Below are 114,989 nucleotides of genomic sequence, written 5' to 3' on the forward strand. Positions count from 1 at the left end.
GGAGGCGGTCGAGTATCTCGACCGCCTCCTTCGTTGTGCCTCGAACTATCCGGGTAGATCGCCCGCGGTGATCCACCCCGCGACGATCGGCGCGATCGTCGCCGAATCCTCCACCCACCGGAAATGGTCGCGATGGGCGACGTCGGAATTCTCGTCGATATGCCACCGCGAGACCCGAGCGGCGGGCATACGCGACACCAGGAAGTCGACATTCGATTTCGGACCGAGCACATCCTCGGACAGCGAGATCGGCAGCACCGGCAGCGTCATGCGCGACAGCAGCCTGTTGTAGCGGCGTTTGGTTCCTTTGGGACGGTAGTAGCTTGTCAGCGAATGCACCGACCAGTCGATCATGACCCCGCCCGGCATGGGCGCGGGGATCAGCACCCCGCCGGGCCAGTGCCCCTTCCACCGCGCGACCAGCCCGATCCACTGGATCTGGCTCAGCGCCTCGTACCAGCGGCGGGGTCCGAACGCCCACCAGAACACGGTGCCGGTGCCGATGGTGACGACGCCGGCGACCCGCTCGGGCTCGGCCGCCGCGAACAGCAGCGCCAACTGACCACCGAGGCTGTGCCCGAACAGGTGCAACGGTGCGAGGGGGAATCGTGTGCGCACCGCCGACACCAGGGCCGGCATATCGATTTCCAGCATTTCGCGATAGCCGAAATCGGTGTGCTCGCCGAGTGCGGGCACGGCCTCACCGTGTGCCCGCAGATCGCACGTCGCCACCGAAAGACCCTGCGCATTGAGCGCCTTGGCGAGGGCGAGATAGTTCCTTGCCTTCATCGCCATGGCGGGAATGATGAGCACCACCGGTGCGTCCGGCTTCGCCGCGGGCAGGAACCGGACGGTGAAGGTCACGCCGTCGGAGGTCGGCACCGCGACCGACTCCAGCGCGGCGAATTCGGATTTCGCCGTGCGGGCCCCCGAGGTCACCGGTCCGCCTCCGCGCCCGTCACGTCGCAGATGTAGTCGAAGGTGAATTTCGCGACGACGACATCGTTGTCATCGAGCAGCAGGGCCTTGCCCGCCAACTCGAACCGCCCGCCGGCGACCGCGCCGAGCACGTCGGCCACATCACGCTGGTCGACGGTGGCGACGGCGCGGATACGGCCCACCGCGGGTTTACGGTAGGAGGCCGTCCCGCCCCGCAAGACCAGCCGTTCGATGGTGAACAGCCGGGCGGCGGCCGCGCCGACGAAGGCCGCCGCGCCCGCGATATCGGCCGCGGTGAACAGCGCGCCCGCGTGCACCGTCCCCATGTGGTTGCGCACCGAGTCGTCGGCCGGGATCTCCACGACCGCGCGGTCCGCGCTGATCTCGGTGACGAGGGTGCCGACTCGCTGGGCGAAGGGCACCATCTCCTGCGATACCGCGTGCAGATAGTCGTAATCGATCGCGGCGTAGTCGAGTTCGGGGTAGGCCGCCGCGAATCCGGCGATTTCACGTGTGGTCATCGTCAATACCTTTTCTCGGTGGAGTGGTCGGCCTCAGCGCGTCGGCCGCAGGGCGCGGCGGGCGATCGACCACCGCAGAACTTCGGACGGTCCCTCGTAGATCCGGAAAGCGCGCGCCTCGACCAGGAAGCGGGCGACCAGATGGTCCTCGCAGACGCCGAGACCGCCGTGCAACTGGACGGCCCGGTCGAGCACGCGCCATACAGCCTCGGACACAAAGGTTTTCGCGATCGAGGTCTCGTGTTTGGCCAGCGAGGACGCCGGGCCCTGTTCATCGATGGTGGCGGCGGCCTGGCGGATCAGTCCGCGCGCCGCCGCGATATCGATTTCGTTGTCGGCGATCAGGCCCTGGGCGAGACCGTGTTCGGCAATGGGCGAGCCGAAGCCGGTCCGCCTGCCGATGTGGTCGATGGCGAGGTGATGTCCACGGACGGCGAGTCCGAGCCAATTCATGCAGAACACCAGGCGCGACGGGGCCAGCCGCACCTGAGCCAGGGCCAGACCCTGGCCGACCGCGCCGAGTACCGCCGAATCGGGAACTTCGCAGTCCACGAAGCGGACCTCGCAGTGACCGCCGGGTGCGCTGGAGTGGTCGAGCGTCGGCATACGCCTGCCGACCCGCAATCCGGGATTGTCCGCGTCGACAAGGAACATCGTCGGGCCGTCATTGGTCCGCGCGACGCAGATGGTGAAGGCGGCGCCCTGCGCGCCGGTGGTGAAATGCTTGGCCCCGTTGATGACCCAGCCGCTGTCGGTCTCCTCGGCGAAGGTTCTCAGCATGCTCGGATCCGAACCGGCGCCGGGCGCGGGTTCGGTCATGGCGATGGCCGAGCGCACCTCGCCCGACGCCAGCGGCGCGAGATAGCGCTGCTGCTGTTCGGGGTTCGCGACATGGGCCAGCAGGTGGATATTGCCGTCGTCGGGCGCCCACGCGTTCACCGCGAGCGGACCGATCAGGCTGGCCCCCGCCGCCTCGAGCACCTGGGCCTGGGCCCTGGTATCGAGACCGAGACCGCCGTATCGCGGATCGGACAGCGGGCCGAACACGCCCGCCTCCTTCGCCTTCTTCTGCAATTCCAGTCGCAGTGCGTCATCCATTACCCGGCCGTCGGCGACTACCTCTCGCTCGACCGGAAAGACGTGGTTACGGACGAATTCGGTGGTCTTCTCGACCAAGTGCGCCACTGAGGTCATGCGGCCAGTGTCGGTCGGCTCCGCGTCGGGCGCGCCGGACGATAGTCAACGTCGATTGCGCGAATCGACTGCGTGAACCAGGTGGCTGCCGCTTCCGGCGCTCGGCGACAGTGGCCGTATGACCGACTTGCCGGTACGGATCACCGCCCGTCGCGACGAGGCCACCGCGGTGTTCGCCCTCGAACTCGCCGCCGTCGACGGCGCCGAATTGCCGCCCTGGTCGCCGGGAGCCCATATCGATGTCGCGGTGGGGGCGGCGGGAGTGCGTCAGTACTCTCTGTGCGGGGACCCCGCCGACCGGCGGCGGTGGCGCATCGCGATCCTGCACGAACCGTCCGGGCGCGGCGGTTCGGATCTGCTCCATCGCACCGCGACCCCCGGTGTCGAATTGCGGGTGTCGTCGCCGCGCAATAATTTCGCGCTGGAACCGGACGAACGCTATCTGTTCATCGCGGGCGGAATCGGTATCACCCCGATTCTGCCGATGGCGGCGGCGGCCGAGACCGCGGGCGCGCACTGGGAGCTCTACTACGGGGCGAGGACGCGCGAGCACATGGCCTTCGCCGAGGACATCGCGCGAGACTTCCCGACAGCGAACCTGCTGCCACAGGACGTCCACGGACTCTTGCCGCTCGGCGCGATACTGGACGAGCGCGGCGATGCCACCGTGTACTGCTGCGGCCCCGAACCGCTGCTCAGCGCCGTGGAAACCGAAGCCGCGCGACGGGGCATCGCCGTGCGCACCGAGCGATTCGTGCCGCGCGCGGTCGACACCGCGTCCGATCGCCCATTCGACATCCGGCTCGCGCGCGACGGACGCACCCTGCGTGTCGGGACGCGCCAGAGCATCGTCGATGTCCTCGAAGCCGCGGGCGTCTCCGTCGTCACCTCCTGTCGCGAAGGCACCTGCGGTAGTTGCGAGACACCGGTGCTGGCGGGGGAGATCGAACACCGGGATTCGATATTGACCGCCGACGAGCGGTCGCGCGGAGAGACGATGATGTTGTGCGTGTCGCGCGCCGGGTCCGATCTGCTCGTGCTCGATCTCTGACCCGTACCCGATCCCGCCGGGGCCGTCGTGTCCGCCCCGGGACCGACCGACTACCGCAGGGAGAACGTCATGGTCGATATCGAGGCCGCCGACCGGATCGCCACACTCGATGACGATTTCTTCGCCGATCCGCACGCCCACTATCGGGTATGGCGCGAACAGGGGCCGGTGCACCGGGTCCGATTCCCCGACGGCGCGTCGCGCTGGGTGATCGTCGGTTACGCCGAAGCGCGAGCGGCCCTGGCGGATCCGCGTCTGCGCAAGAACGCGCTGCGGATCGAGGAGTTGCTGAGCGCGAAGCGGCGCACACCGCCGATGAGTCCGCAATGGCTCGCGCTGAACACCCATATGCTCAATACCGATCCGCCGGACCACCATCGGTTGCGCAAATTGGTGAACAAGGCCTTCACCGCGCGCAAGGTGGCCGAATTGCGCCCGCGCGTCGAACAGATCACCGCCGGTCTGCTCGATGAGATGTCCGCGCACGACGAGGTCGACCTCATGGCGGCGTTCGCGGTACCGCTGCCGGTGCGGGTGATCTGCGAACTGCTCGGCATCCCGTTCGCCGATCGCGACGACTTCCACGACTGGACCAAGGCGCTGGTGGGTGTTCTCGGCCGCGACGAGGAACGTGCCCGTGCCTCGGTCGCGATGGTCTCGTATCTGCGCGAACTGGTGCGTGCCAAACAGGACGACCCCGCCGAGGATCTGCTCTCGGCCCTCGTCCACGCCCGCGAGGACGACGACCGGCTCACCGAGGCCGAATTGGTATCCATGGCCTTCCTGCTGCTGGTCGCAGGCCACGAGACCACGGTCAATCTGATCGGCAACGGCGTGCATGCGTTGCTGCGCGACCGATCCCAGCTCGACGCACTGCGCGCCGATCCGTCGGCGGTACCCGCCGCGGTCGAGGAATTCCTGCGCTATGACGGCCCGGTGGATATGGCGACGGTGCGATACACCGAGGAATCGGTGCGCGTCGGGGATACCGATATCCCGGCGGGTGAACTCGTGTACGTCGCACTCGCCGCCGCGAACCGCGATGCCGATCGATTCCGCGATCCCGACGTGCTCGATATCGACGGTGACGCCGGCGGCCATCTCGCTTTCGGGCACGGCATCCATTTCTGCGTCGGTGCGCCGCTGGCGAGGATGGAAGCATCGATCGCGTTCACCGCGCTGCTGCGACGGTTTCCGGATCTCGCGCTCGCGTCGGGCGCGTTCCCGGCGCGCTGGCAGGTGAGCACATTGATCCGCGGCCTGCACGAACTCCCCGTGCGATTGCGCCGATGAACTGTCGATCCATCGTTGTCATCGCGTATTTCGATCCCGCGATCAGGAATACGATCGTTCGCCGGTGAGTTCCATCGCCGCTGTTACGGTCGGAAGATCAAGCCGAACAAATCGATGAAGGCGAAGTCGAGTGATGGCCGAAGATGCCGTGCTACCCGAGAATTCGATACCGCGACGGAAAACGATCAGCAGCCCGTATATTCACCGACTCCAGCGTCGGCATTTCCTCCTGTTCGACGTCGCGCCGATCCTCGGCACCGTCGTCGCATTCGGATTCCTGCTCGTTCGCCCATTCGGTGTCATGGAATTCGCGCTGCTGTTCTCGATGTGGCTGATCACCGGTCTCGGTGTGACCGTCGGATACCACCGCCTGTTCACCCATCGCACGTTCAAGACCGAACCGTGGGTCGCGTCGGTACTCGCCGTGCTCGGCTCGATGGCCGCCCAGGGCGGTGTCGTGTCCTGGGTCGCGCTGCACCGGCGTCATCACGAGAACAGTGACCGCGAAGGCGATCCGCATTCACCGAATCTGTCCGGCGCGGGCGTCCTCGGCGCGCTGCGCGGCCTGGCGCATTCGCATTTCCTCTGGATGCGCCGCCACGAGTACCCGAATGTCGTGCACTACGCGCCCGACCTCATCAAGGATCGCGCCCTCATGCGGATCGCCCGGCTGTACTACTACTGGGTGGGGCTCGGGCTGCTGATTCCCGCGGTGATCGGCTGGCTCGTCTCGCTGAGCTGGACCGGTGCGGTGAGCGGTCTGCTGTGGGGCGGTTTCGTGCGGATCTTCGTTCTCGAACATATCGTGTGGGCGATCAATTCCTTCCTGCACATGTTCGGCACCCGCCCGTACGAGTCGCGGGAGAACAGTCACAACGGCGGCGTCTTCGCGCTGGCGACGCTGGGCGAATCGTGGCACAACAATCACCACGCGTTCCCGGAATCCCCATCGTTCGGTTTGCAGTGGTACCGGCTCGACCCCGGCTTCTGGCTGATCACGGTGCTCGAGTCCTGCGGCCTGGCCTGGGAGCTGAAGCGGCCGTCCCAGGCGCGCATGGCCGCCAAACGTATTTCCGGTACATCCGATTCAGTCCGTCACGCAGCGTAAAGGAACAGTCATCGTGGATACGAGCCGAGAAGCGATCGTCCGGTGGTGCCAGGAATACCTCGGGAACCTCCTCGAGATTCCCGCCGCCGCGGTGGATCCGGCGGTGGACTTCGACAGGCTCGGCATCGACTCCGCCCTCGCCGTCTCACTGCTGATCGAGGTCGAAGAGCGCTACGGAGTCGATCTGGCGCCCGAGGACCTGTTCGAGAACCCCAACCTCGACGCGGTCGCCGCCTATCTGCACGCGCGCACCACGCCGACCGTGGCCTGATCATGGCGGCGATCGACGCCGATCGGACCGAGACGGCCGCTGCCGCGATCAGGCACCACTACGACGCGGGCAACGATTTCTACCGACTCTGGCTCGACCCGTCCCTGACCTATTCGTGTGCGCTGCGTGAAAATGCCGACGACACACTGGAAATGGCCCAGGAACGCAAACTGCGTCACCACTTGGACGCGATCGACGCCGAGAATGCCACGGCGGTACTCGATATCGGCTGCGGATGGGGCGCGATACTGGAGCGCCTCGCGGTGCGGCACGGGGTCGCGCGGTCGGTCGGACTGACCCTCAGCGAACGCCAGGCCGAGTATGTGCGCTCGCGCGCCTATCCGGGTGTGGAAGTGCGCGTGCGGGATTGGCTCGATTACGAGCCCGATACCCGCTTCGACGGCATCGTCTCGATCGGCGCCTTCGAACATTTCGCCAGGCCGGACGATTCGCCGACCGAGAAGATCGGCGTCTACCGTGAGTTCTTCACCCGCTGCCGAGAGTGGACGCGACCGGGAGGCGTGCTGTCGCTGCAGACCATCGCCTACGCGAACATGGAACGCGACCGCGCCAGTCTGTTCATGCAGCGTGAGATCTTCCCCGACGCCGACCTGCCGACCCTGGCCGAGATCACCGCGGCGGCCGAAGGCGTTTTCGAGGTGCGCTCGATCACCAACGGCCGCCTCGACTACGCGTGGACCTGCGCCGAGTGGGCGCGCAGGCTGCGCGCCCACCGTGGCGAGGCCACCGAAATTGTCGGTGCGGAAACGGTCGCCAGGTACGAGCGCTACCTGAAACTGTCGGCACTCGGGTTCCGCATGGGCAAGATCGGCCTGCTGCGCCTCGTGCTCGCGCCCTACGGCACCGGATTCTTCGGCACCGGTGACGGGCGTACGCGATGACCGTTCCCGCCAACGATCGGGTCCGGCCGCGCGTGCGGTTCAATCCGTTCGGCGCGGAGTTCCGCCGCGATCCCTACCCGCTGTACCAGCGGCTGCGCGAAAGCGAGCCGGTGCACAGAACGCTGGGCATGTGGGTGCTCACCCGGCACGCGGATATCCGCGCCGTACTCCAGGACCGCTCGTTCAGCGCCGGGCTCATCCCGCGACTTGTCGCCGAACAGGCCGAGCGGCTCGGCCGCCGCGATACCGCGCGTATCGCGCGTCTTGGGCGAAAATCATTGGTGTTCACCGACAATCCCGATCACGCGAGGTTGCGCGGACTGGTGAACCGGGTGTTCACCGCGCAGGCCGTGGCCGAATTGCGTCCACTGATCTCCGGGGTCGTGGCGGATGTGTGGCACGCCGCGACACCTGCGGACGAATTCGACGTGATCGCGGATTTCGCCGCGCCGATCCCGGTGCGTGTGTTGTCCGAATGGATGGCATTACCGGCCGACCTGCGCGGACAGGTCGGCTTGTGGACCCACGACATCCGGTTCCTGCTCGAGCCGGGGATGATGAAGGCGGCGGATTTCGACCGCGTGCACGAGGTGGTCGAGCGGTTCGCCGAGGCGCTGGGGGACGTGCTCGCCGAACGCCGTTCCCGCCCCGGCCCCGATCTGATCAGCCGTTTGCTCGCGGCCCGCACCTCGGGTGGTGACGCGCTGAGCGAGGAGGAGTTGATCTTCGTCTGCATCATGTGCTTCGTCGCGGGCAACGAGACCACGACATCATTGATCGGCAATGGCGTGCTGGCCCTGCTGCGACACCCGGACCAGGCCGCGCTGCTGCGCCGCGATCCCACCCGGGCCGGGGCCGCGGTGCGGGAGACGTTGCGCTACGACCCTCCGCTGCAGCTGACCAAACGGCTGGCCACCCGCGACATCGAGATCGGCGGCACACCGATAGCGGCGGGCGATCAACTGCTGCTCTGCCTCGGCGCGGCCAACCGTGACCCGTCGGTCTTCGACCGGCCGGACGCATTCGATCCGACCCGATCCGGTGCGGATCACCTCGCCTTCGGACACGGGATGCACGGATGCCTTGGTGGGATATTGGCCCGAGCGCAGGCGGAGATCGCGTTCGAGCACCTGTTCCGGCACGCGCCGGACCTCGCATTGCGTGGCGACGAATTCCACTGGCAGGAACACAGTTTCATCGTCCGCGGGTTGTCGCGTCTGCCGGTCGGTGTGGTGGGCGCGCGGGTGGCGGACACCCGGGCGCCCGGCGACAACGTGGCGGTGTCGCGATGAGGACCGATATGCGATTGCTTCCCGACATCCTCGAAGGTCGCGCCGCCGAGGAACCGGATCGCGCGGCTTACGTGTTCCTCGACGAAAGAGGCGAGGAGACAGCCACTCTGACCTATCGGCGACTACACGATCGGGCGCTCGCCGTGGCCGCCGCACTCGCCGAGCGGTGTGCGCCCGGCGACCGCGCGCTGCTGGTGTTCCCGCAATGCCTCGATTTCATCGTCGCGTATTTCGGCTGTCTGTACGCGGGTGTGATCGCGGTGCCGATCGATCCGCCGCGCCGCGGTACCGTGCGGGCCGCGACGCGTGCCATTGTGGCCGATTGCCGACCCGCCGCCGTGCTGACCCTGACGGCGTTCGCCGACCCGCTGCGGGCGGCGCTCACCGGCCTGTGCGCGGCGGACCACTGGCTCGCCGTCGACGATCTTCCCGCCGCGAACACCGGCATCCGCCGGGCCGCCGAACCGGATTCGATCGCATTCCTGCAGTACACGTCCGGATCGACATCGATCCCCAAAGGTGTCGTCGTCACGCACCGGAACCTGGTCGCGAACGAGGAGATGATCCGGCGGGCGTTCGGCCACGACCGGGATTCGACGGTGGTCGGCTGGGCCCCGTTCTTCCATGATCAGGGTCTGATCGGCAATGTGCTCCAGCCCCTCTATGTGGGCGCTACCAGTGTCCTCATGTCGCCGTCCACCTTCATTCGCAGGCCGCTGCTGTGGCTGACGGCGATATCCCGATACCGCGCGCATACCAGCGGCGGCCCGAATTTCGCCTTCGACGCCTGTGTCGCACGCGCCGCGAGCGCCGATCCGGGCGAATGGGACCTGGGCAGCTGGCGAGTGGCGTTCAACGGAGCCGAGCCGATCCGCTCCGAGACGCTGTCGGCGTTCGCGAAAACGTTCGCGCCGTACGGATTCGATGCCACGGCGCTCTACCCGTGCTATGGCCTGGCCGAAGCCACCCTACTGGTCGCGGCGAGCGCCAAGGGCCGCGGGCCGCGCACGGTGGACGCCGATGCCGAAGCACTCGCCGAGCTGCGCTACGTCGGTGCTACGCCGCAGCGATCCCGCACCCTCGTCGGCTCCGGAACTGTGCTCGCGGATGAAGACGTGCGCATCGTGGACCCCGACACCGGCCAGCCGTGCCCACCGGATCGGGTGGGGGAGATCTGGGTATCGGGAGACCATGTCGCACAGGGCTATTGGTGTCGGCCGGAGGCGACCGAACAGAGTTTCCACGCGCGCCTGGCGGGCGATCCGGCACGGACCTACCTGCGCACCGGCGACCTCGGTCTGCTCATCGACGGTGAACTGTACGTGGTGGGCCGCTCGAAGGACATGATCATCATCCGTGGCCGTAACTATTACCCGCACGATATCGAACACACCGTGCAGACCGCGCACACCACCTTGCGAATCGGCGGCTGTGCCGCTTTCGGGGTGCAGGGACGCAGTGGTACGAAATTGGTCGTGGTGCAGGAGATCCGGCGTGACGCGTCGGGCGAGGACGCCGACATCTCCGGCTCGATCCGGGCCGCGGTCCTGCGCGAGCACGATCTCGCCATCGGCGAATTGATCCTCACCGTCGCCGGTCAGGTGCAGAAGACCAGCAGCGGCAAGATCATGCGCAGCGCCGCTCGACACCGGTACGCGGAAGGCGAATTCGCGCGCTGGACGTCGGAAGTACACGAAGAATCGCCAGAACCGCGACCGAGGAGTTGATGAGTGTGCAGACGTGGGAAGCGTCGAATCCGGATTTCGAAGCGGCAGTGACGGGAGCGGTGCTCAGCATGCCCGCCGCCCGGCACCTGGGTTTCGAATTCGGTCGGATAGCGCCGGGCGAAGCCGAGATCATCCAGCCGCATCGCGCCGAACTCACCCAGCACGACGGATATTTCCAGGGTGGCGTCCTCGGCTCGCTGGCCGATTTCGCCGCCGGATCGGCGGCGGGAACACTGCTGCAACCCGGCTGGGTGAATATGACCATCGACTACACCGTGAAAATCCTCGCCCCCGCGAAAGGACCGACGGTCGCGGCGCGCGGCAGAGTGATCAAGCCCGGCGCGCTCATCACGATCGCGGCCGCGGAGGTGTTCTCGATCGAGGAGGACGGCGAATCCCTGTGCGCCACCGCGTTGGTGACCATGCGCAACGTCAAACTGTTCAACACCTGACCGAGGGCGGCATCGTGCCCATCGTCACCGTCGACGGCATACCGATCGCCTACTCCGATACAGGGGTTCCGGCAGGTCGGCCCGACGCGACCACCATCGTCTTCGGGCACGGACTGCTGTTCGGCGGCTGGATGTTCCGAGCCCAGATGACCGTCCTGCGCGGGCAGTACCGGTGTATCGCCCTCGACTGGCGAGGACAGGGCGACACTGCGCCGACCGCAGGGGGATACGACATGGACACCCTCACCCGCGACGCGATCGGAGTGATCCGTACGCTGGGGATCGCTCCGGTGCACTGGGTGGGGCTGTCCATGGGCGGGTTCGTCGGGCAGCGCATCGCCGCACGCCACGGTGAGCTGCTGCGCTCGCTGTCGCTGCTCGACACCAGTTGCGCCGCCGAGGATCCGGGCAAGATCGGTGAGTACAAGCGGCTGGCGCTGGCCTTCCGCCTGCTCGGCCCGGGACCGATACGCGGGAGCATCGCCTCGCATCTGTTCGGCCGCGCTTTCCTCGCGGACCCCGCCAACAAGCCGGTCATCGACGAGTGGGCGGCGCGCCTACGTCATGGCGATCGCGCGGCCGTGCGCAGGGCGGTCCTCGGCGTGGCCGAGCGCGCACCGATCGAACGCGAGATCATGGGCATCACCGTGCCGACCCAGGTCGTCGTCGGGGCGGACGACGTGGCGACGCCGCCCGCGCGGTCCGAACGTATCGCCGAACTGATCCCATCGGCCCGGCTGCATATTCTCCCGAACTGCGGTCACACCAGCAGTCTGGAACAGCCCGCGCGAATCACCGTGCTACTCCAGAATTTTCTGGAGTTCGTCGACAATTCGTGAAGCGTCCGGTACTGCTGTCCGGCCTACCAGGCCGATACCGCGCGGCACCTGGGCCCTGTCTTCTCTTATCGAGTAATTGATATCGCGACTCACAGGTTTACCGGGCCGTCCCGGTGCGCGATGGTGTGCGTGACGTACACGCAGCTGGAGGGCGCATGTGTTCTGCCATTCTCGACATCTCCACGGCCACGGTCGATCCGGACGAATACATCAGGGAACTGATGGCATGGCATTTCTCCCCGGAGACCGGTAGTCCGTATTGGCTGCGCCGGGCGCGCACCCTGGACTTCGACCCGGTATCCGATATCCGTACCTTCGACGATCTGACGCGATTCCCCAACGTGATCAACGAGTTCCGCGATGTCGCGGTCGGCGATCTGATTCCCCGCGGATTGCGGGGAGCCGACGCCGTGATCGCCGGAATATTCGAAAGCGGCGGGACGACCGGCGCGCCGAAGCGATTCGTGATGTTCGAACGGTGGATGGAATTCGCCCTCGGATGGGATGAATTCCACTACGCCGCACTCGGTGCCGTGAATACCCTGGCCATCGCGCCGAGCGGACCGCATATGTTCGGAGAGTTCGCCACCCGCCGCGCGCGCAGACACGACGGCGTCAAATTCACCATCGACCTCGACCCACGCTGGATCAAGCATTTGATCGCCCGTGGCGCCACCGAAGAGGCGGATCGCTACGCCGAACACCTCGTCGACCAGGCAGCCGATATCCTGCGTTCCCAGTCGGTCGGAATTCTCATCACCACCCCGCCACTGCTCGAACGGATTGCCAGGCGCGCCGAACTGGTCGACGCGATCCGCGAGCAGGTGAAGTTCATCTGCTGGAGCGGGGCGCATATGGATGCCGATTCCCGCGACATCTTCCGGCGCGAGATCTTCCCTGGCATTCCGCTCAAGGGTCTGTACGGCAGTACGACGATCCTCGGCATGTCGCGCGAGCGCCCGGAGGAGCGTCAGGACGAATTGGCGGTCTTCGACGCACCGAGTCCCTACATCGCCTTCCGCGTCGTCGATCCCGACACCGGAGACGATGTCGCCGTCGGCGAACGCGGGCAGGTGGTGATGAACCACCTCACCAAATACGCGCTGCTGCCCAACAATCTGGAGCGGGATATGGCGACCAAGGTCGAACCCCTGTCCGGCGCGCTCGGCTGCGCCGTCGCCGATGTCGGTCCGGTGCGGACCTTCGACGACCATTCCGTGATCGAGGGCGTGTACTGATGCTCATCCACATCGACGCGCTCGGCCCCTCCGGCCCCTACCGCGCCCGTGAACGCAAACCGCTGATCTCGCTCGCCGGGGCGCGGATCGGCGAAATCAGCCAGGTGCCCCCGCTGTACGTGCGGCGCACTCTCGCCGCGATGCGCGCGGCCCCGGTACTGCCCGCCGCCGATCGACTGTCGGCGCTCGATAAGGCCGCCGAAGCATTCCTGCACGGCACCGTCGCCGGCCTCGACCCGGACGGGTTCGCGGGGTTGGTCTCGACCGCCTCCGGTGTGCCACTCGCGGTGGTCCGGCAATCGGTGGAATGGGTGGCCGATGTACTGCGGTCGCAGCGGTTCACCCGCGAACTGGCGATGCCACGGGGAGCCGTGGACGAATGGCACGCACCGCAGACCCTCGACGGTGCGGCCGTCTGGACGCGCAAGGGCGACATATTCGCCGTGCACGCCGCGGGTAACACGCCCGCGGTGCACGGCCTGTGGCCCGAAGCGCTCGCCCTGGGATACAAAGTGGCGGTTCGTCCTTCGACGCGCGAGCCGTTCACGGCGTTCCGCTTGGTCAGCGCGCTGCGCGAGGCCGGATTCCCACCCGATGTCGTCACCCTGTTGCCGACCGATTACAGCGCGGCGGATGTGATCATCGCCGAATCCGATTTCGCGATCGTGTACGGCGGACAGGATGTCGTGGACAAATACGCGACCAATTCGCGAGTGCTGACGCAGGGGCCGGGTCGCTCGAAGATTCTGCTCACCGGTGAGGTGGACTGGCGAACGAAAATCGATCTGCTCGCGGCATCGGTGAGCCATCTCGGCGGCACCGCGTGCACCTGCGCCACCGCGATACTCGTCGAAGGCGATCCCGAACCCGTCGCGGAGGCGCTGGCGGAGCGGCTCCGGGCGATCCCGAGCCTGCCCGCGGACCATCCCGACGCGATTCTCACCGTCGGGCCGACCGAATCCGCGCGGGAAGTCGATCGATATCTGCACGCCGTCGCCGGTGACGCGCGCGCGATCCTCGGTGGTGACACCATCGTCGACGAATTGCCCGGCGGCGGAGCGGTATTGCGCCCGTCGGTCCATCTCGTCACCAGCAGCGCCGCGCCGCAGCTCGATATCGAGCTCGGATTCCCGTGCGTGTGGGTGGGTCCGTGGCGCGCCGAGGACGGTGTCGCGCCCCTGCGGAATTCGCTGGTGCTCACCGCGATGACGACACGTGCGGAGTTGATCGACGCGTTGCTGGACGAGCCGTCCATCACCAACCTGTATCTCGGCGACAATCCCACCACCTGGCTGCGCCCCGGTGTCCCGCACGACGGCTATCTCGGTGAACACCTCATGCGCACGAAGGGGATGATCCGTTCCGCGACGTCGGTGGCCACGGCGCGGTGATCGACACCGCTGGACAAGGCGGGATTCGGTCAGCCTCGAGGCGTCGGTAGTGTCGTCACCGCCTCCGGTGGTCGTGGCCACCGCCATCTGAATCACCGGGAACGACGCAATGCCTGAAGTACGGGAGTGATAATGGCCGGCACGCTGTCCGACGACGAACTGATCGACCGCTACGTCCACGGTGTGCTCGTGCACCTGCCCCGGTCCCGTCGCGACGCGGCGGCCGTCGAGTTGCGGGCCCGGGTCGCGGACGAGTCGTCCGGGCGCTCGACGCGCGAGGCGCTCACCGAGTTCGGCCCGCCGGAGGATCAGGCGCGCCGCTTCCGGGGAGCGCCGCGCCAGCTCATCGGCCCACGTCTGTACGACACCTATCTGCGGGTGCTGTGGCCCGCGATCCGCGCGGTGGCGCTCGTCGTGGGAGGGGTGAGCCTGCTGGCCGCCCTCGTCGACGACGACACGCCGCCGACGATCGGCGGAATGCTCGAGGAGGGCCTCACTTCGGCCTTCACCGGCGCGGTCTACACGGCCGTCTGGGTGACCGTGGTCTTCGCCGTCATAGAGCGCACAGCGCCGGGTGCGGTCTTGCGTGAATGGCGACCCGACGACCTGCCGCCGGTGCCGCGCGGGCACGAGATCCCACTCGGCGACGCGATCGCCGATCTGGTGTTCGCCGTCGCCGTGCTGGTCGGATCGCTGTGCTTCTTCCCGGCGCTGGCGCCGTCGTTCCTCGCCGAGACCGCCGAAGGTCTCGATCCCGGCGTTGTCGACCGGCTATTGCCCCTGGTGGTCGCCGTCGCCGTGCTGTGGGTGATCGTCGCCATCGCGCAACTGGTCGTGCGCGCCTGGACACTGCCGGTCACCGCGCTGTCGATCGCCGCGGATCTGTTCGCCGTCGTCACGGCCGCCGCGGTCTTGGTGCACCGCCCCTACTTCTCGGCGGAGTTCATCGCCGACCTGCAGGGCGGCAACGACGGCGATCTCGGCAGGGCGCTCGACATCGGGATCGGCGTCAGCGCCATCGCGGTGATACTCGTCTGCGCCGTCGGAATCGTCACCGCCGCGCGCAAATACCTCGCCCACCGCCGGGAATGAGGGGGTAGTCCGCGTCTACGCGCTCGAGCGGTCGATCCACGTGGCGGGAATTCCCTGCGTCACGGCGGGTCCGTCGGCCCGGCGCGGCGTGCGATCACGTCTTCCCTTGGCTCGTGGCGAGCGCGCAGCGCCGTCGCGGTCGCGGTCGCCGCGCAGACGGCCAGCCCTGCCAAGGTGCCCATGAACAGCGCTGAATCGAGGGTCGGCGTGTAAGCGTCGGCGAGGTTGATCATGGCGTGGGTCACGATCGCGGTGCCAACGGCGCCGCCGCTACCGTCGTAGACGGCGACCATGAACACCCGCGCTGCCACGGTGGTGACGAACCAGCCCGCCATCCACTCGAGTGAATGCCCCGCCTGGGCCAGGGGGATCAGATGCCACACCCCCAGAACACCCCGAGGACGGCGCCCGCGCCCACCACGCCGAATCGCTCGATCAGCGGATCGGCGGCATAGGCGGTCCAGCCCAGCTCCTCGCAGACGGCGGCGACCATGAACACCGCGAGCAGCGCCGGCGCCGCGATCAGCGGCAGCGGCAGGGCTGACGGCGCGCCGGTGCACATGATCGTGACAGCGAAGGCGGGCAGGCTCAGCACCGGGAACAGCCCTGCCGCCAACGCGTACCAGCGCCACCGGGCGGGTGGGCGATCCACCGCCCGCCGCAGCAGGGCGGTGACCGCCACCCGGCCGCCGTCGCGCCACGACAGGCCCGCGGCGACCAGCCCCGGCAGCACCAGCATCACCGCACTGGCAGGCAACCGCATCGCCCCGATGCCGATTCCGTCCCGCAGGGCGCCGAGAGCGAAGAGGGGAACAGACAGCCCCGCAACAAGACCGAGAAACCGTAGAGGTCGCGCACGCGTTCGCACTCTCGACACCTTAATCCGTGATCCGCCGACCTGGTTTCGAGCCGGTCTGTTTGGCGCGCGGTGGCCGTGGGGACCGGACCGGACCGGACGATTCAGCGCCGGTCGAGCAACTTCCTGGCGAGGCCGTCGAGGACGAAGCCGAGCGCGCCGATGACCACGATCACGGCCATCACCTGGTCGTAGGCCAGCTGATCGCGGGCGTTGAGAATCTGGTAGCCCAATCCCGAACGTACACCGAGCATTTCGGCGGGAACCAGGACCACCCAGGCGATGCCGAGGGCGATCCGCAGGCCCGCCTGCACGGGGCCGCGGACGGCGGGCAGCACCACGGTGGTGAGGCGCTCTCGCCACGTGGCGCCGAACGAACGAGCGACCAACAGCAGGCCGGGGTCGATGGCGCGCACTCCCGCGCCGGTGTTGAGCACGATGGGCCAGACCGCCGCGGCGGCGACGAGGAACACCACCGGCTGGTTGCCGATGCCGAAGACGGCCACCGCGATCGGCGCCCAGGAGAGCGGGGAGATCATGCGCAGGAACTGCACGACCGGGGCGAGGGCGTGGTCGGTGGCGGCGTGCAGGCCGAGCAGCAGGCCGAGGGGCACGCCGATGGTGACGGCGATGAGCAGGCCGAGCAGCAGCCGCCACAGGCTCACCCTGATATCCGACAGCAGCACGCCGCGGTCGTGGAGGGCGTGCAGCGCGTCCGGCACGTGCTGCGGGGCGAACTCGCGCAGCAGCGAGTCCTCGCCTGCGAGCACGCTGGTGATCAGCCACCAGATCGCGAGCGCGGCGGCGATGGCGAGGACGCGGGACAGCAGGGTGCGGCCGGTTCGCCGCGGCGCCGAGGGCGCGATGTCGGGGAGGGCGGTGGTGGTCACGACGGGTCGATCTCCTCGGTGCGGGTCAGCGAATCCGGCAGTCCGACGGCGGCGGCGCCGCCCGCCCGGTTCAGCGCGGCGCGGACGAAGCGGTCGTCGACGAGTTCGTCGTGCACCCGCTGCGGGTCGAGCCGGGACAGGAACCGGGTGTCGCCGTCCACGACGGTGTCGGGCATGGCCGCGACGAGTGCCGCGGTGAAGCTCGGAAAGGGGAAGGGCTGGAAGCCGATGCGCTGCGGGTTCCACTCCGGGTGCCGCACCGGCGGCGGCTTCGGATAGGTGAGCGCGGTGGTGATGGCGGGCAGTGGCTGCGGAAGGTAGCCGCCCGCCAGCATTTTCGCGGTCGCGGGACGGTCGGTGTCGATCCGGCGCTGCGCGGCGACCACGCCGTCGGTGAGGGCTTGGGCGACCTCGGGGCGGCGGTCGAGCAGATCCTGATGCACCACGAGCGCGCAGCAGGCATGGTCACGCCAGATGTCGCCGAGGTAGCGGTGGATCCGGCCGACCCCGCGCACCCCGGCGGCGGCGTTGAACGGGTCGGCGACGGTGAAACCGGCGATGGAGCGGTTCGCCAGTGCGGGCACCATGTCCGATGGGCTCATGGCGATCAGCTCGACGGTGCGGTCCGACCGCGAGGCGCCACGCCGGATCACCGGGCGCAGGCCGTGTGCGCGCAGGTACTGTTGGACGAGGATGTTGTGGATCGACCACCAGAACGGTATGGCGACCTGGGTGCCCGCCAGTTGCTCCGGCTCGGTGATGTGCGGGGCGACGGTGAGCGCGGACCCGTTGGTGTGGTTCCAGCCGAGCACCCTGATGTCGGCGCCGAGGCCGTATTTGAGTTGCACCGCCATCGGCATGAGCAGGTGCACCACGTCGACCTGCCGGGTGAGGAACGCTTCTGCCAGCGACGCCCAGCTGCGGAAGAGCACCGGTTTCGCGCTGTCCACGATGCCCGGCGCGACGGTGCCCGCACCGTGGGCGACGAGCAGCGGCGAGGCGTCGGTGATGGGCAGGTAGCCGATACGCAGCGCACCGCCGGTATCGGCGCGGTCGGCGCCGGCGGCGCGAGCCAGGTCGGCCAGCCCGGCCACACCGCCCGCGGCGACAAGCCCTGCGCACCCGCACAGCAGCGCGCGGCGCGAGAGCGCGCTCACGCGGGCACCACCGTCTCGCGGTAGCCGGCGACGATGCGCTCACGCACCGACACCGGGTCCTCGCCGGTGAGCCTGACATCCTCGCGCACCGCGGCGCCGGGGCCGATGAGCACGATCCGGTCGGCCAGCCGCAGCGCCTCGTCCACGTCGTGGGTGACGAGCACTGTGGTGCAGAACAATTCGGCCACCAGTTCGCGCAGCCAGTCCTGCAGGTCGGCCCGCACGGCCGGGTCAAGCGCGCTGAACGGTTCGTCGAGCAGCAGTAGCCGGGGCCGCACCGCGGCGGCGCGGATCACCGAGACGCGTTGCGCCTGACCGCCGGAGAGCTGATCGGGGTAGCGGCCCGCGAGCTCGCCGAGACCGAACCGCGCGAGCAGGCCGATGGCGTGCTCCCGGTCGAATCCGGCACGGTGCCGAGCGAACCGGCCGCCGAACAGAATGTTGTCGCGCACCGTGAGCCACGGCATCAGCAGCGGCTGCTGGAACACGGTGCCGGTGGTGGGCGGGGTGTCCGCGCCCGCCCAGTCGATTCCGCCGCCGTCGAGACGGTCGAGCCCGGCCAGCACCCGCAGTAGCGTGGACTTGCCGCTGCCGCTGGCGCCGAGTACGGCCAGTGTTTCGCCCGCGGCGACCGCGAGGTCGATACCGTCGAGTACCGGTTCGCGCCGGCCCGGATAGCTCTTGCGGCCACCCGTCACCTGTACTGCGAGAGTTCCCATCGCAATTGCCCTTCGGAAGGAGACTGGATCGGCAGGAAGGCGGCTTCCCGGAACCGCCGGTTGGTTGCGCTCGCCGTGGCGTATCCGGCGCCGCCACGCAGGGCGAATTCGAGCCGGGTGGCCTCGACGGCGAGCCGCGCCGCGTCCAGACGCACGGTGAGCAGTTCGGCCCCACTCGCGGCGCCGGGATCGGCGGCATGGGCGTACAGGCGGGTGCGCACGTCGTCGCGCTGCGCGGCCAGATTGTCGTAGTCGGCGCGGAACTGCGCGCCGAGCCCGTCCAACCGGGTGGCCGCCTCGGCCAGCGCGGTGCGCGCGATACCCGTGCCGAACGCCGACTGCAGCAGCAGGAATCTCGCCCGGATGGCGCCGCAGAAGACGGCCAGGTCGTCGGTGATCCGCTGCTCGGCGCCGACTCGGACGTCGGTGAAGCGCAGCGAGGTGGACGCGGTGGCGCCGAGCGCGAGCAGATCCGGGCCGGGTGCCACCGTCACTCCCGCGGCGTCGGCGCGGGTACATGCGACGTTTCCGCGATCCGCCTCGTCGCGGAACGGGAACACGATCAGCGCGTCGGGAAACACGTTGGAGGCCCACGCGATCGGGCCGGAGACCAGGTGCCCGCCGGGCGCCGCGACACCGGCCAGCGGCAGGGGACCGAGCCCGGCGAGATGTTTGAGCGCGGGGGCCATGGCGGTGACGCCGACGGTGCGCCCGGTCACCAGGCCGTCCAGGTGTGCCGTTCGCAGGGGTTCCGGTGCGCGATAGAGGTATTCGAGGGTCATGCGCTGCGCCCACAGCGAAAAGCCGACCGCGAGGCTCTCCGCGGCCACGTCCTCGATGACGCCCACGATCTCACCGATCCCCTTGTCACCCAAGCCGATTCCGAGCAGGCCGAGCCTGCCCAGTTCCGCGAGGTCGGTGCGGATGTCGGTCTCGCCGCGGTCGAGGGCGCCGGCGCGCTCGCGCACGAACGCGGCGCCCTCGGTGCGCGCGTCGGTCACGGCGGTCATGTCCTGGGGTCCGTCAGTGCGTGCAGGCGGTCGATCGGGGTGCTCACGGCCTCGCGGGCGCGACGCACCGCGGCCTCGTCGGGGGCGTCGTAGAAGCACAGGCATTTGTCCATGTCCTCGCGCACATAGGTGCGCAGGAAATCGACGTCGGGCACGTTCGCGTACTTCGGTGAGTTCGCCTTCTTGCGGGCCAGGTAGGTCTCCATGTCGATCTCGGCGGGGATATCCCACTCCACGAGGTAGCCTGCGGCGGGCCGGGCCGCCTTCAGCTGTGCGAGGTCGGCGCCGACGAGGCGTACGTCGTGCGGGCCGTCGACCTCCCCGAGCGCGCCGTCGGATTCCAGGCGGGGCCCGCGACAGCTTTCGAACTCCGCGATCGCGAAGACGCGCCCGGCGTCACCGGTGATCTGGGCTTCGATCAGTTCGCCGCCGGCTTCCTCGAAGCGGCGGGCGAGTTCGTCGACGGCCTTGCCCGGATCGATCGCGGGCACGAGTTCGTACAGGTACAGGGACATGCGGGAATGCCTTTCGCGGAATGGATTTCGTGGTGAAACAGATGCGGGTCGCCAGAAGAGGGACCGGGGCGCGGGTTCGCCGGTGGCTGGCGGATTCAGCGCTGGTGACGACAGACGGCACCGGCGACGCGCACGAAATCCACGTGCAGGCGGCGGCTGAGGGTGCGGCGGGTCACGGACACACCATACGCACAGACAGAACGATCTGTCTATTCGGTGGACCGGTTATGGTGGTGTGGTGACCACGTCGACGGAATCCGCAGCGGCGACGGCGGAGCACCGGAGCAGACCGAGCCCCGCGCAGCGCCTGCTGGACACCGCCGCCACCCTGTTCGCTCAGCACGGCATCCGCGCTGTCGGAATCGACCGGGTGCTGGCGGAGGCCGGGGTGGCGCGCGCCAGCATGTACTCCAGCTACGGCTCCAAGGATTCGCTGGTACTCGCCTACCTCGAGGATCTCGACCGGCGCGATCGCGCCCGCTGGAGCGAGGCCGTCGCGGCCGTGCCCGACCCGGCCGACCGCATCCTCACCTTCTTCGACCTGGCGCTGGCCTCCGCGCCGGGCAAGGGCTTTCGCGGCTGCCAATACGCCAACGCGGCAACGGAGTTCCCCGATCAGGAGCTGGCCCCGGTGATCGCGCATCGCGAATGGCTGCGCCGGATCCTCACCGAGTTACTCGCCGAATGCGGCATTGCCGGACCGGAGGCGCTGGCCCGGCGTATCCAGCTGGTCTACGACGGTGCGCTGGCCGGGTCCAAACTGGAGCATTCGACCGAACCGCTGCGCCTCGGGCGCGTCATTACCGCAGAACTGCTCGGCCGCGGGTAGCGCGACCCCGGTGACAACCCGTCACCGGGGTTCGACGATCAGTGCCGATCGGCGGACTGCGGTTGCCAGGTCCCCGGGGTGTATCCCGTTGCCATGAACACCGTGCGCCGTCCCACTTCGACGGCGTTGTCCGCGAAGCGCTCGTAGTAGCGGCCGATCAGGGCGAGGTCGACGGCGGCCGCGGCGCCCTCGGTCCAGTCCTCGGCCAGGACCGCGGTCAACAGGTCGTGCTGCAGTCGATCCATGACGTCGTCCTGGTCGTCGAGCGCCGCCGCGTCGTGCGGGTCACGGGTGCCGAGCACCTCGACGGCGCTCGTGGCGATGGCGACGGCCGCCGCGCCCATGCGGGCCACGATCGGGCGCACCGGCTCGGGGACGGCGTGCACGGGATGCCGGCGGCGGGCGATATCCGCGATGTGTTCGGTGAGTGCGCCCATGCGGGTGAGGTTTCCGGTGAGTTGGATGGCGGTGACCACTTGGCGTAGTTCGCCGGCGACAGGGGCCTGCAACGCCAAGAGCGAGACCGCGGTGGATTCGCAGTCCTCGCGCAGGATCTCGAGATCGCCACAGAGATCGAGCACCTCCTCGGCCAACTCCACATCGGCGTGCAGTAGTGCGTCGGTCGCGGTGGCGATGGCGGCGCCGTCGCGACGACACATCACCTGTAACTGACCGGCGAGGTGGTCGAGGTTGTGATGGAACTGCGTCCGCATACCCCCCATCTTGCCCCGGCCTCCGAAAGTACGCAGTCGCGCCGGGCCGGGCCCCGTGGTCGACGGCGGGAACCGGGTCCTGCCACAGCCGCGAAGTCTTGTCCGCTTTCCGGAACGAGTCACGCGTCTGACGGGAGCCGTGCCGCCGCGCGGCCCGACCTCGAGGTGTGTGTTCGTGACAGGTCAGTCGTGCGGGTAGAGCGTGCGTGCCCACACGGTGGCGAGGATGTCGACGGCGGCGTCGACTACCTCTGGTTCGGCGTCGACGACCTCGTCCAGCAGGTAGTGCACATTCATCGTCACCAGCGCGCGGGCCGTCGGGGCGGCGGGCAGCCCGGTGTCGGCGCGGGCGATGGTCTCGGCGGCGACCTGCTCGAGTGGGTCGATGAACTCTCGCCACAGCCCTGCGGCCTCGGCGTCTCGTTGCGAGGCCGCCGCCAGTGTTCGCAGCACCGCCCCGTGACGCTGATACATCCGAGCGGCCGCGGCCAGCGCCGCGCGCCCGGCTTCTCTGGGTTCCGATGCCGCGCGCCAGCATTGGATCGAGGCATCGGTCTCGGCGCGCAGCGGCCCCAACAGTTCGCGTAGTAGCGCTGTCCGGTCGGGGAAATACACGTAGAACGACTTCCGCGACAACGTGGTCCGCGCCATGATCGCGCTGACGGTCACGGCTTCGGAGGGGTGTTCCCGCAGCAATGCGCTTGCCGCGTCCAAGATTTCGGCGCGAGCTTCGGCCGTGGTGCGCCTGCGTCGCTTCACTTCCGCTATTGCCATGGTGGCAGTATATGCCTAGGCTTAATGCCATGGTGGCAACAAGGGAGTCGATGTGAACACGGAATTGCCGACACGGCGATCGAAACCGACAGCGGCGCAGTGGTACTGCCTCGTCGTCGGCCTGTTCCTGCTGGTCCGGGCAGTGACCACCTTGGTCGGCGATGCGGAGTTCACGCTGCCGGGATCAGGGTGGCGCGCCACGCTGCAACTGGTGGTCGCGGTCGTGCTCCTGGCCGGGCTGCGCGCGGCGCCGGTGCCCGTGGTCATCGGTGTCGGCGTCCTGTACGCGGCCGAGACGGTCCTGGGATTCCTCGGCGGTGGCGCGATACTCGGTGTCATTCCGGTCGATATGCGCGACCGGATCGTGCATCCGAGTTTGGCGCTCATCGCCGCGCTGACAGTCTCGCTCACTCTCCGCGTCGCTCAGCGACGCGGTTCCCATGCATAGTTCATCCGTGGCCGCACCGGAATCGACCGCCGTCGAGAAGACCTTCGCGGCACGGGGTTTCGCTGCCCCGAAGTAGTTCACGGTCGTCCCGTCCGAAGGTGCGCGATGCGATTGGTGAGCAGGATTCCCGCTTCGCCGACGTGATCGGCTCCGTCTACCATTCGCCGGTATGACCCCCATGACGTCGCTGACGGACTACCGCGTGATCACCGTCGGCGAAGCGGAGCAGCGATTCCAGCTTTCCGCCGACATCCAGTTCCCGTACCGGGATTTCGCCGCCGAACAGGAGATCCGCCTCTACGAGGGCGGGTTGAACGTCGAGGGGAATATGGAGCCGGAATCCGATGACGACTGGGTTCCGTACAACGTCATCGTGGACGGCGACCTGACTGTCACCGGTGATATCGACTGGTGGGATTCGGCCAGTGGCAATTTCGTGCTCGTCACCGGAAACGTGCGGGCCCGCAACATCATCCTGTTCGGCTGCCCGGAGATGGCAGTCCGAGGTGATCTCACCGCGTCGGGGGGCATCCAGGGCAGCTATGGCGACGACGGCGGCGTCCTGGCCGTGAAGGGCCGCGTCCGGGCCGAATTCGTCATCAGCACCCTGTACTTCTGCGCGTATTTCGACCGCCAGCCCGAGGCCGTGCTCATCGCCGACCCCTACCGCGTGAACCAGCCGGTGGATTTCGACGCCGACGAACTGGACGATCTCGTACTACCGGCGGTACTCGGCAGTGACGCCACCGCCGACGAACGCCGGATCAGCGCGGCGTTGCGCGCGGGGCAGCCGGTATTGCGCGCGGGAATCCGGCCGAGCCATCTGGCGGCGGTGGACGAGTTGCGCGAGTTGCTGGGGCGCGCGGAGGAAGTGACCGAACTCGACCTGTCCGGCCGGAAGCTGCGGGAGTTGCCCGCGGAACTGCTCGAGTTCCCCCGACTGCGGGTGTTGTCGCTGGCGGGCAACGACAGCATCGGCCATGCCGCCACCACCGACGAACGCATCGGCGGCCTGGCCGCATTGTCGGCCCTGGAGGAGCTGAACCTGGCAGGGACGGGGTTGACCGGCCTGCCGGACAGCATCGGCGACCTGCGTACGCTGCGAGTCCTCGACATCTCCGGCAACGCCTTCGAATCCCTGCCGGAGCGGCTCGGCGAGCTGCCTCGGCTGGAGGTGCTGCGTGCCGCGCGGCTGTCCTGCCAGGTCCCGGACGGATTGGGCCGACTGGGCGGACTGCGCGAACTGGATCTGTCCTCCCTGCAGCCGGGGGAGTACAACGACATGGTCGATTTCCCGATGGCCGTCACCACGCTGTCCGCTCTGCGGTCCCTCGACCTCTCGCATATCTGGCTGACAACGGTGCCCGACGAACTGCTGGCCCTGACCGCCCTCGAGGAACTGAACCTCGGCGGCTCGCTATCGGCCACGCTGCCCGGCCTGCCGGATCTGGCGCGGCTGCCGCGCCTGCGGGTGCTGCGGCTCAACGGCAACACGCCCTGGTCGTTCCAGCCCGAGCCGCCGTGCGAGCTGCTCGCGGGCGTCTGGGAAATCACCACCCTCGAGCATCTGGAGATCGACCGATGGAGTGAGAAGACCGTGGGCGATCGGGTGACGCGCCGTGGACTCACCGAATTGCCCGGTGACGCATTCGCCCGCATGCCCGGTCTGCGGCGGCTGGATCTGTCGTTCAACGACCTGACGAGCCTGCCCGAGTCGTTCTTCCTGCTGCGGCACCTCGAAGCGGTGGATCTGCAGTACACCGAACTCGACAAGCAGACCCTGGACCGCCTGCACACGGTCTTCCCGCGCCTCGGCACGGACCCGCACGACTGAGATCCCGCCTGACGCCCTCCCGTAATAACCACGGGCGCAACGGAGCCGGACACCATTCGCGTCAACGGATACGCGCGTGCGATGCCGGTCCGGTCGTGCGTGCCCGGGTCGAGACGCACGTGTACTCAGGCGCATCCTTCAAGGGTCGCGCGTGCCAGTTCGGCGACAACGTCGTCGACCTCGCGGCGCAGACGCATCGCGCGTATCTGCCGCTGCGCGCCGTTGCCGCGCTCGTGGAGTGCGGCGACGGCGTCGGTGACGAAGGCGTGATCACCGGAGTCGCGGAGAGCGGGTTCGATGTGGTGGATGAGTTCGGTGAGCAGGACGCGGTGTGGGGCGACGCGGCGCGCTATCGGATCCAGTCCGTCGCCGTCGAGGCCCAAGTGCGCGGCGTTCCAGTAGGCCGCGTAGAGGACTTCGGCGGGTACGGCAGGTGCGGATTCGCCTCGTGCGTTCGCCCGCAGGCCCATGGTGACGGCGCCTCTGATCATGGCCGCCAGCAGCGCGGCTTCGTCCGGGGTAGCTGCCACGTCGCTGACCCGTATTTCGATGGTGGGGAAGGTTTCCGATGGGCGGATATCCCAGTAGAGCATCTTGTTGTCGAGGATGCTGCCGCTGGCGCGCAGCATCTCCACCAGCGCGTCGTATTCGGTGAGCGAACTGAAATAGGGTGGCGGTCCGGCGCTGGGCCAGCGTCGCCACAGAATGCTGCGCCAGCTCGCGTATCCGGTTTCGCTGCCGCGGTAGATCGCGGAGTTGGCCGTCATCGCCAGGTAGACCGGCAGCCAGGGCCGGACGTGGTTACTGACGCGCAACGCTGTTTCGCGGTCGGGAATCGCGACGTGGACGTGACAGCCGCACAGTCCCTGTTCGTGGGCGATCCTGCCGTAGGTGTGCGCGATGCGCTGGTAGCGGGGCGTATCGGTCACCGGGAATCGGTCGGGCACGGTCGGGGGCACAGCGACAGCGAGTAGCCGGGCGTCATTGTGCGCCGCGCATGCGGCGACGGTCCTGCGCAGGGTGCGCAATTCCGCGAGAAGGGCGGCGATATCGGAGTGCACACCGGTGCTCGTCTCCACTTGGCAACGGGTCAGTTCCAGCTGCAGGTCGATCCCCGCGCTTTTCGCCGCGTCGGCTACCTGCGTGTTCTTGGCAGTCGGGGCCCCGGTTCCGGGATCGGTGAGCAGGAATTCTTCTTCGACCCCGACCGTCGGTATCGCGTCCACGGCCGATTACCCCGACCGATCCGGTGCGAGCGTGCGAGATTTCCTGTGTTCCACGACCACGCGAGACCTCCTCGGCGCCAGCGTTTCAGTTCGATGGTGCGGATGTGATCGATCCGTACCCGATCGTGGCGCAGATAAACCGAGGACATTGGCGCATTGCTGATTAATAGCGGTGCGGTGCGGGTATCTCGTTGACGAGTGGGTTTACTGCCGTTATCGCCCACTCGCAGGGTGGAGACGGCACCGCCCGTACCTGCCAGGGCTGGGTGCCGCGTCGACACCCGAACAGACCGTCCTGCCGGATGGATCGAACAGATTGTCCGGCAGGGCGGCCACACTGTGCGGTGGAAGGTGACAGGACCTCGCGGAGGTAGTCCGCGGGCACAGAGGCTACCGCGCAGTACGGCTCAGGGGACCGACGGTGGGCCGATGAGGAGCTTTTCCAGAGCGGAGGTCTGGTCGGAGTATCTCCATACGCCGATGATCGCGACGAATTCGTGGTCTCCTGCGCGCTGGTGGAGCGAACTCCAATGATTGGCGAGGAACCAACCCGCTCCCGCGGCGCCGCGCGGGCCGAGTCCCGCGCAGAGGAACCGGTATCCGCCGGGGTGGAGGTGCGGGCTCGGCCGCGCTCGGGCGATGATGCCGATGTGGTGCTCGCCGCGGGAATCGTAGCGGGTTCCATCGCTCAGCTCGAGGCATTCGACACCGGGGCCTTCCGTCGAGAGGGTCGTCCGGACCGTGAACAGCGGGCGTTCGACGCCGCGCAGAAATAGCTGTGCGCAGCGCAGTCCGAAATCGAGGTGGGGTCGGTCGCTGCGCGTGGCCGCTTCGCGGTCGCTGCGGAAGTCGGTACGGATATCGGTGTGCCGCTGGAGCAGGGCGGCTACGTACAGCAGTCCGCGCATATCGTTCTCCGGGACGACCGCCGGGTTGTCGCGCTGCACGGGATAGACCAATGTCGCTCCGTAGGTGATCATTTCGGCGCCGAGGAACGCCTCGAGTTCGCCGTCGACGGGTGTGGACAGCTCGGGGGATCGCGTGTTGCCGGGTGGGGAATCGACCATCTGGAATAATCTCTCCACCGTCCAGCCCGGGAACATCTGCTGCAGCACCCGGCGGTGATAGTCACGGGGCAGTCCGACCATCCTGCCCGACAACCACTGGTAGTACTGTGCTTTCGCCGGACCGTATCCCGGCGGGACCGGCGGGTCGAGTTGTGCGGCACACCTGTCGTACGCGGCGAGAAAATCTGGATGACTCTTGAGATGCCGCTCTGCCAGAAGCATTTTCAACACGGTTGGCACCGGAACCCCCTCACCCCTGCGAATCTGCGTCGTGCGTACGGACGCCGCACCGTTCGCTCGCCTCGGGCGGCCGGGCGACCCGGGCGGGCCGCAGCGTCGACAGCCCGGGTATCCCGACCTCAGCTGTAGGTGTACGTGACGCTGGGGCCGCCGGTGGAGGGGCCAGAGGCCGGTGAAAGGGACGTGATAGTAGGCAAGGCGCTGCTTCCTCGGTTGTGATGACGATGATGGATTCCCCGAACCGAGGTCACCCGATCGCCGAGCAGCCCCGTACTTCCATTAACGCTCCGGACCGGTACCTGAGCAACGAATCTTCGATCCGTTTTTGTCCGTTTTCGCATTGTTGCCGAAGAGTTGTCGGCACAGCTCGATCGTTGCCGGTGAGTCTGCCGGACCTTGCCGCAGTGGCGATTTCGTCGCTAACCGCCGCCCGGCGCGGGTTAGCCTACGCCCGAGAGGCGGTGGTCAGTGCCCACGAGAGAGCAATGCCACGGCGCCGGAACAGATTTCATCGATCACCCGCGCCGCAGGCTCGACGGCGGCGATCATGCCGACGCCCTGTCCGGCGTCGATCGGCGCTGTCCGCAGATCGGCGGCGTCGACCGCGACCATCACGGAATCCCGCGCGCGTTCATCCGCGCGCAGGCCATCCTCGCGGCCTGCCCAGCGGGTCGTGAACTCGTTGCGCAGTACCCGCGCGGGAAACCGCGCGGGCCACGGCAATCCCATCGCGATGTCGAAGGCCGTCGTGAGGACCGTGTCGGTGCCGTCGGCGTCGATCAACGCGCGCCGTCCCGCGTCGTGCAGCAAGGATTCGGAGCACGCGGCGAGGCGAGTGCCGAGCCACACACCACTCGCGCCCGCCGCGAGCACCGCCGCGAGACTCGCGGGGGATCCGATGCCACCCGCGGCCAGCACCGGTATCGAGACGGCCCCCAGTACCGCGTCCAACAGCGGCAGCGCCGTCATCTCCGCAGCCCCGTGGCCGCCGCCTTCCGAGCCTCGCGCCACCACGACGTCGATTCCGGCATCCTGGGCCCGTCGCGCCTCGCGCGCGTTGTAGACCTGTGCGGCCGTGCGTATTCCGGCGTTTCCGACGCGGTCCACCCATCCGAAATCGTCGCCGAAGCCGACCGAGATCAGAGTGGGATTCGCCGCGATGGCGACATCGAGCAGTTCCGGCTCGGCGGCGACGACCCAGCCGACGAGCCCGATGCCGAATTTCCCGGCGAGCGATGTCGTGAACTCGAGTTCTCGGCGCAGCGCCGCGACCGAACCCGCACTGCCCATGCCGATCATCCCCAGCCCGCCCGCCGCGGTGACCGCGGCGGCCAGGCGGCCACCCGCGACCCCGCCCATCGGCGCGTTCACCACCGGGACGCGCAGGTCCCATGCCCGCGAAAAAGCGGTGGCAGGTAGCCGCGCGGCAGACAACCGAGTGGTCGGATCCTCCGAAAACGACTGTTCCCGCGTCGACGCCATGCGTCAATGGCATCACACCGCCCGAGGCCGGAGCGCGGTCACCCCTCGGGTCGCTCCGGTCGGCACAACGCGCGCTCCGCCGTGGTGGTCAGTCGTTCGGTCGCCTCATCGACGGTGAGCCCGCGCCCGGTGACGAGCAGATCGAGACTTTCGAAACTGGTCAGTGTCCACAACACGTCCACGGCCCACTCGACCGGAACATCGTCACGCAGCAGGCCCGCCGTGGCCAGCCGGTTCGCCAGGTGGGTCACGCCACCGCGCCGGTCGTCCTCCATCGCTCGGACCGCCTCGGCGGCCGAGGAGGGATCGATGCGGTCCATCGCGTGCAGTACCCGGTAGATCTCGAGATCCCGGGATTTCATCCGGCTTGCCGCGGCGATCGCTTCCCGCAGATGAACGCGCGGGTCATCGGATGCGACGGCGGCGGTGAGCTCGCGCAGTCCGGTCCGTTCGTAGAGATCCATCACAAACGCATCGAAAAGACCTGCGCGGGAACCGAAGTCCACATAGATCGTCGATCGTGACACTCCCGCGCTCCGAGCGACCTTGTCGAGACTCGGCGGTTCGGTCGGGGCGGCACGCAGTTGGTCGCCGACGGCGTCGAGGATGCGCCGCCGGGTCTGCTCCGCGCCCTCGGCCCGCACGACCTGTTCATATCTGCGCTTACCCATGCCGCCATCTTTCCACATTTCATTTGACAACATGTACGGCGGATATTGTCGTGGCCGCGACGCCCGCAAGCGCGGCGCTCACCGCGGCGCGCTACCTTCAAACCCGTCGGTCCTGCCTGTCCGCCATCGAAATCATCGCGAGGAAGTCGCACCAGTGAACGATCGAATCAACAATCTCGCCGTCGATACCGCCGCCTGGGTGCCCCGCGACGGCGAGGCGCCCAATGCGGAGCGACTCCTGCGCGGCAACGGCCTGACGCTGGTGCGCATCAGTTTCCGGCACGGACAAGTACTAGACGACCACCGCGCGCCAGGGCCGATACTCATCCAATGTCTCAGCGGCGCTATCGATCTGGAGGTGACTACCGAGGCCGGGCGGCAGTCGCATCGTCTCGACGCCGGATCGGTGATACACGTGGACGCCAACAATCCGCACCGCCTCCGCGCGATCGATGACGCCGTGGTGCACGTGGTACTCCATCGGAACGTGGCGGCGCCTACCGCCTGATGCCGATATCGCGGGGGTCGCGGAAATAAATGGTTGGGCACGACGACGTTGGGGCTGATAGCGTTTCGGGAGACCGTGACATCGTGCGAGGAGGTGAGACCCATGAACGCTGTATCCCTGTGGGTGCTCTCCTCTTCTTCACGGCTGGGCGATTGACGTAGGTGTCGCCGGGAGCGCCTCGACAAGGCAATCCCGAAAGGCAATAGACCTATGCATTTCACCGCGGAGACATCGTCGAACGGTGTCCTCGAACGAGACTTCATCGTGGGAGAGGTCCCCGGTGTGCTCTTCTCGCCCCTAGCGGGCCCCGATCACGCGCCCCTGGTGCTGATGGCGCACGGCGGCGGTCAGCACAAGAGAGCACCCGGGATCCTGGGCCGCGCGCACCGTTTCGTGACCGGTTGCGGTTTCACCGTCGCCGCCATCGACGCGCCCGGGCACGGCGACCGGCCTCGAACGGCGACCGACGAACGCCACGTCGCCCTCCTGCGGCAGGCTCAGTCGGCGGGCGAGCCGATCTACCCGATCGTCGTCGACATGCACACCACCCTGGCGGCGCGTGCTGTGCCGGAATGGCAGGCGACCCTGGACGCACTCCAGGAATTGCCGCAGATCGGGCCCGAAGCGCCGATCGGGTTCTGGGGCATCATGCAGGGCACCGGGATCGGAGTGCCGTTGACGGCGGTCGAACCCAGGATCGCCGCGGCGGTATTCGGTTGTCTCGGACACGAATCCCTGAGTGAGGCGGCGGCGCGGATCACCGTCCCGATCGAATTCCTGCTCCAGTGGGACGACGAGCACATCGACCGCCGGTCCGGTCTCGCGCTGTTCGACGCCTTCGCCTCGAAGGAGAAGACGTTGCACGCCAACGTGGGTGCGCACGGCGATGTGCCCAGATTCGAGGTCGACAGCGCGGCCCGATTCTTCACCAGGCATCTCGGCACGTCACCGGCCTGATGTGACAGGTATCGGCGTCCGGTCCGCGCCGTTCGCCGATACCGCTGTCACATCCGGTCTTTGCGAATATCAGGCGCTGGCGCTCTTGTCGGTGCTGCCGATGCCGACGATCGGCAGCCGAAGTGCGGCGGGGGCGGTCGCGGGCACCACAGGATGCGCGGGCGTCACCGGTGAAATCCGCTGGTAGCCGGCCTCTTGCGAAGGACGGTTGTCCTGCTCGCCCTTGTTCGGCCAGTACGCGGCGGCCCGCTCGGCCTGCGCGGTGATGGTGAGTGACGGGTTCACGCCGAGATTCGCCGACACGGCCGCGCCGTCCACCACGCTCAGGGTCGGATAGCCGTAGACCCGGTGGTAGCCGTCGATCACACCGTGTTCGGCATCCGCGCCGATCGCCGCACCGCCGAGGAAGTGGGCGGTGAGCGGGATATTGAAGATCTCACCCCAGCTGCCGCCGGCGATGCCGCCGATCTGGTCGGCGACGCGGCGCGTCACCTCGTTGCCGACCGGAATCCACGTGGGGTTGGGTTCGCCGTGGCCCTGTTTGCTGGTGAGTTTGCGGCCGAACAGTCCACGCTTGGTGTAGGTGGTGATCGAGTTGTCCAGATGCTGCATCACCAGCGAGATGATGGTGCGTTCACTCCAGTTCTTGGTGCTCAGGAAGCTGATCAGGTGCAACGGGTGGCGCAGCACCAGCAATACGAAACGCAGCCAGCGCGGGATGCGGCCACCACCGTCCACCATGAGTGTCTGCAACAGGCCCATGGCATTGGAACCCTTGCCGTAGCGGACCGGCTCGATATGGGTGTCGGGGGTCGGGTGGATGGAGGAGGTGATGGCGACACCCTTGGTGAAATCGACGCCGGGCGTCACCGTCTTGGTCGCCGCGCCGACGATGGATTCGGAGTTGGTGCGGGTGAGCACGCCGAGCCGATCCGACAGCGCGGGCAGCGCGCCCTTGTCGCGCATCTCGAACAGCAGTTTCTGGGTGCCGCGGGTGCCCGCGGCCAGCACGACGTTGGCGGCGGTGTAGGTCTTGGGCTGCTTGCGAACCCACGCGCCCGTGCGGACGGTCGACACATCCCATGTGCCGTCCGGCAGCGGACGCAGGTCGGTGACGGTCGTCATCGGAATGACCTGTGCCCCCGCCTGTTCGGCGAGGTAGAGGTAATTCTTGACCAGGGTGTTCTTCGCACCGTATTTGCAGCCGACCATGCAGTCGCCGCATTCCACGCAGCCGGTGCGCTCCGGGCCGACACCGCCGAAGTACGGATCGGCGACGGTTTCGCCCGGTTCGCCGAAGAACACGCCCACCGGCGTCTGCACGAAGGTGTCGCCGACGCCCATATCGTCGGCGACCTTCTTGAACACCTCGTCGGCCGGGGTCATATGCGGGTTGCGGACCACCCCGAGCATTTTCTGCGCCTGCTCGTAGTACGGGGTGAGCTCGGCCCGCCAGTCGGTGATGTCACGCCACTGCGCGTCCTGGAAGAACGGCTCCGGCGGCACGTACAGCGTATTGGCGTAGTTCAGCGATCCACCGCCGACACCGGCGCCGCCGAGGATCAGCACGTCGCGCAGCAGGTGGATGCGCTGGATGCCGTAGCAGCCGAGGGCGGGAGCCCATAGGAATTTGCGCAGATCCCAGCTGGTCTTGGGCAACTCGTCGTCGGCGAAGCGCTGCCCCGCTTCGAGCACGCCGACCCGGTAACCCTTCTCCACCAGTCGCAACGCGGTGACGCTGCCACCGAACCCCGAACCGACGATCAACACGTCGAAATCCGTCGCACGCTGGTCCATATGGCACTCCTCGATAGTGTCGCCAGTGACAGCGGTAACACTACTCCCCAGTAGGTTAGGTGTTCACCCCTGGGTTTTCCGCCCCGGGGAACGGTTCCGGAACGCGTTCAGGCAGGAAACGTTCCCGGATCGCGGTGAAGTCCGGTGCCAGCCGTAGCCGGTGGTGCCGGCCGCCACCACGACGCCCCGGGGCCGGGCGGACGCCACGGTGCGCGATCCCGCCCGGCCGGGGTGTGGCTCGGGTCAGCGCGACCAGGAGTACACCGGGTAGACGGCGTATTCGCAGCCCAGGGTGGTGACCGAGACCTTGCGGGTGTCGGTGGTGTTGGGCGGTGTGGTGAGGAACTCGGTGTAGGTGGGGCACGCGGCGCTCTGGTGGGCGATGAGGGTCGTCTCGACCACTGCCTGCGCGCCGTGGTTACGGTCGAGCACGACGGTCGGCGGGGTGTCCTGGCCTTGGGGCAGGCCGCCGGACAGCGCGCCCCGCGGCTTGCGGGCGGCATCGACCTGCGGACCGCCGGTGACCGCTGTGACGCCGGGGTAGCCGGTCAGGCTGCATGCCCCGCTCGCGCCCACCACCCAGTAGTTCAGTTTGAATCCCAGCGTCGCCCCCGACGGGTTGGTGATCGGCTCGGCGTCGAAGTTCAGTTGCCCGTCCGCGCACGCGGGCACCTGTGCTGTCGGCTGCCCCTGCACCTGCTGCGTGTCGGTCTGCGCGGCCTGTGCACCCGGCGCCGCGGGCTCGCTGGTGCACCCGGTCAGCACCAGTGCCGCCGCCCCGAGCACCGAGAACATCCCGGCGGTGGTAGCGATTCGTTTCGTCGTCATGGACAACACCTCACGGTCGAGTCGGAACCGGAAGCGGTGCGCTCCCGATCGACGTATCCATCCCCCCGTAGGGACGATCCCGTCGCACACCGAATCGCCTGCCGCACCCAAGGCCGTTAACACCCTCGCGGACAACCTGTTCCGCGACCGGCGCTCGTGCCGTGGGCGGGTCACCAGCCGATGATCGACTCGCCGCCCCGTTCTGTGGAGAACGGGCTGTTCAACGACGACGGTGAGTTCCTACTCGTCGTCGACTACCGGGAACCAGGGGACGGCGACCTCGATGATGAGCGGGACGAGATCGATCGGCATGCCTGGATCCGGGTTCGGCTCCTCGATCACTGGGACCTGGTGACAAGCGAGGTGGCCAAGACCTGTCCGGCACATTGCCGGTAACACCGCGGATGCCCTGCGGCCGAAATCGGGTGACAGGGCCGACCGGCGCAGTGAGGATTGAGCGAGCGTTCGGTGGATACGAGAGGAAATCGTGCGATGGTCCGGCGTTTCTGGATCGAATTCGACCTGTCGGAGTACGACCCGTACAACCGGCCCGCAATGCTCGTCCCAGGCGTCGGCGTGACGGGATTCGACGAGCGCGATTGCCTGACGATGGTCGCGGATCTGCATGGCGGGGCATTGCCGCCGGTGCTCCGGATCACCCCCGATATCTCGCTGGCGGACTGGCGCGGACCGATCGGTGTGCCGGTGTGGCGAGGGGTGTGGTACCCGCCCAGCAATCTGCGTACGGGGCCGAACTGGCGCCCGCGCGGTGTCGTGCCGAGGGCCGAACCCGCCGAGCCTGTCACAGTTTCGCGCCCCAGGCAGCGGGCCAGTGAAGTCCTGCGTACACGGGCTGTGTGGGTCGACGACATCCCACACATCGACAATCTGCGGTGGGAGATGGTGCATCTGCACCACCCCACATGGAGCGACCCGGCATGGTTGTGGCGACGTCAAGTCCAACTACAGCGCGACAACATCGTCAAGTCCTCGGCCTTCGGCGACATGTTCCGCGAAGCTCTCGACTACATGATCGCGCGACACCCGACGCCGACCGAATGGTTCGACCTGACCCGGGCCTGTTTCCTCGATCAGCAGGAACTGGACGAATATCTGCGGGCCTATCGCGAGTACCTGTTCGGGAATCGTTCGGAGCCGATCCCGCCTCCCAGCGACCAGCGGCGTCGTCCCGGCGCGGGAACCGCATCGCCCGATAGTTGAGCGAAACCAGCGGAAACCGGAACATCCTGTCGGCCTTGCGTCCCGCGGCCAAGGGCGTCGCCCGGACGCGGTCGCGATCTCGGCCGACGGCGCGCACCCGTCGGCCGCAGCGCGAACCGAAATCGAACGGACAGCCGAATCGCGGGATCTCGATCACCTGTATCCCGCACCCGTTCAAGAATCCGCAGCGCCTCGGCTGCCGTTGCCGGACCGTTCTTCGAGCACTCCCGCGAGGGCCGAGGCGATGAGGGCAACCGCCCGATCGTCGTCGTGGGCCAGTTGCCGCACGACGCCGAGCGCGATAGTCCCCGGCATCTCCACGAGCGCCTGGGTCAGCCGTATTCGCACCGCGGTGTCCGCGGGGTGCGTCGCGAGTTCGTCTGTCAACGCGCCCACGATCCGGTCGGCATACTCGGGAGCGAGTGCCAATGCCCCCAGCACCTCGGCCGCCTCGACATCATTAGCGCCCTCGACCACCATGTCGACAAGTGTCGGCACGGCGGCGACGGCGCCCCGCGCACCCGATGCGAGAGCGGCGGACTTGCGCACACCCGCATCCGGGTCCCCGAGTGCGTCCGCGAGTACCGCGGTCGCCTCGTCGCCGGACATCTCGGCTATCGCGAGGATCGCGCGCCGTCGGATATCGACGTTCTCGGAACGCATCCCCGCTGCCACGCTCGCCACACCGTCGGCGCCGGACCGCGCCAGAGCCCACCGCAACGCGCCCGCGACATTCGGATCGGATTCGGTGAGCACCGCCTCGGCCAGTAGTTCGGTATGACCGGCCATGTCCTCGGCCGGGGCGAGGACGGTTTGCTGTCGGCGTGCCGCACTGGGCGAGTTGAGCCCGCGCAGGAGTTCGATGATCCGCAGGACGCCCTGCCAACCGGAGGGGGCCGTCGCGTCGACCGCGCGGAGTCGTTCGAGTAATTCCTGCTCGCGCGTCAACCGCTCCTCGGTCTGGCGGATGAGATCACCGACCAGCGCCGACGGTGTGAAGGCCGGATCCTCCAGTGCGCGGACGATCTGTCGCAGCGACAGTCCGAGAGACCGCAGACTCTCCACGTGAAAGATCCGGCGGATGTCCTCGGCGGAGTACTCCCGATACCCGCCAACGGTGCGGCCCGTTGGCCGCGCCAGGCCGAGAGAGTCGTAATGCCTGAGCATCCGGGTGCTCACCCCCGATCGGCGAGCCACCTCCCCGATCAGCATGCCGCCTTCTCGACTTCCTCGGCACGATCGGGGCCGAGCGCGACGAGACGCTTGGCTTGTTCGACGGCCGGGTCGAAACCGGCATCCGGATCACTCAGGAGCCGCTCGGTGGCCAGGGCGTGCGCACGCACCGCCGGGTCGTCACTGCTCAGACCACTGCGCAATGCCGGTTCGATCACGTCTCCGAGTGCGACCAGCGCGCGACTGAGACTCAGCCGCATCTCGCGGTCGCCGCGACCCAGTTGCGCGGCCAGTTCCGCGGCCAGACCTGCCCTGTGTCCAGCGGGCACAAGGACGACCGCCGCGCGCCAAGCGCTGCGCGCGACCTCGTCATCGGCGTCGTGCAGCAGTGACCGCGTGATGGCGGGCCACACACTCCCGTCCCCGATCTTGGACAGCGTGTGCAATGCCTGGCTGCGGGCCTGTGCGCGGTCGGATCCGAACTCCGCGCACAGTTTCGGCACCGTGATGTCCGGCGGCAGCCGGGTCAACGCCCAGGTGAGCATGTCGCGCACGAAGAAATCCGGTTCGACCGCGCACCGTGCGATGAGCGCGTCGACAAGCGCGGGCGCGGGGTGCGTGCCCGCCGTGAGAGCGGCTTGCAGTCGGGTCGAGGGGTTGGCGGCGGCCAGCGCGTCGAGCAGGCGCCTTTCCTGCGTATTCCGGTGTGTCGAGTCCATGTGGATTACCTCCTGCACCCAGTGAAGACCTTGTCACAGTGCGAAGGTCAATGTCCGTCGCCGAGACGATCCGGTCCAGGGGGGAGCGTGTGCGCATCGCCGTCGCGCCCGCCCACTGCACCTCACCGATGACGACAAGCGCACGTCCGTCCAATTCCTCACCGAGCTGACCACACAACTGGCGAACTGACAGTCAGCGGGCTCTCGCGGGCCGGAACGTCGCCACTCCGGAATCCCCACCTTTGGTCATGAGTTCCCCTCGAGCGCACGATCTTTCGGACCGTCGCGGTCGCCGAATCCGGTTCTGGTTCGGACCTGTTCGCTCGTGTCTTCGGGGACGTGTTCGATGATGTGTTCGCGCGAGGCGACTCCGAGTTTTTGCAGGATCGTCGATATTTGAGCGTCGATCGTTCTGACTGATCTTCCCCGGCGGCCGGCGATGGCAGTGTTGGTCCACCCGGCCGCGGCCGATATCGCTACTTGGCGTTCGGTGGCCGACAGTTTGTGCCACTGCGACTCGGTGGTCTTCGTCGGAGGCGGTCCGAGTGTCAATGATCCGAGGGCGAGGCGCTGGAGATCGTCGGATTCGGAACGGAGGCGAGCGCCTTGGGTTCGTGCGGCCGCGAAGGCGTCGGGACCGAGTATGTCGCGGGCGACGGAGACCGCTCGCTCGGATTCGTCGGCGAAGGGTCCCATCTTCTCGATATGGATGCCGAGCATGGCTCGTTGGGTCTCGAGCCCTCCGGCGAGTCGAGCGATTTCGGTGGCCAGCGTCACGAGGGTCGCGTTGCGGGGGTTTCGGGGCGCTTTCGAATCCTCGATGATTCGTGCCAGCGACCATGCTCGCAGTTGTACTGCCCACAACGAGGTGAATCGATCCTGGGCGGCCAGTTGGTAGGTCAGCGCTCGGCGTTGATAGTCCAACGCCTCGATCGGTCTACCGGCCTTGGTCAAGGCGGTCGACCAGTTCAGACGGGCCCAGGATGTCAACCAGACCGCTCCCGAGGCGGTGGCCCTGTCGAGGTTTCGGCGTGAGAGTTCGATCGCCTGCTCCGGAGTGCCGAGGAGACCGGCTGCCATGGCTTCGAACATGCGACTCATCGCCTCGCCGCCGGTATTGCCGAGGCGTTCGTACTTCTCACGGGCCCGCACCAGAACGACGATGGCAGTCGGATCGCTTTCGGCCAGCAGCAATTCTGTTCCCCACGCCAACTCGACCGAGGCGGGAAGACCGATATCGGTCAGGGCTGTTCGTCTCCAGTCCGCACTGCGGCCGAGATCGGAAAGGCAGGCCGCGACGCAGTTGTCGAGCATGACGTTGGCCGCATCGGCCTCGCCCTGGTGGAGGATGATCCATACGAGCAGGGCCATCGCCTCGATACGGAGTTCCACGGGTTGGGGAGCCGAAGTCTGGTCGGCCTGAAGCGCGCGCTCGGTCCATTGCCGCACTTCCCGGAACGAGCTTCGGAAGAACGGCAATCGTAGGTTGAGCAATCCGATGCATATCTCGAGACCGACCGCGGCCTCCCCCGGTGTCGCGGTACTCGTTTCGATCGCGGTCACGATGTTGTCCCACGCCGCACGTGCCCAAGCCAGAATCTCGTGTTCGCGGGGCCCCAACCAGGTGGCCGCCATATGGGCGACCGTGTCGCGGTAGTAGCGGCGGTGGCGCGCGGCGAGCCGCGCGGATTCGTCCAGCGTGCCGATAGAGCGTTCGCGAAGTCGCCGCTCAGCGAAGATACGCAGACTTTCCAACATCGAATAACGCACCGTTGTCGGTGTCATGTGCACCGACAGCAGCGACCGATCGACCAGACGCTCGAGTAGTTCGCCGATCTCGTGGCGAGCGAGGTATCCGCCGGAACCACGCGCGCTGGTTTCGCTGTCTCCGCAGATCGTTTCGATGGCATCGAGGTCTGCTCCGGCGTCGTCGCCATCGACGTCGTCGGGGTTGGTCGCGTACCCTGCGGCGAAGACGGACAGCCGGTCGAACAGCAGGCGTTCTTCGTCACCGCGCAGGTCGTAGGACCACGCGATGACATCGGTGACCGTGCGATGCCGTGGCTCGGTGCCGCCGTGGCCTCCGTGCGTCCAGCGCAGCCGTGTGTCGTCGGCGTGGCCGGTGAGTCCCTGCAGGATCAGCGACAGCGGCTGATGACGAAGCCGTGCTGCGGCGAGTTGGATGTACAGGGGATGATTGTTCACGTGGCGGCAGATCGCCGCGGCCGTGCTGATCTGGTCCGGCTCGGTGATGGTGTGGCCGGTGAGTTCGGCACGGTGCTGGAAGAGTTCGAGTGCGTTTCGGTGCGGCAGCGGGGCGACCGCCACCAGATGTTCGTCGATCCAGCCGAGAGGTTCGCGGCTGGTGGCCACGATCGTCAACTCCGGCACCGCGTCGAGCAGGTCCGCGATCAGACCGCAGACGCCGGCGAGAACGTGCTCGCAGTTGTCGAGTACCAGCACCGTGCGGGGGACATCCCCCGAGGGTTCCGGGTGGGTGAGGGCGTCGAGGAGAGCATCGCCCGCTGACCGTCCGGAGTAGTCCACCTCGATCACCGCATTGGCGATCTCCGCTTCGACAGCCGCCGAATCCGCGCCTGCGGCAAGCCGAGCCAAGCGCACCCAATACACCCGACGTTCATCAGCCCCTGCTCTGCCGGGGCGGCCGACGACTTCAGCGGCCAAGCGAGTCTTGCCGATGCCGCCCGCGCCGGTCAGGGTGATCAGCCGGGCCGAGTTCAGCACGAGCGCGCTGATTTTCGCTATCTCACGATCGCGGCCAACGAAACTTCGAGCGTGGGCTGGTGGTCGCCCGACCCGCCCCCGGCGACTGGCATGCACTACCGAAGCATAGTTCGCACAGCGGATTACATCGCAAGCGTGCTGCATCGATATCGCCGCACCATACGTTCTCGGGCGATGACACTGTGCGGGTGTCGACTTCGACCAACCCGGCATTGCGAGAACTCGGACCCGCCGGGTTTCGGCGACAGGAGAATTCGATCAGCGACATACCGTAGGGGCCTACCTACGTAGGTGGCGACACCCTACCTGTTTCCTGTTTCGCGCTCACCGATGTCGGGATGGCGAGGCAAGGGTGATACTTCGTGCGCGGGAGAACAAATCGGATACGGTCGGCACCGTGCCCCGCACCGCCCCGGGCGGCGCGGCGATCCCGGCTCCTACCGGGCCGCTCCGGCGAACGGCCAGGACGAGCGATCACATGAAAGGCGTTGTCGCATGCCAAGGTCGGAAACTGCGATTGCCGGCCTCCTACGAGCATCGCGCGGTCCCGTGATCGGTCTCACCGCAGCCGGCGCAGTCGTGGTCCCATTGGTGATGTCGACCGGAAACGGGTGGCTCGCCCTCGCGCTGGTGCCCGGCACCTGGTTGGTGGGAGGCGCTCGGCCTGTGGGTTTGGTTGTGCTGTTCAGCGAGCGGCGTTGGATTATCGCGCTGACCGGATGGGTGTTCATCCTGTCGGGGACTCTGGTGACCGTCGCGGCGATCAGCGAGCTTCTACGCGGATCGTCCTGGCGGTGGCCCCTCGTGGTGGTCGGCGCGCTCGTCGCCGGAGTGGTCGTGTGGCTTGCGGTGGCTGTCGAGGTCGGAATCACGTGGATGACAAAGCATCTCAACGCATACGAATCGATCGTCGATCGCGTCGACCGCGGCCCCTTCGACTCGAATACCCCCATGGGTGAGATATCCGCAGCGCTCACGACAGCCAACCAAGCCTGTCGCGCAATCGAGCGACCGCGGCCCCCATTCATGACCGCTTACGGGCAGGCCATGGCCAAGACTGCCGTATTTCTTCGTCTGGTGGCGTCTGAACGGGCCAGGTCCGGGGATCACGAGCGGGCACTGAGCCTGTCCGAAGCGGCTTCGGTCGCGGGTCGCAACGCTAGCGAAGGAATATTCGGCGAGTCGTTTCTGGATGAATACTGCCGGTGCCTGTCGTTCCAGGCACTGTGCTTGACCGAGGCCGACAGGCTCGATGAAGCGGTGACCATCGGTGCGAAGGAAATCGATTCGGCGCGCGAACTCGATGCCGACAGACTCGGACCGCGCAATACCGCATCGCTCGTATTCGCACTGAAACATCAGGCGCAACGACTGGAGCGGCTGGGGAGGAAGACCGAGGCAGAGCAACTCGCAGCGGAAGCGCGGGTACTCGACACCGACCTGTGAGCGTCAGGTGATCGCGCGGCGGTTGCTCCGTTACCGCCGCAATCGGTCTCGCAACCAGGACCAACCGCCGGTGGACCACAGTGCGATCGCGATCAGGACAGGCTGGAAGAACAACCGGAGAAACCGCTTGCCGTCGGTGTCGAGACCGAACGCGTCGACATGCTCTCGCCACTGGCCGATATTTCCGGGAAAGACCGCGATGAAGAACGCGGCGGTGACGACACCGACGATCGGCCGCCATCGGCGGATCGCGAAGAGCAGGGCCAGGCCCAGCACGATCTCGACGACGCCCGAACCGAGCACCACCAGATCCTCGTCGGGCGGAACCCACGCGGGGACCTGAGCTCGAAATTCTTGACGGGAGAAGCTGAGATGGCTGATGCCGGCGAAGGTGAGACCGGCTCCCAGCCACAGGCGTGTGAGTACGCGAAGCACCCCCGCGAGGCGGGAAGGGGATGTTGGGTCCGATGTCTCCGGGGCGCTCATGCCGTGATCGTCGCAGAAGCATTGTGCACGATCAAGTTGTCGGCTTTGTAACAGAAGGGCGCCGCTGAGCGGCTCGCGGCGGCGCGGCCGTTCAGGCGAGAATGCAACGCCCTAGTTGGTCGACGAGCATGGCCACGAATTGTTCCCGAGTGAACGGCGTGTTCCGCGAGACGTACCGAAAAGACAGCTGGGCTGCGGTTTCGACCATGAGCCAGGAAGCGCTGGTGGTGTCGAGGTCGGGCCGCAATTGCGCACGGTTGGCCTCGAGCCAGGCCGAGCAGATGTCCTTGAGCCGTTGCAGTTGTTCCTCTAATGCGTCGAGAACGCCCACGCTGGGCACTTGCTCGACGATCACGCGCAGCAAGGGCAAGTGCGTGATCTCGATATCGATCATCGCGGTAACGCTGATGTGGAGTACTTCCAGCGGCGGCAAGTCGAGGCTGGGCTCGAGCATCTCGACCATCCGAACGCCCATCTGCTCGCAGAACCGATTCAACACGGCGACAACAATCGCGTTCTTGTCCGGAAAGTATTGGTACAGAGAGCCTTTGCTGATCCCCGCGCGTTCGGCCACTCGGTTCGTCGACGTCGCGGCGTAACCGGACTCGGTGAGTACGGCCTCGCCGGCGTCGATGATCCGCTGGACCATTTCACGCGAGCGTGTCTGGCTGGGGGTCTTCCTGGTAGGCGCCACTCGATCGGTCACGAGCACATCCTCTCAGATCAGACCTTGTATGCGACCGATAGGTCGCATATGGTGGGGAGCGAGCTTTCGGCGAGGAGGTCGTCAATGAGCACTGCGTCGACGCATGCTGGCGATGGGCAGATACCCGCGAAGGGAACGCATCCCTTCGACTACTACTACCGTCCGGGCATGGAGTTGCGGCCGCTGCCGCCGCGGGTTGGGCTCGCGCCAGCGTGGATTCCGCTGCGGCGGTTGTTGTTTTCGTCGTTCATGACGGTCGAGGACAAGCCGGCGTCGACGCCGATCACCAGCCTGGCCGCCGACCATCTCTGGCAAGGCGACGAGTTGATGGACGACGTGGCGCTGATGTTCAAGCGCGTCGGACCCCGGCATGGGCGGGCGATGCTCCTTCGAGCACTCGATGACGGTATCGAATCGCTGGAGAATCCGCCGGCAGAACTCATGGCGTTGTTCGCGCACTTGGACAACCCACCGCCCTGGTACGACCCGGATATCTTCGAGCGAGGGCGGGTTCTGTACGCGACGACAACCGTTTTCGGCACCGTGGGCACGTTCCTCTTCGATGCGGTACTGAACGCGCTGTACGAGGAAGTTTCGAACGCGGTCGGGGAGACGGGGAGGTCCCTTCGCGAACCCGTGCTCCGGAATGCGGAGGCTTTTCATTGGCTGTCCAGCCTGGCGCATCCCGGATCCATGGACCGAAATTCCCAACCGTTCAAGGACACCGTCCGGGTGCGGTTGATGCACGCGCAAGTTCGCTACGGACTCCGCCGGACCTGGGGCGACGAGGTCTTCGCCGAAAATGGCAACCCGATCACCGCCTCGACCACGGCCAGCGCGATCGGGGTGCTCGGGCTCAGCATGTTGCTGATAGATCATGGTCTCGGCCGCCGACGCAGTCGAGAAGACCGCGACGCTGTCACGATGTTCTGGTCCTACATCGTGTACATTCTCGGCGTTCCCGACGAACTCGTTCCGAAGAACTCCCACGAGGCGATGGAACTGGCCGATTTCATGATGGCGACGGCTGGACGTCCGACGAAGTGGTCTCCTGGATTGGCGAGCGGACTTCAGGAATTGCTGGAGGCATTGCTGGAAGGCATTGACAACCGAGTGCTCCGCGCCTGCGCGGGCAGGATCGGTGTTCCACTCGTGTATGGATACATGACCTATATTGTGGGCGAAGACCTTGCGCGCGAGTTCACGCGAGGATCGCCGGCCGAGCGCTGCAACCTCGAACGGTGGTCTCGGGTCATGCATGTCGTGGCCGCGACTGTGGCTCGTGCTACTGCGGTGAAGGATCGACTGCCCGGCGCCGACAGCAGGACCCGCCGGGCCGCCAGAGATGGCAGTGCACTGCAGAACATCATTCTGAGGTTGATGAATGACGCTGTATCCAGGAAGAATGGAAACCAGACGTATACGTTTGCGGCGCATGACAAAACCAATCGGTCTGGCTCGGTTGATCGACTGCCGCGACCGAGGTAGCACAGCCGCGTGGGTTCGAGCCGAGCCGCGCCGGCTTACGAATCGTGCGCTCCTCCAACACGTCCCGTGCCGGACGCGCAACCGATACCTTCGGCGGAATCCCGCCTCGACCACACCTGAACCGCCAAGACCGGCAACAAGATACACGATCCTCGAGGATCGCTGGACGCATTTGCGGAACGCTTGGCAAACATAGATTACTTAGTTAATGTCTAGAACTTGGATAGCGTTGTCACCTCGAAATCTGACACGCGGCGCTGCCGAATTCACTTACGGGAGTCGAATATGCGAAGGTCCTCTGGTGTGATCGCCGCGGTAGTGGTCGGAGTGACGGCGCTTGTTGTACCGAATGCGGGGGCCGGCCCCCTCTCGCCGCTCCCACGCACTCCGGGCAATTGCTCACCGCTCGGGGCGAACATCGGGTACGTCGCGAACTTCGGCGACGACAACGTCCTGAAGATCGATCTGAACACCAACACGGTCATTCAGACGATCGGCGGGTTCAGCAACCCGTGGGGGGTCGAACTCAATGCCGACGGGTCCCTGCTGTACGTCAACTCCGTCGTGTCGCCGGGTGATCCGAACAGGAACGACATAGCGGTGATGGACACCTGCACAAACGCCATCCTCGAGAAGATTCCGACGGTCGGCCCGGGCTACTTGCAGGTCTCCTCCGACCACAAGTGGATCTACGCCCCGAATCTCCTCGCCGACGGCCTCCAGTTGATAGATGCGGCCACGGGGGCCGTGGTCCGCAACTATCCGACCCCGCCCTTGACCCAAGCCGGAGTGAGCTTCGACCAGAAGACATTGTGGGCCGCGGCGATGCCCAACCTGGTCTACACCCTCGACATGGCCACCGGGCTCCCCGACGGTCCATCGATCGATCCCGAGGGCATCCTGCCGCTCCAGTTCACGATGTCACAGGACGGCTCGAAGCTTGCGGTGGCGGATTTCGCCGACAGGGTCGCGATCATCGACACGCGGCCGGGTAGCTCGACCTATCGGCAGGTCACGGCCACCTACAACACCGGATCTGGTTCGCAGCCGGGGATTTCGGCGTTCAGTCCCGACGGCCGTTACCTGTGGGTCGGCGGCTACAGCGGGCAGGTCTCGGTGATCGATCTACAGAACCGAGAATTCACGTGCTGGAATCTGCGAGCGAATGCGTTCGGCACCACTGTCTCCGAAGACGGCAAGAAGGTGTACCTCACCTCCACGCCGAACGGCACCGTCGTCCCCGGTACTGGCTTCGGGGCTCTAGCCCTGGAGGCTTTCAAGGTGTTTCACCCCGGTGGCGTCGTCCACATCTACGACGCGGAGACCATTTACCGCACAATGACGTTCGGGACGACGCCCAATTGTTCCGCGACCACGCAGAGTAACGCTCCGGAATTCGGCACCATCGCAGCGGGCAACGTTCCCATCGCTGTCGCCACACTGAACAGTGCGGGTCATATTCCCTGACGACGTGTCGCTGCCGCCCTGATCGACCGGCACCGCTGACGTCCTCCCCGACGACCGCTCACGCCTGGGTTTTCCACCAGGCGACGGTGGCGGCGACCGCCTCGTTCAATGGGGTCGCGTCCAACCCGAGTCGCCGCTGGCTGAAGCTCGAATCCAGCTCGATCGGCCCGGCGAGGTGGTAGCTCATCTCGGCCATTTCCCGCATCATGCCGTTCACCAGGCTGATCGCGCGCATCATCCACGGCGCGAGGACGACGACTTTCGGATTGTCGATTCCGGCGGCACGGCCGATGAGCCCGATCAGTTCGCGCTGCGTGATCGCGGGTGCGGTCGGGGCGTGCAGGAAGGAATTCCACAGATCGGGATTCGCGGCGGCACGGATCATCGCGGCGGCCAGATCGGGGACGTAGGTGAAGGAATGGGGGAGATCGAGTCTGCCGAGCGCTGTGCCGCGCTTGCCCGCGAGAATCGGTGCGACGAGCGTCTCCCCGGCGACCGAGCTGCGGACGTGGGGTCCCAGGAAATCGGCCGCCGCCACGCTGACGGTCGGGGTAGCGTGCGCGTCGCGGGCCCGCAGCAGTGCCGCCCGGACCGCCGGTTTGCCGAAATCGGCGTCGCGCGACATGTTTTCGGTGATTCGGCCGGTGACCCTGCCGTAGGAGTAGACGCTTTCGGGGAAGGCGACCACCGCGCCTGCCCGGCCCGCTTCGTCCATGACGAGCTGTTCCATGCCGGGAAGTTCCGCCCACCAGGTGGCCGCCTCGTACTTCGAGGCGTGCACGCAGTGGTAGATCGCGGTGGCGCCGTCGAACCGGCCTGCCAGCTGTTCGGGATCGCTGATATCGACGCGGTGGCGCTGTACGAGCGGGTGGTCGGGGCCGCCGCCGGACCGGGTCAGGACGCGAACCGTGTGGCCGGAGGTGGCGAGTTGTTCGGCGACGGTGGCGCCGACGGGTCCGGCTCCGATGACGATATGCAGTTGCGACATGGTCGATCCTCTTCGTTGACGCCCAGTGGGCGATGGTCACTTTCGAGAGCGATGCTCTCCGTATGAAGTCGAGCATGGCCCGGCGCGCCGTTCTTGTCAAGAGCAGTGCTCTCATTAGTTGACAACGCTCTCTGGTGCGAGCATCGTGGCCATATGCCGACGACACCCCGCGCACGCGCTCGCGCCCAGACCATGGAAGACATCGTCAGAATCGGCCGCGAACACCTGGCGGTCGACGGCGCTTCGGCGCTGTCGTTGCGCGCGGTGGCGCGCGATCTCGGTGTCGTCTCCTCGGCCGTGTACCGCTATGTCCGCAGTCGCGACGAATTGCTCACCCTGCTCGTCGTGGATGGATACAACGCACTCGGCGACGCCGTCGACGCCGCCCTGGCCGGGGCCCCCGATGATCCGGCGCAACGGCTGCGGATCCTCGGCCGGGCGGTGCTGCGCTGGGCGCGCGCCGAACCGGCAAGGTACGGACTGCTTTTCGGTACGCCGGTGCCCGGATACGACGCGCCCGCGGAACAGACGACGGTACCGGGCACCCGGGTGATCGTCGCCATGCAGAAAATCTTCGCCGACGCCTACGGACGCGGACTGCTCACCCCGCCCGATCCGCTGCCGCGCGTCTCCGGTCCGCTCGCCGCGAGTTTCGCCGCGATCCGGACGGAATTCGCGCTCGACGTTCCCGATTGGTTGATGGCGCGGGGTGTGACAGCGTGGCCCGCGCTCTTCGGCGCGGTCACCTTCGACGTCTTCGATCAGTACGGCGCGGACACCTTCGCCGATCGCGACGAACTGTTCGAATTGCAGCTCGACGGATTCCTGGACATGCTCGGCTTCCATCGCTGAATCGCGCCGGGGCGCACATTGACTGTTGCCCGGAGATGTACGCGGAGTTACAGTTACCCGCCAGTAAGGCAGGCGATGTCCTCGGCGGCATCGAAACAAGTGGGGATTCATGAACAGACGGCGTCGTCTTGTCCGGATCGCCGTCACCTTCGTGGTGACGATGGTCGCGATCAGTACCGGCGTGATGTCGGCGCAATCCGGACGGGCGGTACCCGACGGGGCGGCGCTGGGGGCGCAGTGGACCGCGACGCACGACGGGCCGCGCGCGTACCCGAATGTCTTTATCCAATGGGACGTCCCGATCACCATGAGCGACGGCACCGTCCTGAAGGGCAATGTGTATCACCCCGCCGATGCCGATGGCCGTCCGATCCAGGAGCGGACCCCCACCATCGTCAACCTGACGCCGTATTCGAAACTCGTTGCCAACGTGGCTGATTCGGCACTGAGCGTGCCGGTGCTCGGTGACGCCCTGATGGATGTGCTGAACAGATTCGATCTCTCGGGTCTCGGACTCGGCGGACTCACCGAAGTGGCGCGAGCGCTGCCCGCGGGCGCGGCGCGAACCTTCGCCGTCGATCGCAAACTGATCCAGAGCGGGTACACCCAGGTTGTGGTCGACGTCCGTGGAACCGGATTCTCGCAGGGCGTCTGGCAGGTCTTCGGGGAGCGTGAACAGGCCGACGGCGTCGAGGTCGTGGATTGGGCGGCCGCCCAGCCGTGGTCCAACGGCAAGATCGGGATGAGCGGCATCTCGTATTCGGCCATCAACCAGTTGCAGACCGCCGAACGCGGACCCGACGCACTCCAGGCGATCTTCCCGGTTGTCCCCGGAAGCGATCTGCTGCGTGATATCGCCGCGACCGGCGGCGGTGTCGGTGTCGGCTTCCTGCCGCTGTGGTTGTTCGCGGTCAACGGCGCCAAATGGGTTCCGGATGTGCAGTCCATCGTGACCGGCAATTTCGACTGGAAGTGGCTCGCCGATCGCGTGCAGGATCCGATGACCTTCTTCGACTACCTGTTCGCCGCCCTGACGGTGCCGAGCGTGGACGAGATTCCGGAGAATCTGATGAACCTGCTCCAGGACAGCACCCCGGTGCGTAACGCCTGGCTCGGACATCCGGAGAAGATCGACATCCCGACCTTCGTCTATGGCGGCTGGCACGACATCTTCACCTATTCCTCGCCGCGGGTCTACAACGCGCTGAACGTGCCCGCGAGCCGGAAGAAACTGATCATGGGCGACACCTACCACCTGACCACCGGCAACGGTCTCGGTCAGCCGGGCGGGCCGCCGCGGTTGGACGTGCTGCAACGGGCGTGGTTCGACCGGTGGCTCAAGGGGATCGACAACGGCATCGATTCCTATGATCCGGTGACGCTGTGGCAACAGGGCGGCGGCTGGACGGGCGGCGCCGAATTCCCGCGCGCCGGGGCCGATTACCGGCGCATGTATTTCGATCCCGCCGTTTCGGGCACTGCTCGCAGTTCCTATGACGGCACGCTCGCGCCCGCCCCCGGTGGTTCGGCGCGGCTCACCGTCGCCCCCGCCCTGCTCACCCTGTGTTCGCGCGATTCGGCCACGGGTACCGCGGGTGCGACCGCCCTGCTCGATATCTGCGCCAAGGACGGACGCATCAGCGAGGCCGACGCGCTGACCTTCACCAGCGCGCCCGTCGCCGAACCCACGGTGATATCCGGACCCATTGCCGCCCACCTGAATACGGTGCTCGACAGCACCGATGGCTACTGGGCGGTGACCGTCAACGATGTGGCGCCCGACGGCCGCTCCACCGTGTGGACCAGCGGTCAGCTCCAAGCCTCGCTGCGCGCGGTGGACGATCGGAAGGCCACCCGGTCGCCGAACGGCGACTACACCGATCCGTATCCGATTCTCACCCTCGACGCCCGTCGGCCGATCGTGCCCGGTGAACCGACTGTCGTCGATATCGGGCTGCCCGCCACCGACGGCGTGCTGCAACCCGGCCATCGGTTGCGTATCGATATCTTCGCACTCAACCTTCCGCGTGGCCTGCCGCTGCGTCCACTGCTCAACGAAAGCGAGTTGAAGCCACAGCATCTCGAACTCGACCCGGCCCGGCCGAGCTGGGTCAACATTCCCGTCCTCGGCGATCCCGGATGGTGAGCAGTCCGTCCGGGGGTATTGTCTGGGACCGGGAGTCCCATATATTCTGATGTCACGCGCAATCGCGCATCGCCGTCGCCGCTCGTCGCGGCCGGAACGAGGAGGCATCGATGACGCTGTCCGAATCGGTCGGCGCCGAACTGTTCGACCAGGGTTACCGGGAAACGCTGGCGACCCTGTCCGAGGGTTCGGTGCACCGCAAATTCGACCCGTACCTGGATATCGACTGGGACGGACCGGAATTCGCCATCGACCCGGAGGATCCGCGATGGATCCTCTCACCGGAATACGATCCGCTCGGTGCGACCGCGTGGTACCGGAGTCTGCCGACGCGACGGCAGATCGAGATCGGCACATGGCGTATCGCGAACGTGATCAAGGTCGGCGCGGCGTTCGAGAGCGTACTGATCCGCGGCATGCTGCAGTACGTCATGAAACTGCCCAACGGCGCACCCGAGTTCCGGTACTGCATGCACGAGATGACCGAAGAGTGCAATCACATCCAGATGTTCCAGGAATTGGTGAACCGCATCGGTGTCGACGTTCCCGGGATGCGCCCGATCTTTCGCGCGCTCTCGCCGTTCATCGGGGTCGCGGGCGGGTACGCGCACGTCATCCTGTTGATCGGCGTACTCGGCGGCGAGGAGCCGATCGACCACTATCAGAAGGCGGTCATCCGCGACGGCGGGAATGTCCCGCCCGCGGTGCTGCGCACGATGGAGATCCACATCGCCGAGGAAGCCAGGCATATCTCGTTCGCCGGCGAATTCCTCGCCGCGCATCTGAAGCGGATGAGCGTGCCGGGAAAGATGGTGTCGGCCTTGGCCTTTCCGCTCGCCATGCGCTGGCTCGCGGGGGAGATCATGGCTCCGCCGAAATCCTTCGCCGAGCGTTTCGGCATTCCGGACGAGGTGATGCGGGAGGCGTTCTGGGACGGACCCGAGCAGCGCCGCATCCTGTCCGGCTATTTCGGCGATATGCGCAAACTCGCCCGCGAACTGGGACTGATGAACCCGGTGACCGAACGGCTGTGGTCGATCTTGAATATCGGCGGGACGCCCTCACGCTACCGCGGCGAACCGGAGCGCCGGATGCGCGCGGTCGCCTGACGGGGCGAGTCACGGCTCGGGCGTAGCCAATCGCTCGAGGACGGCCAGCAGTGGTTGCTCGGGATCGAGCACGAGTCGATGCGCGCGGGCCACGCCGTCGAGCACGCTCCACGCGTAGCTCGCGAGTTCGGCGACCAGTCGATCGCGGTCGAGGGCGGGTTCGGGATCGTGCGCCCAGCGGGTGACCGTCGCCTCCGTCATCGCGACGATGGCGAAGGTCATGGTGTCGACGACCGGTTCGTCCACGACGCCGATCACCCCGGCCAGGCCGGAGACGAGCCGCCGAGTCCTGGTGGCGATGGAGGTCTGGAGGCTGCTCATCGCGTTCATGTCGTCCGGATCGCCGAGGGCGGGCCCACGGCGCAGGAATTCGTGCAGCCGGGGATGCCGGTCGATCCAGTCGACCACCGCGCCGATGGATCGATGCAGGATCTGGTGGATCGACCCGGCGGTGACGTCGAGTGCGGTGTCGAGCGTATCGGTGAACTGCTCGCAGATGGCCGTCCTGGTGCGGCGATCGAGTTCATCGCGACCGGAGAACTGCCGGTACACAACGGATTTCGAGAGTCCGGCGCGCTCGGTGATCGAGCGCATCGGCACCTCGACCCCGGCGGGGCCCTCCTCGAGCAGTGCGATGACGGCCGCGACGATGCGCTCGCGCCGCTGGTCGTTGTGCGGCTGCCACCGCGCCTGCCTGCCCCCGAGGGGCGGCGAGGTGGGTGACGAGGGTGGCGGCACCCGGCCGAGTCTAGCGGCGCGGTCTCGTGGTCGTCCTCGGCGATCTCGCGGTCGGGCCCGGCGATCTCGCGGTCGGGCCCGGCGATCTCGCGGTCGGGCCCGGCCTATCGGTGGCCCGGACTCCGGCCCGTCCTGGATCGCCTGCGCCGAAGATGGTCGAGTTCGCCGAGAGACCCGCGGAAGGCGCATACGGTGTGTATGTCGGAGATGGCCCGTACGAAGGTGGCTCGTCATGGAGAAGTCGGCGGACGTCGTCGTGGTCGGCGCCGGAATCGCGGGGCTGGTCGCCGCGCGGGAATTGGCCCGAGGCGGACGCGAGGTGCTGGTGGTCGAGGCGCGTGAGCGCGTGGGCGGGCGGCTGCTCAACGCGGAGCTGGCGGGCGGCCTGCCGATCGAGGTCGGTGGTCAGTGGGTCGGGCCGGGGCAGGACCGGGTGCTCGCGTTGATCCGCGAACTGGACTTGAAAACCTTCCCCACCTTCACCGACGGTCGCCATATCGCCGAACTCGGCACGGCGCGGTCGGAGTACACCGGTCGAATTCCGAGGCTGAATCCGGCGGCACTGGCCGATATCGCCCAGACGCAGTGGCGGTTGGACCGGATGGCACGCCGGGTCGCCGCGCGGGAGCCGTGGCTGGCCGAGGACGCCGACCGCCTGGACGGGCAGACCTTCGCGACCTGGCTGCACCGAACCGCCCGCACCCGTGACGGGCGGGCCTTCTTCCGGCTGATCACCGAGGCGGTGTTCTCCGCCGGTCCCGAGGATGTGTCGGCACTGTGGGCGGGTTTCTATATCGGCGCGGCGGGCGGCCTCGACGCGTTGATCAATACCGAGGGCGGGGCGCAGCAGGATCGCATCGTCGGCGGTTCGCAGCGGATTCCCCTCGCGCTGGCGGAGCGACTCGGCGATCGACTGCTACTCGGCGCCCCGGTCGGCGCGATCGAATGGGATGCCGCGGGGGTCCGTGTCATCGCGGGCGGCACCGTGGTCCGGGCCCGTCGCGCGGTACTCGCGATCCCACCGCCGCTCGCCGCTCGGATCCGCTTCACGCCAGGGCTGCCGGGTGATCGCGATCAACTCGTCCAGCGCATGCCGATGGGCCGGGTGATCAAGGTGAATGTCGTCTACGACGAACCGTTCTGGCGTCGTGACGGTTTCAGCGGTCAGGCCAACAGCGATAGCAGGCCGCTCGGTACGGTTTTCGACAATACGCCGCACGAGGGCGCTCCCGGCGTACTCGTCGGATTCCTCGAGGGCCGCCACGCCGATATCGGCGCGCGCCTCGGCCCCGGCGGGCGTCGGGCCCAGGTGCTCGCCGATCTGGTCGGCTATTTCGGGCCGAAGGCGGGGGATCCGATCGACTACATCGAACGGGATTGGGCGGAGGAGGAATTCAGCCGCGGCTGCTACGGCGCCTTCGCCGCGCCCGCGACCCTCACCCGCTTCGGCCGGGCCTTGCGCGCCCCGATCGGGCCACTGCATTGGGCGGGAACCGAAACTGCCACGCGCTGGGCGGGTTACATGGACGGCGCGGTCGAATCCGGCCAGCGCGTTGCCAGGGAAATCGCCCCCACGGCGATCGTTTCACCCGCATAGCGGATACGATGCCTCCCGGAGGCTGCCCGGCGGTTTCCACGCAGAAGGGGTCGTGGACAAGGGATTCGACCCGCTCGAAGTTCGGAATGCGGGCGATGACATACTTCGAAGCTCGATCTGAACGCGAGCGTACGAGGCTCGCGCGCTATTCTGCTGACAGCGTCACGGAAAACACCGAAGGCAGTACCGAATACGACACGAGGGGGCTTGCTATGGCCGAGAAGGTGACTGTCACCCTGGTCGACGACTTCGACGGAACTTCGATCGCCGACGAAACCGTTCAATTCTCCCTGGACGGTGTGCATTACGAAATAGATCTGTCCACCGCCAACGCCGCCCGACTGCGCAATTCGCTCGCGCCGTGGGTCGAGAATGCGCGTCGGACCGGTGGTCGGACGAAACGTTCGCTCATCGCGAAGACGCCATCCGCGGCCGACCGCGAGCGCAGTGCGGTCATCCGTGATTGGGCACGTCAGAACGGTCATCCCGTTTCTTCGCGCGGTCGGGTCGCGTCCGGGGTGGTCGAGGCGTACGAACGGGCGACGGCCTGAGTTCGGCGTTGGGAGACTTCACAAACCGGATTCACTCCCTTTCGGGCGTTTGCTCGAGTCGGGCGGTCGACGCGAACCCGCGGCTGTGGCGCCGCTAACGTCGATTGCGAGTTCGCGGCAGGTGGAGGAGTGCGATGGATGTGGACGGAACGCGTGAGCCCCGGTCGAGTCCATCCGCCCCGCGTGGTTTCATCGGACAGGCCGGAGCCGAGTTCTCCGCGGCGTTTCGCGAAGGGCTCGACCGCGCGATAGCGATGCTCGACGATCTCGACGAAACGGGCGTCGTGCTGGCTCGGCTCGAATTGGCGGCGGCGCAGCGTGCGCGTGAAGGGGTCCCGATCGAGGCGGTGCACAACGCCGTTCACGACAGCGTCCGAATGTGTTTCGGACTCGTCGAACCCACCGCCGCGCATTCCGTCGCGGGTATGAAAGTCGACGGCGTCCGCATGGTGGAAGTACTGGAATTGTTGACCTCGGCCGTGTGCCGCGGGTATGGAATTCCGCGCGGCGACGGTTCCCCGTATGAGGATGCGCGATAGGCGCGAGCAAATAGACTGGACTGCAAGTACCGCAAACCGAATGGTTTGATTTGATCGAATCCGATCGAGCCGCCAATTCTTTTCAACCGGAAGTCACCTTTGGCGACGGCTGCCTACGAGAACACGGGCTTCGAAAGCGCGGTGTACGGAAAGTGCGCAACGTGACTACGCCGCACTGGGAGATGTGGCGGAGCTGAGAACGTCTGCCGGCTACCGCTCATCGAGGAGGGCCGGGACCCGTCCTCGACGAGCGGCGTCACGGCCGAGGGCTCCTATCGTGTGCTGTGGGCCTGACGGGCCGGTCTCACTTCAGGTGCCGGGCGAAGAACCGGTTCGCCTCTTCTCCCGCGAACTGCGGGACGCCGGTGTGCCCGCCCATATTGGCGTGCAGCGTCTTCTCCTCGGAGCCGAAGGCGTCGAACAGGTCCAGGGCCATCTGCCGGTCGTTTCCCTCGTCGTCCCATTACAGCAGGACATGCAGCGGAATGGTGACTTGGCGGGCCTCCTCGAATATGGCGCGGGGCACGAAACTCCCCGCGAACAGAACGGCGGCCGAGATGCGCGGCTCGACCATCGCCAGCCGGGTGCCGATGGAGATCACTCCTCCCGAATACCCGACCGGGCCGCCGATCTCGGGCAGCTCGAGAAGGGCGTCCAGGGCGGCCCGCCATTCCGGGACCGCCTGGTCGACCAGTGGGAGGATGAGCCGGTCGACGATGTCGTCGGTGACCGGCTCACCGGCCTGCAACGCCCGGTGCAGGTCGGCGCGGGCCTGATCGACGGCAGCGGAACGGGGCCGCTCACCGCTACCGGGGAGTTCGATGGCGGCAGCGGCGTAGCCCGCCGCCACGGCGTACCGTGCCCTGGCCAGCAGTCGCGGGTACATCTTCTGTAGTCCGGCGGCGGAGTGGCCGAGCAGGATCAGCGGCGCCGGTGTGGATGCGGCTGCGGGCGTCCAGAGGATGCCGGGGATTTCGCCGAGGGTGAATTCGCGTTCGACGACGCCGTCGCCGGGGCGCTGTTCGGAAGTGAATCGCATGGTCGTGTCTTCTTTCGGGAGTGCTGTCGAGCGGCGCTCCCGGACGACCTATCGCCCGACCGTGACCCCGGAGGGGAGCACCCATGTCGATACTGCGTTCACGGGTACCACCTCCTCGTTCTCTGGCACGGACTCCGGAAAAGTAGCAGCGGCGGCCGTGGCCCGGCAACGGGTTTTCGCGGAGGCTGCGGGGGCGGATGTCACGGAGCCGATCGCCTGAAGGCCAAGGCCGCCGGATCTTCTCGTGCGCCTGGTCGCGGCGATACAGCGCGGTCGGCGGATCTCCCGGTCGCGGTGGCGGCGATCGCAGGCGATACGGTCGGGATGTGTCGGTGCAGAGCGCGGGTGGCTCGTTCGGGAACTACCACCTCGAACGCTTGGTAGGTCGTGGCGGTATGGGTGAGGTGTGGTTGGCGCGCGACCGCACCGGCAGCACCGTCGCGTTGAAGGTGTTGTCCGCGGCGTATTCCGCCGATCCGGGATACCGGCGCCGTTTCGAGCGGGAGGCGCGGTTGGGCGCCCAGGTGCGCAACCCCCACATCGTGCCGATCCGTGCCTTCGGCGAGGTCGATGGTCATCTGTTTTTGGAGATGGCCTTTATCGAGGGTGTCGATCTGGCCACGCGGCTGCGGTCGGGCCCGTTGGTGCCGAGTCGGGCGGTCGAGGTCGTCGTCCAGGCCGCGGAGGCGCTGGATGCCGCTCATGCGGCGGGGCTCGTTCATCGGGATGTGAAGCCGGGCAATATCCTCGAGGACACCAGCGGTTTCGTGTATCTGATCGATTTCGGTATCGCCCGCGCCGCCGACAGCAGCGCCCTCACGGCTACCGGCCTGGTGGTAGGCACGATGGGCTATATGGCGCCGGAGCGGTTCACCGGCACGGCCGATGCCCGATCGGATGTCTATTCGCTGGCCTGCGTGCTGTATGAAACCCTCACGGGGAACCTCCCGTATGGTGGCGGCGACCCGGCACGGCAGATGCGCGCGCATTTGATGTCCGAACCCCCGCGTGCCTCGGCGACTGGCCGCGGTGTCCCGCCCGCGCTCGACGCTGTTATCGCCCGCGGTATGGCGAAGGAACCGGGGGAGCGCTATGCCAGCGCCGGTGAATTCGCCGCCGCGGCGGGTGCGGTCTTGGGCCGGCCCGAATCGGCGCAACCCACCCCGCCGACGATATCGGCCACGCACCCGCCTACCCGCGTCATGACCGCCGTCGGCCCGCCCCCGACCCTGGCCGAGACCCGGCCGACGTCGCGAACGCCCGAGCCCCGGACATTCTCAGCCGCGTCGGTCGCGCATCCAGACCCTCGGCGAAAGCTTCTGGTGCGCAGATGGTTACCGGTCGCCGCGGGGCTGGCACTCGTCGCCGCGGCGGCGGTGTGGCTGCTGAGCGGTGTCCTCGGGTCTGACTCCGCTCCAGGCACGAGGACCTCCGTTGCTGTCCCGACCGTTTCCCAGCCGCCCGCGAGCGGTGAACAACCCCCGGTTCCGGCTGGCGCGGTGCGCGACGGGAACTTCGCTTTCACCGTGACCGAGGTGATGTCCAACGTGACCCGCACCGGTGCGGTGGCACCCGGCGGTTCCTACACCATCGTGACGCTGACGGTCACCAATATCTCCCAGGGCGGGCAAGTCTTCCGCATCGCCGATCAGCGCCTGATCACCGCCGCGGGCCGCTCCCTGGTCCCCGACGCGACCGCGACCACCGAACTCGACCCGTCCGGCAACGGCGTCGACCAGATCGATCGCGGCAGTACCCGCACGATCCGGCTGGCCTTCGACCTACCCGACAAGGACAAGAACGGCAAGAAGAACAACAACAAGAAGGCCGACGTCCCGAGCCAACTGGTCCTGCACGGCGCCCCGTCGTCCCCCGGCGTGACCGTGCCGGTCGCCTGATCGCCGGGCCCCGCGGCATTTCGCTCTCGGTCGTCGCGGGACCGAGACGGAGTACCGTCGTCTTGGACGTGTCACGCGCCGAGGGGGCCACGCTCAGGGGCCCGAGGTGCGCTACCACGGTCGCCGAGCCGAGGGAGTGAGCCGAGGACTCCGTGTGCTCGACCCTTGCCGAGGGTCCCACCTCGGGCAGCACGACGATCCGGTGTTCGTCGCCGGATCGCGGAAACCGAAACCGAATCCGGAGGTAGGAGATGTCGACGATCCTGTTCGTGATGACCGGTGCCGACCATTGGACGCTCGCCGACGGTAGTAAACATCCGACGGGATACTGGGCCGAGGAGGTGGTCGCGCCATACCGGGCGTTCAAGGACGTGGGCCACGAAATCGTGGTGGCGACACCCGGCGGCGTCGTGCCCACCGTCGATCAAGGCAGTCTCGCCCCCGAGGTCAATGGCGGGCCCGAGCGTGCGAAGGAGATCGCGGCGACACTGCGGGCCGCCACCGAACTCGCGCATCCGATCCGCCTCGATGAGGTGAATCTCGACGACTACGACGCCGTCTACTATCCGGGCGGGCACGGGCCGATGGAAGATCTCGCTGTCGACGTGACATCGGGGGCGCTGCTCACCGCCGCGCTGGCCACGGGGAAACCGCTCGGCGTTGTCTGCCACGGGCCTGCCGCGCTACTGGCTACCTCCGACGCCGAAGGGCGCTCCCCGTTCGCCGGATATCGGATCGCCGCGTTCACCAATGCCGAGGAAACGCAGGCGGGACTCGCGGACAAGGCGAAGTGGCTGCTCCAGGATCGACTGATCGCGATGGGCCTCGACGTCGAGGAAGGCGAGCCGTGGGCCCCGAACGTCCAGGTCGACCGCAACCTCTACACCGGCCAGAATCCGGCTTCCTCGGACCCGCTGGCCGCGCTGATGGTGCAAGCTCTGCACTGACGACCTCGGGGTCGGCGGGTCTTTCGTCCGGCGGCGGAATGTCCGTCGCGGTCGCGGTGTTGCGGCAAGGAGCGCGCCGCCACCGCGTGCGGCGTGTCCGATCAGGTGGATCCACCCGGCGGGCGGCCACCATGCCCGCCGAGCCGACTCCCGCAAAGGATATGACGTTTTATGACCACCGATACCAGCACCCGGCCCGCCGATGCCTCAGGAACGTTCGCCCTCGGCGGTGACCTTCCGGTACATCGGCTCGGTTACGGAGCCATGCAGATCACCGGTCCCGGCGTATGGGGTGATCCCGCTGACCCGGATGAGGCCGTGCGCGTGCTGCGCCGTGCGGTCGAACTGGGCGTCAACTTCATCGACACCGCCGATTCCTACGGTCCCTTCGTCAGCGAGTCCCTGATCCGCAAGGCGCTGCATCCGTACCCCGATGATCTCGTCATCGCGACCAAGGCCGGTTTGACCCGCTCCGGGCCGGGGGACTGGCGCCCGGTGGGGCGGCCCGAATATCTGCGCCAGCAAATGGAATTGAGTCTGCGCCACCTCGGGGTGGACCGGATCGACCTCTACCAGTTGCATCGCATCGACGCCAAGGTGCCCCTCGCCGATCAGATCGGCGCACTGCTGGAGTTCCAGCGCGAAGGCAAGATTCGTCATATCGGCGTCTCCGAGGTGAGCGTCGAACAGCTCGCGCAGGCTCGCGAGATCGCCGATATCGTGTCGGTGCAGAATCTGTACAACCTGGCCAACCGTCGGTCCGAGGATGTCTTGACCTACGCCGAGGCCAACGGCATCGCCTTCATCCCGTGGTTCCCCATCGCGACCGGGGAACTCGCCCGTCCCGGCGGCCCGCTCGATACCTTCGCCCGGCAGCATCGGGCTACTCCGTCGCAGCTGGCGCTGGCCTGGCTGCTGCGTCGATCCCCGGTGCTGCTGCCCATTCCCGGCACCTCATCGGTCGCGCACGTCGAGGAGAACACCGCGGCGGCCACGATCGAGCTCACCGACGAGGAATTCGCGGCACTGACGGCCGCGGTCTGATCCGACCGGTGACACGGCGACGGTGCGCGCGGGCACGAATCCACCACGACCGAGCCCGACGGCCCGTCTACCAGCCGGACGTTTGATCGGCCGAGTGTGGGTAGTCGGTTGTATGGCAAGCGCATTCGATTCTGGAGGATCGTCGACATGGTTACCCATACACACTGGTCGGACCGCCGCTCCGCAGAACGACCCGGTTCCGGCACATCCGGCCAGCTGCTGATCGGCGTGTGGATCCTGCTCGTCGCCGTGACGAGTATCGCGCTGGCGTTGCTCTGATCGTCGGCCACCGCGTGAAGAGGCCACCGCGTGAAGAGGCCACCGCGTGAATTAGCCACCGTGTGAATCAGCCACCGTGTGAACAAGTGACCCGCCCGGCGATGTGTACACATCGCCGGGCGGATCGCTTCCCCGTACGCCGTGTGGACGCCGCCACGCCTCACGGCAGGGTCAAGCATAGGGGGTAGGCCCGGCTGTTGCTGCGACGCCGCGCCGAAAGTGATTGTGTTTCAGACCGTGTGGGTGTTTCGACGTGCCCGGTCGAGATCGTCCGCCCGCCGACCTGCTACCTTGAACGCCGTTCAAGTCTGTAGTGGAAGGTCGTCCATGGAGGGTGTGGAGAACTCGCGCGCGCGGCGGGCCGGAATGTCCGCGCGGGATATGGCGCAGATCGCCGTATTCGCCGCGCTGATCGCCGCACTCGGGCTGCCGGGGGCCATCACGGTGGGATTCAGCGGGGTGCCGATCACGGTGCAGACCCTCGGCGTGATGCTGGCCGGAGCGGTGCTCGGGGCGCGCAAGGGCACCGCGGCGGTCGTCGTATTCCTCGCGCTGACCCTGATCGGCCTGCCCCTGTTGTCCGGCGGACGCACGGGACTGACCGCGTTGGCGGGACCGAGCGCGGGCTACCTGATCGGGTGGATACCCGCCGCGTTCGTCATCGGCCTGCTCACCGAACGTATTCTGCCGAAGTACCCCATCGCCCTCGGCGCCGCCAGCAACGTGCTGGGCGGAATCGTGGTGATCTACCTGTGTGGAATCGTCGGGCTGCTGCTGCGCACCGATCTGGGATTTCGCGAGTCGATCACGACCAATTTCGCCTTCATCCCGGGTGACCTGCTGAAGGTCGCCGCGGCGACGGTAGTGGCCAAGGGAGTGCACCGCGCGTATCCGGGCCTGACCGGTGCCTGAGGCGGCGCTCGGCGCAACGGGTGACCGACCGGCGATCGTCGCGCACGGCCGCGCCTACACCTACGGGGAACTCGACCACGCGATCGATGAGTGGATCGAGGGATCGGACGCCGAGGTCTACGACGCCTCGGATCTCGCCCTGGCCGACGCGTTGATCTGCGTCCTCGCCGCCGCGCGTCGCGGTATCGCGGTGCTGGTGGAGAATCCCGAATTCCGTCCGCGGCGTTCGAGCATTCCCGAATCGGCCTTCCTGCTGGTGGCGACCTCGGGTTCGACCGGTTCGCCCCGGCCACTGGCCAGGACTGCGGCGTCCTGGTACGACAGCTTCCCGGCGTTCACCGCGATCACCGGGGTGCGGGACAACGATCACGTGCTGGTCACCGGCCCGCTGCACGCCACGATGCACCTGTTCGGCGCGCTGCACGCCCTGTGGTGCGGCGCGTGTGTCACCGATGATCCCGAGCTGGCGACGGTCGTGCACGCGGTTCCCGCCGTACTGCGCGACGTGGTGGCCTCCGCGCCCCGATTACGGACCGCGATCGTCGCGGGGATCGCACTCGATGACGGCGCGATCGCGGCGGCCGGGCAGATCGAGATCGTCGAATACTACGGATCCTCCGAAGTCTCCCTCGTCGCCGCGCGCCGGGTGCCCGAGCCGCTGCGTCTGCTCGACGGTGTGGAAGCCGATGTCCGCGACGGACTGCTGCATATCCGATCGCCCTATTCGGTCATCGGGGCGCCCGGCTGGTACGCGGTCGGTGATCTCGCCGAACTCGGCGAGAACGGGGAACTGAGGGTGCGCGGGCGCGGCGATTGCGTCATCAATGTCGGTGGAACGACGGTCATCGCCGAGGATGTGGAGCGGGTTCTGGAATCCCTCGACGGAATAGTCGCCGTCGCCGTGATCGGATCGCCGCACACGGTATTCGGTGAGATCGTCACCGCCGCACTGGAATTGGATGACGCGGTGGGTCTGGACGTGATCCGGTCGACCGCGCGGGAGCTGCTGACGAAGGAAGCCATGCCACGGCGCTGGCTCGCCGTCCCCGCGCTGCCGAGAACCGCGTCGGGCAAGGTGGCCCGATCTCAGGTGCGGGAACTACTCGGATGACCGCGGTTCTGGTCGCGCCGCGACGGACTCCGATCGGTAATGCCGGACACGGGTTCGCCACGCTGACGACCACCGATCTGGCCGCACCCGTCCTGCGTGAGGTCCTGTCGACGGTGCGTGCGTGCGGTATCGACGCGGAGGTGGACGATGTCGTGCTCGGCAACTGCCTCGGCCCCGGCGGCGATCCGGCGCGCGTTTCGGCATTGCGGGCCGGGCTGGGTGTGCAGGTGCCGGGCGTGACGGTCGACCGGCAATGCGGTTCCGGACTCGACGCGGTGATGCAGGCGGTGCTGCGGGTCAGCGGCGGCGCGGACGATCTGATCCTGGCCGGGGGAGTGGAATCGGCGAGCACCGCGCCGTGGCGTTTCTGGCCGCCGATCGCGGGAGCCGATCCCGTGCGATATACCCGCGCCCCCTTCGTGCCCCCGGAATTCCCCGATCCCGATATGGGCGTCGCGGCCGATGAACTCGCGCGGGTCCGCGGCATCAGCCGCGAACGGCAGGACCTGTACGCGGCCCGATCGCACGCCCTGGCCGCGGCGACGGATTTCTCGGCCGAAATCGTGCCCATCGGCGCGATCTCCCGCGATGAACGCATCCGCGCGGGTCTGACGACGCAGCGGCTGGCCAGGCTGCGCCCGAGTTTCGGCGCCGACGGCACTGCCACCGCGGGAAATTCGTGCGGTATCTCCGACGGCGCCGCGGCGCTGGCGGTCACCACCGAGGCACGGGCGGCGGGTATGCCCGCGCTGCGCGTCCTCGGCTGCGCCGTCGCGGGATCGGATCCCGCGCTGCCGGGGCTCGGCCCGGTGCCCGCGATACGGAAACTACTGCGCCGCAGCAATTTCACCGTGGCCGATCTCGGCATCGTGGAGATCACGGAGGCATTCGCCTCGGTCGTCCTCGCCGTGGCCGACGAATTGGGACTGGACGAATCGATGATCTGCCCGCAGGGCGGCGCGATCGCGATGGGACACCCGTGGGGCGCGTCGGGGGCGATCCTGCTGGTGCGTCTGGCGAGTCAGATGCTGTCCGATGGGGGGCCCGCGCTCGGCCTCGCCGCGTGCGCGATCGGCGGCGGACAGGGTATCGCCATGCTGGTGGAGCGTGTGGCGTGAGCGAGATCGTCTTCGAGGCGGTGAGTCACCGATACGGTGACCGGCACGTCCTGCGCGATATCGATATCCGACTGAGCGAACGTCGTATCGGCATCATCGGCGCCAACGGGTCGGGCAAGTCCACGCTGGCGCGGATGATCAACGGCCTGCTGACGCCGACCGCCGGCGTCGTCACGGTGGACGGTGTCGACGCGTCCAGGAAGGGCGCGCAGGTCAGGCGGAAGGTCGGATTCGTCTTCACCGACCCCGACACCCAGATCGTGATGCCGACGGTCGCGGAAGATCTCGCGTTCTCGTTACGCCGCAGCGGCGCGAGCAAACAGGAGATCGCCGCCCGCGTCCGGGAGATGCTCGAGCGTTTCGGGCTCGAACAGCATGCCGAACATCCCGCGCATCTGCTGTCGGGCGGGCAGAAACAACTGCTTGCCCTCGGCGCTGTGCTCATTCGCAGGCCGTCGGTGATCGTCGCCGACGAGCCGACCACGCTGCTGGATCTACGCAATGCCCGCATCGTCGCCGCGGCGCTGGACGCGGTCGATCAGCAGGTGATCGTCGTGACGCATCAGCTGGCGCTGCTGGACACCTTCGAGCGAGTGGTCGTCATCGACGAGGGTGCGGTGGTATTCGACGGTGCTCCCGACGACGCCGTCCCCGCCTATCGACGGCTCGTCGAATGATCGGCCTCTACCAGCCGGGACGTTCGGTGGTGCACCGGCTCCCGGCGGGCGCGAAACTGATACTGCTGATCGTCTCGATCGTGGCGAGCACGATATTCGCGCGAACCCCGTCGCAGGTTCTGGTCGTGGCCGGGGGCGTCGCGGTGTTGTTCGCGGTCGCGGGAATCCCGTGGCGCGTCGCGGCGGCCCAGTTGCGGCCGATGTTCTGGATGCTGGTCGTCATCGCGGTCTTCCAGGTGCTGATCACCTCGTGGTCGCGGGCGGCGGTGGTGTGCGGCGTGCTGCTGATCTCGGTCGCGCTCGCGGCGTTGGTCACCCTCACCACGCGCGTGAGCGACATGCTCGACGCGGTGACGCGGGCGCTGGAACCGCTGCGCCGATTCGGCGTCGACCCCGAGCGCGTCGGTCTGCTTCTCGCACTGGCCATCCGATGTGTTCCCTTGCTGACCGGCATCGTTCACGATGTCGCGCAAGCGCGGCGCGCCCGCGGGCTCGAGTGGTCGGTCACCGCGCTTGTCACCCCGGTGCTGGTGCGCGCCCTACGGACCGCCGATGCCATGGGCGACGCGCTCGCCGCGAGAGGAGTCGACGATGACTGAATTGCTCACCGAGCGGATCGCCGGGCAGGTCGCCCGCGACGCGGGCGCGCTCGCGGTAGTCGCCGCGCGCGATCGGGTCGACTACGGGCAGTTCTGGTCGCGCGTCGATCGCTGTGCGGCCGGTCTCGACGGCATGGGTCGCGTCGCGGTACTGCCGAGCTCCGATATCGAATCGCTCGTCGCCGTGACCGCGGCGATGCGGGCCGGGGTGAGCGTGGTCCTGCTGCACAGGCATCTGCTCGCGGAACAATGCGCTCGGGTTCTCGCCGTCGCCGCGCCGGGCGCGGTGGTCGCAGCGGCGCATCAGCATCCTCGTCTGCGCCGCCTCGGTTGCGAGAGCGTGACCACCGCGTCGGAACTCGAACGCGAAGGGCCGTCGCGGTCCGCGACGCCCGATTCCGAACTGCTGGTCGGCATCACCTCCGGCACCACCGGCGAGCCGAAACTGTTCGTGCGCGATCAGAAGTCGTGGGCGGCGACACTCGACCGATCCGATCGGACCTTCGACATCGGCGCGGGCGACCGGGTCTCGGTGCCCGGCGTGCTCGATCACACCCATTTCCTCTACGGAGCGCTGCACGCCCTCACTCGCGGCGCGGCCGTCGATCTGCGGCCGGCCCTCGACGCGCTCGCCGACAACGCGACCCACCTGTACTCCGTGCCGACCATCGCCTGGGATGTCGCGCGGGCCGGAATCGGCCCCTTCGCCACTGTGCGCGAGGTGCTGTCCTCGGCGGCGCGCTGGCCGAAATCCGGGCGGGAGGCACTTCGCCGGGTGCTGCCGAATGCCTCACTCGTGCATTTCTACGGCGCCTCCGAATTGAGTTTCGTCTCCTACGATCGCGATCTGGGAGCCGATGACGAGAATTCCGCGGGGGAGTTGTTCGACGGTGTGGACGCGCGGATCCGCGACGGGCTGGTTTTCGTACGCAGCGATATGTTGTTCGACGGATACCTCACCGACGGCGGCGTCACCGGCGGTCCGGTCGACGGCTGGATGACAGTGGGCGATCGCGGCCGGGTGCACGGCAATCGGTTGACTTTGCTCGGCCGCGACAGCGACATGCTCATCAGGGCCGGGCTGAATGTCGAACCGGCCGCCGTGGAAACGGCGTTGACCGCGCTCGCCGGTATCACCGAGGCGGCGTGCATCGGTATGCCCGACGCGCGAATGGGGCAGGTTCCGGTCGCGGCCATCGTGGTCGACGCCGACGCGCCGAGTACCGCCGACATCTGGCGTCACCTGCGCGCGACGGTTCCGAGTCCGAGTATGCCGGTGCGGGTGCTCACGGTGCGCGAGCTGCCCCGAACTCCGCGCGGGAAACTGGACAGGCAGGCGCTCGCGGAGATCATCTCCTCGCATCCGCCCGTGGGCTCGCGATCGTGAATGTCCAGGTCGTGGCGCTCTGGACCTGAGCGGCGGCATTCGAGGCAGGCGCCGCGCACGCGCCTGCCCCGAATCCACTACGACTCGAACAGTGTCTGCCCCACGTAGCCCCCCGGTGCGGGCACTCCGGGCAGGATGACGAAAACGGACGACCCCACCGGGGTGGTCCACACATTGAGGGCGTCGAAGTCCGCCAGCCGCTGCTGCACCGGGACGTACTGGGTATCCACATCGCGCTGGTAGGCAGCGAAGAGCAGGCCCGAATTCGAGATCTGCCCTGGCGCGGGCGCGTCGTCGTAGTTGTAGCCGCGGCGCAGGAACCGTTCGCCGTCGTGGGTTCGCCGCGCGCGGGCGATATGCGAGGAGGGCGGGATCACCGGGATGCCGTTCGCGTCGACGGCCGCGAAATCCGGCTCGTCGAACTCCCGGCGCCCGGTCAGCGGAGCACCCTCGGCCAATGTCCGTCCGATGGTGAGTTCCCTTCCCTCCCGGTCGATTTCGTCCCAGGTCTCCAGCGTCATCGCGATCCGCCGCAGCACGAGCGACGTCCCGCCCGCCAGCCACGGCTGGTCGGTGCCATCGATCCACACGAGCCGATCGAAATCGGTTGTCCCTGAGGCGATATTCACCGTGCCGTCGACCTGGCCCATCAGGTTGCGCGGGTTCTGTCCCGGTTTTGCGTCGCGGAAACCGCGCTGCACCCAGCGCACCGCGACGAGCGAGGTGACGCTGCGGCACAGCGCCCGCACGGCGTGCGCAACGGTGGTCGCCTCGTCGGCGCAGACCTGCACCAGCAGATCGCCGTCGCACCACTGCGGCGTCAACCGGTCGACGACGAACGGCGGCAGCGGGCGCAACCAGGACGGGCGGCGGTGCTCCAGGTTCGCGATCGTGAACACCGCAGGTCCCAAACCCACCGTGACCGTCAACCGCGACGGCCGCCGCGCCAGTTCGGGTTCGGCATCGGCGAGGGCGGGGACACCCTGTGTGAGCCGGGCGGCGTCCTCGGTCCATATCTTCATGATGCCGACGATGTCGTCCCGGTCGGTGCCTGGCTTCAGATCGAATCCGACGTAGGCGACGTAGGTCTGCGGGCTGGTCGCGACCCCGGCCTGATGTCTGCCGTAGAACGGTTCCGTCCTCGCCTCGGCGGGGTGGTCCGAATGCCGGGGCGGGGTGAGAGCGCTCGCGCCGAGACCGAGCCCGGCGGCGCCGACGGCGACGGCGCCGCCGCCGAGCAGACGTCGCCGGTTGATCCGCTCAGGCACCGGGCGTGGGGGCGGTGCCGGCGTGGTCGCCCTCGTACTTCTCCTGGTTACCGGCGAAGTCACGTACCTGGGCGGTGAAGGTGGTGCTCGACCCGTCGTCGAAGGTGAGCGTCACCGTGGTTTCGGCGCCGGTCCGCAGCGGAGCGTTGAGGCCCATGAACATGATGTGGTTCGCACCCGGTTCCAGCGCGATCGATCCGCGTGCCGGAACGACGAATCCGCCTTCCTTGGGGCGCATCTTCTTGGTGCCGTCAGCCGCGACCACCACTTCGTGCAGTTCGACTCGCGCCGAAGCGGGACTCGTCGCGGAGACCACGGTGACCGCCCTGTCGCTGTCATTGGTCAACTCGCCGAAGGCCGCGGACATACCGCTGTCCGCCGCTTTGATCCACTGATCGTCGACCGCGATCACGTCGGCGCCGCGCGCGGGGGTCGACGAACTGTCGGTGGACGAGCAGGCCACGAGCAGGAAGGGGATCGCGGCCAAGGCGGCTGCGCCGCGGACGAGGCGGGGGTTGGTGATGTGGATGAACATGAGGTGCTCCGAATTCATCGAGATCGATAGTTATCGATAGTTGTCGCGCCGTCGGTGCGCGCTGTGCCGGGATGACGAGCGGCCGGTGGCCTGCCGTTGCACCCAGGCGATCGCGTGTCGCGCGGTACAGGCGACGACAGGCGACCGGCGTGCGCGACGCGCGCGCAGTGTGGTGGGTTCGCGGGGTCCGGACAGGCCGCCACAGCGGCGGTAGGACGACGCGACCATTCGACCGCCTGTCGGTCGGCCACGGTGTGGAGAGAAATGGTGTGGAGAGAAACTCAGGCGAAGGTGGGTGGTCCCCGGGTACCGACCCCGGAACCGACGAGAAACCACCGTGCCCCTGGCGCGAGACGGGCCGCGCGGACCAGGGGCAGCCGTGTAGCCACGAGCGGAACGGTGTACAGCACCGACAGGGTGCGACGCACACTCGACGCCGCGCGGGCGATGGCGAGCTCCGCGGCGCGAATGAGCACGGCGCCCGAGGGAATGGCGATGAGATGGGCGACCAGCATGTGCGCGGTCATGTGGGGGCCGTGGTGGTGTTCGGGCGACATCGTCATCGCGAGATGACCGATCGTCTGTCCGGCGGCCAGTAGCACCGCGAGTTCGGAGGCGCCTCGGCGCACGCGGGTCGACGCGATCGCGGTGCCGACGACGGCGCATGCGGCGATCAGCAGTGTGATCGAGGACCGGTCGGGGGAGACGGCCCCACCACCCAGGGCATGGGCGGCGATCGCGACAGCACCCGACGCGGCCCCGACGAAGAGGCCGCGCACCCGCGCCGTTACCTCCGCCGGTTGTCGCACACTTTGATACTACAGCCCGTCGTAATTCATTCCCCGGCTGCTCGGCTCGCTAGCCGAACTGGGACCCGACGAGCATCCGCCGACGCCCGTCTACGCGCGCAGGTAGGACATGACGGTCATCATGCCCGCCTCCTGGTGGTAGGCGTTGTGGCAGTGCAGCATCCATTGTCCGGGGTTGGTGGCGTCGAGGTCGGCCTGGACGGTTTGCATGGGTGCGACGACGACCGTGTCCTTGCGCGGGCCGGTTCCGCCGGGTGTGGCGAGCTGGAAGGTGTGCCCGTGCAGGTGCATCGGGTGGAACATCATCGTCTGGTTGGTGAACCGCAGCCGAACCCGCTGTCCCGCGCTCACGTCCAGCGGGGTGCGCTGGTCGTAGTCGCGGCCGTTGATGGTCCAGACATAGTCGCGGGCGGCGGCCCCGAGGGTGATATCCAGGGTTCGGTCCGGTTTGCGCTGCGGTAGTCGCACGCTGTCGGCGGCGACCAGCTTGTCGGCGGTCAGCGGCGCGGCGGTGAGTTCGGTGGGGCGCGCGTCGGCCGCGGGCGCGGCGCCTGCTCCGGTGCGGACGAGCGCGAGTCCTCGCCCGGTTTTGCCCTCGGCGGCGGCGACGAGGGGGAAGACGCCGTCGCCGAGTTCGATGATCGCGTCGTAGCGTTCGCCCATGCCGATGAGCAGGCTGTCGGTGGTGATGGGCTGGACGGGGTAGCCGTCGGTGTGGGTGACGCGCAGTCGGTGGCCGCCGAGGGCGACGCGAAAGGCGGTGTCGGCGCCGGCGTTGATGATCCGCAGCCGCATCCGCTGCCCGGGTTTGCCGGAGAGGGTGACCGGGTCGCGGTCCGTGCGGCCGTTGATCAGGAAGTACGGGTAGTCGTCGACGTCGCCGGCGTCGCTGCCGAGCGGGGCGTTGGGATTGGTCGGCATCGACATGCCGCCCATGTTCATCCGATTCATCCCGCCGCCCATATTCATGCCGCTCATGCCGGTGGCACGCAACTGCCGCAGTTGGGTGTCGGGGGTGCGGCCGTCGACTCCGTCGAGCCAGTCGTCGAGCACGATGACAGCCTCGGTGTCGTATTCTGCGCCGTCGGCGGGATCTTCGATGATCAGCGGCGCGTACAGGCCGCGGTCGAGTTGCGGCCCGACGTGTGGGTGCAACCAGTAGGTGCCGGGGTCGGGCACGGTGAATTCGTAGCCGAAGGTGCCGCCCGGCGCGATCGGGGACTGGGTGATGTCGGGGCTGCCATCCATGTCGTTGCGCAACGCGATGCCATGCCAGTGAATGGTCGTCGGCGCGGGCAGGGCGTTGGCGATCTCGGCGCGCAGCACCTCGCCGCGAGTCAGCCGGATCTCCCGGCCGGGCAGACGGCCGCCGTAGGTCCAGGTCTGAACCTGTACCCCGCCGAGGTCGACGGTGGTGGGTTCGGCCCGCAACGACACCGCACGCACGGCGGCGTTCGCGGCGCGGCGTTGGGCCTCGGCGTCCCGGACCTCGCCGGAATCGGCCAGGACGAGGTCGCGTACGGATCGGGTGTCGTTCGAGCAGGCGGCCAGGGCGACCGCTGCCGCCGAACCCGCGGTGAGCGCGAGGAATCCGCGCCGGTTCAACGGCGCGATGGCGGGAAATCGGTGGGGCGACATGAATGCTCCCTGGGTGTGAACGGCTGCGCGATCACAGCGCCATCATAGGTCGCCGTATCGGCACATCCATCACATCGGTCGGCGGGTGTGGGATCCGTCCCGGTCGGGCGGGACTTTCGGCCTCGCGGTGCGGGCCCGCCGACTCTGGTCCCGGTAGGAGTGGCCGACGATGATGAGGGACGCGGCGACGCACGATGACAGCTGCCCGCCGACGGGTGGTGCGAGATCGAGGAGTTGGACCTTATGGACATGCAATCACCGATGATGCAGGTCATGCACGCGATCATGATGTGGCTGCACCAACAGGGCATCTGTCCGATGCAGATGCCGATGCAGATGTGAACGTGAGGACCCCAGGAGGGTCGTGATGCTGTGGCCCGACGATTTCGTGGCCTCGGCGAATCAGGTCAATTCCTCATCGGAATGGTCAGCAGACCGATGATCGCCTGGGCTTCGTCCGAGGTCGGGGTCGGCAGGCTGCCGCGGCCGTGAATGAAGCCGATGCCCAGGTACACCATCGCGCCCGCGCGCAGGCGTGCCTGTTCGGCGTCGAAGCCGAGATCCAGCATCGCCTTCTGCACCGTTTCGAAGATCTGCTGATCCATGGCGCGCACCGTCGCGGCCACCTTCTCGTCGCTGCGCGCCCACTCGCGGAAGGTGGCTTCGGTGGCCCAGGTGCCCTGGTCGATGAGATTGGCGGCCATATTGGCGATGCGCTGCTCGACCGGAATGGATTCGATCGCGCCGAGCGCACGAATGATCTCGCTCTGCCGTGCGCTCCACCGATCGGCCATGGCGGCCATGAGCTGGTCGACATCGTCGAAATGCCAGTAGAAACTGCCCTTGGTGACGCCGAGTTCTCGGCACAGCGCGGGGATCTTGACGGCGGCGACGCCTTCGCGCGCGAGGAGCGCCAGCGCCCCGTCGACCCACGCCTCGTAGGACAACCGGGCGGTGCGACCGCGGCTGCGTTGCTGCGCCGCCGCCTTGCGTGATCGGCGCGGCGACGAGTCCGCGGCGTCCGCGTCGGGGGTCTGGATGCCGTCGGCAGCCGGTGATCGGTCCGGTGTCATCGGTGCGGCTGCGCGTCGATTGGGCTCACGTCTCGATGGTAGGTGAAGGGTTCGCGCTGGTGCCCGAGCGCGGCGATCGTCAACCGCGCCACGGCGGGGTCGTCGAGGAGGCGGAAGTGGTCGACGGCGTTTCCCGGTTGCGCGTCCTGGACCACCGCCACGTACATTCCGGCCGCGTCGGCCGACATCGGGGGTTCGACGAGAATATCGGTCCGCGAGATGATGTTGGTGTAATCGATGCCGGGGGTCGGTATGCCGTCGCGGTGCAGCGCGGTCAGGAAATCGGATCCGGTGACGAGCTGTCTGCACCCCGCGCACTGCGGGTCGACCAGCGGCGTCTCGAGGGCGAGCACCGCGTCGTAGGTGCCGAGATCACGGCTCAGCTGCTCGATGGCGCCGAGTGCCGCGATATTCGTTCCGTTCCAGATCGGCCCGATGGTCACGAAGTCGCGGAGGGCGGGCGGGGCGCCGAAGTGCTGCAGAAAGTACTGCGCCACAAGTGATCCCGATCCGTGCGCGACGATGGCGACCGGCGTGGCGCCCGCCGCGTCCAGCGTGCTCAGCACCTGCGCCAACTCCGCCGCGCTGCTTTCCATGGTCGCCAGTCCGGCCACGCGCGTCCCGCCGCTGCCCAGGATATCGGTCGCCGCGCTGACGCCATAGGTGAAGGACGTGGTGCAGTACCCGCTGTCGTGCAATGCCGCTGCCATGGAGCCGAACTCGGACTGATCGCGACCGATGTCGTGGACCAGGACGGTGGTCGCCGAGCACGCGCCCGGGGCCGAGGGTTGCGCCGAGGCGGCGGGCACGGTGGCGGCGAGGATGCCCAGCGCCAGAGACGCGGCACCGGCTGTGCGGGCGATGATTCGAGATCTGCTGGTCACCGAGATCCTCTCGCGAGGCCATCGATGGACCCGCTCTGATTACCATCCAAAATAGTACCGAACACTGTACTTGATGGTACGGTCACCGCTGCGGGGTGCGCGACGAGGCCACCCGAGAAGGGTTCGAAGATGAGACAGCCGATCGGGCGGCGGCGTTTTCTGCGCGGTGTCGGCGCTGGTTTGATCGGCTCTGCGTTGGTCCCGCCCCCGACGGGGTCCGCCGATCCGCTGCTGCCGTCCGGGGCGGAAAGCCCGCTCCTCTTCCATTCGCCGAAGGTCGAACCGTTCGTCGACGAGCTGCCTCGGATCCCGGTCGTGCGCGCGGACCGGTTGGAGCTGATCGCGTCGTCGACGACGCATCGATTCCACCGTGACCTGCCGGAATCACCGGCGCTCGGCTACAACGGGATGTCCTATCTCGGCCCGACGATCGAACATCGGGCCGGTCGACCGCTGAATATGCGTTTCACCAATCGGATCGGCGCGCATCCCTTCGCCGCCGATATGGATACGAGCGTGCACGGCGTCTCCGAGAGTTTCCGCACCGCACCGCCGACGTCACTACATCTGCACGGCGGCGTCACGCCGCCCGGCAGTGACGGGCACCCGGAACAACTCGTCTTTCCCGGCGGAAGTATCGACCACGACTTCCCGCTCGCGCAGGACGCGGGGCACCTGTGGTACCACGACCACGCCATGGGCATCACGCGAACGAACGTCTACGCGGGACTGGCCGGAATGTTCCTGTTACGAGACGAATTCGACTCGGGCGAACCAGAGAATCCGCTCGGCCTGCCCGCGGGCGAATTCGAGGTTCCGCTCGTATTGCAGGAGAAGATCTTCACCGCCGACGGACATCAATCGATCCGCTCGACCTTCATCGTCCCCGAAGGGGGATGGGAAGGCGGGGCCGTCGGCGATATCGGGATTGTCAACGGCAAGATATGGCCGCAGCTTCCGGTGGCCCGCGGACTGTATCGCTTCAGGGTGCTCAACGCGGCATCGTTCAGTGTCTGGAATCTGTTCTTCGGCAATCGAATGCGGTTCTGGGTGATCGGCAACGAGCACGGGCTGCTCGACGCGCCGGTCCCGGTTCGGCAGCTGCGTCTTTCCCCGGGGGAGCGCGTGGATCTACTGGTCGACTTCTCCGGCTTGGCCCCTGGCGATTCGGTCGAACTGTGCAACGACGAGGCCCCGGTATTCCAGGCCGCGATCCTCGGCGAGGTCGCCATGCCGGTGTTCTGCCGGTTCCGCGCCGAGGATCGCCTCGGTTTCACCGGCCCCGTCCCGGACCGACTGCGCGGCGGCAACCATCGGCGCGCGGCGCTGGCACCCCTGGCGATGCCGACGGTGATTCGCGATGTCACCGTCAGTCAGCCCTATGCGGTGCGCAACCCGCCCGCGATCATGTCGCTGAACAACATCACCTTCGCCAGTCCCGATATCGAGATGCCGAAACAGGGCACCGTCGAACAGTGGAACATCATCAACATCACCCCTGACCCGCACCCGATCCACCTGCACCTGGTCACGTTCCGCATTCTGGGCCGAGCTCCCCTGCGCACCGTGGATTACCAACTCGCGCATCCGCAACCGCCGGTCGGGGTGAAATGGGCGCCGTCGGCGGACGGCTTCCTCGCGGGGCCGATGCTCCCGCCCGAGCCGTGGGAGGCAGGCTGGAAAGATGTCGTGCGCGTCGACGGCGGGACGGTCACCAGCATTATCGTCCGTTTTCCGACCGCCGAGGAACTCGGCTTCGATCCCGACGCGACATTCCCACGCCTCGGCGCACACGAGCACCACGGTCACACGGGTGCGCACGCGGCCGACGGCTCAGCCGAAACCGCTGTGCTGCAAGGCTATGTCTGGCACTGCCACATTCTCGACCACGAAGACCACGACATGATGCTGAAATACCGGGTGGTGCGATGATACGGACAGCGGCTGTCATCGGGGTGTACCGGGGACCGGTGAGTTCGGCGTGACGACGCTCGGACAGCCGCTGCGCGCGATACCCACACGAGCAGGTCGGTCGGTGACGAAACTCGCGGGCGGGGCGCGCACGGCCGTATCGGCGCTCGGTGAGTTCTACCTGTTGGCCGTCGACACCGCACGGGCCCTGCCGCGCAAGCGATTCCCGTGGCATGAGTTCGTCGAACAGTGCTGGTTCCTGGTGCGCGTGTCGCTACTGCCGACCGTGATGATGTCGATCCCGTTCACCGTGCTCGTGGTGTTCACCCTCAATTCGCTGCTGGGGGAGATCGGTGCGAGCGACCTGGCGGGAGCGGGCGCGGGGCTCGGGGCGATCACCCAGATCGGGCCGCTGGTCACGGTTCTCGTCGTGGCCGGCGCCGGCGCGACCGCGATCGCCTCCGATCTAGGCTCCCGGGTGATCCGCGAGGAGATCTCCGCCATCCAGGTTCTCGGCATCGACCCGATCCACCGGCTGGTACTCCCGCGAGTCCTGGCCTCGACGGTGGTCGCGGTGCTGCTCAACGGCGCGGTGTGCGCGATCGGATTGACCGGCGGCTTCTTCTTCTCGGTATTCCTCCAGGACGTCTCGCCGGGTTCCTACGCCTCCAGCGTGACATTGCTCGTCGGACTGGGCGAACTCGCACTCTCGGAGATCAAGGCCGCCATATCGGGAGCGATCGCCGGACTGGTGGCCTGCCACCGTGGTCTGTCGGTCACCGGCGGACCGAAAAGCGTCGGCAGCGCCGTCAACGAGACCGTCGTCTTCGCCGCCGTGGCGCTTTTCGTCGCCAATACCGTGCTGACCTCGATCGGCCTTGCCGTCAGCGGACGCCCATGATCTCCTCCACCGACTACATCCGCGCCCTGCGACGGCGAAGCCGCGGTGTCGGGCGCGCCGTCGACGCCATCGGCGACCAGATCCTGTTCCATCTGCGCGCACTGCTGTCGACGGGAAAGGCCGCCCGCGCCTACCGCGACGAAACCCTACGGCTGATCTCGGAGATCAGCTTGGGCACCGGAGTGCTGGCGATGGTCGGTGGCAGCGTCGTCATCATGGGCCTGCTGACCTTCTTCGCGGGCGCCACCGTGGCGATCCAGGGTTACGACGCGCTCGGCGGTATCGGCGTGGAAGCCTTCACCGGATTCCTGTCCGCCTACGTGAACGTCCGTGTGGTCGCGCCGGTGACCGCCGGGGTCGGGCTGGCGGCGACGATCGGCGCGGGAACTACCGCCGAACTGGGCGCGATGCGCATCAGCGAGGAAATCGACGCACTCGATTCCATGGCCATCCGTTCACTGCCCTACCTCGTCGGGACACGCCTGCTGGCGGGCATGATCGTGGTCGTGCCGCTGTACGCGCTCAGCGTGGTCGCGGCGTTCTACTCGAGCCGGATCACCACCGTGGTCATGCTCGGCCAGTCCGCGGGTGTCTACGACCACTACTTCATGACCTTCCTCAACCCCGCCGACGTGCTGTGGTCGTTCGGCCAGGCGATCGCGATGGCGCTGGTGGTCATGCTGATCCACACCTACTACGGCTACCACACCACGGGCGGTCCGGCCGGGGTGGGAATCGCGACGGGCCGGGCGGTGCGGCTGTCACTGATCTGTGTCGTCACCGTCACCCTGCTGATCTCACTCGCGCTGTACGGCAGTGCCAGACAACTGCATTTGGCGGGCTGATGACGACACCGGGATCCTTCGCGAAGAAATTGGCCGCCCTGTGCCTGGCCGCGGTGGTCGCGGGGCTGTTCACCGTGACCTATCTGTCCTATCGGGGAGCGTTCCGGCCCTCGGTGGAGATCACCATCGAATCCGGGCGGGCCGGACTGGCGCTGCGCACAGGTGCTCTGGTCAAGAGGCACGGCGTCGAAGTCGGACGAGTCAGCGCCGTCGAATACGACGCGCGTGGCGCGGTGGTGCGCGTGCGCCTGAACCGCGACGAGGCCTCCGAGGTCCCCGCCGATTCCGGCGCCGACATCACCTCGACGACCATCTTCGGCGAGAAGTACGTGACCCTGACCGACCCGGCCACCCCGAGTTCGGCGACACCGATCGCCGCCGGCGCTGTCATCCGCGCCTCCTCGGTCACCGTCGAGATCGATTCGGTCTTCGAATCGCTGATCTCGGTGCTGCGGGCCGTGGCCCCGGAAAAGCTCGATACCACACTGTCGGCGATCGCCGCGGCCATGCGCGGTAACGGGGCCGACCTCGGGCGCGCCATCGACGACGCCAATACCGCGCTGGCACAGATCAATCCGAGACTTCCCCAGATCCGCCGCGACCTGCGCGCCACCGCGGACACCGCCGCCGTCTACGCCGGCGCGGCCGACGATCTCGCCGCTACCCTGACCAACGCCTCGACCACCGCGGACACGCTGGTGGCCGAGAGCGACCTGCTGGACCATGTGCTGCTCGCCGTCATCGGGATGGCCGACACGACCGACGCCGTGCTCACCGAGAACAGCGAACCGCTGGTCACCGCGATCACCGAGCTGCGCCCGACCACCGACCTGCTCGGCCGGTACGCGCCACTGCTGACCTGTTTCCTGCAGGGCGCCGACCGGGCGCGCGTCCTCGCCGAACCCGTCACCGGCGGCAATGGCAGGAGCATGGTGTTGCGCTCGACGCTGCTCTTCGGCGCCGAGCCCTACACCTATCCGGATAATCTGCCCGTCGTCCGCGCCACCGGTGGGCCGCGCTGCGGCGCGCTGCCGACGGTGACGATGCCCGAGGTGCCGACGCCGTTCGTCGTCGCCGATATCGGCGCCAACCCCTTCGGCGCCGACACCGGCGGACCGCGGCTGGTTCCCGGTTCGCTGCTGGAATTCCTCTACGCCACTTCCACTCCGGGACAACCACGATGAATTTCACCGTCACCGCCGTCAAAGCCGGTATCTTCGCCGCGGTCATGTTGTTGGTCCTCGGCCTGCTCGTGGTGGTGTTCGGCCAGTTCCGTTTCGACGGGCACACCGGATACCGCGCGGAATTCAGTGATGTCTCCGGTTTGCGGAGCGGCGATTTCGTCCGGGTCGCCGGAGTCGAGGTAGGGCGCGTCACCGCCGTCGAGATCGGCGAGGCCTACTCGGTACGAGTCGACCTCGATATCGAGGACACCTACCGCATCACCCACGCCACCCGCGCGGTCGTGCGCTACCAGAATCTGGTCGGTGATCGCTATCTCGAATTGCGGGAGGGACCGGGCGATCCGACGCCGGCGCCCGCCGGGTTCACCATCGCACGCGACCACACCTCACCCGCGCTCGATATGGATCTGTTGATCGGCAGCTTCCAGCCGTTGCTGCGCGGACTGGATCCCGAACAGATCAACAACCTGTCCGGGGAGTTGATCGCGGTTCTGCAAGGCCAGGGCGGCACGGTTCGCTCGCTGCTCGCCCACGCCGCCACCCTGACCGACGCGCTCGCGGATCGAGATCAGCTCATCGGCGCGGTCATCACCAATCTCGATACGGTGCTCGCCAGCATCGATCGCCACGGCGACGAATTGTCCTCGGCCCTGGACAAAGTCCAGCAGATCGCCTCCGGACTCGCCGCCGACAGCGCCGAGTGGGGAGCGGCGCTCGACCACGTCGACGCCTCCGCCGCGACGCTGGCCACGCTGCTGACCCAGAACAGACCGGCGCTGGCGGGAACGATCGCTGAACTCGACAGGACGGCGACCCAGTTGAACGCGGGCGGGGACACTCTCGACAGCGTGCTCGGCCGCCTGCCCGACACCTATGCCGCGCTCAGCCGCCTCGGCGCCTACGGGAATTTCTTCAACTACTACCTGTGCGGGTTGCGCATCAAACTCACCGGCGCGGACGGCATGACGTTCACCACGCCTCTCATCGGCCAGACCACGGGCAGGTGCGCACCGAAATGATTCGTCACAACAAGGAACACGACACCTTTCGCGCCGGAATCGTCGGGACGGCACTGATCGTGCTCGTGGTGCTCGCCACCATGAACATCGACGCGCTTCCCCTCACCAGCAGCCACACCGGCTATCGGGCGTTGTTCACCGACACCGGCGGACTCGAGTCCGGCGATGTCGTGGAGATATCCGGTGTCGACAGCGGCCGGGTGCGCGAAATCTCGATCGAAAACGCCACCGTCGCCGTGGAATTCAGTCTCGATGACGATCTGAGCATAGGGGTGGACACCACCGCGCAGATCGTCACCGCGACCGTCCTCGGCGCCCGCCATCTACGCCTGATTCCCGCCGGCACTCGCCCGCTGCGGGCCGGTGACACCATCCCTCTGGAACGCACCCGATCGCCCTACAACCTCACCGACGCGCTCGGCGATCTCACCGACACCGCGGGCGCGATCGATACCGCGCAACTGACGACATCGATGCGCGTGCTGTCGGACACGCTGCAGAACACGCCCGAGGATCTGCGTGCCGCCGTGGCGGGAGTCGGCAGGCTCTCGGCGACCGTCGCCGACCGCGACCGCTCGCTGCGCGAACTGCTCACCCACGCCGAGCGTGTCACCGGCGTACTCGCCGAGCGCAGTGCGCAACTGGGGATCCTGGTCGACGACGCCGCCGTCGTGCTCGGCGAATTGCAGCATCGGCGCGAGGCCGTGAATACGCTGTTCGCCAATGTCACCGAGCTGGCGACCCAGCTCAGCGGCCTGGTGCGCGATAACGAAACCCAGCTCGCGCCCGCCCTCGATCAGCTCACGAGCGTGCTGGCGATCCTGCGCGCCAACAGGGATAACATCGCCACGGCCATCGAGCGGCTCGGTCCGTATATGACCGAACTCGGCGAGGCCGTCGCCAGCGGGCCGTTCTTCAACTCCTACATACAAAATCTCATTCCGGGCCAGATCATCGAGCCGTTCATTCGCGCCGCCCTCGGTCCGCCCGTACCGTCGGCGCAGCCTCCCGCCGATCAGCCGCAGGAGGGCCGATGACCGACGAACCGACACCGAGCCGACGGGCCCGCCGCCCCGCGCTGGTCTGGCTGGCATCGGCCGTGGCCGTGGCGGTGCTCGCGGCCGTGTCCTACGGTGTGGCACCGCGATTGACCAGCACCACCGTCACCGCCGAATTCGTCGCCGCCACCGGCCTCTACCCCGGTGACGATGTGCGCGTCATGGGCGTGACCGTCGGCAGTATCGAGCACATCGAACCCGCGGGCGACAAGGTTCTGGTCCGGATGCGCATCGACGCCGACCAGCCGGTGCCCGCCGACGCCAAGGCGGTGATCATGTCGCCGAACCTGGTGTCCTCCAGGTTCGTTCAGCTCGCGCCCGCCTACACCGGCGGTCCGCGATTGTCGTCGGAGGCGACCATCCCGATCGGTCGCACCGCCGTCCCCGTCGAATGGGACCAGATCAAAACCCAGCTGCGACGGCTGGTCGACGCGCTCGGTCCGACGTCGGCCGACCCGCGGGGACCGCTGGGTCAGGTGATCGATACCGCCGCGACCAACCTGCGCGATCAGGGACCGACCTTGCATCAGACGCTGATCCACCTCTCGGAGGCGATGAGAACACTCTCCGACGGCCGCGGTGACCTGATGTCGATCATCACCAATCTGCAGATCTTCGTCACGGCGCTGTCCGAGAGCGGGCAGCAGATCGTGGCGATCAATAATCGCCTGGCCTCGGTGACCACCCTGCTGGCCGATAACCGCGCCGACATCGGGACGGCGCTCACCCGGCTCGATGACGCACTCGGACAGGTCAACCGATTCGTCACCGACAACCACGACCGCCTGACCGGGACCGCCGAGAGTCTGTCGGAGGTCGTCGCCACGCTCGCCCAGCAGCGCGACGGGATAGCGCAGGTCCTGCATGTCGCGCCGACGGCGCTGGCGAACCTGCAGAACATCTATCAGCCCGCCCACAACTCGGTCGTCTCGGCGCTGGCATTGAGCAACTTCGCCAACCCGGTCAATTTCCTCTGCTCGGCCATTGCCGCGGCCGAGGATTCCGACGCCGAGCGGGGAGCCGAACTGTGCGCGCACTATCTCGGACCGCTGTTGAGTCTGCTGTCCGTCGACTACCTGCCGCTGACACTCAATCCATCCCGTGGCGTCGGGGCGCTGCCGGGTCAACTCGTCTACAGCACACCCGATCTCGCGCCCGCGGCCACGGTCGAACCCTCCTCACGCCCCCTGCTCGAGCAGCTTCTCCTCCCGGGAGGTCCCCGATGACCGCGACCGCATTCCGGCGGGCTACCCGTTCGGCGGCCAGGGGGACCGCACTCGCCTTGCTGAGCGTCGTCGCCGTGAGCGGATGCGGGTGGCGAGGGCTCAACACTCTCACCCTGCCGGGCACCGCCGGGCACGGGGCGGGCGCGTATTCGGTGCGGATCGAAATGCCGGATGTGTCCACCATCGACCGCAATTCGCCGGTGGTGGTCTCCGATGTCACGGTCGGGTCCGTCACCGATATCGCGTTGCGCGGACAGCACGCACTGGTCACCGTCAGCCTCGACGCCGAGGTGCGTCTTCCCGAGAATGCCATCGCCGCGGTGGGGCAGACCAGTCTGCTCGGCGCGACGCATATCGAGCTGGCCGCGCCGACCACCGAGCCCGCCCGCGGCGAACTGCGCGCGGGAGCGGTGATCCCGTTGGCGCGCGCGGGCGCGTTCCCGACCACCGAACAGACCTTGTCCTCGGTATCCCTGGTGCTCAGCGGGGGAGGACTGGCCCAGATCCGTGATATCAGCAGCGAATTGAATGCCGCGCTGTCGGGCCGGGAGGACGCGGTCAGGGAGCTGCTGAACAAACTCGATATCCTGCTGCGCGGACTCGACGAGCAGAAAACCGACATCATCGATGCCATCGCGGGAATCGACGCCCTCGGCGCTCGGCTCGTCGCGCACCACGACGAGATCGGCGCTGCCATCGCGCGTCTGGAACCCGCCCTCGCGGTCCTGCACGATCGCCGCGCCGATCTCACCCGCGCGCTGACCAGCCTGGGCCAGCTCGGCCGGACCGCCAGCACCATCGTGACGACGACCAGTGGTGACCTCGCCGCCGAATTACGTGATCTGCAGCCGATATTGGCCGGCTTGGCCGACGCGGGGAGCTCGCTCACCGATTCTCTGCGCTACCTGCTGACCTACCCGTTTCCCATCGATACCTACGCCAACGCGGTCCGCGGTGACTACGCCAACGGCGACATCATCCTCGACCTGACGTTGGGCACCCTGGACAACGCGTTGCTGTTGGGCACCCCGCTGCAGGGCATGCTCGGCGGGTTGGAAGGCATTCTCGGTCATACCGAACCCGGTAGCCCGCGGCACGCGCCGAGTTCGCTACCGGAATTACTCGATCCATCCGCCTCGCCCCGACCCGAAAGCCCGCGATGAGAGCGAAACGTGTACGCCCGCTTCCCCGCAAGCTGTGGATTTTCGCGGTGATCGCGACGGTGTCACTGGCGGTGGCCGGTGTGCAATTCGCCCAGCTCCCGCAACGCGCGGGCATCGGCCGCTACTCGGTGACGGTGCAGTTGCGGGCGGGCGGCGGTCTCTACCCCAACGCCGATGTCAGCTATCGCGGGGTCACCATCGGCCGCGTCACCGGGTTGGCGACCAGTCGCGACGGCGCGACGGCGACCCTCACCCTAGACTCCTCGACGAAGGTTCCCGCCGATCTCGACGCCGCCGTCCGCAGTATGTCCGCGGTGGGAGAGCAATATCTCGACCTGACGCCACGTCGCGCGGGGAGTCCGTACCTCTCCGACGGCGCGGTCATTCCGGTCGACCGCACCACCATTCCCGAGGAGGTCGGTCCCATCCTCGACCAGCTCGACGCAGCTCTCGACGCGATCGGCCCCGGCAATCTGCGCACGGTGCTCGATGAGGCCTTCGTCGCCGTCGACGGCGCGGGACCGCAGCTGAGACAACTCATCGATGCCATGCACCGATTGGCCCGTGCCGCCGCGCAGGTCAGCGATCCCGCCGCGACATTGATCGACCAGATCGGGCCACTGCTCGACACCCAGACGGCGACCAGCGACTCCATCCGTCAGTGGGCCTCCTCCTTGGCCGCGCTCACCGCGCAGTTACGTGACAGCGATCCGCAGCTGCGCGGCGTGCTGCACCGAGCGGCCCCCGCCGCCGCCACCGTCGGCGCGCTGTTCAGCGACCTGCGCCCCACAGTGCCGCTGCTGCTGTCGAATCTGGCCTCGGTCGAACAGGTCGCCGCGGTCTACAACCCGTCCCTGGAACAGATTCTGGTGCTCTACCCGCCGCTGATCGCCGCGTCGCAATCGGCGGGCCTGCCCAACAGCGATGACCCGGCGCAGAACACCTTCTTCGCCGACCAGCTCAACGACCCGCCACCGTGCATCGAAGGGTTCCTGCCGCCGGAGCAGCGTCGCTCGCCCACCGAGACCGACGTGATGCCCACCCCGCCGGGACTGTATTGCAAAGTCGCCGTGGATGATCCACGGGCGGTGCGTGGCGCTCGGAACCTGCCGTGTATCGAATTTCCCGGTCGGCGCGCGGCCACGGTTCAACTGTGCAGAAACCCCGATGGCGCTGGTTCGGCGTCCGAGGGTTCGGCGGGGGCCACCCATCCGGCGGCGGCGGTCGGCACGTACAACACGATCGACGGCAGTTATCTCGGCGGTGACGGGAGGCTGTACGCCGACGCGGGACTCCGGCGTGAAGACCGCGGAAAACCCGCCACGCTCCCGACACTCCTTGCCCCGCCGCGATGAACCTGTGCCGCGATGTCGGCGGGTCAGACGGAGTCGAGTTCGGTGACGAGCCAATGGTGGCCGACCTTGGTCAGCTCTAGACGCAAGGTGCTGGACACGGTGGTCGGCCGGGCCAGATCGTCGGCGGTCGTGACCTGACTGAGGAAGACCAGCGCCACCGCGTGATCGGAGGTGGCCGAGACGACCGAGCTCGCGGTGACCGTGGCCTCGGATCTCATATGACGTTGCCGCGCCGCCGGAAGGACGACGTCGGTGCCGAGTCTGTCGAAATAGGCCGCGAAATCACCGGTCAGGTGCGATCGGGCCCGCGCGAGGTCGTCGGTGACGGTGTCGGGAGCGTATGACAACACCGCCGCCGCGGCCGTCGCGGCGGCCGGGCCCGCTTCGGCGTAGGCGGCATCGTGGGCCCTGTCGGTTCGGTACGTGACCGCGAGCCAGGCCGTCGCCGTGATCGAGGCGATCAGCACGACGGCGGCGACGAGGGAGCGCGCGCTCTTCCCGGCGCTCACGGCACGAAGTCCACGTTCGACACCAGAATCCGATCCGCGGACCGCCGCAGGACCACTCGCAGCCGCCACACTCGCGGTTCGTCCTGCGCGCCCGCGGCATTGGTGACCTTGGAGGTGGCCGCGACCAGAACTTCGGCTTCGTCGCCGCTGCGGGACGCGATACCCGCCTCGGTGACCGTCCCGACCGTCGAGACATGCGCCTGCTCGACCACCGAGGTGAAAGCGGCCGTGCGCGCGGCGAAATCGTCCCGGAAGGACCCCGTGGAGCCGTCCAGGATGCGGGCGATATCGGCCTCGACGCTCTCCGCCGAGATGGTGGTCAGATTGACGACCGCTTGGCGGGCGGCCTGCAGGAACGCCGCGCGATCTTCCCGATCTCGCGTGGAGGTCCGATGCGCCGAGAACAACACGGCCGATGCCACGAGCGCACCGACGATGACGACGGTGACCGCCGCTCGCGCGACACCGATCTCGGCCGCCCGCGCTGTCCATCGCCGTCGGTGCGCTACCCGCACGGTGTCATCGACCGAGGGCGGCGACACCGCGTCCCGCTCTGCACTGTCCTCGCTCATCGAACTCCTCAATTCCATACCTTTTAGTACCGTCTGGTGTACTTTAGAGTATGGTTCGTGATCGCGAGGTCGATCACAACCCGCGAACGAGACAGATTCAGGAGGCCACCGTTGGCCGACACGGTTGAAGACCACTTCCAGCGCATTCCGTACCGGCCCGCCGTCGACGGCAAAGTGGAGATCCACTCCGGCTTGAGCCGCCACTATCCGACGCTGCACGGAAATCTGGTCACACCGGAACGCGGCTCGTCACGGACCGTGGTGCTGATGGCGCATCCGGCGTCGAACTTCCTGTCCCACTTCCTGGTTCGCGCCTTCGCCGAGGCCGGAATTCCCATCATGGCGATGAACACCCGCTACGCGGCCAACGAGGCAGCGCTGTTGATGGAGCGCGCCGCCGAGGATCTCGGCGCTGGCGTGCGCTGGATGCGTGAGACCCACGGCTACGAACGGGTGGTGCTGCTCGGATTCAGTGGCGGCGGCCCGCTGATGTCGTTCTATCAATCCCAAGCCGAGAATCCCACCATCACGCGGACCCCTTCCGGGGACGCGGTGGCGCTCGACGCGCTGAGTCCCGCCGACGGGTTGATGCTGGTGGGGGCGCACCCCGGTCGCGCACGGGTGCTGCGGAATTGGATCGATCCCGCCGTCGTCGACGAGAACGACCCCTACCGCACCGACCCCGCCCTCGACCTGTACGCCCCCGACCGCGCACTACCGCTGTCGAGTGACTGGGTGGCCGAATACCGTGACGCGCAGTTGCGGCGGATCCGCCGGATCGACGCCTGGGCGCAGGAACAGTTGGCGCGCTCGGAAGGGCGGGCCGGGGCCGATCGCGCGTTCGTGGTGCATCGCACCGTCGCCGATCCGCGATTCATCGATGTGAGTCTCGATCCGAGCGACCGCGAACCGGGCAGCCTCTACGGCGATCCCGAGGCCGCGAACTGGTCGGCGGGTGGGCTCGCGCGTTTCGTCACCGCGCGCAGTTGGCTGAGCACGTGGAGCGAGGACCACTCCAACGCCAGCGCTCCCTCGGACCTCACCACCGTGAAGGCGCCGACCGTGGTGATGGCGCTGCGCGGCGACCAGGCGGCCTTCGTCAGCGAATCCCGCGAAATGCACGCCGCCAGTGCCGATCCGCACGCGGAACTGATCGAGATGCCGCAGCTCACCCACTACCTGGTCGACCAGCCCGGCGGCGTTGCGGACATCATCGACCGTTTGCGGTCATGGCTGGTCCGGCGTGAGCTGGCGGGCTGAACAGGCCCGCGCAGCTGCCAGGACCGACTCGGATAGTAGGAGAGAATCCCCATGTCAGTGCAAGTCCCGCCCGTTCGCGGCGTCGACGAACAACCGCCGGTGAAATGTCCGACCGCGTTCCGGTACTGGGCAGCGCGCGCCACGCCCGAGGTCGCGCGATTCGAGCGGACCTTCAAGAAGATCACCCGTCGGGAGCTGTTTCCCACCGACGACCAAGTCATCGCGTTGTGCGAGGATCTCTTCTCCGGCGATCCGGTCGCGGAGCGTTTCGTCGAGGAGGTGATGCACGGTCCGATCGGTTCGAAAGCCGGGCGTCGGATGCTCGAAACCGCACTCGCCGATGGCATCGACGCCATCGAGGACGCGCCGGAATCGATGCGCGTGCTGTTCGAGGAATTCGAGACGGTGCCCGAATGGGTCGTGCCCGAGCTGGTCGAGCAGGGCGCGGCGATCTGGCGGCGTTGGGGCACGATGCTGTTCAGTTTCGCGGGCGCGGAAACACTCGAGATGTACACCGAGGCCGCCGTCGCGACGCCGTTGTCACTGGCGGGCGGATACGCGGGTGACAGTGCGCTGCGCCGTTTCCTGGAGACCACCCGCTTCTGGATGGATGTCTCCGAACCCCATGCGCTGCTGACCCCCGGCTCGGCCGGGCGTGCCACGGCGTTGAAGGTGCGCGTCATGCACGTCGCGGTCCGGGCGAAGGTCGCCGGGCATCCGGAATGGGATATCGACAAATGGGGTCTGCCGATCAGTCAGACCTACCAGATGCTGACCCTGCTCGGCGGCAGCGTCACCCCCGGACTCGGCCTGTGGGCGCTCGGCTACCAGACGACTCCGTCGGAAATCCGTGCGCTGCTGCACTTTCAGAAGTACATGGGTTATCTGCTCGGTGTGCGGGTGCGCTGGTATCCCGAAACGGTCATCGACTCGTTGCGCGTGCTGGCCATGACCATCGCGTCACGCTCCTACGACGCGGGACAGCACGGTGCGGAGTTGATCGAGTCCTACCCGGCGGCGTTCGCGCCTCGCGCCGGCCACCGCGGCCTCACGAGGTTGCGCGAGCTGTACAACTTCCGCATCAACTCCGTGTACTCCGCGATGTACATGGCTCCGGGAACCCGGCGCGGCTACACCATGCCCCCCGCGTTTCCCTGGATCGCGATCCCGCTGCTTCGGTTCCCCCTCATCACCGTGATGGAAATTCTGCGCAGGGTTTTCCCGCCCTTCGCCCGCGTACACGAGAAGGTCATGCTCTGGCATCGCGAGAACTGGTACCGCGCCCAGATGCAGGGCCGCGAAGCCGAATTCGACGCCAGCGGCGCGCTGCGCCGATAACCCGCGCGCCGCGGAAGCCCTTCGCTGCGCGGCGATCCGGAATTCCGACGGGTAGCAGCAGTCGTCGGATCCACCTACACCGAAAGCGACCATGAGCACCGCAGAAATTGTCGAAGTATGGAATGGTCCCGGACGCCGGGACGGGGCCCTGACCCCGGTGGAGCCCAAGCACAACGGATTCCATCCCTCGCCGAGCAAACTCGCCTTCGAGCACTGGTACTTCGACGCGCATCTCGACACCGGGCACGTGGTGATCGGGTTCCTGACCAAACGGCGCCCCGAGGATCTGCCCAACGCCAAACCGTGGGTCGAGATGATGGTCTACGCGCCGGACGGAACCCGTCGCCAGGTGTCCAAGCGATACCCGAAGGCCGCCGCGGTGTTCTCGGCCGAAGCCATGGACGTGCGCATCGGTGACAACCACGCCCACACCGAATTCCCGTCGGACGGTCTGCCGATCCATCACCTGCGTATGGCAGAGGACGGCATCGTCTTCGATCTGCGATTCCACAACGAGACGCCCAGTTGGATGCCGGGTAAAGGGGAGACCCGATTCGGGGCGAAGGATTCCTTCGGGTGGATGGTGGCCGCGCCGCGTGCCACGGTGAGCGGCGCGATCGAACTCGACGGCACCCGATACGAGGTCACCGGGCGTGGTTATCACGACCACAACTGGGGCGTCGGCGATATGAAGAAGATCATCGATCGGTGGCACTGGGGTCGTTTGTATGTCGATGACTACTCGCTGCTGTTCGCCTCGGTATTGACACAGCGGCGTCAGGGTGGGCACGAGATCAGCCCGCTGATGCTCGCGCACCACGGCGATATCGTATTGTCCACGGGCGAAACGGTTCTCACCGAAGGCCCGGCGCGATTCAACCCGATCGCAGGCCGGACCTATCCGGAATGGATCGAGATCGAAGTGCCGGGAAGTATCGAATTGCGCCTGGTGGTCGACAGGGTCATCCATGCCCACGACCTGCTCGACGATGTCCCCGTCGCCCGGTCGCGGCTGATCAAACCGCTGGTGCACCGACTGGTCGGACATCCCGGTTACTTCCGATTCGAGTCGTCGTTCGAATTGACCGTGCATACCGAGACCGGCGCGGAGAAACGCGGCGGCTCGACGTTGCACGAACTCGTCGCGCTGGCGTGAGCCCGAGACCGGCATCAAGCCCCGGAGACGGAGACATCATGACGAATACCTCGATCACCGAGGAAGTGCCCGGTATCGCCGCCGCGACCGACTTCGCCTACCTCAGCGGTTTCGGCAATCAGCACCAGAGTGAAGCGATCCCCGGAGCGCTACCGGCGGACCAGAATTCACCCCAGCGCGCTCCCTATGGGCTGTACGCCGAACAGCTGTCGGCGACGGCGTTCACCGAGCCGCGCGCGGTCAACCGTCGTAGCTGGGTGTATCGGATCCGCCCTTCTGCGCAGCATCCGCCGTACACCAGGATCGACAACCGGACCTTCCGCAGCGCGCCGATTCTCGACGGAGTGGCCGATCCCAACAGGTTGCGGTGGAATCCGCTGCCGGATTCGTGGCCGAAGGGCGATTTCCTCGACAGCCTCTACACCGTCGCGGCCAATGGCTCGGCGCTGCAGCGGCAGGGCATCGCGGTGCATATGTACTACGCCACCGAGACCATGCGGGACCGCTATTTCGGTGACGCCGACGGCGAACTGCTGGTGCTGCCCCAGCGGGGCAGACTGGTCCTTCACACCGAATTCGGCAAACTGGCCGTCGGGCCGGGGCAATTCGCGGTGATCGGTCGCGCGGTGCGTTTCCGGGTCGAACTCGTCGACGAGCGCGCCGTCGGATACGTGTGCGAGAACTACGGTTCGGCCTTCGCGCTACCGGAACTGGGCCCGATCGGCGCCAACGGCCTGGCCCACGCCCGCCACTTCCGCTACCCGGTCGCCGCCTACGAAGATCTCCAGCAACCCGTGCAGGTCGTCCAGAAATTCGGCGGCAATCTGTGGGATGCCGAATACGACCATTCACCGCTGGACGTGGTGGCCTGGCACGGATCCCATGCCGCGTACGTCTTCGACTTCCGCCATTTCAACGCCATGGGAACAATCGGCTTCGATCACCCCGATCCCTCGATCTACACGGTGCTGACCTCGCATTCGGATACCCCCGGGCAGGCCAATGTCGATTTCGTCGCATTCCCCGCGCGCTGGAACGTCTCCGAACATTCCTTCCGGCCACCGCATTTCCATCGCAATGTGATGACCGAGTTCATGGGATTGGTCGAGGGAGCCCACGACTCGAAGGCGGAGGGTTTCGTTCCCGGGGGTGCGAGCCTGCACAACATGTGGGCCGCGCACGGCCCCGACCGCGAAACCTTCGACACCGCGAGCGCGGCGGAACTGACACCGCAGAAGATCGAGAACTCACTGGCCTTCATGTTCGAAACCCGCTGGCCGCTGGTGGTCACCGATTTCGCCTACGCCGCCCCGCACCGCCAGCCCGACTACGACCATTCCTGGGCCGGTCTCGAACACCGGTTCACACCGCCGATCTGATCGGCACACATTCCACATCCGAGCTAGACCCGCTGTCACCGGAGACACAATGACCGCCGTATCGCCCCGCCCGTCGTTCGATCTGCCCCAGCCCACGCTGCGGATCGATGGGAAATACACGTCCGCGCAACAGGATCAGACCTACGACTCGTTCAACCCCGCGACCGAAGAACACGTGGCGACGATCGCCGCCGCGCAGCCCGCCGATGTCGACGCCGCGGTCGCCGCGGCGCGCAGGCAGTTCGAGGACGGCCCGTGGTCGAGGATGAGCGGCAGCGAGCGCGGTCGGATTCTGACGAAGGCCGCCGAACTCATCGCCGCCGACGCGGAGAATCTCGCCTTCCTCGAGGCGATCGAAATGGGCAAACTGTTCCACGATTCGGTCAACGGCGATATCCCGGCAGCCGCCGAAGTCTTCCGGCATTTCGCGGGATGGGCCGATAAGGTCACCGGAACGACCGCACTGCTGCCCGCGTTCGGTCCGCAACGCCGATTCGGCTACACCATCCGTCAGCCCCTCGGTGTGATCGGCGCGATCACCCCCTGGAACAACCCGGCCCTGATCGCGGCGTGGAAACTCGCGCCCGCCCTGGCCGCCGGGTGCACCGCGGTGGTGAAACCCGCCGAGGACGCCTCCCTGTCGACGCTGCGGTTGGTCGAATTGCTTACGCAGGCAGGTCTTCCCGACGGCGTCGTCAATGTCGTGCCAGGGCTCGGCCCCGTCGCGGGCGCGGCGTTGGCGGGACACCCCGGCATCGACAAGATCTCGTTCACCGGAAGTCCGCGGGTCGGCAAACAGATTCAAAGCCTGGCCGGTGACACCTTCCGCAAGGTCACCCTCGAACTCGGCGGGAAGTCCGCGCAGCTGATCTTCGACGACGCCGACCTCGAGGCCGCGATGCCCTGGATCGCGATGGGCAACTTCTACCACCAGGGTCAGGTCTGCGCCGCGGGAACCCGCGTCCTCGTACACGAATCGATCGTCGACAAGGTGGTCGACGGCCTGGTCGAAGCCGCGGGAAATGCGCAGATCGGCGATCCGTTCCTGCCCACCAGTACCATGGGTTCCATCGTCAACGAGCGCCAGCTCGATCAGATCCTGCGCTACATCGATATCGGCCGCGACGAAGGGGCCGAACTGGTCACCGGCGGCAGCCGCCTCGACCGCCCCGGCTATTTCGTCGAACCGACCGTCTTCCGCGGGACCAACGACCTGACCATCGCCCGCGAAGAGATCTTCGGTCCGGTCGCCACGGTGATCAGCTTCAAGACGACCGAGGAAGCGGTCCGCATCGCCAACGAAACCAAGTACGGGCTCAACGCCATGGTCTACACCAACGACCTGTCGCGCGCACTGACGGTGACCGAACAACTCCGCGTCGGCACGGTCTGGATCAACGGCTGGGGCGTGCCCGACCCCTCCCTGCCGTGGGGCGGACGCGGCGGCAGTGGAATCGGCCGCGAACTCGGCCGCAGCGGAATCGAGGCCGACACCGAGGAGAAAACCGTCCACGTCGGACTGTGATCGCTCCTCGGGACCGAGCCGTTGGCGGACTACGCCGAGCTCATCGCAGTTCTGGAGCTCAGCGGCGCAGCGGGTGGGCCTGGAAGAAATCCCAGATGAGCTGAGTCGCGTTGATGGACGTGGTATTCGCGCCGACCAACGGTTGCGGATACACCGCGGACGAGGTGCCTGGCCAGACGTGACCCGCGCCGAGCACCGTATACAGCTGGACGGAGGCGTCGGCCGGGCACGCGTAGTTCCGCAGGCTGACATCGGGCGCGACGAGCTGATCGGTGGGTTCGGCCGCGCAGCCGTTGCGCCGGGCCCAGGCGGCGGCATTATCGGGGATACTTCGGCTATTGGGACCGTTGACGCCGGGTTCGGAATCATTGAGGGACGAACCGGTATTGCCCGGCGTCGGCAGGAATCGGGCGTTGGGGCCCTCGCCGCCGGTGTAGGCGATGATCGGGTCCTCGGAGCCGTGGAAGGCGATGACGGGCACGGGTCGGCTCGGATGGCACCAGGTGAAGTCCTGCAGACCCGCGACCGGCGCGATGGCCGCGATCCGTTCGGAGAGTTGGCATCCCAGCGACGAACTCGTGAACCCGCCCATGGAGAGCCCGGTGGCGTAGATCCGCTGCCGGTCGACGCACAGTGTCTCTTCGACATGGGTGAGCAGCTGCGACAGGTAGGTGATGTCGGCACTGTTCTCGGTGAAATCCCATTGGGGTAACCGGAGTTCGCTGAGTTGCGGGGTGATCGTCAAGAATCCGCGACTTGTGCCGAGTTCGGCGAGCCCCGTGCCGGAATGCTCGATGTCGGCGGGTTCCATGAACCCGTGCAGGTCGAGTACGACGGGTAGCGGCTTGTTCGCGCCGGGCGGAATGCTCTGGATATACGTGCCTGTCTTGCCGCCGTTCGTGAACTGCAGGGTGGATTCACCCGAGGCCGGTGTTGGCGTCGAGCAGCCGCTCGAGGCGCTGGGGGAGGCGGGTTGTCCGTGCGCTGTCGCCTCGACGGCAAGGGCCGTGGCGGTCAGCGATACGACAGCCACCGCCGAGCCGATAGCGCGCCGCAGCTGTCGTGCGCGAGGACCGCGAGGTGTGGAGATGAGCTCGAGCATGAAATGACATTCTCACATCACGAAGTGAGATTCTCGGAGATAGAAAACCTTTGTGCATATCTACGGGCTCGGCGCCCGTCGGCGATGTGCGCGACTCGGGGCTGGTCGTCGGCATCCGGCCACGCCGCGACGGGTCAACGACGCCACTGCTCGGCCAGGAACGCCAGGGTCCGGTCGAGGGCGACCCGGGCCGGATGCCCGAGCACGCGCAGGTCGTCATTCGCTCGTGCCGTGATTGTGGAGAGATCCTCAGCATCCAGGCCCAGCGCATCCCGACCACGCCGACACCGGGAACCAGAGGATATCCCGGGACGGGTTCAGCCCGGGACGGTGACCGGGTCGGCGCAACTGGCGATCGTGTCGACGAAGGAGCAGGGCTTGGGGGCGTGAGTGGGCCGATAGTCGGCCGGAACGCCGTTGTCGCGGGTGATGTCGGTGTAGGCGGCGACGGCATCGGTGGGTGTGCGCGTGAGGGTGGGGTCGGTCCGGACGTCGACCGTGTAGAGGCCGAATCGCGGTGTATAGGAACCCCATTCGTAGTTGTCGGTAACACTCCAGTAGTTGTAGCCCATGACGTCGATGCCATCGGCTTTCGCGCGCTGGAGCCAGTAGACCGTGTCGCGGAGGTTGTCGGCACGGGTGTCGCCGTCGGCGCGGGGCAGGCCGTTCTCGGTGGGGATACCGTTCTCCACGATGTAGAGCGGTTTGTCGGGGAAGAGGCGCGCGTAATGCTGCAGGGCGTAGTAGATGCCCTCCGGTTGCAGGGGGTTCTTCCAGAGATCGGTGAAATTGATTGTCGTGGTGAGGGTGTCGGGAGATATGCCGTAGTAGTAGTCGATGCCGATGTAATCGAGTCGGTCCGCGATGCGGTTGACAACAGTGGCGCCGTTCACGGCGTCTTCGGCGGCGGGGATGTAGGCGACGTTGCTCGTGACCATCGCGTCGGGTTGAACGCGGTGGATGTGGTCGTAGATGCTGTTGTGCGCCTGCGCGATCCGTTCGAACATGGTGGGCGCGGCAGCGGGGGAGATGCCCCCGTGGCTGGTTTCGTTGAGTACGTAGGCGGCGGGTTCGTTGAACGTGACCCAGAGGGGGGCGGCGCCGGCATACCGGTCGACGACCGTTCGCGCGTTGGCGAGCCAGTCCTCGACGATGCCTGGGTTCGCCCAGCCGCCGCGGTCGACTTCCCAGCCCGGGTACACCCAGTGGTCGAGGGTGATCATCGGCCGCATACCCGCGGCCTCGATGGCGGCGATCACATCGTCGTAGAAACGGAACCCGTCCTCGTCCCATACGCCGGGCACGGGTTGGACTCGGGCCCACTCGATTCCGATACGGTATACCTCGACGCCGAGTCCGGCGGCCAGTGCGATATCCGAGCGGAACCGGGTGAAGAAGTCCACCGAGTCGAGGTATGGGTCGCTGGTCTTGCCCGCCGCGACATACCTGGACCAGTTGCTGTCCGGTGCGTGTCCCTCGGACTGGTAGCCGGATGCCGCTACGCCCCAGAGGAAGTCGTCACCGAGCGGAGCGATCCGGGCGGGAGGGGCGGGACGAGCGTGCGCGGGCGCGGTGGTCCCGATGAGTAGCGCGGCGGTGGCGGCTCCCAGAGCTGCCATGGCGCGGCGTCGACTCTGTGTGCGCATCGAAATCCTCTGTCGAATGTGGTGATCGGCGTTCGTAGACCTCCGGCGCCGATGGGGGATCCGGGTCTCACGGGTCAGGGTACTGGTCGGTTGTCCGTATCGGAGCGCAACGCGGAACGTGTCGCGCTCGGTGGGGGAGTGGTGGTGGACAGCGCCCGAAGTAGGCGCGTGGGGGAGTGTGGCACCCGATAGCAGGTGGGCGGATGAGGAATGAGGAATCGCGATGTACGGCCTCGGTCATAGCGGGTGTTCTACATAAAACATTCCGATACGTAGATATGCGCATCTAACTATGTCTTCACTGGTCTCGAACACCGAATCCCGGCCAACAATGCACACGCACGTCCCAGCCATACAAAACCGCACAGACAAAGGGAGGGCAAAGATCCTGACCGGTCGAATCAGCCCGCGTCCACACGCGCCGCGGCGACGACATATCCCTTGGGATCACGCCACCTTTCCCCGGGATGAGCCGCGAACCAATCCTCGACGTCGGCACGCAGATCTTCGAGGATCGCATCTCGTTCGGGGAGATCGGCGGGAACCCCGTAGAAGGCGAACAGCGCCTCGGCGAATCGAACCAGCGGTTCGGCGCTGTCGAAGACGAGGGCGTTATCGGAGCGGTGGATCCGCACCGCTCCGAACACATCCGACATCAGTCGCGGCAGGCTGTCGGAGTCGACGGACGCCCGGAACGACCCGGTCTGTTCGATCCCGTAGGTATTGGCGTGCGCGGCGACCAGTTCGGCGGTACGGGGACAGTTTCCCGGGTGGTTCACCACGACCGCGACGGTGCCGCCGGGTTTGGTCGTCCTGCGGAACTCGTCGAGCGCCACCCGTGGATTGTCCACGTGATACAGCATGTGACGGGCGGTGATCGTGTCGAAGGTGTTGTCGTCGAAGGGAATTCGCTCGGCGTCGGCGAGGACGCCGAGGACGCCGGGTAGGACGTCGGCCGCGGCGACCATGGTGGGGGAGGTGTCGATCCCCACGAGCCGGCCGCGGTGGCCCGAGGACACCAGGTCGGCGAGGAAGCGGGCGTCGCCGCAACCGATATCGGCCAGGTATTCGGCGCCGGATAGTCCCAGCGCGGCCAGGACGTCCTCGGTCGGGTCGTGCGCTTTCTCGGAGTAGTGCTCGTGGGTGTCGATCCGCACGCGTAACGGGGTGGGGTCGGCGTATTCGGCATCGAGACGGCTGCTCATCGGTGGTCGTCCTTCGGTCCAGTGGCCGTGGTGACTCCGGTCGTCCGAACCTCGTCAGGTCCGGTTCTGGCGCAGAGCGTACCCCTCCGACCGCCGTCGGAGAGCGCTTTTGCCGTGTGTGACGGTTCGGTGGCTGCTGCTACATGTCGCGGGGCGCACCCGTGACCACCGGTAGCCGGGTGGTGACGGGATCGGTGATCGGGATGGTCTCGGCCAAGTCGACGGTCGTTTCGCGGCCGGGGTGTTCGTCGTCGAGGGTCGGTTCGCCGAGGCCGACGCGCCGTTGGAGGCGTTTCATCCATTCCGGCGCCCACCAGCAGTCGTCGCCGAGCAGTTTCATGATGGCGGGCACGAGCAGCATGCGCAGGATGGTGGCGTCGATGAACAGCGCGGCGATCATCCCGAAGGCGATGTACTGCATCATCACCAGATCGGAGAAGGCGAAGGCTCCGGTGACCACCAGGAGGATGAGTGCGGCGGCGGTGATGATATTGCCGGTGCGGGCGGTGCCGACGCGGATGGCTTCACTGGTATTCGCTCCCTCGGCGCGCGCTTCGACCATGCGGGAGAGCAGGAAGACTTCGTAGTCGGTCGATAGTCCGTAGATGATCGTGATGATCAGCACCAGCACATTGGACTGGATCGGCTGGGGTGTGAAGTTCAGTAGTCCCGCGCCGTGTCCGTCGACGAATATCCAGGTGAGGATTCCGAGGGTGGAGCCGAGGCCGAGTGCGCTCATGAGTGCGGCTTTGATGGGAAGGACCAGCGAGCCGAAGGTGAGGAACATGAGCGCCGTGGTGAGCAGAAGGACGAGCGCGATCATGATCGGAATGCGATAGAGGAGTGCGTCGATGCTGTCCTTCTGGATGGCGGGCACGCCGCCGACGAGCACGGTGACCTCATCGGGGAGTTCCATCGAACGCAGATGGTCGATGGTGGTGCCCGCTTCGTCGGAGTCGGCGAGAATCGCGCGGGTGCGATAGACGTTCTTGTCGGTGGTCGAGCGGGACGGTATGTCGAAGTCGGCCGTGAGTCCGGGAGCTCGGTTGGCCTGCCGGACGGTGGCGCCGACGGCGAGGGAGTCGTCGGAGACGATGACGAGTTCGATCGGGTCGGAGCGGCGTTGCGCGAAATGTTCGTCGATGGCGGCCTGCGCGAGGCGAGTGGGGTTGTCGGGCGGGAGGTAGCGCTCGCTGAAACCGCCGAAGATGAGATTGCGCACCGGCAGGATCAGGAGCAGCAGTAGCACGCAGATCGGTACGGCGATGGTGAGCGGGTGCCGCATGACCCATCGGGTGCAGCGTCCCCAGAGGCCGTTCTCGATGTCGTGCGCGGTTTTGGCGGTGCGGAAGCGGGGGAATCCGAGCGCGTCTACGCGGGGACCGAGAATCGCGAGGAGGGCGGGCAGGATTGTGATGGCGGTGAGCGCGGCGAGCGAGACGGTGGCGATGGCGCCGTAGGCCATGGATTTGAGGAAGCCTTGCGGAAACAGGAGCATGCCGCCGAGGCTGGCGATGATCATGGTCGCGGAGAAGACGACCGTGCGGCCCGCGGTCGTCACCGAGCGGCGGACGGCGGTGCGGGTGTCGTAGCCCGCGGCGGATTCCTCGCGGAATCTGCTCACCATGAACAGCCCGTAGTCGATGGCGAGTCCGAGTCCGATCATCGAGACGACGGGTGAGACAAAGGAGTTCACTTCGGTGAAGTTCGTGATGGCGCGTACGATCCCGTTCGCGCCGAGCATGGTGAGGCCCCCGACGATCAGCGGAAGCGCCGCGGCGACGATTCCGCCGAAGATGAAGAACAGCAGGACGGCGACGGCGGGGATGGCGAGTAGTTCCACCCGCCTGGTGTCCTCGGCCATGGTGTCGTTGAGGGTACCGCCGACCGGCTGCAACCCGCCGACTCGGACGTCGATCCCGGGAATGTAGAAGGCGTTCTTGACTTTTCGGTAGTTACGTACCATCTCGGTGTCGGTGTCGCCGCGGATGGCGATGGCGGCGACGGCGTATTTCTTGTCGTCGGTGGCCGCTTTGCCGCTGCTGAGCTTTCCGGTTTCGGTGCGCCAGTAGGCGGCGTTGATGCCGCTGATCTCCCCGGGGTGGTCGCGGGGCAGGCTGTCGAGGTTGCCGATGACGGCCCGGCTGAATTCGGGGTCGTCGACGGTGCCGCCTTCGGGTGCGGTGTAGAGAACAACGACGTCGAAATCGTGATTCCGCCCGAAAGCGCGGTCGGATAGGCGTGCGGCCCTCGCGGATTCGGATCCGGGGTCATCGAGTCCGCCGGAGCTGAGGTGGTGTTCGAAGCCGAGCCCGTAACCGCCGAGGCCGAGTAGCGCGGCGACCACGATGCCGACGACACCGAAGCGCAGGCGATAGACCAGATCCCCCCATCGAGTGAACATCAGCGACCTCCTCGATCGTGTTGGTGGGGAGAGGGTATGGAGGTCGGTGCTGGTCCTGCGACGGGGAAAGTCAAGGGGCCGCATCCTTTCCGAGGGGGTTGTGGGGGTTTCTACCTCAAGGTACCGACCGAAGTGAAATGCAGGTGTTTAACTACTCGATTCTTCGTCTCGGGATCTGAGGGCAGGAGGAGCTCTGAGGGCAGTAGGAGGACGGACGTGCGGCGCTACCGTGGATGTATGACAACGCATCTCACGCACTGGGGCGTGTTCGACGCCGAGAGCGATGGTAAACGGCTGACGTCGGTGCGCGGGTGGGCGGGAGATCCGGAACCTTCACCGTTGATCGGGAATATGGCCTCGGCGCAGCACGACCCGACCCGCATCGATCGTCCGTATGTGCGCCGCGGGTGGCTCGAGCGTGGGCCGGGCGGGGCGGGGCGCGGTGACGAGGAATTCGTGCCGGTGTCGTGGGAGCGAGCGCAGGATTTGCTGGCCGAGGAACTGGCGCGGGTGTATCGGGAGTATGGGCCCGCCGGGGTTTTCGGCGGATCGTACGGGTGGGCGAGCGCGGGTCGTTTCCATCACGCGCAGAGTCAGGTGCATCGGTTCCTGAATTGTCTCGGCGGCTACGTGCGCAGTGTGAACAGCTACAGCCTCGGGGCGGCGGAGGTGTTGTTACCGCATGTCATCGGCAGTATGGATTGGCTGGAGCGGCATTCGACCGCGAAATCGGTGATCGCGCGCCATACCGAACTCCTGGTGGCCTTCGGCGGGATCTCACCGAAGAACTCCGTCGTGGGGGTGGGCGGTGTGTCGCGGCACAATACGGCGACGTGGGTTGGTGCGGCGCGGTCACGCGGGTGCCGGTTCGTCTCGATCGCCCCGCTGCGCGACGATATCGCCGAACACGCGGAGGCGGAGTGGATCGCGGCCCGGCCGGGTACCGATGCCGCGCTGATGTCGGCTCTGGCGCAGGTGCTGGATGCGGAAGGGTTGGCGGACACCGCGTTTCTGGACCGGTACACGGTGGGGTATCCGCATTTTCTCGATTATGTGCGCGGTGCGGTGGACGGGGTCGTCAAGGATCCGGGCTGGGCGCAGGCGATCACCGGGGTTCCCGCCGAGCGCATCCGGGCGCTGGCGCGCGAGATGGCGGCGGCTCGGACGTTGATCACCGTCAGCTGGTCCTTGCAGCGGGCACGCCACGGTGAGCAGCCGCTGTGGCTGGGGGTGGTCTTGGCGGCGATGCTCGGCCAGATCGGGTTGCCCGGTGGCGGGTTCGGTCACGGGTACGGGTCGACCTCGTCGCTGGGTGAGCCCGCGCGCGCCTATTCGGTGCCGCGACTTGCGCAGGGATATAACGGGATCGACCTGTTCATCCCGGTTGCCCGGATCGCCGACATGCTGCTGAATCCGGGGGCTGCCTTCGACTACGACGGCAGGCGGCTGACCTATCCCGATATCCGGCTGGTGTACTGGTGCGGCGGGAACCCCTTCCATCACCACCAGGATCTGGCGCGTTTGCGCGCGGCCTTCACCCGTCCGGAGACTGTCGTCGTGCACGACGCGTTCTGGACCGCGACCGCGCGGCATGCCGATATCGTGTTGCCCGCGACGATGAGTATCGAACGCGACGATTTCGGCGCGGGGCAGCAGGACCGCGTGTTCTTCGCGATGCCTGCTCTCACGCGGCCGCACGGGGTGGCGCGTGACGATTACACGATTTTCGCCGGACTGGCCGAACGTCTGGGCGTCGCCGCGGATTTCACCGAGGGGCGGACGGCCGCCGAATGGCTGCGGCACCTCTATCGGGAGTGGCGGCGGCCGGGTATGCCGGATTTCGACGCGTTCTGGTCGGCGGGATCGCTGGAAATCCCGGTACCGGACGCGGAGCAGGTGCTCTGCGCGGATTTTCGTGCCGATCCGGTGGCGTCGCCGCTGCACACCCCGAGTGGTCGGATCGAGATCTTCTCCGAGACCATCGACGGTTTCGGCTATGCCGATTGTCCCGGCCATCCCGTGTGGATGGAACCCGAGGAGTGGCTCGGTGGTGTTGCGGCGGAACGTTTTCCGCTGCAACTGGTGGCGAATCAGCCGCGATCCAGGCTGCACAGTCAGCTCGATGTCGGCGAGTACAGTCGGGCCGCCAAGGTCGCCGGGCGTGAACCGCTGCGGCTGCATCCGGACGAAGCCGCCGCGCGGGGTATCGGCGCGGGCGATGTGGTGCGTGTCTTCAACGACCGCGGTAGTTGCCTGGCCGGTCTCGTCATCGACGATGCTGTTCGTCCCGGTGTCGCGCAGTTGTCCACCGGTGGTTGGTACGACCCGGACCCGTCGGATCCGACGTTCTGTCGCCACGGCAACCCGAATGTGCTCACCGCCGATCGCCCGGCGTCGGCGCTGAGTCAGGGCTGTGCGGGTCAGTTGGCGCTGGTGCAGGTCGAACGGTTCCGAGGGGCGTTGCCCGCGTTGGGGATCGATCGTCCGCCCGCGACGGCAGGGTAGCGGGTCCGGTCCGCTCCGCGTGCGAACCTGGCGGTCTTCGCGATGATGAGGGTATGAGGATTCGTGCCCCTTGGCGTTCCGCGCATTGGATGCGCACTGCCCGTCGTGACGATCAGGAACTTCCGGTCCCGGTGACGGCCAAGTGGGAGTGGTATCGCAAAGGCAGTAAGCGGCATAGGCGTTCGTATGCGCTGACGGAGTTGTCCGCGATCGTCGGGGCGGCCGCGATTCCGGTCGTGGCGGTCACCGATCTGCCCGCGCTGGTCGTCGCGCTGCTCGGTGCGGCAGTCCTGGTCGCGACCGGGGTGCGTACCGCGTTCAGTCTGCACGAGAGTTGGGTGCAGGACAGTCAGATCCAGTACGCGATCGAACGCGAGGTCGCGTTGTATCTGGTGAAAGCGCCGCCCTATACCGGGGACACCGCGCCGGTCCGCTTGGTGGAGGCCGTGGAGGCGATCACCTGGGAAGGGGGTCGGCAGTGGGCGTCGAGGAGATTGCAGATGTCGCCCGCGCCCGCGGTGAGGGCTGACAAGGGGAACTGACCCTCGGGACCGGCGGGGGTGCGCCGGTCCCGAGGTCGAGGTTCAGCTCGCGGCGATTTCGCTGCGGTCGCCGCTCCACAGGGTGTGGAACTTGCCCTCGGCGTCGATGCGCTCGTAGGTGTGCGCGCCGAAGAAGTCGCGCTGGCCCTGGGTGAGCGCGGCGGGGAGGCGTTCGGCGCGCAGCGCGTCGTAGTACGACAGCGAGGAGGCGAACGCGGGCACCGGAATTCCGAGCAGGGTGGCGGTGGACACCACGCGCCGCCAGCTGTCGATGGCGGTTTCGATGGCCTCGCGGAAGTAGGGCGCCAGAATCAGGCTCGGCAGGGCCGGGTTCTCGTCGTAGGCGTCCTTGATCCGGTTGAGGAAGCGGGCACGGATGATGCAGCCGCCGCGCCAGATCGTGGCCAGATCGCCGGGATGCAGATCCCAGTCGTATTCGGCGCTGCCCGCGGCGATCTGATCGAAGCCCTGCGCGTACGCGACGACTTTCGAGGCGTAGAGGGCCTGGCGGATGTCCTCGGTGAATTGTGCGACGTCGGTGGGCTTTTCGGCCAGTGCTCCCGATGCGAGGCCGACCGCGGCCTTGCGTTGCTCGCGTGAACCCGACAGGGCACGCGCGAAAACCGCCTCGGCGATGCCGGTCACCGGCACTCCGAGATCGAGGGCGGATTTCACCGTCCAGCGGCCGGTGCCCTTCTGTTCGGCCGCGTCGACGATGATGTCGACCAGCGGCTCACCGGTTTTCGCGTCGACCTGGTTGAGCACCTCGGCGGTGATCTCCACCAAGTAGCTCTCCAGGTCGCCGGAATTCCACTGGGTGAACACGTCGGCGATCTGCTTGGCGCCGAAGCCGAGCGCGTCGCGGAACAGGTGGTATGCCTCGCCGATGAGTTGCATGTCGGCGTATTCGATGCCGTTGTGCACCATCTTGACGAAATGACCCGAGCCGTCCGGGCCGATATGGGTGCAGCACGGGGTGCCGTCCACCTGGGCCGCGATCGATTCCAGCAGCGGACCGAGCGATTCGTAGGATTCGGCTGGCCCGCCCGGCATGATCGATGGCCCGTTGAGCGCGCCCTCCTCGCCGCCGGAGATGCCCGCGCCGACGAAATTCAGTCCGCGCGCCTTCATGGCGGCTTCGCGTCGGATGGTGTCGGTGTAGAGCGCGTTGCCGCCGTCGATGATGATGTCGCCCTGTTCCATCACGGCGGCGAGTTCCTCGATGACGGCATCGGTGGGATCGCCCGCTTTGACCATGATGAGCACGCGGCGTGGCTTCTCGAGCGCCGCGACGAATTCCTCGATCGTTTCGGTGCGCACGAAATCGCCGTCACCGCTGTGCTCGGCGAGCAGTGCGTCGGTCTTGGCAATGCTGCGGTTGTGCAGGGCGACGGTGTACCCGTGCTTGGCGAAGTTTCGGGCGATATTGCTACCCATGACCGCGAGGCCGGTGACCCCGATCTGTGCGCGCGCTGCAGTATTCGCCATCAATCAGCTTTCCTTCGTCTACGGGTGGTGTGGCATGACCGCGCGATATGGCCGGCGGTGATGCCCGGACGACCCCCGCTGGGCTGCCCGAACCCTTATCTTTCTACTCTCCCCGGCGTCGGGGTCGGACACCGCGCCGTCAGCTGATCGATCGACCCGTCCGGCGTCGCGGACTCGGACGGACAGTTCTGCGCATCGGGTGTGGCGTATGAGCTCGTGATGGTGAAAGGGGGCAGCCGGTCGTCGAGGAACAACCGGCCGCATCCGGTTCGCATCGATTCCGTGGGTCAGTCCCCGCGGCGCAGATTCCTATCGATACCTTCGGCGTCCGTGCGTCCGCGTGCGGTGCCCGAGGCCTGCCGGGACCGCGCCTCGGGGTTGCCGTAGGTCATCGGCGCTTCGTCGCCGGGGCGGATCTGCTGACGGTTCTGGCTGGTCATGCCGCGGTAGCGGGGGTCGATGCCGTAGTGCGCGAACAGTTCTCGTTCGATCTCCGGGCTGATCGTGCGCTCGTCCTCCTGATGCGGCGCCGACTTCACCTGTTCCCTGTCGACCTTCACCTGCAGCAGCTGTGCGTCGGCGTGGTACTCCGCGCCCGCCAGCGGTACCAGGGCGTCGCCGCTGAACAGGCCGGTCGATACGGCGGCCCACGTCGGTGTTCCCGAGGCGTTGTCGAGGTAGATCTGCTTGACCTTGCCGATCTTGTCGTTTCGTACGTCGTACGCGGTGGCGCCGATCAGTGAATCCGACGTTGCCTTGGTCATGATCCCTCCTACCTGGTCAGGGGTGTCCGCGCACCGATCCGGCGTAACGGACCGGTGGCAGTTCCTCGCGGGTCGACTGCGATCAATCGGTGGTGTCGAGAACAGCTCACGCGTGGGTGTGATGGTGGCTACTGGCTGGGCCACCATATCCAGTCCAGCTATATATCGGCAACTACCCGGAGATTTTCGAAACCAAACAGCTGTCAGCGATCTATGCGGTTCCATACTCGGTGACCGCCCGAGTCGATACCTTTCAGCTACCGGCAGTGAGGCTGCGGCGACGGCCCGGATCGTAACCCGTGGCGACCGCGTCGCGCGCGGGTCTGCGAGGATTCGACGGTGGTATCCAATCCGTTGCCGAACCTGGCCCGCTGGCTCGGCAGGCAGCCCTGGGTGATGGGAACAGCGCGTTTCGTGCTGCCGACGGAGCGGTTGATCCGCGCGCTCAGCCGCAACAGAATCGGTGTGCTCGACATCGCCGGACTGCCGTCGCTGCGCATGACCGTGACCGGTCGTAAATCCGGGCTGCCGAGGGAGACCTCGCTGCTGTATGTGCCGCGCGGCGAGGATTTCCTGATCATCGGCTCCAACTGGGGCAGCCGGCAGCATCCCGTGTGGTCGGCGAATCTGCGCGCGGCGGGCACCGCGCTGGTCCGCTTGCACGGGGAGACCTTCCCGGTGAGCGCCACCGAAATCGATGGCGTCGACCGCGAACGCGCCTGGGATCTCGCGGTCGAGTTCTGGCCCGGCTACCGGGTCGAGGAACGGCTGGCGGGCGGACGCGAGTTCAGGATCTTCGAACTCCGCCGCCGCTGACGTTGGTGCCGCGTCCTGGGCTCAATTCCGCGCATTGCCGTAGCAGAACGCCGCCGCCGCCAGATATTGACGGCACTCCGGGCCGTGGCCTGCGTGGGTACTGCACAGGAAGCGCGCCAGATCGAGATCGAGATCGGTGGGGTCGGCGCCGCAATCGCGGTGCCGTGCGCTCCACAGATCCCTGGTGTCATGTGAGGTTTGCATCGTGCGTCTCCAACCTGCGTGTCGGTGGAGCGTGGTGGTGTCACATGGTCATTGCGTCACGAGTTTCCATTCGTCCGGCACCCGCGCGGTGGTGACCTGGTCGCCCTCGGCTTCCAGATCCACGGTCACCGAACCGAGACTCAGATCGCTGAGTTTGATGCGGCCCCATCCCCGCGGCACGCGCGGGCGGACCGTGAGCGTGCGTCCTGGAACATCGGGATCGAGTCCGAGGAACGAGCGGACCAGCAGCAGTGGCGCCGCACTCGCCCATGCCTGCGGGGAGCACGATGTCGGATACGGCACCGGCACCGGGAACTGGTCGCGCGAGAATCCGCAGAACAATTCGGGCAGCCTGCCGCCGAAGGAGGCCGCCGCGTCCAGCAGTCCGCCCGCGAGCCGTGTCGCCAGCTCGATCGCACCGGAAAGGTGGCGGTAACGCAGCAGACCGGCGACCGCGATCGCGGTGTCGTGCGGCCAGATCGACCCGCAGTGATAGCTCATCGGGTTGTACGCGCCCATCGACGAGGCCAGTGTTCGCATCCCGAAGCCGGTGTCCATCTGCTCACCGGACAGTCGTTCGATCAGTTCTTCGGCGTGCTCGTCGGTGACGATGCCGGTCCACAGGCATTGGGCCGCGTTACTCGTCAGCGCGTCGACGGGCCGTTTGCGCCCGTCCAGCGCGATGGCGAACCAACCCCGTTCCGGCAACCAGAACTGTTCGGCGAATTTCACGCGCAGTTCGGCGGCGCGTTCTCGCATCAAGCCGGCTGTGCGCGTGTCGTCGAAGGCTTCGGCCAGCTGCGCGCGGGCCAGGTAGGCCGCGTACACGTAGCCCTGGACCTCGCACAGCGCGATCGGCGCCTCCGCGAGATGTCCTGCGGCGTCGTTGATGCCGTCGAAACTGTCCTTCCAGCCCTGGTTGATCAGACCGCGGTCGGTGGCGCGTTTGTACTCGACGAAGCCGTCACCGTCGCGGTCGCCGTATTCGGTGATCCAGTAGATCGCCGCGTCGGCGGCGGGAAGCAGTTCCCTGATCGCCTCCGGGTCGGCGCCCCACCGATGGGATTCCGCCAACAGCATGACGAAAAGTGGTGTGGCGTCCACGGTTCCGTAATAGGTGTCTCCGCCGAGTACCTGGCCGCTCGCCGGGCCGCGGCGCATCTCGTGCATGATGCGGCCCGGCTCCTCCTCGGTGAGCGGGTCGACATCCTCACCCTGGAGTTCGGCGAGCTGCTGCAGCGTGCCGAGGGCCAGGTCGACCTCCAAGGGCAAGGTCATCCATGCGGTCAGCAGACTGTCACGGCCGAACAGGGTCATGAACCAGGGCGCGCCCGCCGCGACGAAAGGGCGACTCTCCCCGGTCTCGTCGTGAATCTGCAAGGCGCCCAGATCACTTTCCGAACGCCGTAGCACCTGGGTCAGCGTGGGGTTGGTGGCGATGATCTTCGTCGCCGTGTCACGCCACGCCGCGATCTTGCGGCACGGCGCGCTGCGGCCGTGATGTTCACCCGTCGCGCCCGGGGTTTGGGTGTGCTGATTGCCGACGGTCGGCCGGGCGATGATCTCGGTATGCCAGCGTCCGCCGGGTGGCACCACCACTCGCCAGTGCAGGGTGCCGGGCAGGACAGTGGGTTCCATGGTCGCGGAGATCGAGATACCGCGCATCCGATCGCTGCGGTCGAGGAGCAGTAATTCGCCCTCGGCGGTGGTGACGTCGGAGCGGGCGTGCCCGGCACGCCCCTCCTTGACCGCGAACAAATCCACGAAATCGGCGTCGATACGCAATTCCAAACCGACCGCGGTGGGCTCGCGGCCCATGTTCTCCAGAGTCAGCCGCTCGTGCATGCCGTCGGCGATCAATCGCTCCCGCACCACCAGCAGGGTGCTGTCGGCATATCCCGTCTGGGGCGGCCTGCGCAGCACGAATCTCGCGGTGAACGCTTCGGGACTGAGGACCGACAGCGATTCCGCCGGTCTGCCGTCCACCAGCAACTCCCACCGGGACAGGACCCGGGCGTCCCGGAAGAACAGCCCGTGCGGGCGTCCGGGTTCGACATCGCCGAGCCGGTTCGACAGGCAGAACGTGCCGCCTTCGACCAAGGTCACCGAACCGCCGAAACCGCCGAGCCCGGTCGGCTCTCCGGCATTCATGGGTGCCGGGGTGGTGAGCGCCTGGCTCGGCGATACGGGGTCCGGTGCTGTCCCGGGGTCCGGGCTCATACGCGCTCGCTCGCCACCGTACGGATGGGCACGGTCTTGTCGAGGCGTGCCAGGCGCGTCCTGCCGCGGTTGCGCAGCAGCTGGTGATAGATCCGCTCGTAGCCGCGGCCGAGCGTGCCACCGCCGAAATTCGCCGCCACGTGGGCGCGGCAGGCCGCCGGATCCATTCCGCGCACCTCTTCGATGGCCGCGGGCAGCTCGGCGGGATCCTCGCAGATGCGGCCGGTCACGCCGTCGACGATCACCTCGGATACCGCGCCGCCGCGCAGGGCGACGACCGGTGTTCCGCAGACCATGGATTCGATCATCACCATGCCGAACGGCTCCTCCCAGCGGATCGGGAACAACAGACACCGAGCATTGGCCAGCAGCTTGCGCTTGGCCGTCGCGTCGGCGAGCCCGAAGACGTAGTCGTTCGAGGTGAGCAGCGGACGGACTTCCCTCTCGAAGTACGCCTGTTCGATGGCTTCGCTGCACTTACCCGCCAGCACCAGTGGAATATTAGCCTCGTGCGCGGCTTTCAGGGCCAGATGCGGCGCTTTGTCCTCGGTGAATCGCCCGAGGAACAGTGCGTAGTCGCCTTTTTCGGCCTGATATGGCCACTGGTCCACGTGCAGCGCGTTGTGTACGCGCCCTACCCAATTCAGATCGGGGGCCAGTTCTTGCTGCCGGTCGCTGATGGCGACGAGGGATACCTCGGCGCCCAATTCGCGGTAGTACCGGTAGCAGTCGTCCTGGACCGGGCCGTGCACCGTCAGCACGGTCGGCAGGCCGAGTCCGAAGTACGCGGGGGCGTTCAGTGGTCCGGCGAAGGTGTGATCGTGCACCAGATCGATGCCCGAGGTGGTGGCGAGTTTCTCGATCGCCCGGCGAACCTTCAACGCGTGGACCACTTCCGGGAAAGGCTCGCCGAGACGCTCGGGCATCGCTCGGTCCCAGACGGGAATGAAATTGGCCTTGGTACCCGGTTCGCCTGCCCCGATGAGGGTGACATCATGGCCGCGGTCGACCAGTGCGTCGACCAGATCCGCGACGACGGCCTCGACCCCGCCGTAGGCCTTGGGGGGCACGTCGAAATACGGCGGAACGACCATCGCGATGCGGAACCGTTCGCCTACGTGATCGGTAGAAAGCAAGTCGGACGAGGTGATATGGGTCGAAACCGACTCGGATAAATCAGCGCTCATGACCATCCTTCCAACCGTTTGCACATCCACCCAGCACTCGGTGCGCTGGGCGCCGAACGTGGTGGCCGCCGCGGCGGAGGTGAAGACTAGAGCCTGCACCGCCGTCCATAGGGCTTGGTTGGCCTGGTCACGCTGTCGACGCGGCCAGGGGGGCCGAGAGAAACGTACCTCTAAACGAACGCCCGAAACCAGCGGTTGGTCTCAGATTTTGCTCGTCGGCAAACCTGGAGCGTGTCTTGGCTGCTCCTGGTGATGCGGTTATCCAAATGTAATTCGATAATGGAGTGTCGAGTCAGCAAATCTGAGGCAACGCGAGCGACCATCGCGCGCGTGACAGGCTTCCCGGAGTGCGGCGTGGCCCCGCGCTCCGGGCACGTGCTCGCGGGAAGGTTCATTCCGAGTCGGTGCGCATCATCTCGATGCGGGTCCGCAGATGGTCGAGGAGTTCGTCGGCGGAATCGAATTCGCCAGGATCGATGGGTTCGCCGAAGCGGATGGTCACCGGATGTGAGCGGTCGAAACGCCTGCCCTCGCGGGCAGGGGTCCGCAGTGGAAGGACACCGTCGGTGCCGATGGTGGCGACCGGAATGATCGGAACCCCCGTAGCGAGAGCGAGTTCGGCGACGCCGGGCTTGTACGGTTCGCTTTGCCCCGGTGGTACGCAGCGGCCCTCCGGGTAGATGAGCAGGACACCACCGTGGCGCAGAATCCATGTGCCGTCGTCGATCGCCCGCCGACCCGATTCGGCATTACGACGCACCACCGGGATGTGGCCGAGTCGCCGTACCAATGAGCCCACGAGCGGCCACGACCACAACTCCGCCATCGCGACCGCCATGGCTCGTCGGCGCAGCGCACCCCACAGGAATATCGCGTCGAGCATCGAAATGTGGTTGCTCGCGATCAGCACCGGTCCCTTCGCGGGGACGACCTCCCGATTGACCACGGTGACCCGCACGAACCGCGACCACGCGAGAAAACGCAGCAGTCTGCGCACGAGGTGGGTGGTGATCCAGGCACGTTTGCCCAGCCCGACGGGACGTCTGCGTGGTCCGGACCTATCGGAATCGTCTGCCTGCGCCATCGCGACGCCCTCCTCCTCGCACCGGACCGGTATCGCCGAAACGGTCGGCCTGCCCGTTCAGATGTGCGGCATTGTTTTCCGCGATTTCGCCGACGGTGCCGAGATCGTGATCGCCTGCGGTGCCGAGAAACTGGGTGCGGGCGGCGAGCAGGTCGCGCCAGTCCTGGTCGGTGCGGGCCCGCGCCTGGGCCAGGGTGGAGCCGAAGGCGTAGGGGGCCTCGGCCAGGGCCAGCAGCCGGATGCGGCGGAAGCGGTGCCAGTCGTCAGGGCCGAGCTGGTGGACGCGGACCGACTCGATATCCATGGCGATCATCATCCCCCACCGCGATTGGTTCCGACACGGCAGACATCCGCGCCGATCAGTCCGACACGAGTAACGTCGCGCTATCAATGATCTATCGAAATATTTTGTAGTACAGGGGAATTCATACTAGGTGACTGGTGGGATAGCGGTATTGCGGGGATGCGCTGTTCGGGTTCGCGCGTTACCGGTACCGCCCCATTCTGGTGCCTGGAAGCCGCCGATCTTCTCCTCGAGCAGTTCGGCCAGCCGCAGTGGGGTGCGGTCCTCGAACATCGGACCGATGAGCTGCACTCCCACCGGCAGACCTTCGGGGGACCGGCCCGCGGGTATGGCGGTGGCGGGCAGGCCGGGCATGGTGGCCACACCGGCCCAGACGAGCTGATCGAAGTACGGGTACTCGACGCCGTCGATGTGGATGTGCCGGTTCTCCAGACCTCCGTTGTGGTCGTGCGGGAAGGCGGGAGTGGGCGTGATCGGGCACACCACGGCGTCGAACTCGGCGAAAAGCTGCCGCCAGCCGTGGCGGTGGAGTTCTCGACGGTTGTTCGCCTCGACCCAGTCACGGTGGCTGAGCACCATGGCGTGCAGCCGCGCCGCATCGAGACTCCGATCCTCCGCGCTCAGTCCCGCGGCGCGGGTCCGCAACTGCTCGTACACGTCGACGGAAATACCCGCGGCGGCGGTCGACAGCATCAATAGCATGTAGAGCGTCGCCGCTTCGGTCGGATCGGGCAGCAGCGGACTGCGCCGTTCGACGCGGGCGCCCTCGTCGACGAGCGCCTCGGCGACCCGGTTCACGCCCGCCCGCACCGCCGATCCGGTCGGAATGAGCGGATGGTCCTCGAAGACCAAGACCCGGAAGTCGCAGAGCCGCTCGTGGCGCGCGGGCGGCAGTGCGACGTCGTAGGCGACGCCGTGGGTCAGCGGGTCCGGTCCGGCCATGACGTCGAGCAGCAGCGCGAGGTCGCGGGCAGTACGCGCCATCGGACCGACGACGGCCAGGTCGAGATCGGCCGGCAAGGCAGGTGCGGGCGGCGCGACCATGCCGCGGGCCGGCGCCAGCCCGAGCGTCGGCTTGTGCGCGTAGACACCGCAGAAATGCGCGGGGGTACGCAGCGAACCGGCGAGGTCGGAGCCGATGGACAGTGCGCCGAATCCGGACGCCAGGGCCGCCGCCGATCCGCCGGAGGACCCACCCGACGTGCGCTCGTGATCCCACGGATTGTTGGTAGTGCCATAGATCTCGTTGAAGCTCTGGATATCTCGTAGTATCAACGGCACATTGGTCTTACCGAGCAGCACCGCGCCGGCCGCCTTCAACCGCGACACCTGTACCGCGTCCTCGGTCGGTACGTAGTTCGCGTACTGAGGCATGCCCCAGGTCGTGGGCAGCCCGGCGATGTTGTAGGACTCCTTGACCGTCACCGGAATACCGAGCAACGGCCGGTCCTCGCCGCGGGCGCGCGCCTGGTCGGCATCGCGTGCGGCAGCTCGTGCACGGTCGAAGTCCGGCACACAGATCGCGTTGATCGCCTTGTCGTCGCGCTCGATACGAGCGATCGACTCCTCGGTCAGTTCTACCGAGGTCACCGCACCGACACGCAAGGCGGCCAAAATCCTTTCGGCCGCAAGAAAACTCCACTCCATAAATTGGACCCTACCGGCGTGTCGCAGCCGCTCGGCTCCCGCAAAAGTCGGCCACATTTACCGCGAGAAATCAAACGGGCCACCTTGATCGGCACAGTCACGCACTCGTCGAAACATCACACCAGGTCACGGCATCGACAGTGGGTCGGCCCCATTGGCGCGGGCCATGAAATCCTGATTCGCGCAATGGGAGAGATATCTCAATATCCATCAACCCCGTGCTACATTCGATTCACATCAAAAGACTGGTGACGTAGTGGTTGCATTTAATGCAATTCGTCCTCTTTTAGTGGTGACGTTGCGGTATTGCGTCGGTGCGGTATTCGTCGTAACCATGGTGATTACCGGCTCTTCACAGTTGAGGGTGTCGTTGCGGTCTGAACGGGACCTCGGTCAACGCGCCGGGTACACCGTCGCTGGCGGTGTCGATCCTTCGCGCTCGCGCCGATAGGCGCCAGGCGCGATCCGGTACTCCCGTTTGAACGCCTTGGCGAAAGCGAATTCCGAGGTGTAACCCACTTGCCGGGCGACGGTTGCGAGCGGGGCCCGGTCGCGGCGCAGCAGGCGGGCCGCCGTGATCATCCGCCAGCGAGTGAGGTAGGTGAGCGGTGGTTCACCTACCAATCTGGTGAAACGTCGGGTGAAAGTGGCTCGTGCCAAGCCGATCTCGCCCGCCAGGCGGTCCACTGTCCATTGTTCGGCGGGCTGGGAGTGCATCCGGTGCAAGCTGTGGCCGATCGCTCTGTCGGTCATTGCTGCGGTCCACCCTGTGGACTTGCCGTCGTACCAGGCGCGCAGGATGTAGATCAGCAGCGCATCCACCAATGCGGCCACGATGGCGTCGCCGCCGGGGTCTCGCGTCTCGATCTCGGCGCCGAGCAGTTCGACAGCGGCGTGCAACCGATGCTGCGGTCGGCCGGACAGTTGGACCACGTCGGGAAGGTCGGCGAGCAGTGGGTGCCGGATCCCTTGCTCGATCTGATAGGCCCCGGACACCACGACGGTTTCCGTGCCGTCACCGCCGACCGTGACCCTGTCGACGCGGCGGTCCACGACGAGATCGAGGGGCTCGGTGTCTCGGGTATCTGCGAGCGTGTGCACCGCCCCGCTGGGCATCAGTACGATGTCCCCGGCTCGCAGCGGGAGTGGATCGGCACCGTCGCGGAGCAGCCAGCAGTGGCCGTGCACGATCACATGGAAGCCGAATCCCTGCCGTCCGCCGAACCGCAATCCCCATGGCGCGCGAGCGCGGGTGTGTACGGACAGGGCGGGCGCCGTTGTCAGCGCGGCCACCGCATCGCTCAGGACATCAATCGCCATTGCGAACTCCCAGGTGATCCGATCAAGCATGTTTCGGGCATATTCCACCATGTTCCGGATCATTGTCGACCCATAACGTCAGTGCGGCAAAGCAATACGCGATCCTTCCGAATCGTCAAGAGGAGACCACCATGTCGCACATCCCGATCGCCGTCGTCACCGGTGCAGCACACGGGATCGGCCGCGCCGTCGCCGAGCGACTCGGCTCGATGGGAGCCGGTGTCGTCGTCAATTACCGTTCCGATGCCGCGGCAGCCGATGCCGATTACGACCGAGTATTCGACGCCAACTCCAGAGCCACGTTCGCCACCCTGCGCGCAGCCGCCCGACGTGTGGTCGACGATGGCCGAATCATCGTCATTTCCAGTGGCGCCGCCGTGATTCCGCGCGCGAACGCGAGCCTGTACGCCGCGAGCAAAGCCGCAGGCGATCAGCTTGTCCGGGTGCTGGCCACCGAGCTCGCGGTACGCCGAATCACTGTGAACAGCGTGCGCCCCGGCCCCACGCGCACCGAAAAGGTCGCGGCCACAGTACAGCCCGACCAGATCTCCGCGATCGCCGCCGAGATCCCACTCGGCAGGCTCGCCGAGCCCGCCGATATCGCCGATGTAGTCGCGTTCCTGGCTTCCGATGCCGGTCGCTGGATCACCGGGCAGACCCTCCATGCCGGTGGTGGGATGTTCTGACTCGCTCAGCGGATATTGATAAGACTCGTCACAGGCCGAGTTTGGTGACGGCGTTGTCCTCGAGCGGGTTCGCGGTGCGGATGTAGCCGTGGACGGTGCGGGGATTGGACCAGCGGCCTTGCCGCATGATTTCGCGGTCGCTGGCCCCGCCGAGGGCGGCCTGGGTGGCGAAGCCCGCTCGTAGTGAGTGGCCGGAGAACAGGTCGGGATCCAAACCCGCGCGCGCGGCATACCGTTTGACGAGTTCGGCGACGGCGCGGCCGGACATCGCCTCGGAGCCGACCGTGCCGTGACGAGTGATGGTGGGGAACAACGGTAGGGCGGTGTTCTCGGCGAGAGCGGTTCCGGCGAATCCGTGGCACCGATGGATGGTCGTGTCCGATTCCGGTGTCTCGGCGAGCCAGGCGCGCAGGCCCGAGATTCCACTCGCGGTGTGGGTTTCGAGCAAACGGATCCAATCGGCGAACGCGCAGACCGGACAGGTGCGGGGGCGTTGCCCGCGGGGGAGTGCGACGCGCTGTTCGGCGACACCTGTCGGGTCGGTTTTGGTGGTCGGCAGGTGAACGACCAGAACGGGTTCACCGGTCGCGTGATCGAGGTCGACCCGCACATCGGCGATGCGAAGGGCGGCGAGTTCGCTACGGCGCAGCGCACCAGCGAACCCCATCAGCAATGCGAGTCCGTCACGGCGGCGGGCGGGTTCGGTCGGCCACCCGGGTTCGGGCAATCCGGCCAGCAATTGATCGAGGGTGTGTAGCAGGACGGGGCGTTTGCGCGTCGGCGGAGTGCGGCGGGTTCGACGCATACCCCGCAGCGTCAAGCGCACTACATCGGTGCGGGTGGGCGAGGGTAATCCGTTGGCCGCGTGTACCGCCGCGATCGCGGCGGATTTGCGTTCCAACGTCGCCGGACTGAACGCCCACCGTCCGTCCGCGCGCCGAGCGTCCGCCGCCGCGGCCAGGTACACCGCCACATCGAGGGCGTCCGCGGGGAGTGCCTGCCGCCCTTCGGCCGCGCACCAGCCTGCCCACGCGATCCAATCGGTCCGGTAGGCGCGCAACGTATTCGCCGACTGCGACGCTTCCAGATAGCGCCGCAACGATCCGGCCTGGACGTCGTCGAATCGTTCCCGCACCAAACGCAACGCGGCGGCGTCGACCAGCACGCTGCGCACCCCACGCCGCAGCTCGGTCCGCACCGATTCCGGTAGCGCCACCACCGCGTCCGGCTCACTCACGCCATCCACCTCACCCATGCATTCCGCTGCCACCGACTCGATTCGTCAAGCCTATGCCCCGGATTCCGGCCCAGGTGCGAGTGCGCTCGCCGGTCGCACCGCCGGGTCCGCGGGCGTCGATGTCGCGCTGCCTCCCGCTGTGCGGCAGGGGGTGGTCGCGAGTGCCATGGCCGCTTGGATAGGGCACGCGCCGAACGGATGTGGCTCCCGAGGCGCGCCATCTGGGGGTTCCGGTAGTAACCGGCGAAAAACCAACGGAAATGGCGTAGCCGCAGCTGAACGCCGGTGAGGCCCGGTTCGCCCTGCGGTGGAGGCGGACTACTGGTTGGCTTGGCTTCCAACGCTATTGGTTGGTGTGGGAGGTCGGGTTCGTGTCGACGCGGGTGTTCGCGGATGAGGAGTTGGCTCGTCTGCGGGAGTTCCCGGAGATCGGCCGCGAGGAGCAGTTCCGGTACTTCACGCTCTCGCCGGCGGATCTGGCGTTCGTCGATCCCGGCCGAGGTCGTGGTCCGGCCGATCGACTCGGTATTGCGATTTCGTGCCCGCGAAGTGGCGCGGCTACCTCGATCAAGCCCGCAAGTCCGGCAGCGCGACGGCGTATCGGCACTACTGGGAGCTGCGCGCGCTGCTGGGAACCACAACGTGGCGAGTTCTGCTGCCTGGTCGGGCACCCGGCCGACCCTGGTCGCCATGGCCGGCGTGGTCGAGGAACTGCACACCGCGGTCGGTGGACTCGAGACGGTGCTCGCCGCCGGTGAGAGGCCGGTGCGGCTGGACGGCGAGTCCGGAGATCTGATCATTTCCCCGTTGACCGCCGAGGACGTTCCGGCTGAGGCGATCTCGCTCAAGGCCGACACGCCGGAGTTGAAACGTAACCTGATCGCGGTGCTGCTGGCGCACTCGACCAACCTCGGGTTGACGCGGATGGCCGAGGCCTGCGGCATTTCCTATGACATCTTGTCTTGGACCGACGAATGGTACGTGCGCGAGGAAACCTTGCGCGCGGCCAACCTGGTGCTGGTCGACTACCACCAGCGGCTGCCGCTGACGTCGGTGTTCGGTGCCGGGACGCTGTCCTCGAGCGATGGGCAGCGGTTCCCGACGCGCGGGAAATCCACGACCGCCCGGCCGATGAGCCGCTACTTCGCCCATGAGGGCATGATCCGGGCACGTCAGCTCACCGACCAAACCGAGCAAGCCTGGTGTCTCACCCTGGCCGCCAACGCCGTGATCGCCTGGACCACCGAGTGCTACGGGCTCGCCGTGGAACAGATGCGCCGGTCCGGGCAACGCATCGACGACGAGGCCCTGGCCCACATCTCACCCGCGCACAGCGCCAACATCAACTTCGTCGGCGCGATCGAAGTCGACATCGAGGGCGAACTCGCCGCGCTCGGCCCCACCGGCTACCGGCCGCTGCGGGGACGCGACACTCTGTTCTGACCCGCTTGGCCCGCACCCCGCAGGACGGGCGTATCGGTCCCTAGGAGCTCGCGGCGGGGCGGATCAGCGATCTCAGGGGCGGGGTCCGGCCCCCGAAGTGTCTGGGTGCTGGCTGTGGTTGCGTGTGGTGGGGCCGGTCGGGCAGCCCGGCGGGGTGGACCGTCAGGCGGTCGGGCCGTTGTTCGCGTCGATAATCTCGACGAACCGTTCGACGCTGTCGAGTGCGCTTCGTGCCTCCGTCAGCCGCGGGTATCCCATCTGGAACACATGGAACATTCCCGGCCACAGCTCGAGTTCGCACCGCCCGCCTGCCGCGCGCACTGCCGCGGCATAGTGTTGGGAGTCCGAGGCGAGAACCTCGCTGCCGCCGGCCTGCAACAGCATCGGCGGCAGGTCGGGTCCGACCGTGGCGAGGACATCCAGGCGCGGATCACTGAAATCGGTGTCCACGAAATAGGTTTGGGTGATCCGTCGACCGGTGCGGGCGGAGACGAACTGGTCCCACACGTGTGTGTTGTGGGCCGCCGCGAGCTGCCAGGTCGGGTCGACGAGGCTGGAGAATCCGATCACCGCCGCAGGCTGCTCGACTCCGAGTTCGCGGAGTTGGACGCACAGGCCCAGGGCGAGGTGGCCGCCGGCCGAATCGCCCATCACGATGATGTCGCTGGCTGTGTGCCCTTGGTCGATCAGCCACAGGTAGCCGTTGAGGATGTCGTCGTGGGCGGCGGGGAAGCGGTATTTCGGTGCTCGCCGATAGCGCACGGCGTAGGCGGGTCGGCGCAGTCGGCGTGTCAGTTCCGACACCAGGCCGCGGTGGGTCCACGGGCTGCAACTGATGTATCCGCTGCCGTGGATGTAATAGATCATCCGGGTGCCAGGCTCTGCCGGCCCGCCGACCCATTCTCCGATGGTCCGGCCGTTGGGTCCTGCGGCATCGACTCTCATGGGTGGCAGCGTCGGAGCGCACCACATCCGACAGGCCACGACCTGCGTTAGGCGGTAGCCGAGCACACCGAGCGGGGTATGCAGCGGCAGTAGCCACAGTGTGGGCCGCACGAAGATTCGCGACGCCCAGATGGTCAGCCACGCGGCGAAGGAGCGCGCCACCGTGATCACCGGATCATCGGAGCGACCGCTTGCCGGGTGCGGTGCGGCGGATTCGGCCGGCCGGGTCGAGGCGCTGACCGGATCGGGTGTGTTCATGGGGTTCCTCGAGATCAGGGTGCACAGGGAGGTCCGCCCGAACCGGCGGTGTGCGGGCGGGCGGGGAGTCCGGTCTCCGGTGCGGGTGGGGGGTCGAGCCTGGTTACCGGGTGGGGACGGTGATGGTGCCGTAGTCCAGGCCGCCGTGGCTGAAGGTCGGCACGACCGGCCACTGTCGCTTCCAGTTCGCGCATTCGGAGGACGGGATGATCTGGCGCCACTGCGGGTTCCGCGGCGACGGGCTGGCGAGGGTCTTCTCCTTCACCATGGAGTCGTACTGGTCGAGGGAGTCTTCGAGGGTGTTGGCGTTGAGCACGACCTCGCGGCCGTAGAACTGCGCGGTGCGGCGCACGCCGGGGATCTTCGACAGTTCGGGTTGCCAGCTGTCGGCGGCCATCCCGTTCTCCGACGACACCCACACCCCGTCGGGGGTGTTGACGACCAGAGAATGGTTGCCGTCGGTGTGGCCGGGTGTCCACAGCAGGCTGACCCCGACTCCGAGTTCTACATCGCCGTCGAAGATTTCGAGCCGGTCGGCGGGTACCCCGTTCATGCCGCCGT

General features: G+C 67.1%; 106 protein-coding genes, 1 other RNA gene and 3 pseudogenes (1 of these 110 running past the window's edge). 59 read left to right on the forward strand and 51 right to left on the reverse strand.

Translation table 11 applies throughout. From position 1 onward, the window contains the following. Positions 1-45: 45 nt before the first annotated feature. The 3 genes from ABZS43_RS17570 to ABZS43_RS17580 are packed head-to-tail and all read right to left on the reverse strand — an operon-like array spanning position 46 to position 2,654. On the reverse strand, positions 46-939 hold the full coding sequence (locus ABZS43_RS17570; RefSeq protein WP_355036948.1) for an alpha/beta fold hydrolase: 894 nt from the start codon (positions 937-939) through the stop codon (positions 46-48). Further along, positions 936-1,460: a YiiD C-terminal domain-containing protein gene (locus ABZS43_RS17575; RefSeq protein WP_355036949.1), complete on the reverse strand. Its 525-nt coding sequence runs from the start codon at positions 1,458-1,460 to the stop codon at positions 936-938. The genes ABZS43_RS17570 and ABZS43_RS17575 overlap by 4 nt, the downstream gene beginning before the upstream one ends. 33 nt (positions 1,461-1,493) lie before the next feature. Further along, positions 1,494-2,654 carry an acyl-CoA dehydrogenase family protein gene (locus ABZS43_RS17580; protein WP_355036950.1) on the reverse strand — a complete coding sequence of 387 codons (1,161 nt, stop codon included), beginning with the start codon at positions 2,652-2,654 and terminating at the stop codon, positions 1,494-1,496. 118 nt (positions 2,655-2,772) lie between these two features. Here ABZS43_RS17580 and ABZS43_RS17585 point away from each other — a divergent pair, with 118 nt between their 5' ends. The 12 genes from ABZS43_RS17585 to ABZS43_RS17640 all read left to right on the forward strand — a co-directional run bounded on the left by ABZS43_RS17585 (position 2,773) and on the right by ABZS43_RS17640 (position 15,310). Continuing rightward, positions 2,773-3,705, forward strand: coding sequence for a PDR/VanB family oxidoreductase (locus tag ABZS43_RS17585; RefSeq protein WP_355036951.1), 933 nt, complete (start codon positions 2,773-2,775; stop codon positions 3,703-3,705). A gap of 27 nt (positions 3,706-3,732) precedes the next feature. Then, positions 3,733-4,998, forward strand: coding sequence for a cytochrome P450 (locus ABZS43_RS17590; RefSeq protein ID WP_355036952.1), 1,266 nt, complete (start codon positions 3,733-3,735; stop codon positions 4,996-4,998). 133 nt (positions 4,999-5,131) lie between these two features. Next, positions 5,132-6,106 carry a fatty acid desaturase gene (locus ABZS43_RS17595; RefSeq protein WP_355037106.1) on the forward strand — a complete coding sequence of 325 codons (975 nt, stop codon included), beginning with the start codon at positions 5,132-5,134 and terminating at the stop codon, positions 6,104-6,106. Between the two features lie 13 nt (positions 6,107-6,119). Beyond that, positions 6,120-6,377 carry an acyl carrier protein gene (locus ABZS43_RS17600; RefSeq protein ID WP_355036953.1) on the forward strand — a complete coding sequence of 86 codons (258 nt, stop codon included), beginning with the start codon at positions 6,120-6,122 and terminating at the stop codon, positions 6,375-6,377. A gap of 2 nt (positions 6,378-6,379) precedes the next feature. Further along, entirely contained in the window at positions 6,380-7,279 is a 900-nt protein-coding gene (locus ABZS43_RS17605; protein ID WP_355036954.1) for a class I SAM-dependent methyltransferase, read from the forward strand. Further along, on the forward strand, positions 7,276-8,571 hold the full coding sequence (locus tag ABZS43_RS17610; protein ID WP_355036955.1) for a cytochrome P450: 1,296 nt from the start codon (positions 7,276-7,278) through the stop codon (positions 8,569-8,571). The genes ABZS43_RS17605 and ABZS43_RS17610 overlap by 4 nt, the downstream gene beginning before the upstream one ends. 8 nt (positions 8,572-8,579) lie before the next feature. After that, on the forward strand, positions 8,580-10,298 hold the full coding sequence (locus tag ABZS43_RS17615) for a fatty acyl-AMP ligase (RefSeq protein ID WP_355036956.1): 1,719 nt from the start codon (positions 8,580-8,582) through the stop codon (positions 10,296-10,298). Further along, entirely contained in the window at positions 10,298-10,750 is a 453-nt protein-coding gene (locus tag ABZS43_RS17620; RefSeq protein WP_355036957.1) for a PaaI family thioesterase, read from the forward strand. The genes ABZS43_RS17615 and ABZS43_RS17620 overlap by 1 nt, the downstream gene beginning before the upstream one ends. Positions 10,751-10,764: 14 nt before the next feature. After that, positions 10,765-11,589 carry an alpha/beta fold hydrolase gene (locus ABZS43_RS17625; RefSeq protein ID WP_355036958.1) on the forward strand — a complete coding sequence of 275 codons (825 nt, stop codon included), beginning with the start codon at positions 10,765-10,767 and terminating at the stop codon, positions 11,587-11,589. A 155-nt stretch (positions 11,590-11,744) separates the two neighbouring features. Next, entirely contained in the window at positions 11,745-12,827 is a 1,083-nt protein-coding gene (locus tag ABZS43_RS17630) for an AMP-binding protein (RefSeq protein WP_355036959.1), read from the forward strand. After that, entirely contained in the window at positions 12,827-14,218 is a 1,392-nt protein-coding gene (locus ABZS43_RS17635) for an aldehyde dehydrogenase family protein (RefSeq protein WP_355036960.1), read from the forward strand. The genes ABZS43_RS17630 and ABZS43_RS17635 overlap by 1 nt, the downstream gene beginning before the upstream one ends. A gap of 132 nt (positions 14,219-14,350) precedes the next feature. Next, positions 14,351-15,310 carry a hypothetical protein gene (locus tag ABZS43_RS17640; RefSeq protein WP_355036961.1) on the forward strand — a complete coding sequence of 320 codons (960 nt, stop codon included), beginning with the start codon at positions 14,351-14,353 and terminating at the stop codon, positions 15,308-15,310. 59 nt (positions 15,311-15,369) lie between these two features. Here the strand turns inward: ABZS43_RS17640 and ABZS43_RS17645 are convergent, their stop codons facing one another. The 8 genes from ABZS43_RS17645 to ABZS43_RS17680 all read right to left on the reverse strand — a co-directional run bounded on the left by ABZS43_RS17645 (position 15,370) and on the right by ABZS43_RS17680 (position 20,639). Further along, on the reverse strand, positions 15,370-15,693 hold the full coding sequence (locus ABZS43_RS17645) for a hypothetical protein (RefSeq protein WP_355036962.1): 324 nt from the start codon (positions 15,691-15,693) through the stop codon (positions 15,370-15,372). Further along, complete coding sequence (locus ABZS43_RS17650) at positions 15,681-16,178, reverse strand: hypothetical protein (RefSeq protein WP_355036963.1); 498 nt, start codon at positions 16,176-16,178, stop codon at positions 15,681-15,683. The genes ABZS43_RS17645 and ABZS43_RS17650 overlap by 13 nt, the downstream gene beginning before the upstream one ends. A 92-nt stretch (positions 16,179-16,270) precedes the next feature. Further along, the gene (locus tag ABZS43_RS17655; RefSeq protein WP_355037107.1) at positions 16,271-17,032 is read right to left on the reverse strand and encodes an ABC transporter permease; all 762 of its coding nucleotides are present in this window, start codon (positions 17,030-17,032) and stop codon (positions 16,271-16,273) included. Between the two features lie 20 nt (positions 17,033-17,052). Beyond that, positions 17,053-18,213: an ABC transporter substrate-binding protein gene (locus ABZS43_RS17660; protein WP_355036964.1), complete on the reverse strand. Its 1,161-nt coding sequence runs from the start codon at positions 18,211-18,213 to the stop codon at positions 17,053-17,055. Then, positions 18,210-18,932: an ABC transporter ATP-binding protein gene (locus ABZS43_RS17665; RefSeq protein ID WP_355036965.1), complete on the reverse strand. Its 723-nt coding sequence runs from the start codon at positions 18,930-18,932 to the stop codon at positions 18,210-18,212. The genes ABZS43_RS17660 and ABZS43_RS17665 overlap by 4 nt, the downstream gene beginning before the upstream one ends. Further along, positions 18,908-19,942 (reverse strand): acyl-CoA dehydrogenase family protein, encoded by a 1,035-nt coding sequence (locus ABZS43_RS17670; protein ID WP_355036966.1) that lies wholly within the window; start codon positions 19,940-19,942, stop codon positions 18,908-18,910. The genes ABZS43_RS17665 and ABZS43_RS17670 overlap by 25 nt, the downstream gene beginning before the upstream one ends. Continuing rightward, a complete protein-coding gene (locus tag ABZS43_RS17675) occupies positions 19,939-20,457 on the reverse strand; it encodes a DUF4242 domain-containing protein (protein ID WP_355036967.1) in 519 nt (172 codons plus the stop codon). Before ABZS43_RS17675 ends, ABZS43_RS17670 begins: the two co-directional genes overlap by 4 nt. Positions 20,458-20,552: 95 nt before the next feature. Then, positions 20,553-20,639 carry a putative leader peptide gene (locus ABZS43_RS17680; RefSeq protein WP_355037108.1) on the reverse strand — a complete coding sequence of 29 codons (87 nt, stop codon included), beginning with the start codon at positions 20,637-20,639 and terminating at the stop codon, positions 20,553-20,555. Between the two features lie 56 nt (positions 20,640-20,695). On the opposite strand from ABZS43_RS17680, the gene ABZS43_RS17685 reads away from it, so the two are divergent. Further along, a complete protein-coding gene (locus ABZS43_RS17685; protein ID WP_355036968.1) occupies positions 20,696-21,286 on the forward strand; it encodes a helix-turn-helix domain-containing protein in 591 nt (196 codons plus the stop codon). A gap of 38 nt (positions 21,287-21,324) precedes the next feature. On the opposite strand, the gene ABZS43_RS17690 is transcribed toward ABZS43_RS17685, so the two are convergent. Both ABZS43_RS17690 and ABZS43_RS17695 read right to left on the reverse strand, forming a co-directional pair. Continuing rightward, entirely contained in the window at positions 21,325-21,999 is a 675-nt protein-coding gene (locus ABZS43_RS17690) for a PhoU domain-containing protein (protein ID WP_355036969.1), read from the reverse strand. 183 nt (positions 22,000-22,182) lie between these two features. Next, positions 22,183-22,773 carry a helix-turn-helix domain-containing protein gene (locus ABZS43_RS17695; RefSeq protein WP_355036970.1) on the reverse strand — a complete coding sequence of 197 codons (591 nt, stop codon included), beginning with the start codon at positions 22,771-22,773 and terminating at the stop codon, positions 22,183-22,185. Positions 22,774-22,825: 52 nt separating this feature from the next. On the opposite strand from ABZS43_RS17695, the gene ABZS43_RS17700 reads away from it, so the two are divergent. Then, positions 22,826-23,221 (forward strand): hypothetical protein, encoded by a 396-nt coding sequence (locus ABZS43_RS17700; RefSeq protein WP_355036971.1) that lies wholly within the window; start codon positions 22,826-22,828, stop codon positions 23,219-23,221. Between the two features lie 169 nt (positions 23,222-23,390). Continuing rightward, positions 23,391-25,055 carry a hypothetical protein gene (locus ABZS43_RS17705; protein WP_355036972.1) on the forward strand — a complete coding sequence of 555 codons (1,665 nt, stop codon included), beginning with the start codon at positions 23,391-23,393 and terminating at the stop codon, positions 25,053-25,055. Positions 25,056-25,180: 125 nt separating this feature from the next. Here ABZS43_RS17705 and ABZS43_RS17710 read toward each other — a convergent pair whose 3' ends face one another. The 4 genes from ABZS43_RS17710 to ABZS43_RS17725 all read right to left on the reverse strand — a co-directional run bounded on the left by ABZS43_RS17710 (position 25,181) and on the right by ABZS43_RS17725 (position 29,741). Then, the gene (locus ABZS43_RS17710; RefSeq protein ID WP_355036973.1) at positions 25,181-26,281 is read right to left on the reverse strand and encodes a glutamate--cysteine ligase; all 1,101 of its coding nucleotides are present in this window, start codon (positions 26,279-26,281) and stop codon (positions 25,181-25,183) included. Between the two features lie 407 nt (positions 26,282-26,688). Next, positions 26,689-27,588: a hypothetical protein gene (locus ABZS43_RS17715; protein WP_355036974.1), complete on the reverse strand. Its 900-nt coding sequence runs from the start codon at positions 27,586-27,588 to the stop codon at positions 26,689-26,691. A 465-nt stretch (positions 27,589-28,053) separates the two neighbouring features. Beyond that, positions 28,054-28,947, reverse strand: a complete 894-nt coding sequence (locus ABZS43_RS17720) for a nitronate monooxygenase (protein WP_355037109.1) — start codon at positions 28,945-28,947, stop codon at positions 28,054-28,056. Between the two features lie 161 nt (positions 28,948-29,108). Next, a complete protein-coding gene (locus ABZS43_RS17725; protein WP_355036975.1) occupies positions 29,109-29,741 on the reverse strand; it encodes a TetR/AcrR family transcriptional regulator in 633 nt (210 codons plus the stop codon). A gap of 154 nt (positions 29,742-29,895) precedes the next feature. On the opposite strand from ABZS43_RS17725, the gene ABZS43_RS17730 reads away from it, so the two are divergent. Both ABZS43_RS17730 and ABZS43_RS17735 read left to right on the forward strand, forming a co-directional pair. Next, entirely contained in the window at positions 29,896-30,249 is a 354-nt protein-coding gene (locus ABZS43_RS17730) for a cupin domain-containing protein (RefSeq protein ID WP_355036976.1), read from the forward strand. Between the two features lie 210 nt (positions 30,250-30,459). Next, positions 30,460-31,206: an alpha/beta hydrolase gene (locus ABZS43_RS17735; RefSeq protein ID WP_355036977.1), complete on the forward strand. Its 747-nt coding sequence runs from the start codon at positions 30,460-30,462 to the stop codon at positions 31,204-31,206. Positions 31,207-31,275: 69 nt separating this feature from the next. On the opposite strand, the gene ABZS43_RS17740 is transcribed toward ABZS43_RS17735, so the two are convergent. Both ABZS43_RS17740 and ABZS43_RS17745 read right to left on the reverse strand, forming a co-directional pair. Beyond that, the gene (locus ABZS43_RS17740; protein WP_355036978.1) at positions 31,276-33,003 is read right to left on the reverse strand and encodes a GMC family oxidoreductase; all 1,728 of its coding nucleotides are present in this window, start codon (positions 33,001-33,003) and stop codon (positions 31,276-31,278) included. Positions 33,004-33,246: 243 nt separating this feature from the next. After that, the gene (locus ABZS43_RS17745) at positions 33,247-33,831 is read right to left on the reverse strand and encodes a DUF4232 domain-containing protein (protein ID WP_355036979.1); all 585 of its coding nucleotides are present in this window, start codon (positions 33,829-33,831) and stop codon (positions 33,247-33,249) included. A 180-nt stretch (positions 33,832-34,011) separates the two neighbouring features. Between ABZS43_RS17745 and ABZS43_RS17750 the strand changes: the two genes are divergently transcribed. After that, positions 34,012-34,227, forward strand: coding sequence for a hypothetical protein (locus ABZS43_RS17750; RefSeq protein ID WP_355036980.1), 216 nt, complete (start codon positions 34,012-34,014; stop codon positions 34,225-34,227). A gap of 96 nt (positions 34,228-34,323) precedes the next feature. Further along, positions 34,324-35,052, forward strand: coding sequence for a hypothetical protein (locus ABZS43_RS17755; RefSeq protein WP_355036981.1), 729 nt, complete (start codon positions 34,324-34,326; stop codon positions 35,050-35,052). 174 nt (positions 35,053-35,226) lie between these two features. Here the strand turns inward: ABZS43_RS17755 and ABZS43_RS17760 are convergent, their stop codons facing one another. The 3 genes from ABZS43_RS17760 to ABZS43_RS17770 form a co-directional block, all read right to left on the reverse strand. Next, the gene (locus tag ABZS43_RS17760) at positions 35,227-36,264 is read right to left on the reverse strand and encodes a MerR family transcriptional regulator (RefSeq protein ID WP_355036982.1); all 1,038 of its coding nucleotides are present in this window, start codon (positions 36,262-36,264) and stop codon (positions 35,227-35,229) included. Beyond that, complete coding sequence (locus ABZS43_RS17765) at positions 36,258-36,944, reverse strand: HEAT repeat domain-containing protein (protein ID WP_355036983.1); 687 nt, start codon at positions 36,942-36,944, stop codon at positions 36,258-36,260. The genes ABZS43_RS17760 and ABZS43_RS17765 overlap by 7 nt, the downstream gene beginning before the upstream one ends. A 246-nt stretch (positions 36,945-37,190) precedes the next feature. After that, positions 37,191-39,689 carry a LuxR C-terminal-related transcriptional regulator gene (locus tag ABZS43_RS17770; protein ID WP_355036984.1) on the reverse strand — a complete coding sequence of 833 codons (2,499 nt, stop codon included), beginning with the start codon at positions 39,687-39,689 and terminating at the stop codon, positions 37,191-37,193. 747 nt (positions 39,690-40,436) lie between these two features. On the opposite strand from ABZS43_RS17770, the gene ABZS43_RS17775 reads away from it, so the two are divergent. Next, positions 40,437-41,135: a hypothetical protein gene (locus tag ABZS43_RS17775; protein ID WP_355036985.1), complete on the forward strand. Its 699-nt coding sequence runs from the start codon at positions 40,437-40,439 to the stop codon at positions 41,133-41,135. 30 nt (positions 41,136-41,165) lie between these two features. Here ABZS43_RS17775 and ABZS43_RS17780 read toward each other — a convergent pair whose 3' ends face one another. Next, on the reverse strand, positions 41,166-41,621 hold the full coding sequence (locus ABZS43_RS17780; protein WP_355036986.1) for a hypothetical protein: 456 nt from the start codon (positions 41,619-41,621) through the stop codon (positions 41,166-41,168). A 91-nt stretch (positions 41,622-41,712) separates the two neighbouring features. Beyond that, positions 41,713-42,327 carry a TetR/AcrR family transcriptional regulator gene (locus ABZS43_RS17785; protein ID WP_355036987.1) on the reverse strand — a complete coding sequence of 205 codons (615 nt, stop codon included), beginning with the start codon at positions 42,325-42,327 and terminating at the stop codon, positions 41,713-41,715. A gap of 84 nt (positions 42,328-42,411) precedes the next feature. On the opposite strand from ABZS43_RS17785, the gene ABZS43_RS17790 reads away from it, so the two are divergent. Next, complete coding sequence (locus ABZS43_RS17790) at positions 42,412-43,815, forward strand: oxygenase MpaB family protein (protein ID WP_355036988.1); 1,404 nt, start codon at positions 42,412-42,414, stop codon at positions 43,813-43,815. Between the two features lie 285 nt (positions 43,816-44,100). After that, positions 44,101-45,282: a hypothetical protein gene (locus ABZS43_RS17795; protein ID WP_355036989.1), complete on the forward strand. Its 1,182-nt coding sequence runs from the start codon at positions 44,101-44,103 to the stop codon at positions 45,280-45,282. 58 nt (positions 45,283-45,340) lie between these two features. On the opposite strand, the gene ABZS43_RS17800 is transcribed toward ABZS43_RS17795, so the two are convergent. Further along, positions 45,341-46,270: an NAD-dependent epimerase/dehydratase family protein gene (locus tag ABZS43_RS17800; RefSeq protein WP_355036990.1), complete on the reverse strand. Its 930-nt coding sequence runs from the start codon at positions 46,268-46,270 to the stop codon at positions 45,341-45,343. A 153-nt stretch (positions 46,271-46,423) separates the two neighbouring features. Here ABZS43_RS17800 and ABZS43_RS17805 point away from each other — a divergent pair, with 153 nt between their 5' ends. The 3 genes from ABZS43_RS17805 (at position 46,424) to ABZS43_RS17815 (ending at position 50,377) form a co-directional block, all read left to right on the forward strand. Continuing rightward, the gene (locus ABZS43_RS17805) at positions 46,424-47,122 is read left to right on the forward strand and encodes a WHG domain-containing protein (RefSeq protein WP_355036991.1); all 699 of its coding nucleotides are present in this window, start codon (positions 46,424-46,426) and stop codon (positions 47,120-47,122) included. A gap of 109 nt (positions 47,123-47,231) precedes the next feature. Further along, a complete protein-coding gene (locus ABZS43_RS17810; RefSeq protein ID WP_355036992.1) occupies positions 47,232-49,268 on the forward strand; it encodes a CocE/NonD family hydrolase in 2,037 nt (678 codons plus the stop codon). 110 nt (positions 49,269-49,378) lie between these two features. Then, entirely contained in the window at positions 49,379-50,377 is a 999-nt protein-coding gene (locus tag ABZS43_RS17815; protein ID WP_355036993.1) for a diiron oxygenase, read from the forward strand. A gap of 9 nt (positions 50,378-50,386) precedes the next feature. Here the strand turns inward: ABZS43_RS17815 and ABZS43_RS17820 are convergent, their stop codons facing one another. Beyond that, entirely contained in the window at positions 50,387-51,115 is a 729-nt protein-coding gene (locus tag ABZS43_RS17820; RefSeq protein ID WP_355036994.1) for a TetR/AcrR family transcriptional regulator, read from the reverse strand. A gap of 232 nt (positions 51,116-51,347) precedes the next feature. On the opposite strand from ABZS43_RS17820, the gene ABZS43_RS17825 reads away from it, so the two are divergent. The 3 genes from ABZS43_RS17825 (at position 51,348) to ABZS43_RS17835 (ending at position 53,802) form a co-directional block, all read left to right on the forward strand. Then, positions 51,348-52,712 (forward strand): flavin monoamine oxidase family protein, encoded by a 1,365-nt coding sequence (locus ABZS43_RS17825; RefSeq protein WP_355036995.1) that lies wholly within the window; start codon positions 51,348-51,350, stop codon positions 52,710-52,712. A gap of 212 nt (positions 52,713-52,924) precedes the next feature. After that, positions 52,925-53,263, forward strand: coding sequence for an Lsr2 family protein (locus ABZS43_RS17830; protein ID WP_355036996.1), 339 nt, complete (start codon positions 52,925-52,927; stop codon positions 53,261-53,263). Between the two features lie 134 nt (positions 53,264-53,397). Next, on the forward strand, positions 53,398-53,802 hold the full coding sequence (locus ABZS43_RS17835; RefSeq protein ID WP_355036997.1) for a hypothetical protein: 405 nt from the start codon (positions 53,398-53,400) through the stop codon (positions 53,800-53,802). A gap of 304 nt (positions 53,803-54,106) precedes the next feature. Here ABZS43_RS17835 and ABZS43_RS17840 read toward each other — a convergent pair. After that, a pseudogene (locus ABZS43_RS17840) lies at positions 54,107-54,841 on the reverse strand (alpha/beta hydrolase). A gap of 326 nt (positions 54,842-55,167) precedes the next feature. On the opposite strand from ABZS43_RS17840, the gene ABZS43_RS17845 reads away from it, so the two are divergent. The 11 genes from ABZS43_RS17845 (at position 55,168) to ABZS43_RS17895 (ending at position 64,813) form a co-directional block, all read left to right on the forward strand. After that, positions 55,168-56,739, forward strand: coding sequence for a protein kinase (locus ABZS43_RS17845; protein ID WP_355036998.1), 1,572 nt, complete (start codon positions 55,168-55,170; stop codon positions 56,737-56,739). 251 nt (positions 56,740-56,990) lie between these two features. Next, entirely contained in the window at positions 56,991-57,686 is a 696-nt protein-coding gene (locus ABZS43_RS17850; protein ID WP_355036999.1) for a type 1 glutamine amidotransferase domain-containing protein, read from the forward strand. 171 nt (positions 57,687-57,857) lie between these two features. After that, a complete protein-coding gene (locus tag ABZS43_RS17855) occupies positions 57,858-58,730 on the forward strand; it encodes an aldo/keto reductase (RefSeq protein WP_355037000.1) in 873 nt (290 codons plus the stop codon). Between the two features lie 147 nt (positions 58,731-58,877). After that, positions 58,878-59,009: a hypothetical protein gene (locus ABZS43_RS17860; RefSeq protein ID WP_355037001.1), complete on the forward strand. Its 132-nt coding sequence runs from the start codon at positions 58,878-58,880 to the stop codon at positions 59,007-59,009. Between the two features lie 327 nt (positions 59,010-59,336). Continuing rightward, positions 59,337-59,921 carry a biotin transporter BioY gene (locus ABZS43_RS17865; RefSeq protein WP_355037002.1) on the forward strand — a complete coding sequence of 195 codons (585 nt, stop codon included), beginning with the start codon at positions 59,337-59,339 and terminating at the stop codon, positions 59,919-59,921. Beyond that, entirely contained in the window at positions 59,914-61,032 is a 1,119-nt protein-coding gene (locus ABZS43_RS17870; protein ID WP_355037003.1) for an AMP-binding protein, read from the forward strand. Before ABZS43_RS17865 ends, ABZS43_RS17870 begins: the two co-directional genes overlap by 8 nt. A gap of 553 nt (positions 61,033-61,585) precedes the next feature. Then, positions 61,586-61,658, forward strand: an RNA gene (locus ABZS43_RS17875) — hammerhead ribozyme type II. Positions 61,659-61,772: 114 nt separating this feature from the next. Further along, positions 61,773-62,150, forward strand: coding sequence for a hypothetical protein (locus ABZS43_RS17880; protein WP_355037004.1), 378 nt, complete (start codon positions 61,773-61,775; stop codon positions 62,148-62,150). Further along, positions 62,147-62,827 (forward strand): ABC transporter ATP-binding protein, encoded by a 681-nt coding sequence (locus ABZS43_RS17885; RefSeq protein WP_355037005.1) that lies wholly within the window; start codon positions 62,147-62,149, stop codon positions 62,825-62,827. The genes ABZS43_RS17880 and ABZS43_RS17885 overlap by 4 nt, the downstream gene beginning before the upstream one ends. Further along, positions 62,824-63,426 carry an energy-coupling factor transporter transmembrane protein EcfT gene (locus tag ABZS43_RS17890; RefSeq protein WP_355037006.1) on the forward strand — a complete coding sequence of 201 codons (603 nt, stop codon included), beginning with the start codon at positions 62,824-62,826 and terminating at the stop codon, positions 63,424-63,426. Before ABZS43_RS17885 ends, ABZS43_RS17890 begins: the two co-directional genes overlap by 4 nt. Continuing rightward, complete coding sequence (locus tag ABZS43_RS17895) at positions 63,419-64,813, forward strand: AMP-binding protein (protein ID WP_355037007.1); 1,395 nt, start codon at positions 63,419-63,421, stop codon at positions 64,811-64,813. The genes ABZS43_RS17890 and ABZS43_RS17895 overlap by 8 nt, the downstream gene beginning before the upstream one ends. Before the next feature lie 77 nt (positions 64,814-64,890). Here ABZS43_RS17895 and ABZS43_RS17900 read toward each other — a convergent pair whose 3' ends face one another. The 6 genes from ABZS43_RS17900 to ABZS43_RS17925 form a co-directional block, all read right to left on the reverse strand. Next, complete coding sequence (locus ABZS43_RS17900) at positions 64,891-66,081, reverse strand: Dyp-type peroxidase (protein ID WP_355037008.1); 1,191 nt, start codon at positions 66,079-66,081, stop codon at positions 64,891-64,893. Beyond that, a complete protein-coding gene (locus tag ABZS43_RS17905; protein WP_355037009.1) occupies positions 66,074-66,634 on the reverse strand; it encodes a copper chaperone PCu(A)C in 561 nt (186 codons plus the stop codon). The genes ABZS43_RS17900 and ABZS43_RS17905 overlap by 8 nt, the downstream gene beginning before the upstream one ends. A 263-nt stretch (positions 66,635-66,897) precedes the next feature. Continuing rightward, positions 66,898-67,425: a hypothetical protein gene (locus tag ABZS43_RS17910; RefSeq protein ID WP_355037010.1), complete on the reverse strand. Its 528-nt coding sequence runs from the start codon at positions 67,423-67,425 to the stop codon at positions 66,898-66,900. A 90-nt stretch (positions 67,426-67,515) separates the two neighbouring features. Continuing rightward, positions 67,516-69,063 carry a multicopper oxidase family protein gene (locus tag ABZS43_RS17915; protein WP_355037011.1) on the reverse strand — a complete coding sequence of 516 codons (1,548 nt, stop codon included), beginning with the start codon at positions 69,061-69,063 and terminating at the stop codon, positions 67,516-67,518. Between the two features lie 407 nt (positions 69,064-69,470). Then, positions 69,471-70,136 (reverse strand): TetR/AcrR family transcriptional regulator, encoded by a 666-nt coding sequence (locus tag ABZS43_RS17920; RefSeq protein WP_355037012.1) that lies wholly within the window; start codon positions 70,134-70,136, stop codon positions 69,471-69,473. Then, positions 70,133-71,020 (reverse strand): lipase, encoded by an 888-nt coding sequence (locus tag ABZS43_RS17925; protein WP_355037013.1) that lies wholly within the window; start codon positions 71,018-71,020, stop codon positions 70,133-70,135. The genes ABZS43_RS17920 and ABZS43_RS17925 overlap by 4 nt, the downstream gene beginning before the upstream one ends. Before the next feature lie 129 nt (positions 71,021-71,149). Between ABZS43_RS17925 and ABZS43_RS17930 the strand changes: the two genes are divergently transcribed. From ABZS43_RS17930 to ABZS43_RS17970, 9 genes are all read left to right on the forward strand, one after another. Beyond that, positions 71,150-72,952, forward strand: coding sequence for a multicopper oxidase domain-containing protein (locus ABZS43_RS17930; protein WP_355037014.1), 1,803 nt, complete (start codon positions 71,150-71,152; stop codon positions 72,950-72,952). 103 nt (positions 72,953-73,055) lie between these two features. After that, a complete protein-coding gene (locus tag ABZS43_RS17935) occupies positions 73,056-73,832 on the forward strand; it encodes an ABC transporter permease (protein WP_355037015.1) in 777 nt (258 codons plus the stop codon). Continuing rightward, positions 73,829-74,677 (forward strand): ABC transporter permease, encoded by an 849-nt coding sequence (locus ABZS43_RS17940; protein WP_355037016.1) that lies wholly within the window; start codon positions 73,829-73,831, stop codon positions 74,675-74,677. The genes ABZS43_RS17935 and ABZS43_RS17940 overlap by 4 nt, the downstream gene beginning before the upstream one ends. Beyond that, positions 74,677-75,861, forward strand: coding sequence for an MCE family protein (locus ABZS43_RS17945; protein WP_355037017.1), 1,185 nt, complete (start codon positions 74,677-74,679; stop codon positions 75,859-75,861). The genes ABZS43_RS17940 and ABZS43_RS17945 overlap by 1 nt, the downstream gene beginning before the upstream one ends. Beyond that, the gene (locus ABZS43_RS17950) at positions 75,858-76,880 is read left to right on the forward strand and encodes an MlaD family protein (RefSeq protein WP_355037018.1); all 1,023 of its coding nucleotides are present in this window, start codon (positions 75,858-75,860) and stop codon (positions 76,878-76,880) included. Before ABZS43_RS17945 ends, ABZS43_RS17950 begins: the two co-directional genes overlap by 4 nt. After that, positions 76,877-77,917, forward strand: coding sequence for an MCE family protein (locus ABZS43_RS17955; RefSeq protein ID WP_355037019.1), 1,041 nt, complete (start codon positions 76,877-76,879; stop codon positions 77,915-77,917). The genes ABZS43_RS17950 and ABZS43_RS17955 overlap by 4 nt, the downstream gene beginning before the upstream one ends. Next, on the forward strand, positions 77,914-79,164 hold the full coding sequence (locus tag ABZS43_RS17960; protein WP_355037020.1) for an MCE family protein: 1,251 nt from the start codon (positions 77,914-77,916) through the stop codon (positions 79,162-79,164). Before ABZS43_RS17955 ends, ABZS43_RS17960 begins: the two co-directional genes overlap by 4 nt. After that, the gene (locus ABZS43_RS17965; protein WP_355037021.1) at positions 79,161-80,327 is read left to right on the forward strand and encodes an MCE family protein; all 1,167 of its coding nucleotides are present in this window, start codon (positions 79,161-79,163) and stop codon (positions 80,325-80,327) included. Before ABZS43_RS17960 ends, ABZS43_RS17965 begins: the two co-directional genes overlap by 4 nt. Further along, positions 80,324-81,682: an MlaD family protein gene (locus tag ABZS43_RS17970; protein ID WP_355037022.1), complete on the forward strand. Its 1,359-nt coding sequence runs from the start codon at positions 80,324-80,326 to the stop codon at positions 81,680-81,682. Before ABZS43_RS17965 ends, ABZS43_RS17970 begins: the two co-directional genes overlap by 4 nt. 23 nt (positions 81,683-81,705) lie before the next feature. Here the strand turns inward: ABZS43_RS17970 and ABZS43_RS17975 are convergent, their stop codons facing one another. Together ABZS43_RS17975 and ABZS43_RS17980 are read right to left on the reverse strand one after the other, a co-directional pair. After that, positions 81,706-82,191, reverse strand: a complete 486-nt coding sequence (locus ABZS43_RS17975; RefSeq protein ID WP_355037023.1) for a hypothetical protein — start codon at positions 82,189-82,191, stop codon at positions 81,706-81,708. After that, positions 82,188-82,763, reverse strand: a complete 576-nt coding sequence (locus ABZS43_RS17980) for a hypothetical protein (protein ID WP_355037024.1) — start codon at positions 82,761-82,763, stop codon at positions 82,188-82,190. The genes ABZS43_RS17975 and ABZS43_RS17980 overlap by 4 nt, the downstream gene beginning before the upstream one ends. Before the next feature lie 111 nt (positions 82,764-82,874). Between ABZS43_RS17980 and ABZS43_RS17985 the strand changes: the two genes are divergently transcribed. The 5 genes from ABZS43_RS17985 (at position 82,875) to ABZS43_RS18005 (ending at position 89,421) form a co-directional block, all read left to right on the forward strand. Beyond that, positions 82,875-84,023 (forward strand): alpha/beta hydrolase, encoded by a 1,149-nt coding sequence (locus tag ABZS43_RS17985; protein WP_355037025.1) that lies wholly within the window; start codon positions 82,875-82,877, stop codon positions 84,021-84,023. 51 nt (positions 84,024-84,074) lie between these two features. Continuing rightward, positions 84,075-85,361 carry an oxygenase MpaB family protein gene (locus tag ABZS43_RS17990; RefSeq protein ID WP_355037026.1) on the forward strand — a complete coding sequence of 429 codons (1,287 nt, stop codon included), beginning with the start codon at positions 84,075-84,077 and terminating at the stop codon, positions 85,359-85,361. A gap of 91 nt (positions 85,362-85,452) precedes the next feature. Continuing rightward, positions 85,453-86,517 carry a lipocalin-like domain-containing protein gene (locus ABZS43_RS17995; protein ID WP_355037027.1) on the forward strand — a complete coding sequence of 355 codons (1,065 nt, stop codon included), beginning with the start codon at positions 85,453-85,455 and terminating at the stop codon, positions 86,515-86,517. A 38-nt stretch (positions 86,518-86,555) separates the two neighbouring features. Next, positions 86,556-87,896, forward strand: coding sequence for a homogentisate 1,2-dioxygenase (gene hmgA / locus ABZS43_RS18000; RefSeq protein WP_355037028.1), 1,341 nt, complete (start codon positions 86,556-86,558; stop codon positions 87,894-87,896). A gap of 49 nt (positions 87,897-87,945) precedes the next feature. After that, positions 87,946-89,421, forward strand: coding sequence for an aldehyde dehydrogenase family protein (locus ABZS43_RS18005; protein ID WP_355037029.1), 1,476 nt, complete (start codon positions 87,946-87,948; stop codon positions 89,419-89,421). A 58-nt stretch (positions 89,422-89,479) separates the two neighbouring features. Here the strand turns inward: ABZS43_RS18005 and ABZS43_RS18010 are convergent, their stop codons facing one another. From ABZS43_RS18010 to ABZS43_RS18025, 4 genes are all read right to left on the reverse strand, one after another. Beyond that, the gene (locus tag ABZS43_RS18010) at positions 89,480-90,523 is read right to left on the reverse strand and encodes a hypothetical protein (protein WP_355037030.1); all 1,044 of its coding nucleotides are present in this window, start codon (positions 90,521-90,523) and stop codon (positions 89,480-89,482) included. Positions 90,524-90,840: 317 nt separating this feature from the next. Further along, complete coding sequence (locus ABZS43_RS18015) at positions 90,841-92,169, reverse strand: family 1 glycosylhydrolase (protein ID WP_355037031.1); 1,329 nt, start codon at positions 92,167-92,169, stop codon at positions 90,841-90,843. 401 nt (positions 92,170-92,570) lie between these two features. Further along, positions 92,571-93,374, reverse strand: coding sequence for a methyltransferase domain-containing protein (locus ABZS43_RS18020; RefSeq protein ID WP_355037032.1), 804 nt, complete (start codon positions 93,372-93,374; stop codon positions 92,571-92,573). 139 nt (positions 93,375-93,513) lie between these two features. After that, complete coding sequence (locus tag ABZS43_RS18025; protein ID WP_355037033.1) at positions 93,514-95,778, reverse strand: MMPL family transporter; 2,265 nt, start codon at positions 95,776-95,778, stop codon at positions 93,514-93,516. Between the two features lie 237 nt (positions 95,779-96,015). Between ABZS43_RS18025 and ABZS43_RS18030 the strand changes: the two genes are divergently transcribed. Both ABZS43_RS18030 and ABZS43_RS18035 read left to right on the forward strand, forming a co-directional pair. Beyond that, entirely contained in the window at positions 96,016-98,283 is a 2,268-nt protein-coding gene (locus tag ABZS43_RS18030) for a molybdopterin-dependent oxidoreductase (RefSeq protein WP_355037034.1), read from the forward strand. Positions 98,284-98,336: 53 nt separating this feature from the next. Beyond that, positions 98,337-98,825, forward strand: a complete 489-nt coding sequence (locus ABZS43_RS18035) for a DUF4231 domain-containing protein (RefSeq protein ID WP_355037035.1) — start codon at positions 98,337-98,339, stop codon at positions 98,823-98,825. Between the two features lie 42 nt (positions 98,826-98,867). On the opposite strand, the gene gndA is transcribed toward ABZS43_RS18035, so the two are convergent. Then, the gene (gene gndA, locus ABZS43_RS18040) at positions 98,868-100,313 is read right to left on the reverse strand and encodes an NADP-dependent phosphogluconate dehydrogenase (protein WP_355037036.1); all 1,446 of its coding nucleotides are present in this window, start codon (positions 100,311-100,313) and stop codon (positions 98,868-98,870) included. Positions 100,314-100,600: 287 nt separating this feature from the next. Beyond that, complete coding sequence (locus tag ABZS43_RS18045) at positions 100,601-101,077, reverse strand: PRC-barrel domain-containing protein (RefSeq protein ID WP_355037037.1); 477 nt, start codon at positions 101,075-101,077, stop codon at positions 100,601-100,603. Positions 101,078-101,416: 339 nt separating this feature from the next. Between ABZS43_RS18045 and ABZS43_RS18050 the strand changes: the two genes are divergently transcribed. Further along, on the forward strand, positions 101,417-101,893 hold the full coding sequence (locus ABZS43_RS18050) for a nitroreductase family deazaflavin-dependent oxidoreductase (protein WP_355037038.1): 477 nt from the start codon (positions 101,417-101,419) through the stop codon (positions 101,891-101,893). 21 nt (positions 101,894-101,914) lie between these two features. Here ABZS43_RS18050 and ABZS43_RS18055 read toward each other — a convergent pair whose 3' ends face one another. From ABZS43_RS18055 to ABZS43_RS18085, 7 genes are all read right to left on the reverse strand, one after another. Beyond that, on the reverse strand, positions 101,915-102,097 hold the full coding sequence (locus ABZS43_RS18055; protein WP_355037039.1) for a hypothetical protein: 183 nt from the start codon (positions 102,095-102,097) through the stop codon (positions 101,915-101,917). Positions 102,098-102,145: 48 nt separating this feature from the next. After that, complete coding sequence (locus ABZS43_RS18060; protein WP_355037110.1) at positions 102,146-104,248, reverse strand: glycogen debranching N-terminal domain-containing protein; 2,103 nt, start codon at positions 104,246-104,248, stop codon at positions 102,146-102,148. Between the two features lie 65 nt (positions 104,249-104,313). Further along, complete coding sequence (locus ABZS43_RS18065) at positions 104,314-105,411, reverse strand: glycosyltransferase family 4 protein (protein WP_355037111.1); 1,098 nt, start codon at positions 105,409-105,411, stop codon at positions 104,314-104,316. 484 nt (positions 105,412-105,895) lie between these two features. Continuing rightward, positions 105,896-106,588 carry a lysophospholipid acyltransferase family protein gene (locus tag ABZS43_RS18070; RefSeq protein ID WP_355037040.1) on the reverse strand — a complete coding sequence of 231 codons (693 nt, stop codon included), beginning with the start codon at positions 106,586-106,588 and terminating at the stop codon, positions 105,896-105,898. Then, on the reverse strand, positions 106,563-106,892 hold the full coding sequence (locus ABZS43_RS18075) for a hypothetical protein (RefSeq protein ID WP_355037041.1): 330 nt from the start codon (positions 106,890-106,892) through the stop codon (positions 106,563-106,565). Before ABZS43_RS18075 ends, ABZS43_RS18070 begins: the two co-directional genes overlap by 26 nt. Positions 106,893-107,018: 126 nt before the next feature. Further along, the gene (locus ABZS43_RS18080) at positions 107,019-108,539 is read right to left on the reverse strand and encodes an amidase (RefSeq protein ID WP_355037042.1); all 1,521 of its coding nucleotides are present in this window, start codon (positions 108,537-108,539) and stop codon (positions 107,019-107,021) included. 393 nt (positions 108,540-108,932) lie between these two features. Then, positions 108,933-109,859, reverse strand: coding sequence for an AraC family transcriptional regulator (locus ABZS43_RS18085; protein ID WP_355037043.1), 927 nt, complete (start codon positions 109,857-109,859; stop codon positions 108,933-108,935). Positions 109,860-109,990: 131 nt separating this feature from the next. Here ABZS43_RS18085 and ABZS43_RS18090 point away from each other — a divergent pair, with 131 nt between their 5' ends. Then, on the forward strand, positions 109,991-110,545 hold the full coding sequence (locus tag ABZS43_RS18090; RefSeq protein WP_355037044.1) for an SDR family oxidoreductase: 555 nt from the start codon (positions 109,991-109,993) through the stop codon (positions 110,543-110,545). A gap of 28 nt (positions 110,546-110,573) precedes the next feature. On the opposite strand, the gene ABZS43_RS18095 is transcribed toward ABZS43_RS18090, so the two are convergent. Further along, a complete protein-coding gene (locus ABZS43_RS18095) occupies positions 110,574-111,782 on the reverse strand; it encodes a site-specific integrase (protein WP_355037045.1) in 1,209 nt (402 codons plus the stop codon). Positions 111,783-112,165: 383 nt separating this feature from the next. Here ABZS43_RS18095 and ABZS43_RS18100 point away from each other — a divergent pair. Then, positions 112,166-112,258, forward strand: a pseudogene (locus ABZS43_RS18100) (hypothetical protein); the annotation flags it as partial. A 59-nt stretch (positions 112,259-112,317) separates the two neighbouring features. Then, positions 112,318-113,225, forward strand: a pseudogene (locus ABZS43_RS18105) (Tn3 family transposase); the annotation flags it as partial. A gap of 162 nt (positions 113,226-113,387) precedes the next feature. On the opposite strand, the gene ABZS43_RS18110 reads toward ABZS43_RS18105, so the two are convergent. Next, on the reverse strand, positions 113,388-114,428 hold the full coding sequence (locus ABZS43_RS18110) for an alpha/beta hydrolase (protein WP_355037046.1): 1,041 nt from the start codon (positions 114,426-114,428) through the stop codon (positions 113,388-113,390). A gap of 103 nt (positions 114,429-114,531) precedes the next feature. Further along, positions 114,532-114,989: the end of a hypothetical protein gene (locus ABZS43_RS18115; RefSeq protein WP_355037047.1), read on the reverse strand. Its footprint extends 640 nt past the window's final position; only the last 458 of its 1,098 coding nucleotides appear in the window; the start codon falls outside the window, past its right edge; it ends in the stop codon at positions 114,532-114,534.

This window comes from Nocardia sp. NPDC005366 (assembly GCF_040606855.1).
Lineage (GTDB): Bacteria > Actinomycetota > Actinomycetes > Mycobacteriales > Mycobacteriaceae > Nocardia.

Coding starts and splice junctions, on each gene's coding strand:
- ABZS43_RS17575 (WP_355036949.1), bottom strand. CDS start 1,460: ATGACCACACGTGAAATCGCCGGATTCGCGGCGGCCTACCCCGAACTC.
- ABZS43_RS17580 (WP_355036950.1), bottom strand. CDS start 2,654: ATGACCTCAGTGGCGCACTTGGTCGAGAAGACCACCGAATTCGTCCGT.
- ABZS43_RS17585 (WP_355036951.1), top strand. CDS start 2,773: ATGACCGACTTGCCGGTACGGATCACCGCCCGTCGCGACGAGGCCACC.
- ABZS43_RS17595 (WP_355037106.1), top strand. CDS start 5,132: ATGGCCGAAGATGCCGTGCTACCCGAGAATTCGATACCGCGACGGAAA.
- ABZS43_RS17605 (WP_355036954.1), top strand. CDS start 6,380: ATGGCGGCGATCGACGCCGATCGGACCGAGACGGCCGCTGCCGCGATC.
- ABZS43_RS17610 (WP_355036955.1), top strand. CDS start 7,276: ATGACCGTTCCCGCCAACGATCGGGTCCGGCCGCGCGTGCGGTTCAAT.
- ABZS43_RS17615 (WP_355036956.1), top strand. CDS start 8,580: ATGCGATTGCTTCCCGACATCCTCGAAGGTCGCGCCGCCGAGGAACCG.
- ABZS43_RS17620 (WP_355036957.1), top strand. CDS start 10,298: ATGAGTGTGCAGACGTGGGAAGCGTCGAATCCGGATTTCGAAGCGGCA.
- ABZS43_RS17630 (WP_355036959.1), top strand. CDS start 11,745: ATGTGTTCTGCCATTCTCGACATCTCCACGGCCACGGTCGATCCGGAC.
- ABZS43_RS17635 (WP_355036960.1), top strand. CDS start 12,827: ATGCTCATCCACATCGACGCGCTCGGCCCCTCCGGCCCCTACCGCGCC.
- ABZS43_RS17640 (WP_355036961.1), top strand. CDS start 14,351: ATGGCCGGCACGCTGTCCGACGACGAACTGATCGACCGCTACGTCCAC.
- ABZS43_RS17665 (WP_355036965.1), bottom strand. CDS start 18,932: ATGGGAACTCTCGCAGTACAGGTGACGGGTGGCCGCAAGAGCTATCCG.
- ABZS43_RS17670 (WP_355036966.1), bottom strand. CDS start 19,942: ATGACCGCCGTGACCGACGCGCGCACCGAGGGCGCCGCGTTCGTGCGC.
- ABZS43_RS17675 (WP_355036967.1), bottom strand. CDS start 20,457: ATGTCCCTGTACCTGTACGAACTCGTGCCCGCGATCGATCCGGGCAAG.
- ABZS43_RS17690 (WP_355036969.1), bottom strand. CDS start 21,999: ATGCGGACGCAGTTCCATCACAACCTCGACCACCTCGCCGGTCAGTTA.
- ABZS43_RS17695 (WP_355036970.1), bottom strand. CDS start 22,773: ATGGCAATAGCGGAAGTGAAGCGACGCAGGCGCACCACGGCCGAAGCT.
- ABZS43_RS17705 (WP_355036972.1), top strand. CDS start 23,391: ATGACCCCCATGACGTCGCTGACGGACTACCGCGTGATCACCGTCGGC.
- ABZS43_RS17720 (WP_355037109.1), bottom strand. CDS start 28,947: ATGGGCGGGGTCGCGGGTGGCCGCCTGGCCGCCGCGGTCACCGCGGCG.
- ABZS43_RS17725 (WP_355036975.1), bottom strand. CDS start 29,741: ATGGGTAAGCGCAGATATGAACAGGTCGTGCGGGCCGAGGGCGCGGAG.
- ABZS43_RS17735 (WP_355036977.1), top strand. CDS start 30,460: ATGCATTTCACCGCGGAGACATCGTCGAACGGTGTCCTCGAACGAGAC.
- ABZS43_RS17740 (WP_355036978.1), bottom strand. CDS start 33,003: ATGGACCAGCGTGCGACGGATTTCGACGTGTTGATCGTCGGTTCGGGG.
- ABZS43_RS17745 (WP_355036979.1), bottom strand. CDS start 33,831: ATGACGACGAAACGAATCGCTACCACCGCCGGGATGTTCTCGGTGCTC.
- ABZS43_RS17750 (WP_355036980.1), top strand. CDS start 34,012: ATGATCGACTCGCCGCCCCGTTCTGTGGAGAACGGGCTGTTCAACGAC.
- ABZS43_RS17755 (WP_355036981.1), top strand. CDS start 34,324: ATGGTCCGGCGTTTCTGGATCGAATTCGACCTGTCGGAGTACGACCCG.
- ABZS43_RS17760 (WP_355036982.1), bottom strand. CDS start 36,264: ATGCTGATCGGGGAGGTGGCTCGCCGATCGGGGGTGAGCACCCGGATG.
- ABZS43_RS17765 (WP_355036983.1), bottom strand. CDS start 36,944: ATGGACTCGACACACCGGAATACGCAGGAAAGGCGCCTGCTCGACGCG.
- ABZS43_RS17780 (WP_355036986.1), bottom strand. CDS start 41,621: ATGAGCGCCCCGGAGACATCGGACCCAACATCCCCTTCCCGCCTCGCG.
- ABZS43_RS17790 (WP_355036988.1), top strand. CDS start 42,412: ATGAGCACTGCGTCGACGCATGCTGGCGATGGGCAGATACCCGCGAAG.
- ABZS43_RS17795 (WP_355036989.1), top strand. CDS start 44,101: ATGCGAAGGTCCTCTGGTGTGATCGCCGCGGTAGTGGTCGGAGTGACG.
- ABZS43_RS17800 (WP_355036990.1), bottom strand. CDS start 46,270: ATGTCGCAACTGCATATCGTCATCGGAGCCGGACCCGTCGGCGCCACC.
- ABZS43_RS17805 (WP_355036991.1), top strand. CDS start 46,424: ATGCCGACGACACCCCGCGCACGCGCTCGCGCCCAGACCATGGAAGAC.
- ABZS43_RS17810 (WP_355036992.1), top strand. CDS start 47,232: ATGAACAGACGGCGTCGTCTTGTCCGGATCGCCGTCACCTTCGTGGTG.
- ABZS43_RS17815 (WP_355036993.1), top strand. CDS start 49,379: ATGACGCTGTCCGAATCGGTCGGCGCCGAACTGTTCGACCAGGGTTAC.
- ABZS43_RS17825 (WP_355036995.1), top strand. CDS start 51,348: ATGGAGAAGTCGGCGGACGTCGTCGTGGTCGGCGCCGGAATCGCGGGG.
- ABZS43_RS17830 (WP_355036996.1), top strand. CDS start 52,925: ATGGCCGAGAAGGTGACTGTCACCCTGGTCGACGACTTCGACGGAACT.
- ABZS43_RS17835 (WP_355036997.1), top strand. CDS start 53,398: ATGGATGTGGACGGAACGCGTGAGCCCCGGTCGAGTCCATCCGCCCCG.
- ABZS43_RS17850 (WP_355036999.1), top strand. CDS start 56,991: ATGTCGACGATCCTGTTCGTGATGACCGGTGCCGACCATTGGACGCTC.
- ABZS43_RS17855 (WP_355037000.1), top strand. CDS start 57,858: ATGACCACCGATACCAGCACCCGGCCCGCCGATGCCTCAGGAACGTTC.
- ABZS43_RS17860 (WP_355037001.1), top strand. CDS start 58,878: ATGGTTACCCATACACACTGGTCGGACCGCCGCTCCGCAGAACGACCC.
- ABZS43_RS17865 (WP_355037002.1), top strand. CDS start 59,337: ATGGAGGGTGTGGAGAACTCGCGCGCGCGGCGGGCCGGAATGTCCGCG.
- ABZS43_RS17880 (WP_355037004.1), top strand. CDS start 61,773: ATGCCCGCGCTGCGCGTCCTCGGCTGCGCCGTCGCGGGATCGGATCCC.
- ABZS43_RS17890 (WP_355037006.1), top strand. CDS start 62,824: ATGATCGGCCTCTACCAGCCGGGACGTTCGGTGGTGCACCGGCTCCCG.
- ABZS43_RS17895 (WP_355037007.1), top strand. CDS start 63,419: ATGACTGAATTGCTCACCGAGCGGATCGCCGGGCAGGTCGCCCGCGAC.
- ABZS43_RS17905 (WP_355037009.1), bottom strand. CDS start 66,634: ATGAATTCGGAGCACCTCATGTTCATCCACATCACCAACCCCCGCCTC.
- ABZS43_RS17915 (WP_355037011.1), bottom strand. CDS start 69,063: ATGTCGCCCCACCGATTTCCCGCCATCGCGCCGTTGAACCGGCGCGGA.
- ABZS43_RS17920 (WP_355037012.1), bottom strand. CDS start 70,136: ATGACACCGGACCGATCACCGGCTGCCGACGGCATCCAGACCCCCGAC.
- ABZS43_RS17930 (WP_355037014.1), top strand. CDS start 71,150: ATGAGACAGCCGATCGGGCGGCGGCGTTTTCTGCGCGGTGTCGGCGCT.
- ABZS43_RS17940 (WP_355037016.1), top strand. CDS start 73,829: ATGATCTCCTCCACCGACTACATCCGCGCCCTGCGACGGCGAAGCCGC.
- ABZS43_RS17945 (WP_355037017.1), top strand. CDS start 74,677: ATGACGACACCGGGATCCTTCGCGAAGAAATTGGCCGCCCTGTGCCTG.
- ABZS43_RS17950 (WP_355037018.1), top strand. CDS start 75,858: ATGAATTTCACCGTCACCGCCGTCAAAGCCGGTATCTTCGCCGCGGTC.
- ABZS43_RS17955 (WP_355037019.1), top strand. CDS start 76,877: ATGATTCGTCACAACAAGGAACACGACACCTTTCGCGCCGGAATCGTC.
- ABZS43_RS17960 (WP_355037020.1), top strand. CDS start 77,914: ATGACCGACGAACCGACACCGAGCCGACGGGCCCGCCGCCCCGCGCTG.
- ABZS43_RS17965 (WP_355037021.1), top strand. CDS start 79,161: ATGACCGCGACCGCATTCCGGCGGGCTACCCGTTCGGCGGCCAGGGGG.
- ABZS43_RS17970 (WP_355037022.1), top strand. CDS start 80,324: ATGAGAGCGAAACGTGTACGCCCGCTTCCCCGCAAGCTGTGGATTTTC.
- ABZS43_RS17980 (WP_355037024.1), bottom strand. CDS start 82,763: ATGAGCGAGGACAGTGCAGAGCGGGACGCGGTGTCGCCGCCCTCGGTC.
- ABZS43_RS17990 (WP_355037026.1), top strand. CDS start 84,075: ATGTCAGTGCAAGTCCCGCCCGTTCGCGGCGTCGACGAACAACCGCCG.
- ABZS43_RS17995 (WP_355037027.1), top strand. CDS start 85,453: ATGAGCACCGCAGAAATTGTCGAAGTATGGAATGGTCCCGGACGCCGG.
- hmgA (WP_355037028.1), top strand. CDS start 86,556: ATGACGAATACCTCGATCACCGAGGAAGTGCCCGGTATCGCCGCCGCG.
- ABZS43_RS18005 (WP_355037029.1), top strand. CDS start 87,946: ATGACCGCCGTATCGCCCCGCCCGTCGTTCGATCTGCCCCAGCCCACG.
- ABZS43_RS18010 (WP_355037030.1), bottom strand. CDS start 90,523: ATGCTCGAGCTCATCTCCACACCTCGCGGTCCTCGCGCACGACAGCTG.
- ABZS43_RS18015 (WP_355037031.1), bottom strand. CDS start 92,169: ATGCGCACACAGAGTCGACGCCGCGCCATGGCAGCTCTGGGAGCCGCC.
- ABZS43_RS18020 (WP_355037032.1), bottom strand. CDS start 93,374: ATGAGCAGCCGTCTCGATGCCGAATACGCCGACCCCACCCCGTTACGC.
- ABZS43_RS18025 (WP_355037033.1), bottom strand. CDS start 95,778: ATGTTCACTCGATGGGGGGATCTGGTCTATCGCCTGCGCTTCGGTGTC.
- ABZS43_RS18030 (WP_355037034.1), top strand. CDS start 96,016: ATGACAACGCATCTCACGCACTGGGGCGTGTTCGACGCCGAGAGCGAT.
- ABZS43_RS18035 (WP_355037035.1), top strand. CDS start 98,337: ATGAGGATTCGTGCCCCTTGGCGTTCCGCGCATTGGATGCGCACTGCC.
- gndA (WP_355037036.1), bottom strand. CDS start 100,313: ATGGCGAATACTGCAGCGCGCGCACAGATCGGGGTCACCGGCCTCGCG.
- ABZS43_RS18045 (WP_355037037.1), bottom strand. CDS start 101,077: ATGACCAAGGCAACGTCGGATTCACTGATCGGCGCCACCGCGTACGAC.
- ABZS43_RS18055 (WP_355037039.1), bottom strand. CDS start 102,097: ATGCAAACCTCACATGACACCAGGGATCTGTGGAGCGCACGGCACCGC.
- ABZS43_RS18060 (WP_355037110.1), bottom strand. CDS start 104,248: ATGAATGCCGGAGAGCCGACCGGGCTCGGCGGTTTCGGCGGTTCGGTG.
- ABZS43_RS18065 (WP_355037111.1), bottom strand. CDS start 105,411: ATGGTCGTTCCGCCGTATTTCGACGTGCCCCCCAAGGCCTACGGCGGG.
- ABZS43_RS18070 (WP_355037040.1), bottom strand. CDS start 106,588: ATGGCGCAGGCAGACGATTCCGATAGGTCCGGACCACGCAGACGTCCC.
- ABZS43_RS18075 (WP_355037041.1), bottom strand. CDS start 106,892: ATGGATATCGAGTCGGTCCGCGTCCACCAGCTCGGCCCTGACGACTGG.
- ABZS43_RS18080 (WP_355037042.1), bottom strand. CDS start 108,539: ATGGAGTGGAGTTTTCTTGCGGCCGAAAGGATTTTGGCCGCCTTGCGT.
- ABZS43_RS18085 (WP_355037043.1), bottom strand. CDS start 109,859: ATGGCGATTGATGTCCTGAGCGATGCGGTGGCCGCGCTGACAACGGCG.
- ABZS43_RS18090 (WP_355037044.1), top strand. CDS start 109,991: ATGTCGCACATCCCGATCGCCGTCGTCACCGGTGCAGCACACGGGATC.
- ABZS43_RS18110 (WP_355037046.1), bottom strand. CDS start 114,428: ATGAACACACCCGATCCGGTCAGCGCCTCGACCCGGCCGGCCGAATCC.